General features: G+C 47.6%; 96 protein-coding genes and 2 tRNA genes (1 of these 98 running past the window's edge). 47 read left to right on the top strand and 51 right to left on the bottom strand.

Going from position 1 to position 115,343, the window contains the following annotated elements; genetic code table 11:
* The 4 genes from obgE to glgP form a co-directional block, all read left to right on the top strand.
* Nucleotides 1-246, top strand: the 3' portion of a protein-coding gene (gene obgE / locus ACHZA1_RS05605; protein WP_320054251.1) for a GTPase ObgE. The gene continues 744 nt to the left of window position 1, outside the view; the window shows 246 of its 990 coding nt (coding positions 745-990); its start codon lies beyond the left edge, outside the window; its stop codon occupies nucleotides 244-246.
* Nucleotides 247-250: 4 nt separating this feature from the next.
* On the top strand, nucleotides 251-841 hold the full coding sequence (locus tag ACHZA1_RS05600; protein WP_320054250.1) for a phosphatase PAP2 family protein: 591 nt from the start codon (nucleotides 251-253) through the stop codon (nucleotides 839-841).
* 854 nt (nucleotides 842-1,695) lie between these two features.
* The gene (locus ACHZA1_RS05595; RefSeq protein WP_320054249.1) at nucleotides 1,696-2,970 is read left to right on the top strand and encodes a glycoside hydrolase family 57 protein; all 1,275 of its coding nucleotides are present in this window, start codon (nucleotides 1,696-1,698) and stop codon (nucleotides 2,968-2,970) included.
* A gap of 24 nt (nucleotides 2,971-2,994) precedes the next feature.
* Nucleotides 2,995-7,239 (top strand): alpha-glucan family phosphorylase, encoded by a 4,245-nt coding sequence (gene glgP / locus ACHZA1_RS05590; RefSeq protein ID WP_320054248.1) that lies wholly within the window; start codon nucleotides 2,995-2,997, stop codon nucleotides 7,237-7,239.
* Nucleotides 7,240-7,294: 55 nt separating this feature from the next.
* Here glgP and ACHZA1_RS05585 read toward each other — a convergent pair whose 3' ends face one another.
* Nucleotides 7,295-7,903 carry a hypothetical protein gene (locus tag ACHZA1_RS05585; protein WP_320054247.1) on the bottom strand — a complete coding sequence of 203 codons (609 nt, stop codon included), beginning with the start codon at nucleotides 7,901-7,903 and terminating at the stop codon, nucleotides 7,295-7,297.
* Nucleotides 7,904-8,413: 510 nt separating this feature from the next.
* Here ACHZA1_RS05585 and ACHZA1_RS05580 point away from each other — a divergent pair.
* The 4 genes from ACHZA1_RS05580 to ACHZA1_RS05565 all read left to right on the top strand — a co-directional run bounded on the left by ACHZA1_RS05580 (nucleotide 8,414) and on the right by ACHZA1_RS05565 (nucleotide 14,156).
* The gene (locus tag ACHZA1_RS05580) at nucleotides 8,414-8,968 is read left to right on the top strand and encodes a lysophospholipid acyltransferase family protein (protein ID WP_320054246.1); all 555 of its coding nucleotides are present in this window, start codon (nucleotides 8,414-8,416) and stop codon (nucleotides 8,966-8,968) included.
* Between the two features lie 28 nt (nucleotides 8,969-8,996).
* On the top strand, nucleotides 8,997-9,323 hold the full coding sequence (locus ACHZA1_RS05575; protein WP_320054245.1) for a DUF1904 family protein: 327 nt from the start codon (nucleotides 8,997-8,999) through the stop codon (nucleotides 9,321-9,323).
* A 201-nt stretch (nucleotides 9,324-9,524) separates the two neighbouring features.
* On the top strand, nucleotides 9,525-11,465 hold the full coding sequence (locus ACHZA1_RS05570) for a DNA topoisomerase IV subunit B (RefSeq protein WP_320054244.1): 1,941 nt from the start codon (nucleotides 9,525-9,527) through the stop codon (nucleotides 11,463-11,465).
* Between the two features lie 36 nt (nucleotides 11,466-11,501).
* Nucleotides 11,502-14,156, top strand: a complete 2,655-nt coding sequence (locus tag ACHZA1_RS05565) for a DNA gyrase/topoisomerase IV subunit A (protein WP_320054243.1) — start codon at nucleotides 11,502-11,504, stop codon at nucleotides 14,154-14,156.
* Nucleotides 14,157-14,257: 101 nt separating this feature from the next.
* Here ACHZA1_RS05565 and ACHZA1_RS05560 read toward each other — a convergent pair whose 3' ends face one another.
* On the bottom strand, nucleotides 14,258-15,010 hold the full coding sequence (locus tag ACHZA1_RS05560; RefSeq protein WP_320054242.1) for a DUF6261 family protein: 753 nt from the start codon (nucleotides 15,008-15,010) through the stop codon (nucleotides 14,258-14,260).
* Nucleotides 15,011-15,781: 771 nt separating this feature from the next.
* Here ACHZA1_RS05560 and ACHZA1_RS05555 point away from each other — a divergent pair.
* Nucleotides 15,782-24,385 carry a T9SS type A sorting domain-containing protein gene (locus ACHZA1_RS05555; protein WP_320054241.1) on the top strand — a complete coding sequence of 2,868 codons (8,604 nt, stop codon included), beginning with the start codon at nucleotides 15,782-15,784 and terminating at the stop codon, nucleotides 24,383-24,385.
* Nucleotides 24,386-24,793: 408 nt separating this feature from the next.
* Nucleotides 24,794-25,312 carry a shikimate kinase gene (locus tag ACHZA1_RS05550; protein ID WP_320054240.1) on the top strand — a complete coding sequence of 173 codons (519 nt, stop codon included), beginning with the start codon at nucleotides 24,794-24,796 and terminating at the stop codon, nucleotides 25,310-25,312.
* Here the strand turns inward: ACHZA1_RS05550 and ACHZA1_RS05545 are convergent.
* Nucleotides 25,309-25,977, bottom strand: coding sequence for a porin family protein (locus ACHZA1_RS05545; protein WP_320054239.1), 669 nt, complete (start codon nucleotides 25,975-25,977; stop codon nucleotides 25,309-25,311). The two genes, ACHZA1_RS05550 and ACHZA1_RS05545, sit on opposite strands and share 4 nt — an antisense overlap.
* Before the next feature lie 259 nt (nucleotides 25,978-26,236).
* On the opposite strand from ACHZA1_RS05545, the gene ACHZA1_RS05540 reads away from it, so the two are divergent.
* The 11 genes from ACHZA1_RS05540 (at nucleotide 26,237) to ACHZA1_RS05490 (ending at nucleotide 35,540) form a co-directional block, all read left to right on the top strand.
* The gene (locus ACHZA1_RS05540) at nucleotides 26,237-26,836 is read left to right on the top strand and encodes a TetR/AcrR family transcriptional regulator (RefSeq protein WP_320054238.1); all 600 of its coding nucleotides are present in this window, start codon (nucleotides 26,237-26,239) and stop codon (nucleotides 26,834-26,836) included.
* 10 nt (nucleotides 26,837-26,846) lie between these two features.
* Entirely contained in the window at nucleotides 26,847-28,100 is a 1,254-nt protein-coding gene (locus tag ACHZA1_RS05535; protein WP_320054237.1) for a TolC family protein, read from the top strand.
* Nucleotides 28,101-28,109: 9 nt separating this feature from the next.
* The gene (locus tag ACHZA1_RS05530; protein ID WP_320054236.1) at nucleotides 28,110-28,991 is read left to right on the top strand and encodes an HlyD family efflux transporter periplasmic adaptor subunit; all 882 of its coding nucleotides are present in this window, start codon (nucleotides 28,110-28,112) and stop codon (nucleotides 28,989-28,991) included.
* 33 nt (nucleotides 28,992-29,024) lie between these two features.
* Nucleotides 29,025-29,933: an ABC transporter ATP-binding protein gene (locus ACHZA1_RS05525; RefSeq protein ID WP_320054235.1), complete on the top strand. Its 909-nt coding sequence runs from the start codon at nucleotides 29,025-29,027 to the stop codon at nucleotides 29,931-29,933.
* Nucleotides 29,934-30,091: 158 nt separating this feature from the next.
* On the top strand, nucleotides 30,092-30,469 hold the full coding sequence (locus ACHZA1_RS05520; RefSeq protein WP_320054234.1) for an endonuclease domain-containing protein: 378 nt from the start codon (nucleotides 30,092-30,094) through the stop codon (nucleotides 30,467-30,469).
* A 168-nt stretch (nucleotides 30,470-30,637) separates the two neighbouring features.
* Nucleotides 30,638-31,366 (top strand): ABC transporter ATP-binding protein, encoded by a 729-nt coding sequence (locus ACHZA1_RS05515; protein WP_320054233.1) that lies wholly within the window; start codon nucleotides 30,638-30,640, stop codon nucleotides 31,364-31,366.
* A gap of 187 nt (nucleotides 31,367-31,553) precedes the next feature.
* On the top strand, nucleotides 31,554-32,663 hold the full coding sequence (locus ACHZA1_RS05510) for an ABC transporter permease (RefSeq protein WP_320054232.1): 1,110 nt from the start codon (nucleotides 31,554-31,556) through the stop codon (nucleotides 32,661-32,663).
* A 174-nt stretch (nucleotides 32,664-32,837) separates the two neighbouring features.
* Entirely contained in the window at nucleotides 32,838-33,947 is a 1,110-nt protein-coding gene (locus ACHZA1_RS05505; protein WP_320054231.1) for an ABC transporter permease, read from the top strand.
* A gap of 24 nt (nucleotides 33,948-33,971) precedes the next feature.
* Nucleotides 33,972-34,592 carry a TetR/AcrR family transcriptional regulator gene (locus ACHZA1_RS05500; RefSeq protein WP_320054230.1) on the top strand — a complete coding sequence of 207 codons (621 nt, stop codon included), beginning with the start codon at nucleotides 33,972-33,974 and terminating at the stop codon, nucleotides 34,590-34,592.
* Nucleotides 34,593-34,658: 66 nt separating this feature from the next.
* Nucleotides 34,659-34,934: a LysO family transporter gene (locus ACHZA1_RS05495; RefSeq protein WP_320054229.1), complete on the top strand. Its 276-nt coding sequence runs from the start codon at nucleotides 34,659-34,661 to the stop codon at nucleotides 34,932-34,934.
* A gap of 3 nt (nucleotides 34,935-34,937) precedes the next feature.
* The gene (locus ACHZA1_RS05490; protein ID WP_320054228.1) at nucleotides 34,938-35,540 is read left to right on the top strand and encodes a lysine exporter LysO family protein; all 603 of its coding nucleotides are present in this window, start codon (nucleotides 34,938-34,940) and stop codon (nucleotides 35,538-35,540) included.
* A gap of 294 nt (nucleotides 35,541-35,834) precedes the next feature.
* On the opposite strand, the gene ACHZA1_RS05485 is transcribed toward ACHZA1_RS05490, so the two are convergent.
* The 6 genes from ACHZA1_RS05485 to ACHZA1_RS05460 all read right to left on the bottom strand — a co-directional run bounded on the left by ACHZA1_RS05485 (nucleotide 35,835) and on the right by ACHZA1_RS05460 (nucleotide 44,136).
* Nucleotides 35,835-36,185: a helix-turn-helix transcriptional regulator gene (locus ACHZA1_RS05485; RefSeq protein WP_320054227.1), complete on the bottom strand. Its 351-nt coding sequence runs from the start codon at nucleotides 36,183-36,185 to the stop codon at nucleotides 35,835-35,837.
* A 717-nt stretch (nucleotides 36,186-36,902) separates the two neighbouring features.
* The gene (locus ACHZA1_RS05480; protein ID WP_320054226.1) at nucleotides 36,903-37,289 is read right to left on the bottom strand and encodes a DUF559 domain-containing protein; all 387 of its coding nucleotides are present in this window, start codon (nucleotides 37,287-37,289) and stop codon (nucleotides 36,903-36,905) included.
* Nucleotides 37,290-37,416: 127 nt separating this feature from the next.
* Complete coding sequence (locus tag ACHZA1_RS05475; RefSeq protein ID WP_320054225.1) at nucleotides 37,417-40,371, bottom strand: PD-(D/E)XK nuclease family protein; 2,955 nt, start codon at nucleotides 40,369-40,371, stop codon at nucleotides 37,417-37,419.
* 123 nt (nucleotides 40,372-40,494) lie between these two features.
* The gene (locus tag ACHZA1_RS05470) at nucleotides 40,495-41,316 is read right to left on the bottom strand and encodes a hypothetical protein (RefSeq protein ID WP_320054224.1); all 822 of its coding nucleotides are present in this window, start codon (nucleotides 41,314-41,316) and stop codon (nucleotides 40,495-40,497) included.
* Nucleotides 41,317-41,488: 172 nt separating this feature from the next.
* On the bottom strand, nucleotides 41,489-43,129 hold the full coding sequence (locus ACHZA1_RS05465; protein ID WP_320054223.1) for an NAD+ synthase: 1,641 nt from the start codon (nucleotides 43,127-43,129) through the stop codon (nucleotides 41,489-41,491).
* Nucleotides 43,130-43,461: 332 nt separating this feature from the next.
* Nucleotides 43,462-44,136 (bottom strand): porin family protein, encoded by a 675-nt coding sequence (locus tag ACHZA1_RS05460; RefSeq protein ID WP_320054222.1) that lies wholly within the window; start codon nucleotides 44,134-44,136, stop codon nucleotides 43,462-43,464.
* Between the two features lie 211 nt (nucleotides 44,137-44,347).
* Between ACHZA1_RS05460 and ACHZA1_RS05455 the strand changes: the two genes are divergently transcribed.
* The 3 genes from ACHZA1_RS05455 to ACHZA1_RS05445 all read left to right on the top strand — a co-directional run bounded on the left by ACHZA1_RS05455 (nucleotide 44,348) and on the right by ACHZA1_RS05445 (nucleotide 48,514).
* Nucleotides 44,348-45,379: a hypothetical protein gene (locus tag ACHZA1_RS05455; RefSeq protein WP_320054221.1), complete on the top strand. Its 1,032-nt coding sequence runs from the start codon at nucleotides 44,348-44,350 to the stop codon at nucleotides 45,377-45,379.
* Nucleotides 45,380-45,415: 36 nt separating this feature from the next.
* Entirely contained in the window at nucleotides 45,416-47,086 is a 1,671-nt protein-coding gene (locus tag ACHZA1_RS05450; RefSeq protein WP_320054220.1) for a formate--tetrahydrofolate ligase, read from the top strand.
* A gap of 135 nt (nucleotides 47,087-47,221) precedes the next feature.
* A complete protein-coding gene (locus tag ACHZA1_RS05445) occupies nucleotides 47,222-48,514 on the top strand; it encodes an L-serine ammonia-lyase, iron-sulfur-dependent, subunit alpha (RefSeq protein ID WP_320054219.1) in 1,293 nt (430 codons plus the stop codon).
* Between the two features lie 56 nt (nucleotides 48,515-48,570).
* Here the strand turns inward: ACHZA1_RS05445 and ACHZA1_RS05440 are convergent, their stop codons facing one another.
* Nucleotides 48,571-49,335 (bottom strand): hypothetical protein, encoded by a 765-nt coding sequence (locus ACHZA1_RS05440; RefSeq protein ID WP_320054218.1) that lies wholly within the window; start codon nucleotides 49,333-49,335, stop codon nucleotides 48,571-48,573.
* A gap of 174 nt (nucleotides 49,336-49,509) precedes the next feature.
* Here ACHZA1_RS05440 and ACHZA1_RS05435 point away from each other — a divergent pair, with 174 nt between their 5' ends.
* Nucleotides 49,510-50,541, top strand: coding sequence for an ATP-binding protein (locus ACHZA1_RS05435; protein WP_320054217.1), 1,032 nt, complete (start codon nucleotides 49,510-49,512; stop codon nucleotides 50,539-50,541).
* Nucleotides 50,542-50,556: 15 nt separating this feature from the next.
* Entirely contained in the window at nucleotides 50,557-51,183 is a 627-nt protein-coding gene (locus ACHZA1_RS05430) for a DUF3226 domain-containing protein (RefSeq protein WP_320054216.1), read from the top strand.
* A 111-nt stretch (nucleotides 51,184-51,294) separates the two neighbouring features.
* Here ACHZA1_RS05430 and ahcY read toward each other — a convergent pair whose 3' ends face one another.
* The 3 genes from ahcY to dnaE all read right to left on the bottom strand — a co-directional run bounded on the left by ahcY (nucleotide 51,295) and on the right by dnaE (nucleotide 57,071).
* Nucleotides 51,295-52,716 carry an adenosylhomocysteinase gene (gene ahcY, locus ACHZA1_RS05425; RefSeq protein ID WP_320054215.1) on the bottom strand — a complete coding sequence of 474 codons (1,422 nt, stop codon included), beginning with the start codon at nucleotides 52,714-52,716 and terminating at the stop codon, nucleotides 51,295-51,297.
* 443 nt (nucleotides 52,717-53,159) lie between these two features.
* A complete protein-coding gene (gene trxA / locus ACHZA1_RS05420; RefSeq protein ID WP_320054214.1) occupies nucleotides 53,160-53,477 on the bottom strand; it encodes a thioredoxin in 318 nt (105 codons plus the stop codon).
* 99 nt (nucleotides 53,478-53,576) lie between these two features.
* A complete protein-coding gene (gene dnaE / locus ACHZA1_RS05415; protein WP_320054213.1) occupies nucleotides 53,577-57,071 on the bottom strand; it encodes a DNA polymerase III subunit alpha in 3,495 nt (1,164 codons plus the stop codon).
* Nucleotides 57,072-57,500: 429 nt separating this feature from the next.
* Here dnaE and ACHZA1_RS05410 point away from each other — a divergent pair, with 429 nt between their 5' ends.
* From ACHZA1_RS05410 to ACHZA1_RS05400, 3 genes are read left to right on the top strand one after another with little or no spacing between them, the layout of a single operon-like run.
* Nucleotides 57,501-58,040 (top strand): 30S ribosomal protein S16, encoded by a 540-nt coding sequence (locus ACHZA1_RS05410; protein WP_320054212.1) that lies wholly within the window; start codon nucleotides 57,501-57,503, stop codon nucleotides 58,038-58,040.
* Between the two features lie 12 nt (nucleotides 58,041-58,052).
* Complete coding sequence (gene rimM / locus ACHZA1_RS05405) at nucleotides 58,053-58,583, top strand: ribosome maturation factor RimM (RefSeq protein ID WP_320054211.1); 531 nt, start codon at nucleotides 58,053-58,055, stop codon at nucleotides 58,581-58,583.
* A gap of 48 nt (nucleotides 58,584-58,631) precedes the next feature.
* Nucleotides 58,632-59,333, top strand: a complete 702-nt coding sequence (locus tag ACHZA1_RS05400) for a head GIN domain-containing protein (RefSeq protein WP_320054210.1) — start codon at nucleotides 58,632-58,634, stop codon at nucleotides 59,331-59,333.
* Nucleotides 59,334-59,388: 55 nt separating this feature from the next.
* Here ACHZA1_RS05400 and ACHZA1_RS05395 read toward each other — a convergent pair whose 3' ends face one another.
* From ACHZA1_RS05395 to ACHZA1_RS05360, 8 genes are all read right to left on the bottom strand, one after another.
* Nucleotides 59,389-60,528 (bottom strand): MraY family glycosyltransferase, encoded by a 1,140-nt coding sequence (locus tag ACHZA1_RS05395; protein WP_320054209.1) that lies wholly within the window; start codon nucleotides 60,526-60,528, stop codon nucleotides 59,389-59,391.
* 6 nt (nucleotides 60,529-60,534) lie between these two features.
* A complete protein-coding gene (locus ACHZA1_RS05390; protein ID WP_320054208.1) occupies nucleotides 60,535-61,110 on the bottom strand; it encodes a Sua5/YciO/YrdC/YwlC family protein in 576 nt (191 codons plus the stop codon).
* Nucleotides 61,111-61,354: 244 nt separating this feature from the next.
* Nucleotides 61,355-62,176 carry a 2,3,4,5-tetrahydropyridine-2,6-dicarboxylate N-succinyltransferase gene (locus ACHZA1_RS05385; protein WP_320054207.1) on the bottom strand — a complete coding sequence of 274 codons (822 nt, stop codon included), beginning with the start codon at nucleotides 62,174-62,176 and terminating at the stop codon, nucleotides 61,355-61,357.
* An 85-nt stretch (nucleotides 62,177-62,261) separates the two neighbouring features.
* Complete coding sequence (locus ACHZA1_RS05380; protein WP_320054206.1) at nucleotides 62,262-63,377, bottom strand: endonuclease/exonuclease/phosphatase family protein; 1,116 nt, start codon at nucleotides 63,375-63,377, stop codon at nucleotides 62,262-62,264.
* Nucleotides 63,374-64,246, bottom strand: coding sequence for a rhomboid family intramembrane serine protease (locus ACHZA1_RS05375; RefSeq protein ID WP_320054205.1), 873 nt, complete (start codon nucleotides 64,244-64,246; stop codon nucleotides 63,374-63,376). The genes ACHZA1_RS05380 and ACHZA1_RS05375 overlap by 4 nt, the downstream gene beginning before the upstream one ends.
* Nucleotides 64,246-65,055, bottom strand: a complete 810-nt coding sequence (locus tag ACHZA1_RS05370) for a rhomboid family intramembrane serine protease (RefSeq protein WP_320054204.1) — start codon at nucleotides 65,053-65,055, stop codon at nucleotides 64,246-64,248. Before ACHZA1_RS05370 ends, ACHZA1_RS05375 begins: the two co-directional genes overlap by 1 nt.
* Before the next feature lie 12 nt (nucleotides 65,056-65,067).
* Entirely contained in the window at nucleotides 65,068-66,924 is a 1,857-nt protein-coding gene (gene mutL, locus ACHZA1_RS05365; RefSeq protein ID WP_320054203.1) for a DNA mismatch repair endonuclease MutL, read from the bottom strand.
* Between the two features lie 14 nt (nucleotides 66,925-66,938).
* Nucleotides 66,939-67,229: a hypothetical protein gene (locus tag ACHZA1_RS05360; protein WP_320054202.1), complete on the bottom strand. Its 291-nt coding sequence runs from the start codon at nucleotides 67,227-67,229 to the stop codon at nucleotides 66,939-66,941.
* A 237-nt stretch (nucleotides 67,230-67,466) separates the two neighbouring features.
* On the opposite strand from ACHZA1_RS05360, the gene ACHZA1_RS05355 reads away from it, so the two are divergent.
* Both ACHZA1_RS05355 and ACHZA1_RS05350 read left to right on the top strand, forming a co-directional pair.
* A complete protein-coding gene (locus ACHZA1_RS05355) occupies nucleotides 67,467-69,005 on the top strand; it encodes a YifB family Mg chelatase-like AAA ATPase (RefSeq protein WP_320054201.1) in 1,539 nt (512 codons plus the stop codon).
* A 457-nt stretch (nucleotides 69,006-69,462) separates the two neighbouring features.
* Nucleotides 69,463-70,785 (top strand): peptide MFS transporter, encoded by a 1,323-nt coding sequence (locus ACHZA1_RS05350; RefSeq protein ID WP_320054200.1) that lies wholly within the window; start codon nucleotides 69,463-69,465, stop codon nucleotides 70,783-70,785.
* Nucleotides 70,786-70,843: 58 nt separating this feature from the next.
* On the opposite strand, the gene ACHZA1_RS05345 is transcribed toward ACHZA1_RS05350, so the two are convergent.
* Complete coding sequence (locus tag ACHZA1_RS05345; RefSeq protein ID WP_320054199.1) at nucleotides 70,844-71,269, bottom strand: hypothetical protein; 426 nt, start codon at nucleotides 71,267-71,269, stop codon at nucleotides 70,844-70,846.
* A gap of 90 nt (nucleotides 71,270-71,359) precedes the next feature.
* The gene (locus ACHZA1_RS05340; protein ID WP_320054198.1) at nucleotides 71,360-71,755 is read right to left on the bottom strand and encodes a hypothetical protein; all 396 of its coding nucleotides are present in this window, start codon (nucleotides 71,753-71,755) and stop codon (nucleotides 71,360-71,362) included.
* Nucleotides 71,756-72,223: 468 nt separating this feature from the next.
* Between ACHZA1_RS05340 and greA the strand changes: the two genes are divergently transcribed.
* Nucleotides 72,224-72,697: a transcription elongation factor GreA gene (gene greA, locus ACHZA1_RS05335; protein WP_320054197.1), complete on the top strand. Its 474-nt coding sequence runs from the start codon at nucleotides 72,224-72,226 to the stop codon at nucleotides 72,695-72,697.
* 11 nt (nucleotides 72,698-72,708) lie between these two features.
* A complete protein-coding gene (locus ACHZA1_RS05330) occupies nucleotides 72,709-73,104 on the top strand; it encodes an HIT family protein (RefSeq protein WP_320054196.1) in 396 nt (131 codons plus the stop codon).
* A 28-nt stretch (nucleotides 73,105-73,132) separates the two neighbouring features.
* Here ACHZA1_RS05330 and ACHZA1_RS05325 read toward each other — a convergent pair whose 3' ends face one another.
* From ACHZA1_RS05325 to rplU, 7 genes are all read right to left on the bottom strand, one after another.
* Nucleotides 73,133-74,179, bottom strand: a complete 1,047-nt coding sequence (locus ACHZA1_RS05325) for a glycosyltransferase family 9 protein (protein ID WP_320054195.1) — start codon at nucleotides 74,177-74,179, stop codon at nucleotides 73,133-73,135.
* Between the two features lie 192 nt (nucleotides 74,180-74,371).
* Nucleotides 74,372-74,977, bottom strand: a complete 606-nt coding sequence (locus ACHZA1_RS05320) for a DUF4254 domain-containing protein (RefSeq protein WP_320054194.1) — start codon at nucleotides 74,975-74,977, stop codon at nucleotides 74,372-74,374.
* Between the two features lie 116 nt (nucleotides 74,978-75,093).
* Complete coding sequence (gene ruvC, locus ACHZA1_RS05315; protein WP_320054193.1) at nucleotides 75,094-75,651, bottom strand: crossover junction endodeoxyribonuclease RuvC; 558 nt, start codon at nucleotides 75,649-75,651, stop codon at nucleotides 75,094-75,096.
* A gap of 226 nt (nucleotides 75,652-75,877) precedes the next feature.
* Entirely contained in the window at nucleotides 75,878-76,189 is a 312-nt protein-coding gene (locus ACHZA1_RS05310) for a DUF4286 family protein (RefSeq protein WP_320054192.1), read from the bottom strand.
* An 84-nt stretch (nucleotides 76,190-76,273) separates the two neighbouring features.
* Nucleotides 76,274-77,551: a serine--tRNA ligase gene (serS, locus tag ACHZA1_RS05305; protein WP_320054191.1), complete on the bottom strand. Its 1,278-nt coding sequence runs from the start codon at nucleotides 77,549-77,551 to the stop codon at nucleotides 76,274-76,276.
* Nucleotides 77,552-77,651: 100 nt separating this feature from the next.
* The gene (gene rpmA / locus ACHZA1_RS05300; RefSeq protein ID WP_320054190.1) at nucleotides 77,652-77,912 is read right to left on the bottom strand and encodes a 50S ribosomal protein L27; all 261 of its coding nucleotides are present in this window, start codon (nucleotides 77,910-77,912) and stop codon (nucleotides 77,652-77,654) included.
* Between the two features lie 20 nt (nucleotides 77,913-77,932).
* Nucleotides 77,933-78,244 carry a 50S ribosomal protein L21 gene (gene rplU / locus ACHZA1_RS05295; RefSeq protein ID WP_320054189.1) on the bottom strand — a complete coding sequence of 104 codons (312 nt, stop codon included), beginning with the start codon at nucleotides 78,242-78,244 and terminating at the stop codon, nucleotides 77,933-77,935.
* Between the two features lie 205 nt (nucleotides 78,245-78,449).
* Here rplU and ACHZA1_RS05290 point away from each other — a divergent pair, with 205 nt between their 5' ends.
* Complete coding sequence (locus tag ACHZA1_RS05290) at nucleotides 78,450-79,061, top strand: bifunctional nuclease domain-containing protein (RefSeq protein ID WP_320054893.1); 612 nt, start codon at nucleotides 78,450-78,452, stop codon at nucleotides 79,059-79,061.
* 133 nt (nucleotides 79,062-79,194) lie between these two features.
* On the opposite strand, the gene ACHZA1_RS05285 is transcribed toward ACHZA1_RS05290, so the two are convergent.
* A complete protein-coding gene (locus ACHZA1_RS05285) occupies nucleotides 79,195-80,193 on the bottom strand; it encodes a hypothetical protein (protein ID WP_320054188.1) in 999 nt (332 codons plus the stop codon).
* 208 nt (nucleotides 80,194-80,401) lie between these two features.
* Nucleotides 80,402-81,340 carry a riboflavin biosynthesis protein RibF gene (gene ribF, locus ACHZA1_RS05280; RefSeq protein ID WP_320054187.1) on the bottom strand — a complete coding sequence of 313 codons (939 nt, stop codon included), beginning with the start codon at nucleotides 81,338-81,340 and terminating at the stop codon, nucleotides 80,402-80,404.
* A gap of 115 nt (nucleotides 81,341-81,455) precedes the next feature.
* Here ribF and ACHZA1_RS05275 point away from each other — a divergent pair, with 115 nt between their 5' ends.
* The 10 genes from ACHZA1_RS05275 to ACHZA1_RS05230 all read left to right on the top strand — a co-directional run bounded on the left by ACHZA1_RS05275 (nucleotide 81,456) and on the right by ACHZA1_RS05230 (nucleotide 89,183).
* Nucleotides 81,456-82,706 carry a TlpA disulfide reductase family protein gene (locus tag ACHZA1_RS05275; RefSeq protein WP_320054186.1) on the top strand — a complete coding sequence of 417 codons (1,251 nt, stop codon included), beginning with the start codon at nucleotides 81,456-81,458 and terminating at the stop codon, nucleotides 82,704-82,706.
* A gap of 14 nt (nucleotides 82,707-82,720) precedes the next feature.
* Nucleotides 82,721-83,854, top strand: a complete 1,134-nt coding sequence (locus ACHZA1_RS05270; protein ID WP_320054185.1) for a TlpA disulfide reductase family protein — start codon at nucleotides 82,721-82,723, stop codon at nucleotides 83,852-83,854.
* A 3-nt stretch (nucleotides 83,855-83,857) separates the two neighbouring features.
* Complete coding sequence (locus tag ACHZA1_RS05265) at nucleotides 83,858-84,385, top strand: UDP-2,3-diacylglucosamine diphosphatase (protein ID WP_320054184.1); 528 nt, start codon at nucleotides 83,858-83,860, stop codon at nucleotides 84,383-84,385.
* A gap of 77 nt (nucleotides 84,386-84,462) precedes the next feature.
* Nucleotides 84,463-84,606 carry a hypothetical protein gene (locus tag ACHZA1_RS05260; protein WP_320054183.1) on the top strand — a complete coding sequence of 48 codons (144 nt, stop codon included), beginning with the start codon at nucleotides 84,463-84,465 and terminating at the stop codon, nucleotides 84,604-84,606.
* Nucleotides 84,606-85,541, top strand: coding sequence for a nucleoside recognition protein (locus tag ACHZA1_RS05255; RefSeq protein ID WP_320054182.1), 936 nt, complete (start codon nucleotides 84,606-84,608; stop codon nucleotides 85,539-85,541). The genes ACHZA1_RS05260 and ACHZA1_RS05255 overlap by 1 nt, the downstream gene beginning before the upstream one ends.
* On the top strand, nucleotides 85,538-86,332 hold the full coding sequence (locus tag ACHZA1_RS05250) for a thymidylate synthase (protein WP_320054181.1): 795 nt from the start codon (nucleotides 85,538-85,540) through the stop codon (nucleotides 86,330-86,332). Before ACHZA1_RS05255 ends, ACHZA1_RS05250 begins: the two co-directional genes overlap by 4 nt.
* The gene (locus tag ACHZA1_RS05245) at nucleotides 86,329-86,811 is read left to right on the top strand and encodes a dihydrofolate reductase (RefSeq protein ID WP_320054180.1); all 483 of its coding nucleotides are present in this window, start codon (nucleotides 86,329-86,331) and stop codon (nucleotides 86,809-86,811) included. The genes ACHZA1_RS05250 and ACHZA1_RS05245 overlap by 4 nt, the downstream gene beginning before the upstream one ends.
* A 53-nt stretch (nucleotides 86,812-86,864) precedes the next feature.
* Entirely contained in the window at nucleotides 86,865-87,653 is a 789-nt protein-coding gene (locus ACHZA1_RS05240; RefSeq protein WP_320054179.1) for a hypothetical protein, read from the top strand.
* 456 nt (nucleotides 87,654-88,109) lie between these two features.
* Complete coding sequence (locus tag ACHZA1_RS05235) at nucleotides 88,110-88,355, top strand: hypothetical protein (RefSeq protein WP_320054178.1); 246 nt, start codon at nucleotides 88,110-88,112, stop codon at nucleotides 88,353-88,355.
* Between the two features lie 75 nt (nucleotides 88,356-88,430).
* Entirely contained in the window at nucleotides 88,431-89,183 is a 753-nt protein-coding gene (locus ACHZA1_RS05230; RefSeq protein ID WP_320054177.1) for a DUF6261 family protein, read from the top strand.
* 74 nt (nucleotides 89,184-89,257) lie between these two features.
* On the opposite strand, the gene clpX is transcribed toward ACHZA1_RS05230, so the two are convergent.
* The 8 genes from clpX to ACHZA1_RS05190 form a co-directional block, all read right to left on the bottom strand.
* Nucleotides 89,258-90,481, bottom strand: coding sequence for an ATP-dependent Clp protease ATP-binding subunit ClpX (clpX, locus tag ACHZA1_RS05225; protein WP_320054176.1), 1,224 nt, complete (start codon nucleotides 90,479-90,481; stop codon nucleotides 89,258-89,260).
* 82 nt (nucleotides 90,482-90,563) lie between these two features.
* Entirely contained in the window at nucleotides 90,564-91,241 is a 678-nt protein-coding gene (gene clpP, locus ACHZA1_RS05220) for an ATP-dependent Clp endopeptidase proteolytic subunit ClpP (protein WP_320054175.1), read from the bottom strand.
* A gap of 39 nt (nucleotides 91,242-91,280) precedes the next feature.
* The gene (tig, locus tag ACHZA1_RS05215) at nucleotides 91,281-92,612 is read right to left on the bottom strand and encodes a trigger factor (RefSeq protein ID WP_320054174.1); all 1,332 of its coding nucleotides are present in this window, start codon (nucleotides 92,610-92,612) and stop codon (nucleotides 91,281-91,283) included.
* A gap of 221 nt (nucleotides 92,613-92,833) precedes the next feature.
* Nucleotides 92,834-92,915: transfer RNA gene (locus ACHZA1_RS05210), tRNA-Leu, on the bottom strand.
* A gap of 209 nt (nucleotides 92,916-93,124) precedes the next feature.
* A tRNA-Leu gene (locus ACHZA1_RS05205) sits at nucleotides 93,125-93,206 on the bottom strand.
* A gap of 118 nt (nucleotides 93,207-93,324) precedes the next feature.
* Nucleotides 93,325-94,050, bottom strand: coding sequence for an LPS export ABC transporter ATP-binding protein (lptB, locus tag ACHZA1_RS05200; RefSeq protein ID WP_320054173.1), 726 nt, complete (start codon nucleotides 94,048-94,050; stop codon nucleotides 93,325-93,327).
* Nucleotides 94,051-94,076: 26 nt separating this feature from the next.
* Entirely contained in the window at nucleotides 94,077-96,542 is a 2,466-nt protein-coding gene (locus tag ACHZA1_RS05195; protein ID WP_320054172.1) for a DUF5686 family protein, read from the bottom strand.
* 559 nt (nucleotides 96,543-97,101) lie between these two features.
* Nucleotides 97,102-98,067: a KpsF/GutQ family sugar-phosphate isomerase gene (locus tag ACHZA1_RS05190; protein ID WP_320054171.1), complete on the bottom strand. Its 966-nt coding sequence runs from the start codon at nucleotides 98,065-98,067 to the stop codon at nucleotides 97,102-97,104.
* Between the two features lie 225 nt (nucleotides 98,068-98,292).
* On the opposite strand from ACHZA1_RS05190, the gene recQ reads away from it, so the two are divergent.
* The gene (gene recQ / locus ACHZA1_RS05185) at nucleotides 98,293-100,491 is read left to right on the top strand and encodes a DNA helicase RecQ (RefSeq protein WP_320054170.1); all 2,199 of its coding nucleotides are present in this window, start codon (nucleotides 98,293-98,295) and stop codon (nucleotides 100,489-100,491) included.
* Between the two features lie 87 nt (nucleotides 100,492-100,578).
* On the opposite strand, the gene ACHZA1_RS05180 is transcribed toward recQ, so the two are convergent.
* From ACHZA1_RS05180 to ACHZA1_RS05140, 9 genes are all read right to left on the bottom strand, one after another.
* Nucleotides 100,579-101,733, bottom strand: a complete 1,155-nt coding sequence (locus ACHZA1_RS05180) for an ABC transporter permease (RefSeq protein WP_320054169.1) — start codon at nucleotides 101,731-101,733, stop codon at nucleotides 100,579-100,581.
* A gap of 17 nt (nucleotides 101,734-101,750) precedes the next feature.
* Complete coding sequence (locus tag ACHZA1_RS05175; RefSeq protein ID WP_320054168.1) at nucleotides 101,751-102,890, bottom strand: glycosyltransferase; 1,140 nt, start codon at nucleotides 102,888-102,890, stop codon at nucleotides 101,751-101,753.
* 550 nt (nucleotides 102,891-103,440) lie between these two features.
* On the bottom strand, nucleotides 103,441-104,157 hold the full coding sequence (gene aat / locus ACHZA1_RS05170; protein ID WP_320054167.1) for a leucyl/phenylalanyl-tRNA--protein transferase: 717 nt from the start codon (nucleotides 104,155-104,157) through the stop codon (nucleotides 103,441-103,443).
* A 2-nt stretch (nucleotides 104,158-104,159) separates the two neighbouring features.
* Nucleotides 104,160-105,059, bottom strand: a complete 900-nt coding sequence (locus ACHZA1_RS05165; RefSeq protein ID WP_320054166.1) for a DMT family transporter — start codon at nucleotides 105,057-105,059, stop codon at nucleotides 104,160-104,162.
* A gap of 18 nt (nucleotides 105,060-105,077) precedes the next feature.
* Nucleotides 105,078-105,944, bottom strand: a complete 867-nt coding sequence (locus tag ACHZA1_RS05160) for a diacylglycerol kinase family lipid kinase (RefSeq protein ID WP_320054165.1) — start codon at nucleotides 105,942-105,944, stop codon at nucleotides 105,078-105,080.
* Between the two features lie 94 nt (nucleotides 105,945-106,038).
* Nucleotides 106,039-107,436, bottom strand: a complete 1,398-nt coding sequence (locus tag ACHZA1_RS05155) for a LysM peptidoglycan-binding domain-containing protein (RefSeq protein WP_320054164.1) — start codon at nucleotides 107,434-107,436, stop codon at nucleotides 106,039-106,041.
* 263 nt (nucleotides 107,437-107,699) lie between these two features.
* Nucleotides 107,700-108,650 (bottom strand): DUF5683 domain-containing protein, encoded by a 951-nt coding sequence (locus ACHZA1_RS05150; protein ID WP_320054163.1) that lies wholly within the window; start codon nucleotides 108,648-108,650, stop codon nucleotides 107,700-107,702.
* Nucleotides 108,651-108,667: 17 nt separating this feature from the next.
* Nucleotides 108,668-109,582: a ParB/RepB/Spo0J family partition protein gene (locus ACHZA1_RS05145; RefSeq protein ID WP_320054162.1), complete on the bottom strand. Its 915-nt coding sequence runs from the start codon at nucleotides 109,580-109,582 to the stop codon at nucleotides 108,668-108,670.
* A gap of 23 nt (nucleotides 109,583-109,605) precedes the next feature.
* Nucleotides 109,606-110,403: an AAA family ATPase gene (locus ACHZA1_RS05140; RefSeq protein WP_320054161.1), complete on the bottom strand. Its 798-nt coding sequence runs from the start codon at nucleotides 110,401-110,403 to the stop codon at nucleotides 109,606-109,608.
* A gap of 205 nt (nucleotides 110,404-110,608) precedes the next feature.
* On the opposite strand from ACHZA1_RS05140, the gene ACHZA1_RS05135 reads away from it, so the two are divergent.
* A complete protein-coding gene (locus ACHZA1_RS05135) occupies nucleotides 110,609-111,556 on the top strand; it encodes a diacylglycerol kinase family lipid kinase (RefSeq protein WP_320054160.1) in 948 nt (315 codons plus the stop codon).
* A gap of 2 nt (nucleotides 111,557-111,558) precedes the next feature.
* On the opposite strand, the gene ACHZA1_RS05130 is transcribed toward ACHZA1_RS05135, so the two are convergent.
* On the bottom strand, nucleotides 111,559-112,536 hold the full coding sequence (locus ACHZA1_RS05130) for a lysylphosphatidylglycerol synthase domain-containing protein (RefSeq protein WP_320054159.1): 978 nt from the start codon (nucleotides 112,534-112,536) through the stop codon (nucleotides 111,559-111,561).
* Between the two features lie 59 nt (nucleotides 112,537-112,595).
* Between ACHZA1_RS05130 and rsmA the strand changes: the two genes are divergently transcribed.
* Complete coding sequence (rsmA, locus tag ACHZA1_RS05125) at nucleotides 112,596-113,384, top strand: 16S rRNA (adenine(1518)-N(6)/adenine(1519)-N(6))-dimethyltransferase RsmA (RefSeq protein ID WP_320054158.1); 789 nt, start codon at nucleotides 112,596-112,598, stop codon at nucleotides 113,382-113,384.
* Nucleotides 113,385-113,890: 506 nt separating this feature from the next.
* On the opposite strand, the gene ACHZA1_RS05120 is transcribed toward rsmA, so the two are convergent.
* The gene (locus tag ACHZA1_RS05120; RefSeq protein ID WP_320054157.1) at nucleotides 113,891-115,162 is read right to left on the bottom strand and encodes an ABC transporter permease; all 1,272 of its coding nucleotides are present in this window, start codon (nucleotides 115,160-115,162) and stop codon (nucleotides 113,891-113,893) included.
* Nucleotides 115,163-115,343 lie beyond the last annotated feature (181 nt).

Genomic DNA, 115,343 nt, shown 5'->3' with positions numbered 1-115,343 from the left:
GCCGACAGTAAGAACATCCACGAGGAGTACAACGTGCTGGTAAACGAGCTGAAGATGTACAACCCCGAGCTGCTCGACAAGAAGCGCATCCTGGCCATCACCAAGTCGGATATGCTCGACGAAGAGCTGATGGCGGAGATCGAAGGCGATCTGCCCAACATCCCACATGTCTTTATCAGTTCGGTGGTGGGGTACCACCTGATGGAGCTGAAGGATATGATCTGGAAACAACTTAACAACGAGTAGCGCTATGGGCTGGCTTTTAGAGATCGATACGCAAATTCTTTACTTCATAAACGGGCTAAACTGCCCTTTCTTGGACGGGGTGATGTGGCAGCTCTCGAAGCCGCTGGTTTCGCTGCCGATGTACGCCTACATTATCTACCTGCTGTATAAGGGTGAGGGAAAGAACCTGTGGCGCCCGCTGCTGGCCATCGCGCTGGTTGTCCTGCTCGCTGATAGGATTTCGGTGGAGTGCTTTAAGGATGTGGTTTGCCGCCTCCGCCCAAGCCATACGCCAGGAATCATGGAAAACCTTCACTACTACATCAAGGCTAACGGCGATGCCTACCATGGCGGCTCGTACGGTTTCGTGTCGTCGCATGCGGCCAACACCTTTGGGGTGGCGGTTTTTATTGCCCTTTACGCCCGGCGCAGGGCTGTTACCGCCATTGCCCTATCGTGGGCGGCGGTGGTGTCGCTTAGCCGGATTTACCTCGGCGTTCACTTTCCTACCGATATCTTCGCCGGTGGCGCGCTCGGCGCCCTAATCGGGTGGCTGTGCTACTACGGCTACCAGCGCCTGGCGCAGAAGTTCGGCTGGGGAGGCGTTGCGCGGTAGCCTGCGGCGCTTCGACACGGTTTTCGAACTCCTCCGACGCGGTCCTGAACCCCGTCGGATACGTTGCACAACCCCGTCGGACACGTTCCGAACCACCTCAGATACGTTGGATAACCCCGTCGGATACGTCCAACGACGCATCGATGCGGTTCCGAACCCCTCCATATACGTTGCACAACCCCATCGGATACGTTCCGAACCACCCCAGATACGTTGGATAACCCCTCCGTATACGTTCAACGACGCGGCGATGCGGTTCCGAACCCCGTCGGATACGTTGTACAACCCCTCGGGATACGTTCCGAACCCCTCCATATACGTTGCATAACCCTTCCGGATACGTTGCACAACCCCATCGGATACGTTCCGAACCACCCCAGATACGTTGGATAACCCCTCCGTATACGTTCAACGACGCGGCGATGCGGTTCCGAACCCCGTCGGATACGTTGTACAACCCCTCGGGATACGTTCCGAACCCATCCATATACGTTGCATAACCCCTCCGGATACGTTCCGAACCCCTCCATATACGTTGCATAACCTCTCCGAATACGTTGCACAACCCCATCGGATACGTTCCGAACCACCTCAGATACGTTGGATAACCCCTCCGTATACGTTCAACGACGCGGCGACCCATTTTCGAACCCCATCCGACCACCGCCAGCTTACATTAGCGGCAAAGGCATAAGGGACAGACTATTTAACGAATGGCTGCTGGCGGTTTCTGGTATTTAACGCTGCCAGCTACCCCTGTTCGGTGGGGTTTTCATAATTTGTTGCCGCTTACTGGAGCGGCTTGTTGGCACGTAGGGGATGCAAATTACAATCGAAGGTCTAATTGTTTTGCGATGAAGGATGTTTGTTGCTACTTTCAGGTCCACCAGCCATTCCGCCTAAAGCGTTTCCGTTTTTTTGATATCGGGAAGGGTGTAGGCTACTTTGACGATTCTGCCAACCGAAGCATACTGAATAAGGTAGCCGAGAAGTGCTACCTGCCCGCCAACCGGGTGCTCCTGAAAGAGATTAAGCGGCATAAGGGCGCGTTTCGGGTTGCCTTTTCGATATCGGGAACCGCCCTGGAGCAGCTCGAGCAGTACGCCCCAAGCGTGCTCGACTCCTTTCGGGAGCTTGTGCGTACCGGGTGCGTCGAGCTGCTGGCGGAAACCTACTACCATACGCTCTCCTCAGTTGTGGGCACTACCGATTTCGAAGATCAGGTAGGGCAGCACCGCCAGCGAATCGAGGCGCTTTTCGGCGTTTCGCCCACTGTCTTTCGCAACACCGAGCTCGTGTATTCCGACCTCATAGGCGCCCGAGTAGCCAAGATGGGGTTTCGGGCAATTCTCACCGAAGGGTACGAGCAGGTGCTGGGCGGGCGAAGCCCCCACGCCCTTTACCTGAATCCCACCGATCGTTCGCTGAAAATTCTGCTGCGCAGCTACAAGCTAAGCGACGATATTGCCTTCCGATTTTCCGATAGGGGATGGGACGGATGGCCGCTAACCGTCGAAAAGTACGTGAAGTGGCTTAAGGAGGCCGCGAAAGCCGATCAGGTGGTTAACCTGTTTATGGACTACGAAACCTTTGGCGAGCACCAGTGGGCCTCCACCGGCATATTCAGTTTCCTGGAGCAGCTGCCAGGGGCCATCCTAAAAACCAAAAGCCTGAGGTTTGCCACCCCGTCGGAGGTGGCCGAGCGGGGAATCCCAGCCGGCGAGCTAAGCGTACCCTCCGTTCTTTCGTGGGCCGATGCCGAACGCGACCTGTCGGCCTGGTTGGGCAACGGCATGCAGGACGATGCCTTCGAGAAGCTCTACTCCCTATCCGAAAAGGTAAACCAACTATCCGACGAGGCCATACGGAGCCAGTGGGGCAGGCTGCAATCCAGCGATCACTTCTACTACATGTGCGTCAAGCAGCACTCCGATGGCGAGGTGCACAGCTACTTTAACCACTACAACTCGCCCTTCGAAGCGTACATTACCTACATGAATGTGCTCAGCGATTTCGAAATGCGGGTCGATAGAGCCCTCGAAGAGCAGCGGCAAAGCCGAAAGGCGGTGGCGCCTGAAGCAACGAGCCCTGCCGCTCAGGCAAGCTCCCCAACATTCTATCTTGGATAAAACCTAGCACAATTCGATATGAGCATGGCTAACGAAATTGTACCTTCCTACCTGTTTGAAGTAACGTGGGAGGTATGCAACAAAATAGGAGGAATTCATACGGTTGTAGCAACCAAGGCCCTTCAGCTTTCCGAAATCTTACCCGATCGGCATATCTGTATTGGACCCGATATTTTTAAGGATATTGGGGGAACCTCCGAGTTTACAGAGGATAGGGAACTGCATAAGGATTGGCGAGAAAGACTCTACCACGAGGGACTACGCCTTCGGGTGGGGCGGTGGAACATCCCCGGCAACCCAATCGTATTTCTGGTCGATATGTCTTCCTACATCGAAAAGAAGGACGAGCTCTTTACGTGGTACTGGGAGCAGTATAACCTCGACTCGCTAACCGGGCAGTGGGACTATATCGAGCCCGCCATATTCGGATTTACCGTTGGGCGCGTCATCGAGAGCTTCTACCACTACATGCTCACCGGCGATAACAAGGTGGTGGCGCATTTCCACGAGTGGATGACCGGCACCGGGCTCCTATACCTAAAGGCACAGCTGCCTCAGGTGTCAACCGTCTTTACCACCCATGCAACGGTTCTGGGGCGTTGCCTGGCGGGCACCAGCATGGCCCTGTACGAGAACATGCTTAGCGTAAATCCCGATCTGGCCGCAAAGGATCATAACGTGCAGGCAAAGCACTCGCTCGAAAAAACTGCCGCAAACGAGGCCGAGATCTTTACAACCGTGAGCAGCATAACCGCCAAGGAATGCTCGCACTTCCTCAACAAGGGGGTGGATATCATCACTCCTAACGGGTTCGACCTCGCAATTGTTCCCGCTCGCGAGGAGCTAAAGCTGATGCGGATCGAGGCTCGCGTTGCCATGCTCGAAGTGGCCGAAGCGCTCCTGGCGCGTCCGGTATCCCCCAACAGCATGCTCGTGGGCACATCTGGGCGGTACGAGTTTAAGAACAAGGGGCTCGACGTGCTCATCGAATCGCTTGGCCATCTAAATAAGAATGAAAATCTGAAGCGCGAGGTTTTGGCATTCCTGTTTATTCCTGCCAACCAGCATGGCCCCCGTAGAGATCTGGTTCGGAATCTCCATGATCGGGATCTTGCTGATGCTGCCGCCCTTCACGATTCCTACCTTACGCACTACCTGGTTGATGCCGATGTCGACCCAATAATGAAGAAGATTAAGCAGGCAGGCTTAACGAATAGGACGACCGACAAGGTAAAGGTGTTCTTTGTCCCCAGCTACCTGAATGGGAACGATGGCATCTTCAACCGAAGCTACTACGACCTGCTGGTTGGGCTTGATGTTAGCATCTTTGCCTCGTACTACGAGCCGTGGGGCTATACTCCTCAGGAAAGCTTGGCCTTCTACGTACCAACCGTAACCACCACCCTTGCCGGTTTTGGAAATTGGATGGAGGTTCATGGCTTTACGAATAGCTCGCTCGAAGTTATCCCTCGAACAGACGGCAATACCGCAGAGGTTGTCGAAAGCATTAAGTCGACCATCCTCAACCTATCCGAGGTTGATGCTCACGGGTACGAGAAACTCCGTCAGGATGCCAATGCACTAGCTACCCAAACCCAGTGGCACTCATTTGTGAAGTACTACATGAAGGCTTACACTCAGGCCATCAATAAATCGTTCGGAAGAACCAACCGTCTTATTAGCATGGATAAAAGTGATCTGCTATCATTTATAGATAAGGCTCAAGAGCTGAGCAAGCCTCGCTGGAATAAAGTATACGTACAGAAGAATATTCCAGAAAAGATCAAGCCGCTCGAGGAGATATCGCGGAACTACTGGTGGTCGTGGAATTCCGAAGCGCTGGAGCTATTCGAGATGATCGATCCCGAGCTTTGGCTGGCGTGCAGCAAAAATCCTGTCGACTTTCTTAACCAGCTCAGCTTCCTTCGGTATCGCTCGCTCGAGACAGACAGTGGCTTCCTAAAGCGGCTCGGTGAGGTGTACGCACATTTCAGAGCCTATATGGATAAGAAGGTTGAGGGGAACTACAAGGTTGGCTACTTTAGTATGGAGTATGGCATCGATCGTTCGCTTAAGATCTACTCCGGAGGTTTGGGCGTACTGGCCGGCGACTACCTCAAGGAGGCTAGCGATCAAAATGCGGGCATTGTTGCCGTAGGCTTGCTCTACCGCAACGGTTACTTCTCTCAGCAGCTATCGTCATCTGGTCAGCAGATATCGTTGATCGATTTTCAGGATTACTCCAAGCTTGCCATAGCGCAGGTAAAGGATAGCGAGGGCGATCCGCTCACCATTTCGCTGCCGCTGCCTGGTCGTCGGCTTTTTGCTCGGGTTTGGAGGGTCGATGTTGGCCGTACGGAGCTCTACCTGCTCGATGCCGACTACGAGGCAAACCTGCCAGAAGACAGAACAATTACCTACCAGCTTTACGGTGGCGATTGGGAGAATCGGCTGAAGCAAGAAATCCTGCTTGGCGTTGGAGGCATTAGAGCGCTTAAGCGGATGGGCATAAAGCCGGATATCTACCACTGCAACGAAGGGCATGCCGCATTTATCGGGTTAGAGCGTATGGTAACGCTGATTGAAGACGAGGAACTGTCTTATGCGGAGGCAATAGAAGTGGTTCGTTCATCGTCGTTATTTACCACGCACACGCCAGTTCCTGCTGGCCACGATGCTTTCCCCGAAGAGATGCTGGCTCCATACCTAGGCTTTTTACCTGCGAGGCTGAAGATTTCGTGGGAACAGCTGCTTCGTCTTGGCGATCTGAAGCCGAATAGCCCAATGGACAAGTTCTCAATGAGCATGCTTGCGGCTAACCTGTCGCAGGAAATTAACGGCGTAAGCATGCTGCACGGCGATGTTAGCCGGCATATCTTTAAGAAACTCTACAACGGCTATATGTCTTCGGAACTGAACATAGGCTACGTTACCAATGGGGTTCACTATCCAACTTGGGCGTCGAAAGAAATCGTTCAACTCATCGAAAATGAGGAGGTGCCCAATGCCGCTGTGGCAATAGGACGACCAGAGTGGAAGGACAGGATAGATAGCATCGACGATAAGATGCTTTGGGAAACGAAGAATGTCTTGCGCGCTAAACTTATCAATGTCGTTCGGGAACGTCTCTTAAATCCAACGTATTCGTCGTACGAAAACCCCAAGCAAACGCTTCGCATACAGGAAATGCTGCGCGATGATGTACTAACCATCGGCTTTGCCCGCCGTTTTGCCACCTACAAGCGGGCTGCGTTGCTGTTTAGGGATTTGAACCGTATCAGTAAGATCCTGAATAATCCAAAGCATCCGGTACAGCTGCTGTTTGCCGGTAAGGCGCATCCAAACGATGGCCCAGGACAGGATTTAATTAAGTATATCGTTGAACTATCCAAGCGTCACGAATTTGAGGGTAAGGTAATCTTCCTTCAGAATTACGACATGGAGCTTGCCCGTAGCATGGTTCAAGGCGTAGACGTTTGGCTGAACAACCCCGCGCGCCCGATGGAGGCATCAGGAACCAGCGGGCAAAAGGCCGTAATGAACGGAACACTTCATTTTAGCGTGCTCGATGGCTGGTGGGTCGAAGGGTACGAGAAAGATGCCGGATGGGCTTTGCCCCAGAAGCAGTACTACATGAGTGATGAGTATCAAGATCAGTTTGATGCCGAAACCATTTATTCGATTATTGAGGATGAGATTGTGCCTGCATACTACGAAATGAGCAAGGATGACGTTCCTCATACCTGGGTGGGGTATGTAAAGAACTCGCTAAAGTATGTTGCCCCTCAGTTTACCACCAAGCGTATGCTCTTCGACTACCAGAAGAAGTACTACAAGCAGCTTACAAAGCGCTCGAAAGAAGTTGCCTTAAACGATTACGATTTGGCTCGAGAATATGCCGAGTGGAAGCGGAAGGTGCTTCGGAACTGGTCGAATATTGGGCTTGTTTACGTGTCGCAGTTCCAAAAAGACAACGAGGAGATTGTCCTTGGTAAGAAGTATAATGGTTTTGTAAAACTCGACTTAAAGGAGCTATCTACCGACGATGTGGGGGTTGAGATGGTCGTTGCCAAACCTCTTGCCGGAGACGAGGTGGAGGTGATCCTTAAAAAAGAGTACGATCTTGTTGAAACAGATGGAACGGTTGCCACCTATAAGGCAGATCTAATTCCTATTAATCCTGGCATGTACGAGGTCGGTATTCGGGTATTTGCAAAATGTAAGTATATGCCCAATAGGCAGGATTTTTGTTTGGTGAGATGGTTGTAAACGTAAGAAAGGAGGCTGCGGCCTCCTTTCTTACTGTATAATCGTTATGAAAGAATTATTTTTTCTTCTTCATCTTTTCAACTTCGTCTTTCATATCCTGACCGTTAGGTAGGGGCGAAGTGCCATACACTTCAGCTTCTAGGTAGTACTTGGGTATTTCACCATATCCACCTAGTTCTTTCCTGTTTTTTACCAGGAGGTACATGCCACCATTGTTGGCAGCTTTCTTTTTGGCCATAACCTCTGCGCTATTTTTTGCGCTGGTTGCTGAGGTTACGCTTGATGCCGATTTTCCAATAATTACAGCTCGAAGATGCATACCGTCAACATCAGTAGGGTTGTCGGTGATGATAATGGAGCGCCAGTCGGTAGCGGCAATATTGATGAATACAGGCTTGTTGTACTGCTCTACTTTCCCCGAAGCGTAAACGATTCGTTGTACAACTTTCCTTTCTATCGTCTTTTCCTTGTTTGAAGAATCAGGATGGGTGTAAAAAATTTTGGTAGACGAGACGCTTGTAACGCTTGCCGTTAGTGTGTCGCGGGTAAGCGTGAAAATGGTGTCTTTAGCCACTTTTGTTTGGAGCGTTGTTCCTTGTGCTAGTCCGTTACTGGCGTACATGCTTGCTAAGAAGCAAATAAGATATCCCAAGTTTCTTGTCATACTTAACATTTTACTCGCAGCTTACGAGGACTGTAGGCCATCGTAAAGGGTTATACTTCTATAAAATAAGTTGGTTTTTGTCGTTCCAAAAGTAATAATATTTGGCAACATACATATTCGCTGGTTGCAGCTGTGTTAATGGATGGGGCTGACGCGTTGTAAACTCGTTGTCTTTTCTTGTTATAATGCACTTCCTGTTGTTTTCTAGGTTGGTTACTTTTGCGATATTTAGCAAAAAGGTTTTTGCCACCTTAGTTATTCCGAAAAATGATGTAAAATTGCAGCGGGAAATGGCTATTCATTTAAGCATTTAAAATGAAGAAGGTTCTGGTTTCGGTTTACTTAGTATTATATGTAGCGTTATCCTGCGCGTTTTTTGTACCTGTAATTCCATTGTGGCTTATTTGTTTGCTCCTTGATAAGGAGATCCGCTGGTTAAATTTCTACCGTTTTTGGTGGGGGCGGATGTACTTTTACGTTAACCCAGGGTGGACAGTAAAGTCTGAAGGAATGGAAAACATCGATACAAGTAAGCCCTACATCATTATCTCTAACCACCAGTCTGCTCTTGACATTCCCTTTTCTGCCTTCATTCGTACGCAGTTTAATTGGGTGTCGAAGTTCGAGGTGCTTTACGTTCCCATTATTGGATGGCTGATGTGGTTATGCCGCGATATTCCAATTAAGCGAGGCCAGTCGAGAAGTGCGCGTATGATGATTCATCAGGTTGCCAGTAAGGTGGCGCATCGCAGGTCGGTGCTCCTCTATCCCGAAGGCACTCGCTCGCGTGATGGGCAGGTGAAGCACTTTAAGGAAGGAGCCTTTGTAGTGGCTAAGGCAAATAAGATAGGTATTCTTCCTGTTGTAATAGAGGGAACCTTTGATGCTATGCCTCGTGGTCAGTTTGGGTTTAGGCTAAGGCAGAATTTTAAGATGAAGGTTTTGCCAGAGTTTACCTACCAGCAAATGGAGAACTTGTCACCCCGTCAGGTTGCCCAGCAGCTCGAAGATATTATTCGTAAGGAGCATATGCTCCTTGCTCCAGATAAGTATAGCAAGTCGTAACACTTTTATCGCTAAATAAATCCTTTCTATGCCTTTGCTCAGATTTAAATCGGTAGACCAGCAGAAGCTAATCAAGATCAGTACCGAGTTAATTGATGATCTTGTAGAAATTGTTGGTTCGCCCCGCGACTACTTCAGCCTTGAGCACATCGATGCTGCCTTTATTGTGGATGGTGTCGTTGTAAAGACAAATCCACTTGTTGAGGTGGCCTGGTTTGCCCGCACCCAAGAGGTGCAGGATAAGGTGGCTCAGTGTATTACCAAGCACCTGATAAAGGTCGGATACCTATCGGTAGATGTTTATTTCGTGAAGCTAAAGCGTGAACGCTACTACGAGAACGGAGAACATTTTTAACTGTTGCGACAACTCATTAAGGGCTTGCCATATTATCGCTAGCGGTGATGAGGCAGGCCTTTTGCGCCTTTGCTACTTAGCATAACCAAACGGTTATGGCTGTTGTGATTAAGGCGGATGGTTAATAATTTGTTGATAATTTGTAGAAACGAGCATTTCGATTTTCTTATATCTTTGCATTAAGCAACCTATATAGCCAATATGACTGCAATCTATTCTGAAGATAGTATTCAAACACTCGACTGGAAAGAGCACATTCGTCGACGTCCAGGTATGTACATCGGTAAGCTGGGTGATGGTTCATCGCCCGATGATGGCATATACATCCTGCTAAAGGAGGTTCTTGACAACTCGATTGACGAGTTTGCCATGGGCTTTGGTAAACGAATTTCCATTAAAATAGAGGATAAGACGGTTACCGTTCGCGACTACGGTCGTGGTATTCCGCTCGGGAAGTTGGCCGATGTGGCTTCGAAGATGAATACCGGTGCGAAGTACGACTCGAAGGCTTTCGTTAAGTCGGTAGGTCTAAACGGTGTCGGTATTAAGGCGGTTAATGCGCTCTCTATCGACTTTAGGATTCAGGCTTTCCGAGAGGGGCAGTGTCGCGAAATTCTCTTTTCGAAAGGAGAAATAGTAAGCGACAGCGGCGTGGTTGCCGATGAACAGGGTCGATCGAACGGTACGCAGGTGAGCTACCTAGCCGATGAATCGGTATTTGGGAAGTACTCCTTTAATCTCGACTTTGTTGAGTCTATGATAAAGAACTACATCTACCTGAATACCGGACTTACATTAGAGTTGAATGGGACACCTTACGTTTCTAAGAACGGATTGCTCGATTTGCTCAACGATAACATTTCGGATGAGCCTTTGTATGCACCAATTCACCTAAAGGGCGAAGACCTTGAGTTGGCGATTACCCACGGTACATCGTATGGCGAGGATTACTACACCTTCGTAAACGGTCAGAATACTACGCAAGGTGGAACGCACCTGATTGCCTTTAAGGAGGCGTACGTTAAAACCATCCGCGAGTTCTACAAAAAGGATTTTGATGCGGCCGATATTCGTAACTCGCTTGTAGCGGCCATCAGCATTAGGGTAATTGAGCCCGTGTTCGAGTCGCAAACTAAGACGAAGTTGGGCTCTAAGGATATTGGACCTAATGGACCATCGGTGCGCAACTTTATTGTTGACTTTGTTAAGGAGAGGTTGGATAACTACCTTCATAAGAATCCCGAAGCTGCCGATGCGCTGCAAAAGAAGATTCTTGAATCGGAAAAGGACCGTAAGGCTATTTCGGGTATTCAGAAGCTGGCTAAGGAGCGCGCCAAAAAGGCCAACCTTCACAACCGCAAGTTGCGCGACTGCCGCCTTCATAATGGCGATAAGGATCCACGCTCGGAGAACAGCACCCTATTTATTACCGAGGGTGATTCGGCGAGCGGTTCCATCACCAAAAGTCGTGATGTTAATACCCAAGCGGTGTTCAGCCTTAGGGGTAAACCGCTCAACTCGTATGGGCTTACCAAAAAGATTGTGTACGAGAACGAAGAGTTTAACCTGCTTCAGGCGGCGCTGAATATAGAGGAGGATGTTGATAACGTTCGCTACAATAGGGTGGTGGTGGCAACCGATGCCGATGTCGATGGTATGCACATCCGCCTGCTGCTTATTACCTTCTTTCTGCAGTTTTTCCCCGACCTAATCCGCCGCGGGCATCTCTTTATCCTTCAAACGCCACTCTTCCGCGTGCGCAACAAGAAGCAAACCTTCTACTGCTACAGCGAGGAGGAGCGCCTTTCTGCAATAGAAAAGGTTGGGGCTAATCCCGAGATCACCCGATTTAAAGGTCTTGGTGAGATTTCGCCCGACGAGTTCCGCAACTTCATCGGCGAGGATATCCGTCTCGACCCTGTTCGCCTTACCAAGGAAGACTCCGTGCACGACCTACTGCAGTTCTACATGGGCAAGAATACCCCCGAGCGTCAGGAGTTCATCATCGGAAACCTCCGATTTGAAGAGGATGTTGTTGAGGATATCGAGAAGATGGAGCACTTGGGTGAGGTGCTTGAGGAAATCGAGCTGCTTGCCGACAGCATTGACGAGATTAAGGCGCGCGAGGGCGTGCTCGAATAGCAAATAGGTAGAAACTATCAAAGATTAGCTGAACAAATGAGCGAAGAGCTTGACGACCGCATAGAGCTAGAGGGCGACTCTGTACAATCCTCTAGTGCCGAGGAGAAGGCCCACTACCAAAAGCTGATGGGCGAGACAAAGAAGTATCGGCTGTCGGGGATGTACAAGGACTGGTTTCTCGACTACGCCTCGTACGTTATCCTAGAGCGTGCCGTGCCGCACATCGAAGATGGTTTTAAACCCGTACAGCGCCGTATCCTGCATGCCATGAAGAAGATGGATGATGGCCGCTACAACAAGGTGGCGAACATCATTGGCTTTACCATGCAGTTTCACCCTCATGGCGATGCCTCTATTGGCGATGCGCTGGTGCAGCTTGGGCAGAAGGATCTGCTGATTGACTGTCAGGGTAACTGGGGTAACATTTTAACTGGCGACAGCTCGGCTGCACCCCGTTATATTGAGGCGCGCCTTACCAAGTTTGCCGGCGATGTGGTGTTCAATGCCAAGACTACCGAGTGGATGGCCTCGTACGACGGCCGTAACCAAGAGCCGGTAACGCTTCCCGTTAAGTTCCCGTTGCTGCTTGCACAGGGCGTTGAGGGTATTGCCGTAGGCTTGGCCTCCAAAATACTTCCCCACAACTTTATTGAGCTTATCGATGCCTCCATCGCCCATCTCCGCGGCGAGGACTTTGAGCTCTACCCCGACTTCCCAACGGCAGGGATGATTGACGTGTCGCGATACAACGATGGGCTACGTGGCGGTGCCGTTAAGGTTCGCTCCAAGATAACCAAGTTCGACAAGAAGACGCTGGTGATTACCGAAGTGCCATTCGGCAAGACCACCTCATCGCTCATCGAGTCCATCATTAAGGCCAACGATAAGGGTAAAATCAAGATAAAGAAGGTTGACGATAACACCGCCCGCGATGTGGAGATTGTCATCCACCTAGCCAACGACGTTAGCCCCGACATCACCATCGATGCGCTGTACGCGTTTACCGACTGCGAGGTGTCCATATCGCCCAATGCTTGCACCATCATGGGCAAGCGCCCCTACTTTGTAGGGGTAAAGGAGATGCTACGCCGATCGACGGAGCGTACCAAGGAGCTGCTGCGCATGGAGCTCGACATCCGTTTGCGCGAGCTGGAGGAGGGGTGGCACATGTCATCGCTCGAAAAGATATTCATCGAAAACCGCATCTACAACTCCATCGAGGAGTGCGAAACGTGGGAGGCGGTCATCGAAACTATCGACCGGGGGCTCGATCCGTTTAAGCCGATGTTGCGTCGCGAGGTGACCACCGACGATATCGTTAAGCTTACCGAAATCAAGATCAAGCGCATCTCGAAGTTCGACACCAAGAAGGCCGACGAGTACATTCGCGGCATGGAAACCGAGATGGACGAGGTGAAGAACCACCTCGATCACCTGGTGGACTACACCATTGCCTACTTCGAGAACATCCGCAAGAAGTACGGCAAGGGACGCGAGCGCAAGACCGAGATCCGCAGCTTCGACGTGATACAGGCGGCCCAGGTGGTGGTGGCCAACGAGAAGCTGTACGTCGACCGTAAGGAGGGCTTCTTCGGCACCAACCTCAAGAAGGAGGAGTTCGTGTGCGAGTGCTCGGACATCGACGACGTTATCGTCTTCCTGCGCGACGGCAAGTACGTCATCACCAAGGTTACCGACAAGGGTTTTGTGGGCAAGGACATCATCCACATCGCCATATTCAAGAAAAACGACAGCCGTACCATCTACAATATTGTTTACCGGGATGGGAAGAACGGCCCGATATACATGAAGCGCTGCGCCATTACGGGCATCACGCGCGACAAGGAGTACGATATGACCAAGGGAACGGCCGGCTCCAGCATCCTCTACATGAGCGCCAACCCCAACGGCGAGGCCGAGGTGCTGAAGGTGTACTTCAAGCCGCGCCCCAGGCTCAAGAAGCTCATTGTGGACCTCAACTTCTCGGAGCTGGCCATCAAGGGGCGCTCGTCGATGGGGAACATCTTTACCCGCTACGCCATCCACAAGGTGGTGCTCAAGGAGAAGGGCGTGTCGACGCTCGGCGGCCAGAACATCTGGTTCGACGACACCATCCGCCGCCTGAACGCCGAGGGGCGAGGAATGCACCTGGGCGAGTTCCTATCCGACGATAAGATTTTGGTGATTGCCAAGAACGGCAGCTACACCACCACCTCCTACGAACTCACCAACCGCTACGAGGACGAGATCATCCGAATCGAGAAGTTCGACCCCGAAAAGGTGTTCTCCATCACCTACTACGACGGCGAGCAGAAGTTCTTCTACGTGAAGCGCTGCACCTTGGAGGCCAGCGATCGGTCGTCGGAGCTGGTAGGCGAGCACCGGGCGTCGTACATCGTGGAGGTGAACGACGACGACTACCCCCAGCTGGAGGTTACCTTCGGCGGCGCCAACGCCAGCCGTCCGGCCGAGCTCATCGACGTGGACGAGTTCATCGGCGTAAAGAGCGCCAAGGCCAAGGGCAAGCGCGTTACCACCTACGAGGTAGGCAAGCTCGAGTTCATCGAGCCGCTGGATAAGGCGCCCGAACCCGAGGAGGAGGAGTTGGAGGATGGCGAGGATGGGCCAATCGACCTATCGCTCGATCCCGAAGACTACAGCAACGCCCAGCAGATGAACTTAGGACTGTAAAGGGCTCGGCAGCAACAATAGTAAAAAGGCGGTGTACCGGTGGTGCGCCGCCTTTCCTTTTTCTTGTGCGATGGGCTGCCTACGGGCGAATCCTCGATCCGCTAGGGTGCTGGCGGCAAGTTGCTATCGTCGGGCTTGGGGTGGTTGGTGCGGGCGGCGCGCTGCTTCTGGAGGGTGGTGTACCCCTCGATGATCTTGTTGAGCCGAGTCACCAGCTCGGCCAGCTCCGCCCGGTTGTAGAACTCCACCTCGCTTTCGATGAGGCGGAAGAGCTTGCTGATGGCGCTTCCTAGGCGGCGCGCCTCGGTGGTGGTGCAGCTCTTGGCTTCCTCTGCGGCCACCTTGTCGATGCGCATGGCCGAGTGCTGCCGGAACCGCCGCTGCGCCTCCTCGATCTGCTCCACCCAGTCGTGCGCCTGGATGGCGGCCACCGCCTGCACCAGCTCTGGTTCGGTGCTCAGCAGCGCCAGCAGCGTATCTACTTGGTTGGTTTCGTCGGCGTAGGCGGCCTTGCCCATGTCCCAGCCCACCTTGCGGAAGGTGTTCACGATTAGCTGGCCGCCCTGCGCCCAGCTGGGATCTTTGCGCTTGGCGCAGAGCAGCGCGTAGTCGCGGAGGTTGGCCAGCCCATGGTCGCGCTCGCCGTCGTCCGCCTTTACCTGGCTGCTGATGTCGGCTAGGCTGAGCTTCTCGAGCGACCTCTGGAACCTCGCCAGCTGCTCCTCAACGGCCTTCAGGTGGGCCTGTAGCGCCAGCGAGCACTCCGCAAACGGCGCCACCGCCGTAGTCACCTCGGCGGCAAAGCACCCCTTCTCGTTGATGTGCATCTTTTGGTAGTAGCATCCTTTTATCATACCGAAAAAAATGAGGCGGTTACGAACCTAAATGTAGCCGTTTCTGTCCAAGGTTGAACACCTATCTGTTAATAATATTAACTTCCGCCGCTTTTTTTTTCTGATGGACGGTGGCTACGGCTGCATTTTTGCTCGAAGGCCGCCTCTATGCGTACATACAAGGTGGCGCTGCCGCTGCCGATGACTTGTATGTATACATACAAAGTTGCCAGCGTTCGATGAAGGTTTTGTATGTATACATAAAAGGCCGCCACTGTCCGAATATCTATTTGTATGTATACATATAAATAAATTTTGATCCCGATTCTTTCTTGTATGTATACATATAAGAAAGATTTGACCTCGGGCAATGCTTATATGTATGCATAAAATTCTATTTCGGCACGAAGTCACCTTTGTATGTATACATATAATGCCGATTCCGAGCAGGGTTGTATTTATATGTATGCATATAAGAATGTCTCCATGCCGAGAGGTAGGGTGGTGCATGGGTAGTGGGCTGTTGTGGGAGACGGAGATTCTTCCATTCGGCGATGGAGCGGAGCCGCAATGGTGGATGGAAGGGCTCGATTACAGCAGATGGAAAAAGCTGCAAGTAAGGCAGGTTGGTCTATCTGTTGAAGTTCGACGGAAGTTGTAAGCCCGCATGTGCGGCTGCTCTGCTCGTCGCTAATCGCCGAGATGCCCGAAAACAGGGGCCTGGCTGGTGCTTTGCTAAATAAAAGCTACATTTGCGGACTCGTAATGACGAAAAATTATTAAAAATACTATATGAAAGCATTCTTTTGGCGTGCCCTGCTGGCGTGCCTCTTTGGGCTGACTCTGACGACCCCTTCGATGGGGCAAACTCCTGTTTACAACGCGTATGAGGTTGGGAAATTGAGGGCGTACTTTGATGCTAAATCCATTAATGAGTATACATGTAATGGGTTAATGCTCAATAAAAACTATGATCAAGATGATCCTTCAACCTATCCAGGGGTGACGTGGGGCGAAAATGCATATAATAAACGGGTCACTGCCATTAAACTCAGTTATAATAATTGGAGTTCTTCGCATTTTAAAGATATTGGTATTGTGCTTGATGTTTCATCTTTTGCATTGCTCAAGTCGTTTAGCCTGAATATACCAGAGCAAAGTGCAGTGGTTAAAGATTGTCCGTTGCTGGAATCTTTAACGATTTCGAGTTGGGCTGGAGAGATCGGGACTGTTTCCTGTAGCAACTTGCCCGCTTTGACTTCTGTACTTTTATCCTCTAATGGATTAGCAATCTCCAAACGAGCAGCTCTGGATTTTAGTAAAAGTTCAGGTTTAAAGACGTTTGAAGTTGGCAAAATCGACGTGGGGAATGCTATACTCGATAAAACTAAAGTTACTTGTTTATCTCTTAGTGGACTTGATCTTACCCAATTTCCGTATAGCGACTATCCTAATGTTAAGGATTTAACATTAGGATATAACTCTTTAACTAGTTTTGATCCCGCAAAACTATCAAATTCTCTTAATAGTCTCAGTTTGAGAGGCAACTATTTTAGCCTATCAGCTCTTTATGCCATTAATGGTTCTGTTTCTAGTTTCGATTATGCCCCTCAAAGACCACTGGTAATTGGTAACGATAAGGTTGTGGGTAGTACTAGGGTTAAAAACATAGGTGTTGATGAGGTGTTAGATCTTAGCAGTGAATATAAGTTAGGTTCTAGCGTAACAAACTTTGTTTGGAAAAGATCTTCAGATAATACGGTTATAACTCCGAAGACAAGTGATCTAGGTAAGTTTACTTTTGGTAAAGAAGTGGAGGGGCAGGTAATTTACTGCGAGATGAGCAATGCACAGCTTCCCTCTCTTATGAAGTCGATCTACTTGCCCTACCGTACTTGTGATGTATGTGTTGGTAGTACATTTAAGGAGTATCACCCTGATGAAGTCGCTAAGTTGAAGGCTTTTCTCAATAATCAAACTAACGGTAAGCAGGTAAACGCGGCTTACAATCCAAACGATCCTTCAACTTATGGGGTTACTTGGGTAGGAGTCATAGAAAAACGTGTTCAATCCATTGATTGGGGTGCAAAGGGGCTGTCAGGAGATTTGGATTTTTCCAACTTAATAGATTTAGAAAGGGCTTATATCACAAATAACCAACTTAAAACGGCTAATTTTAGTGGGTGTGCAAAACTTCAAAGTCTTGAGCTGAATATCAACCAATTGACCAGTATCGACGTTTCAGGCTGTAGCCAGCTCGATTGGTTTAGATGCCAATATAATAAACTTACGTCGTTAAATATTAGTTCACTAACAAAACTTGCCAATCTTGAGGCGGGCAACAATTCGCTAGTGGAGCTTAACCTTAGTTCAAATACGCTACTTAACAGGTTAGAATGTGGGAACAACCAACTCACTAGCCTTGATGTTTCTGGTTGTAGCCAGCTCTTGTCGTTCGGATGCAGTAATAATAAACTTACGTCGTTAAATATCAGTTCGCTAACAAAGTTGACCAGCCTTAATGTGCAAAATAATTTGCTAAAGGAACTCGATCTTAGCACAAATACGCTGCTTAGCAGCCTATATTGCAGTGATAATCAGTTTAAGTTTTCCTCCCTGCCGGTTAAGTCGAGCCTTACAACTTACACTTATTCTCCACAAGCATTGGTTCCCATTGGCAAGGATATAACTGTAAACGGATCAACCTTTAAGCATGTGGGTGTAAACGAGGCTGTCGATTTAAGCGCAGAGGCCACCGTTGAAGGCAAGAATACCGTCTTCGTATGGAAGAAGCGCAGCGATGGTTCGGAGGTAAAACCAACAAGTAGCACAGGTGCCAAATTTACTTTCGATGCATCGCTAGAAAAAGAAACAATCTATTGCGAAATGAGAAATGATGTATTCCCCAACTTTACAGGGAAGTATCCTCTTAGAACGATAGATGTTGTTATAGGAAACTCTTTTGATGTCTACAATGCCGACGAGGTGGGCAAGCTACGCGCCTTTCTCGACCAGCCATCGGCGGTAGTAGGTAAAACCAACGGTCAGCAGGTAGATGACGCCTACAATCCAAACGATCCTTCAACCTTTGGGGTTACCTGGACAACGGATGTCTATGAAAAGCGAGTTGAAGGCATATCATGGGAGTTGAAGCACTTGTCAGGAGATTTGAACTTTTCCAACTTTACACAGCTGAATTGGCTTTACGTTTATAGTAACCTGCTTAAAACAGTTAATGTTAGTGGTTGTACGATGTTAAGAGATCTAATGGTAAGTAGCAATCAGCTAACCAGTATTGACGTTTATGGTTGTAGCAAACTATGTCAGATTTCTTGCGAGTACAATAAGCTTACGTCGCTAAATGTTGGCTCGCTAACAGAACTTAAATACATTCGTGCGTATAACAATTCGCTAAAGGAGCTCGACTTTAGTTCAAATACGCTGCTTAGCGAGCTCAAATGTGGAGATAATCAGCTTACCCGCATTGATGTTTCTGGCTGTAGCCAGCTTTCGTTGTTTGAATGCCAAAATAATGAGCTTGCGTCGCTAAATGTTGGTTCGCTAACAAAGTTAACTACCCTTAATGTGGATAATAATTCGCTAAGAGAACTCAACCTTACCTCAAATACGCTGCTTAGTAGCCTAGAGTGCGGGAATAACCAGCTTATGTTCTCCACCCTGCCGGTTAAGTCAGGCCTTAAAACGTACACCTATATTCCGCAAGCGTTGGTTACCATCGGTAAGGATATGACCGTAAACGGAAACACATTTAAGAATGTGAATGTTGGTGAAATAATAGATTTAAGCGCCGAGGCTACCGTTGATGGCAAGAACACCACTTTCGTATGGAAGAAGCGAAGCGATGGCTCGGAGGTAAAACCAACAAGCAGTTCCGGTGCCAAGTTTACCTTCGATGAATCTCTTGCAAAAGAGACCATCTATTGCGAGATGAGGAATGATGCGTTTCCCCAATTTGCTGGAGATAATTATCTTAAAACGGTAGATGTTGCTATAGGAAACTCTTTTGATATCTACAATGCCTATGAGGTGGGTAAACTACGCGCCTTCCTCGATCAGCCATCGGCGGTAGCCGGTAAGACCAACGGTTTGCAGGTGAATGCGGGCTACAATTCCAACGATCCCTCCACCTTTGGGGTTACTTGGACAGAGGCTGCTGTTGAAAAGAGAGCTGAAAGAATAGTATGGTATAATAAAAGCCTGTATGGAGATCTCTGTTTCCCCGATTTTACGAAGCTAACTTTATTTCTAGTTTACAACAACCAACTTAAAACGGCAAACTTAAGCGGTTGTACGATGCTAAAAGACCTTCATGTGAATAGCAACCAGCTTACCAGCATCGACGTTTCGGGCTGTAACCAGCTTTGGTCGTTTAACTGTTATAATAATAAGCTTACGTCGTTAAATGTTGGTTCACTAACAAAGCTAACAAACCTGTATTGCCAGAGTAACCAGTTTAAGTTCTCTACCCTACCGGTTAAATCGAGCCTAACAACGTACTCCTATGCCCCACAAGGATATATAAATATTGGTAGAGATACTACAATTAATGGCAATGCTAAAAAATACATCAAAAGAGGGGAGGTTGTAGATTTAAGTAACGAGATTGTTGTCGGTAGTAAACCGTCGGTTTTTGAGTGGAAGATGAGAAGAGATAACTCAAAAGTAACACCAGTATCGAACAATGAAGGTAAGTTTACTTTTGGTTCATCTCTTATTGGAGAGTCCATATACTGCGAGATGAATAATGCTGCGTTTCCTGATTTTGCTGGGTCTAATGTGCTTCATACTGTAGATGTATTGGTTACAGATGCTTATAACCAGAGTGATGTTGGTAAACTTAAGGCTTTTCTACAACAGGAATCTGCAATTTCCGGACAAAAGAATTATCAAAGAATAGGGTTGGAGGTTGATATAAACGACCCATCGTCGTGGCCATTGGTAGAGTGGACGGCTTCTTCAACGAATAAAAGGGTGAAATCAATTATCTGGATGCGGAAAGATTTGGCAGGTAATTTGGACTTGTCGGGGTTGGATAGTTTAAAGTCGGTTGAACTTACCACCAATAAAATAGCTTCGGCAAACTTTAGTGGTTGTACAAAACTCGAAAAGATTTGGTTGGATGAGAATACAGTAACCTCCATTAATACGTCAACTTTAGCCAGCCTTAAGGAACTTAATGTAAACTACAATAAAATTACTCAACTCGATCTCTCTGCAAATACGAAGTTAGAGGAAGCCGAGTTTGCGAGCAACCTGCTTACTACGGTTAAACTACCGAATACACCGACACTAGGTTCTGTACGTGCGACACGAAACAACTTTAAGTTGTCGACATTACCCCCTGCATTAAGTCAGTATTATAGCTACTTCTACCAGCCTCAGAATCCAATGGTAATTGGTGATGCTGTGCAAGAGAATGGGAAGACTATCTATAAGGTTGGATCATATACTACTATTGATTTAAGTAGCGAGTTGACTATTGGCGGTAAAACAACGACTTATTCGTGGTATAACGTTAGCAAGAAGGCGGATATTACTCCAAGAACTTCAGCAAACGGTAAGTTCTCTTTCGATAACACTGTTGAAGGCGATACGCTGATATGCTATATGCGCAACGAGTCTTTCCCTGACTTTACGATGTTGTACCCATTTGAAACCGTGAAGGTGTTGGTTGTGTCAGGATACAACCAATACGAAGTGGGTAAGCTAAAAGCCTTTTTAGATCAACCTTCATCTGTAGCGGGTAAAACCAACGGGCAGCAGGTGAATGCCGCCTATGATCCAAACGACCCGTCTACCTTTGGGGTATCATGGACAGAGACTGCCATTGATAAGCAAGTGGCAAGCATATCATGGGCAACAAAGAGATTGTCGGGGAATTTAGACTTCTCCAACTTTACGCGGTTAGGTTGGTTTTACATTTATGGTAACCAACTTAAAACGGCTAATGTTAGCGGTTGCACGATCCTTAACAACCTTCAGGTGGATAACAACCAGCTTACCAGCGTTGACGTTTCAGGCTGTAGCCAACTTTCGTGTTTTGAATGCCAAGGCAACAAACTCACGTCGTTAAATGTTGGTTCGCTAACAAAACTCACCTCCCTTAATGCGCAAAATAATAAGCTAAAGGAACTCGACCTTAACTCAAATACACTGCTTAGTATTCTATACTGCGGAGATAATCTGCTTAAGTTTTCGACTTTACCTGTTAAGTCGAACCTTACAACGTACACCTATACCCCTCAAGGATTGATTGAGATTGGTAAGGACATAACAGTATACGGTAATACCTTTAAGCATGTGGGGGTAAACGATGCTATCGATTTAAGCGCAGAGGCCACTATTGGAGGTGAAACTACAACCTTTGTGTGGAAGAAGCGGCGAGATGGCTCGGTGGTTACCCCTGAAACCAACAATGGAGGTAAGTTTACCTTCAATACTTCGCTAACAAATGAGGCCATCTTCTGCGAGATGAGCAACGCTACCTTTCCCTCTTTTACGGGGAATAACATTCTTAAAACGATAGATGTGGTAGTGGGCGATAACCCCAATCCCTACAATAAATATGAGGTTGATAAACTCAAAACATTCTTAAATCAACCATCTGCTGTTGCTGGTAAAACTAACGGGCAACAGGTGAGTTCTGCCTACAATCCTGAAGATCCATCTACCTATGGAGTAACGTGGTCTTCAGATTTTTTTGAGAAAAAGGTTACTTCAATAGGTTGGAGTGCTAAGTCGTTAGCAGGGAATCTAGATTTATCTGGTTTTACTTCAATAGAGAGTATTGGTGGGGACTGGAATAGTTTAACAGGGGTGAATGTAAGAGGATGTTCTTCTTTGAGGTTGCTATATCTTTATGAAAATAAACTTACGTTGTTAGATGTTTTTGCTTGTGGAAAACTTGAATCTTTATTTTGTCAGAATAACCAGTTGGAAACTGTTGATTTAAGTACAACTCCTTTGTTGACATACTTTGATGTCAGTTTTAATAGTTTGAATTCTTTGGATTTAAAATCTCAAAATAGCCTGTATAAACTTAGTTGTGATAATAATAGGTTAACTTATTCTACCATGCCAACAAGGGCAGCATCTATAACTACGTTTAGTTGTGTACCTCAAAAAAAGGTGGAAATTGGTGAAAAGCAGATTGCAGGAACGACTGAAAAGTATTTTCTGGGAGCTGATCAAGTTGTTGATCTTAGCAAAGAAGATATTGTAAAAGGTGTTCAGACTACATTTACTTGGAAAGATAGTTATGGTTCGGTTGTGACCCCGACTACATCAAATGGAGGTAAGTTTACCTTTAACAGCACGTTTGTAGGAAAAAAGTTGTATTGTGAGATGGCTAATGCTGGCTTCCCAGATTTTGTTGGATATAACATTCTTAAGACTGTAACAGTTGAAATAGTGCCTGCCTACAACCAAAATGATGTAGATAAACTAAAGGTATTCCTTAACAAGCCTTCGCAGGAGTCGGGGAAAACCAACGGTCAGCAATTAAATACAACCTATAATCCTGAAGATCCTGCAACCTACGGGGTAGCTTGGAGTAGACATAATGTCAATAAGCGAGTAATTAACTTCCAATGGTATGATAAGAAACTTTCGGGCGATTTAGACCTGAGCGGCTGCGAGTTATTGAATGATGTGTTTATTTCGAACAATAAGATTCCATCAGTTAACTTTAAGGAATGCTCATCGCTGGTAAATCTTTATGCCGAATCTAACGAAATCGCTTCGGCTTCATTTGATAAGCATCCATTACTTGAATCGGTTGACATTTCTCTGAATAAGTTAACTTCTCTTGCAATACCAGAGGCTCCAATGATCTCTTACCTTTTTGCGGCAGACAATAAGTTATCTCAGATAGATTTAAGTAAGATGGCTTCTTTAACCAGAGTCAAGTTAATGAGAAACGAGTTTTCTTCAATGGATGTATCTGGTCTTACCAAACTGCAGATGTTGAAGGTTGAAGGTAATAAAATTACCGGAGTAAAGTTTGGAGGTAACGAGCAGCTGGTTTTGGTAAACCTTGATAATAATCAGTTGTCATCTGTTGATGTTTCTAGCCTTACTTCTCTAAGCGATCTTGCTCTGTCGAATAATAAACTATTGCTTTCCAGATTGCCTCTTAGTAAGGCGGCCTATACAAATTATTCCTATGCACCTCAACCTTTAATGGCAGTAGGTCATGCTAAGCAGGAGGGGAACGACGTTAAGTATTTCATATGTGCAGAAGAACCATTGGACTTAAGTAGTGAACTTAACGTTGGTGGAAATGTGACGACATTTGTTTGGAAGAAAGCTGATGGAACTGTTGTTTTACCAACTACTTCAAATAATGGGGTATTTACTTTCTCTACGGACTTAATTGGCGAAACTCTTTATGGGGAACTGTCAAATGCTTCCTTTCCTGATTTTGCTGGTGATAAAGTATTTAAAACCGTAAAGTTTACAGTACTATCACCATACAACGAAGAGGAGGTTGCTAAACTGCTTGGCTTCTTTGGGCGTCCATCTATTAATGGAGCAACTAACGGTAGCAGCATTGGTATATCTAAGATGAATAATCCTAACTCTTGGCGAGGTATAGAATGGACAAGTGAGGTTTCCGATAGACGAGTGAAGTCCATTAATTGGGCTAGTCTTGGAATAGCAGATACTCTTAATGTTTCTAATTTTGTTAAACTAAACTCAGTTGATGTCTCTGATAACAAGTTGACTAAGATAATTTCGAACAATACGCCACTCCTTAAAAGGGGTTTATTCAGTAGCAATAGTCTTAAGTTTTCTACTATGCCGACAAGTACATCTTTTGATGAGTATAACTGCTTTCCTCAAGATAAACTGGAAATTGGGAAGAAGGCAGATAATGGCAGTTACACTTTAATGGCAGGTGAATATATCGATTTGAGTAGTGAAGTTGCAGTTGAAGGTCAAGCAACCAACTTTATCTGGAAGGATGAAGCAGGAAAGACAATTATTCCAACGAAGGCTGAAAATGGAAGGTTTGCCTTTAATAACGACTTTATTGGTCTAAAGATATACTGCGAACTCTCAAATTCTATATTTCCGAATGGAAGTATTCAAACTGTGTTTGTTCTCATTCCTAGTTCAAAGTTTGAAAGTAAGTTTGGAAAAGAGGTGAGTATTGCAGTTTACCCAAATCCAACCACCTCAATTCTTAAAGTCGAAATTGATGAAGTAATTCGTGAATATCGTATTTATTCGGTAAGAGGAGTCTTGGTGAAATCAGGATCTATAAATGACTTTAAGGCAGAAATTAACGTGCAAACCCTAACGTCAGGAACATATTTGCTTGAGTTGACTGATGGTGCCAAGGTTTACCGCTCAAAATTTATAAAGCAGTAAGTTTTGTTGATATCAAACTCTCCGTTTAAGTGGCGGGGAATTCTAATGGTGAAAAAAAGAGGCAGCATTCACATGCGGCCTCTTCTTACCATTTGGGAATAATAAATGGTTACTTTACTTAAAAAAATAAAGCTGGCTGTTGGAATATAAGGGATAAATTTTTGTTCATTGCTAAAGTCTACTTTTTCTTAATCTGAATTCTCTTCTCACCGTTTGAACTGAATCAAATGTTCTTGTTGAGCGAACTCTTCTATTAGAACGGCAAAAGGTATCAATTTGTTTGCTTTAAGCACGAAAAAAAAACGAAACAACGTTAAATCGATGTCGAGCCCTTCGCTATGTAGGGTGCGACATTCACAAAAATATGGCTACTTTACCACAAAATCCACCAGATTTTTAATTTTTGCTATGCGAATTTTCTTGATAGGCTATATGGGATGCGGTAAAACCACCGTAGGGAAGCGTCTGGCGAATAAGCTAGGGCTCCGTTTTCTCGACTTGGATAGCTACGTGGAGGAGAAATATGGGAAAACGGTAGCCGAACAGTTCGAGGAGGTTGGCGAATCCGGATTCCGTGAGCGTGAGCGTAATGCCGTGAACGATATATGTGCGCAATTTGATGATATTCTTGTTTCTACTGGCGGCGGCGCGCCTTGCTTTTTCGACAATATGGAAACGATGAATGCCGCAGGGGTGACAGTCTACCTAAAGATGACGGCCTTGGCGCTTGCTAGCCGCTTGAAAGGAGCTCGCAAGAGCCGTCCTTTACTAAGGAATAAAACGGAGGAAGAGCTTGTCGCCTACATTGAAAAGACACTTGGCGAGCGCGAGGTGCACTACAATCAGGCTCACATTGTAGTTTCCGCGTTAAGCATCGATGTGGATGGGCTGGTGAATCGCATATACCATGCGTTAAATCCACGCTAGAAGCCGACCCCTATCCCCAATTTCAAATAGCGTGAGCTAAAGCCGTTGTTGGCAACAACGTTGTTTGCGCTTAAGTCCGTTATACCGTAATGGAATGATACATCTATTATAATGGATAACTTTCCTACAGGAATAGATGTGCCACATCCTGCTATTCCGCAGGCCTGCATGTTCTGAACCTTCTTGGTAACATCAACGTAGGCGGTGCTCGAAGTGTACGTACTTCCTATCGAACTTTCTTTATTCAAAGCGGCTTGTGCTTTTACGATATAGGTGCCCGATATGCCAATCTTTAGGTACATATCTGGCGAAGCATTGGGCAGGTGGTATTTCGCTGTAACGGGGATGTCTACCCCATACATGGTAAGATCGACCGATTTTACATCGCTAAGAAATGATGAACTTGGGTTGAACACCAGCGAAGATGGAACTTTTTCCCCTCCAAATTGGATGAAGTTAACCTCCACCTGTCCACCAATATTTTCGATGAACTTGTATTCGAAGAATCCTCCACCAAAAAAGCCAAAGTTGCAGTTGGAACTGCTGCTATTGTCTGGGGCTATACTTGATATGCTAATGCCACCTGTAGCCCCGTAGCTGAATGGGGCATTTGATTTGGATGACTTGTAGGATCGCCTTGGTTTTGCCGCTATGTCAGAGGGCATTTCTACTAGTATTGCTAACAGTAGAAGTAGCGTGAGTAATTGTGTGAGTGATTTCATGCGTCCAAATGTTGATGTTGTTCCCTATAAAACGTTCATTTCTAACCCTAAGAAACTTTTCGCTAAGATAGTTTATTTAAAAAAGGATTAAAACTTCATCTAAAGATTATTTTGGTTGGAGGTCTGGATTTAGATTACCTATCTTTGACCAGTTGGTTAAACCGATTAATCAAACTTAATGGTCAAAGATAAAAACGTTAATATGGAACAGTCAGCAGAGGGGAAAATACTAGCTGCCGCCAAAAGGGTGTTTGTAGAAAAAGGTCTTGATGGTGCTCGGATGCAGGAGATTGCTGATGAGGCGGGGATGAGTAAGGCTTCGCTTCATTATTACTACCGATCGAAGCAGCATTTATTTGATGGAATTTACATGCAGGTATTCAGCGATGTGATTCCGCGCATATTTGAGATAATAAATTCAGACTTATCGCTCTTCGATATAATAAGGCGTTTCTTTGAAATGCATATCGAGTTTTTAAAGCAGGATCCTTCCACTCCAATGTTTGTTTTAAGGGATATAAATAGAGTTCCGCATTTGCTGGAAAGAATATTGAAGGAGCGTAATGTGGATATATACGCAGCCGTAAACGCTAAAATTGCAGATGCCGTGGAGAGGGGCGATATTAAGTTCATCAGGGGAGAAGAACTCATCTTAAATATGGTTTCGCTTAGCATCTTTCAGTTCGCAGGGGCTCCTATCTTTAAAACAATAGGAAGAATTTCTGATGAGGATTTCGATAAGCTTATAGAGGAGCGAAAAAAAACGCTGGCAGAGTTTGTTATTAGTGCTATTAAAAGATAAAACATAAGATATGATTCGATTAATTCTAGGACTCATCTTAAGTGGAACTATCTCTGCCAATGCTCAGGAGATGAAGTTAGCTGATTGCTGGCAAAAAGCAGAGCAGACCTATCCTCGAGCAAAGGATAGGCAGGAATATGAGCAGATTGCCAATTTGAAGATGTCAAATCTGAAAACGGCTTATCTGCCAAGGGTTGATGCTAACGCGCAGGCAACCTACCAATCGGATGTTACCCACATGGATTTGAGCAATATCCCAATTAAAGGTCTTTCGATTGCTTCGCCGGATAAGGATCAGTATAAGCTTACGGTGGATTTGAGCCAGCTGATTTGGGATGGCGGACAGGTTACAGCGTCTAGGAAGCTGGAGTTGGCAGGATTGACTGCCGATAATATGCAAGTTGCTGTCGATTTGTATGCGCTGAAAGGACGTGTTACGCAACTCTTCTATGGAATTGTTCTTAAGAAGCAGCAGTTTAAGATTCAGGAGGCGCTAAAAGCCGATTTGCTGCAGAAGTTAAGCAAAACATCGTCGGGTGTGCGTAATGGGGCTGTGCTTAAGGCAAACGAGCTGCTGCTTAAGGCTGAAATCGTTAAGCTTAATCAGGAAATGGCATCAACGGAAAGTGATAGGAAGGGGCTAGTTGATGCGCTGGCTGTGCTAGTTGGATCAACAATCTCCTATTCTTCCAATTTTGTATGGGATGAGGCTCCATCGGCAGGTGGATTGCGACCTGAACTTGAGCTTTTCAAGTCGCAGAAGGCTCGACTTGATGTGGCTAACGAGCTTTACACTGCAAAGCGAATGCCTAAGGTTTCTGCTTTCGGTCAGGTTGGATATGGTAAACCTGCGCTGAACATGTTCAACAGCAGCTTCGATTCTTTCTACTACGTTGGGGTTAAAGCAACTTGGAACATCTTTGATTGGAATAGCACTAAGCGAGATCGACAGACCTTAAGGTTTCAACAAAACATGGTAGACACCCGTCAAGCGATGTTTGAGCAAGCGCAGAAGATGGAGTTGGCGCAAGAGTCTAAGTCATTATCGAAATATGAGAACCTTTTGATAACTGATGAGGAACTTATTATTGCTCGTGAGGAGGTTGCTAAATTATACTCGGTGATGTACGACAACGGTGCTATCGATGCGGCTGATTATGTAGGTCGTCAGACGGAACTGAAGCAGGCAGAGCTCAATCGCGAGATGCATAAGGTTATGCTTGCTTTTAGTAGGGTAAATGTCAATATTATTAATGGTAAATAGGAGAATTGTATGAGAGCTTATATAGTGGTAGCCGCAATAGCGGTAGCAGCATTGACTGGATGCAATGGCGGAAATGAGAAAAATGATGCCTACGGTAATTTTGAGGCTGTTGAAGTGGTTGTTTCCTCGGAGGTTAATGGACTAATTACTTCGGCTTCGGTTGTAGAGGGAAACGAAGTTGGCGTAGGTCAGGTTCTTTGCACGATAGACTCGTTGCAGAATAGGTTAAGGATCGATCAAATGCAAGGAATGAAGGAGGCAACTCAATCGAAGGTTGGGACTATTGAAGCGCAGATCGCCGTGCTTCAAGCACAGAAGCAGACTGCTGATAAAGATTACGCCCGAATCTCTGCAATGCTAAAGGATGGAGCCGCAACTCAGCGCGATTACGATAATGTTAGCGGGCAATTGAATGTAATAAACCGACAAATTGCACAAGCCAAGAGCCAGCTGGCAGGAATTCAAGGAGAACTAAAAAGCCTCACCTCGCAGGAGTCGCAGGTTGCCGATTTGGTTACGAAGTCGGTGGTTAAATCGCCAATTGCAGGAACGATTCTCGATAAGTACATCGAAAAGGGAGAACTGGCTGTTCCTGGTAAGCAACTCTATAAGATTGCAGATACCAAGACGCTGGTGCTAAAGGTGTACGTTTCGGGCTCGCTTCTTCCAAAGGTGGTGGTTGGTAAGAAGGTTGCAGTTTACATCGATAAGGATAAGAAATCTGACGAGAAGTTGGAGGGCGTTGTAACCTGGGTTTCGCCACAGGCTGAGTTTACTCCAAAGATCATCCAAACCAAGGAGGAACGGGTTGATTTGGTTTACGCCGTTAAGGTTAATGTACCCAACGATGGTAGATTGAAGATTGGAATGCCTGGTAGTGTGGTATTCTAGTTGTGAGTACTGAGAAGTGAATAAAAAAAAGTGATGATAGCACTCAGCATAGAGAATATCAGAAAGCATTTTGGCGAGGTGGAAGCGCTGAAAGGTGTTTCGTTGAGCATAGAACAGGGGGAACTATTTGGGATAATTGGTCCAGATGGTGCCGGCAAGACTACCTTGTTTCGGTTGATTGCCTCGCTTCTGCTTCCTTCGTCGGGGAAGATAACTGCACTCGGGCTCGATTCGGTGAAGGACTACAAGCAGATTCGAAAGATGGTGGGCTATATGCCCGGAAGGTTCTCGCTTTATCCCGACCTGACGGTTGCGGAGAATCTCAACTTCTTCGCATCGGTTTTCGGGACAACCATAGAGGAAAACTACGACCTGATTAAGCCTGTGTTTAAAATGTTAGAGCCATTTAAAGACAGGCCTGCAGGAAAGCTCTCGGGGGGAATGAAGCAGAAGCTAGCCCTCTCCTGTGCGCTGATCCATAAACCTGAATTGCTGCTGCTCGATGAGCCTACAACGGGCGTCGATGCTGTATCGCGAAAGGAGTTTTGGGAAATGCTTAAAATGCTAGAGCAGCATGGCATCACCATTGTAGTTTCGACGCCGTACATGGACGAGGCAAGCCTTTGCGATAGGGTTGCGCTCATTCAGTCGGGTGAGATCCTTAAGGTCGATAAGCCTTCTGCCATTATAAGAGATTTTAGCAAGCCGCTCTACGCTCTTCCAACGGTAAACATATACGCATCAATTAAGGCGTTGCGGGCGATGCCCGAGGTGGAAAGCGCATTCGCTTTTGGACAGAACGTACACGTTGTGCTGAAGAACGAAAATGCCAGAGCGAGCGTTGAGCAGAAGCTCGCAGAATGCGGAATCGCTCAACCCTTACAGCCAACCGAGGCGACCATCGAGGACTGCTTTATGGATTTGATGGTCTCGGTTAAGTAGCTGCTGAAAGAGGTAAACAGCTATCGCTTTAATTAGATTGTTTAGGCTCAAAACTGAAGCGCTGCTTCTTATCGGAGGTTATCCCCCGCTGGCGGGGGCGAGGGGGTGGAAGCAAAGGCGGCAATGAAAAGTCTTTTACTCACGTAAAATCAGCAATAATGGACAACTCGGGCTATAATAAAAAGCTGAAATCGTTTGCCAATAGCTTGCGGCATAACATGACTAAGGCAGAAGCTTGTCTTTGGAAGTACGCTTTGGGCAATAGGCAAATGATGGGCTTACAGTTTCGAAGGCAGCGTCCTATTCTTAGCTACATTGCCGATTTTGTATGCCTTGAATTGAAGCTAGTTATTGAGGTTGATGGCTACTCTCATCAGCTAGAGGAGGTCCATCTTCGTGATATGAAAAAGGAAGACGATCTTCGAAATGCAGGGTTCCGAATTCTTCGATTTTCCGATAACGAGGTGTTAAATCACATTCAAATGGTAAAAGAGGAGATTGAACGAACGATTATAAGTGTAAAGGGGGAGACTTAATGAAGGCTCCGTCCACCCCCTACCCCCGCCAGCGGGGGATATCCTTCGATTGATTGCTGGTTTATTCCTCAGCGAAGGCGAATTGAGGGTGGCATTTGGGGTTGAGCCTTTTATGCATGCTAAATGTGCCGCCGTATTTAGGCTAGCGTCTTTTTTCAAACAAGAATTATGATTACCGATAGCAAGATAATAGAGGTTAAAGATCTGGTAAAGAAGTTCGGCAGCTTTGTTGCCAACGACCATTTGACCTTCGACGTTTACCAAGGCGAGATATTCGGTTTCCTTGGGGCAAACGGCGCCGGGAAAACCACCGCCATCAAGATACTTTGCGGGCTATCCTCGCCCACATCGGGGAAAATCTCGGTGGCAGGCTTCGATGGCTACACGCAAACCGAGCTGATTAAGCGCAATATCGGCTACATGAGCCAGAAGTTCTCGCTATACGAGGACCTAACGGTTGCCGAGAACATCCGATTCTACGGAGGCATCTACGGAATGGCGATGAAGGAGATCAAGCAGAAGACGGAGCAGCTGCTAAAGCGCTTAGGCTTTTACGAGGAGCGTAATACCCTTGTTGCATCGCTTCCACTTGGATGGAAGCAGAAGCTTGCCTTTTCCGTTGCCATATTTCACGATCCCAAAATCGTATTCCTTGACGAGCCAACGGGCGGCGTTGATCCCATAACGCGCCGACAGTTCTGGGAGCTGATATACGAGGCAACCGAACGCGGTATAACCGTGTTCGTAACCACCCACTACATGGACGAGGCGGAGTACTGCAACCGCGTTACCATTATGGTAAACGGCAAAATTGAAGCGCTCGATACCCCAACGATGCTTAAGGAAGCCTATAAGGCAGAAACTATGGACGAAGTCTTTCTAAAGCTCGCCCGATAGGGAGTAGGGAGAAGGGAATAGCGATTAGAGAGTGATTGACGAACGGGAGCGTTGAGACCTATTTTAGTAATCAATGTTCTTTATCCTCCCGCTTAGGCGGGAGGTAGGGGAGGGTAAAAGACTTATAAGTAAGGTTATCCCTCAATCTCGAAAACTCTTCGCTTACATCAAAAAAATGAAGTAGAACATGAAACTAAAGAGGCTAGGTAGCTTTTTGTCGAAGGAGTTTAAGCATATCTTCAGGGATAAGCGTTCGATGCTGATCCTTTTCGGAATGCCGGTTGTGCAGCTGCTGCTTTTCGGATACGTTATTACCAACGAGCTGAAGAACGCTAACGTAGCGGTGCTCGACAAAAGCAAGGATGCTACCACCAAAAAGATAATCGGCGCGTTGGATGCTTCCAACTACTTTCAGTGTACGGATTTCCTGACGGACGAATCGCAGGTGAAGGAGGTGCTACGTTCGGGGAAGGTGAAGATGGTTGTTGTGTTCGACGCCAGCTTTGAAAAGAACTTGGTGGATCATAAAAAGGCGCAGGTGCAGATTGTTGCCGACGCCGCCGAACCCAATGTGGCCAACGCATCGGTAGGTTATACCTCGCAGATCGTTAACAAGGCGGTGAACGATATCTTTCACCAGGAGATGAATAGAGGTGTGATCGTTCAGCCACGAATGGTGTACAACGAGGAACAGCAAAACGTCTTCATGTTTGTTCCTGGAACCATGGCGCTTATCCTAATGCTGATCTCCGCCATGATGACCTCCATAACCATTGCTCGCGAGAAGGAGCGCGGAACGATGGAGATCCTGCTGGTATCGCCACTAAGGCCGTCGCAAATAATAATGGGCAAGGTGCTTCCCTACTTCTTCCTGTCGTTTATCAATGCGGTTGTCATCTTGCTGCTAAGCCAGTACGTGTTTGGGCTTCCAATACGCGGCAGCTACGTTCTGCTGCTGGCCGAAAGCATGCTCTTCATCCTGATGGCGCTTTCGCTGGGCATCCTTATCTCTACGGTTTCGGCAAGCGAGCAGCAGGCGATGTTCATATCGATGTTTGCGCTGCTGATGCCTACCATGCTGCTCTCGGGCTTCATCTACCCCGTGGAGAATATGCCCTCGTGGCTTCAGGTTATCTGCAACATCATTCCGGCACGCTGGTTTATCGTCATCGTTAAAGGAATAATGCTGAAGGGGAGCGATCTGATGGGGGTGTGGAAGGAAACGCTCGTGGTGGTTGGCTTCACCGCCATCTTTATCATTGGTAGTATTAAGAAATTTAAGGTAAGGCTGGAGTAGGTAAGACTTTAGATATTAGATGTTAGACGTTAGACACAAGACGCAAGACACAAGACGGGATGGAGATGATTAAGTGCGTTTATCTTGATACTTGTGTCTTGAATCTTGAATCTTGATACTTGAATCTTGAGTCTTTTAATCAATCTCCTGTAATAACTTCTTCAAATTAAAACTATGCGAACCGTTCTATTTATACTTCAGAAAGAGTTTAGGCAGATATTCCGAAACAGGAGTATGCTTCCCATCATCTTTGTTTTACCGGTGGTTCAGCTCTTGGTGCTAATCCACGCGGTTACCTTCGATGTGAAGTCGTTGAGCTTAGTGGTGGTGGATAACAGTAGAAGCTCCGACTCGCGCGAGCTCGTAAACAAGTTCGTCGGATCATCATTCTTCCTGATGAAGGATTATCCGCAGAGCAGCCAACAGGCAATGGCCCTCATCAATAGCGGTAAGGCCGATCTGGCGCTGATTATCCCCGAAGGGTTTAGCCTTAAGCAGGTGAGGGATGGAAGGGTGAACGTGCAGCTGCTCGTTAACGCCATCAACACCACGCAGGCAACGCTGGCAAATGCCTACGCGAACTCGATTATTGGTGATTTCAACCGCACCAAGCTACCTCCGGGCGCCATCGATAACGTGTACGCCGCCGATGTTCGTCCGCAGTTCTGGTTCAACCCAACGCTCGACTTCAAGATTTACATGTTCCCCGGAATCTTGGTAATCCTGGTCACCGCCATTGGGCTTTTCCTTTCGGGGATGAACCTGGTGCGCGAAAAGGAGATAGGCACCATCGAGCAGCTGAACGTTACGCCCATCAAGAAGTGGCAATTCGTGGTGGGGAAGGTGCTGCCGTTCCTCATCATCGGGCTTTTCGAGATCGGCTTGGGCGTTCTCCTCGGAAGGATTGCTTTCGGCATTCCGTTCGTAGGCTCGGTTGGGACGCTTTTCTTAACCACCTTCACCTATCTTCTTGTGGTGATTGCCCTCGGAACGCTAATCTCCAACCAGTCGAGCACCCAGCAGCAGTCGATGTTTGTTAGCTGGTTCTTCATGATGCTATTCCTGATGATGAGCGGGCTTTTCAACATCGTCGAGAGCATGCCGCAGTGGGCGATATGGCTCAACAAGCTCAACCCGATCTCCTACTTCATCCTGATTATTCGAATGGTGATGCTGAAGGGGGCTACGCTTTCGGATATTGCCGTTCCGCTGGGCTCGCTGGCTGCCTACGCGGCTGTTGCCATGACGCTAGCCATCACCTTATACCAAAAGAAGACGGCTTAATCAATATCACTTAACGCATAACGTATGAAATCGAAAAGGCACTACTATATCGACCGAGTTTCGGAGATGATACTCGACACCGCTAACGTAAACTTCAAGGTGGATGAGATTGCCTCGTCGATCGGGGTTACCAAGAAGACGCTCTACAACTATTTCGACAGCAAGCAGCAGCTCTTGGAGTGCGTCGTTGATAGCTACCTGAAGAGGGGGATTGACGAGATTCGGACCGAGGCAGCTACGATCGGGCTCCCCATTGCCTCGCTTGTAGCCGTGGGGCGAAAGGTAAGCGCCCTACAGCATAGCCTCGCGCGGCATCCTGCCATCACCCGCGAGCTGGTTGATGCGGCTTCGGCGCAGCGAATCGTTGGCGAGCGCCGCGAAGAGCTGCTCGCCGTGGTTGTTCATTTCTTCGCGAAGGGATCGCGTACGGGCGTCTTCGACGACGATCTGGATGCGGTGCTGGCGGGTAAACTCTTCCTCTCGGGCGTAGAGGCGGCGGCGCATCGGCGCTTTGCCACGGCAGATGGTCGTACCGTCGAGGGCGAGTTGAGCAAGGTGATGTACTACATGCTAAAGGGGTGCTGCTCGTCGGATGGGCTGCTGAGCCTTCGCGAGGCGCTCGATCTCCGGGTTGTTGCCTGCTAGACCTTTCCTCTTCTCCTCGTTGATCAATAAAACGCTATCTTTACCTCTACCTTAAACGTGGAGGCTATGCTTGCTGTTATCATCCTTTTTACCGTTGGATTCCTTGCCGGACTTCTTCTGAAGCGGTGGATTAGGTCTACCAAGCCCATCGAGCGGTTGGTGACCATCGCCATTTGGCTGCTGATCTTTATCCTTGGAGCCAACGTTGGCTTCAATAGGGTGGTGATGGGCAACCTGCATACCTTGGGCTTGTGGGCTTTAATCATTGCCGTGGGATCGGTTGCCGGAAGCATCGCCGTTGTTGCCCTCGTTCAGCGCTACATCTACAAGGGGAGGGGCTAGGCGATGAAGGGAAGCATTATTGTTCTATCCGTCTTCGTAGCTGGAATGCTGCTCGCCTACTTTGGCGTTCTTCCTTCTGTAATGGCTCAATACGACCTGAGCACCATCGCCCTCTACTTCCTGATGCTTATGGTTGGCGTGAGCATTGGTGCCGACGAGCATGTTGTTGCCATACTCAAGTCGGTAAGCTTTAAGATTGTTCTCGTCCCCGTTGGTGTTGTGGTGGGCACCACTATCGGAGCCTTTCTGGTATCCTTTCTGGTTAAGGGGATTGATACGAAGAACGTGCTGGCTATAGGTTCGGGCTTTGGCTACTACAGTCTGTCGAGCATCTTTATCGGAAAGATTAGCGGTAACGAGATGGGAGTGGTGGCGCTTCTTGCAAACATGATCCGCGAGCTCTCCACGCTGATGCTTGCACCCCTCTACGTTCGCCTCTTTGGTCGATTGGCTCCCGTTGCAGCAGCCGGCGCCACGGCAATGGATACCTGTCTTCCGGTTATCATGAGGTACTCGGGAAAGGAGGTTGCCATCATCGCCCTCTTTAGCGGTATTGCGCTAACGGTGGTAGTCCCGTTTCTGGTGGTGTTTATCTTGGCGATGTAGGGGAGAATCAAGATTTTATTATTTCGAGGTTAGAACCTTATCAATTTAATCAAAGGTTTAATTCGATGCACGTTATCCTCCCGTTTAGGCGGGAGGTAGGGGGCTATCTTCGAAAAGAAATAGTCATATGTTGTAGTTTAGTTGGGCAATTCTGTAATAGGTACGTACGAATTAGTACTAGCCAGCCCAACTACCCTTGCCTCCCGCATTACGGGAGGATACAGAGCGATTAATCAACGTCGTGGCGTTGGTGTTGAGGTTTCCCTTCGCAACGGATTCTCTTTTGCCCGAGCCTTACCTCTCACCCCTCTCCACAATATACCTCTCCAGCTCCTTAATCCTATCGGGGGATAGGGCATCGATCATTTTGTGGATGGACACGGACGTTTTGCTGCGGCGTAGTGGCTGTAGGGGATGGCTTTTGTTGTCTTTACTCTCATCGGATGGAGTCCAGTCAAGTAAATCGTTGGGTGTGCAGCCGTAAGTTTCGCATAGGTACTCGAGTTCATCGAGATTGACGGTTGCATTTCTTCCATGCATCAGGTTGGTGATCTTATGGCGCTGGTATCCGTTGCTTCGGAGATGCTGGTAGGGATCTTCGATTCCACGCGATAGCAGAATGCGGTAAAGGTTTAGCTTTAGCATAACGCTGATATTTAATCGTTAATCATGCCATTAAGGTACGAATAAATTTTGTTTAACAGCGTGCTTCCCTTTGCTGATTTTTCTTTGGGCCACCTTGTTCCTTCAGAGGGGCGATTGGTATTCGCTATGGAAAAGGTAGCGTAGCGGCTTGCGATTGGTGTATCGGTGCCCCAATTTGGTGGATGCGTTGCCGCGATTGGTGCGCGGATTGCCGCATCTGGTGTATGGGTAATCGCATTTGGTGCTTACCTCGAAGGGAATATAGATAATGCTTTAACCTATGCTGATTAGGCTAAAGCATATATCGATTAGGTTGAGGCGTAAAGGCATTTGGCCAGGATGTTATGGCGTAATTCGAAGACCTAAGTCTATTTGTTTTGAGAATTGCTTGATAAAACGCTCTTTATCCTCCCGCTTAGGCGGGAGGTAGGGAGTAATTGACGAATAAAACTAATATCTACTTAAGGCAAAATAGCAATCATCGCCTGCTAAATGACATTGCTCGCATAAGTTCGAGTACAACCCACCCCTTACCCCTCCCGAGGAGGGCATAAAGAGCGATTAATCAGTGTCTATGCTAATAATTGGGGCGCGAGTTTGTATTAGAGTTGTAGCTTATGGCATCCTTCGAAGATCTAAGGTTGTTTATTATGAGAATAGTTTGATACGAAGGTGGTTATCCCCTCCTTGGGAGGGGTAGGGGTGGGTTTTATGACGTTAATTATCGATAGAACTCAACTCTATTACAGTATTCTCAATGACTAGTAAAACACCTTTGATGTTTTGAAACACTTCAACATCCTGAAAGCGGAGTAACCTGATGCCAAGTTCCTCTAAGCGTCTGCTTTTATCGACATCCTTTGCATAAACCTCTTCCAGCTGATGAGAATACCCATCGATTTCAATGGCTAGCATTAAATCGTTACAGTAGAAATCTATGATATAGCTATCAATTGGCTTTTGGCGAGTGAAATCATAGCCAAGCATCTTCTTTGCCTTAAGATAGTTCCATAGAATTACCTCCGATTTGGTGGAATGCTTTCGTAGATGCTTGGCTAGCTCAACTAGCTTGGGATTGTAGGGAATTATCTTTGGCTTATTCATGGTATTGTTTACTTATTTCGACTTTACCCACCCCCTGCCCCCTCCGAAGGAGGGGATAATGAGCGATTAATTATTGTCTAAACCTTATTTATGAGGGTTTTGTTTTACAATCCCTTTATCTAAATCCCTACCGCTTACAGATAACATTATACGGGCAGTACTTTTGGCACATCTGCGCTGGGTCGCCCGTCTGATCGAAGGGCTGAGTCGAGCCAAAGAGTTCCGCTAGGGCGTTATCCAGGAACGAAACGTAATCCTCCTTGTAGTCGAAGAAGTTTTCGATTGGCTTAGGGGCATTGCGCCCCTCCTTTAGGGCTAGCGATGGCTCGAAGTCGTTGGTTTGGATGCCGCGAACGAAGTAGAGCGCTGGCTTAATGTTCTTCACCTCGCCCTTTTTGCTGATGTCGTACATCAAAGAGTATAAAAACGTCTGCATGGAGCCCGAATACTTGGAGGTATCCTTACCCACGAACATCTTTTCGAATCCGGCAAACTCGTTTTTGCCCTTGTACGCTCCCGTTTTGTAATCTACAATGCGGGTAACGCCGTTAAGCCGATCCACACGGTCTAATCGTCCTTTTAGGAAGATGTTTCGTGTTTGTCCATCGACAGTAAACGGATGCAATGCCGCCATTCCCTCTTCCAAGGATACCATTGCCAGCGTCGATCCCTGCTTTATCAGCTCCAAATCGTACTTAAGTATTCCCTGAATGTACTTGGTAACGACCCTTTTCACCAAAAGGAACTTGCCATTCATCTTAAGCAACGACTTACCCTCTTCGCTCTTGATAAATTCTTTAGCAAATGCATCATCAATCACCTTTTCGATACGCGATTGGTCGTTAAGCAGCGCCTCCAGCTTGTTGGCAGCGATGCTTTCCTTACCCAGCTGCTGGTAGATGACATCCATCGCTTCGTGAAGGATCTTACCGAAGATCTGATTGCTGATATCCTCCTCCACATCCTCCTGTTCCTTTACGTCGGCGATGTAATTGAAGTAGAATTTTAGCCTACAGGTGAGGTAAGACGAAATGGCGCTTGGCGAAAGCCCTCTACGGCGGCTTCCATCGACGTACTGGTTGAGGATTTCCATCACCTCCGGCGACTTTTCGATGGTAATAGCGGGCGAAGTCTTAAATCCCAACGAGTAGCCGATTGTTTGCTCGGTGATTTCGAGACCGCTTTCGAACTTAAGCTGCTGCAGGAAGCGGCTCATCTCGCCGGTGCTTCGCTCATCGGCTTTAGTGTTGTACAAAAGGTGAATATTGCCTGCCCTTTGCAGCAAACGGTAGAAGTAGTAGGCGTACATCGCCTCCTGCTGCTCGTAGGTTGGCATGCCAAAGGCTCTTTTAATGTTGTAGGGGACAAAAGATGGCTGCTGAGCCACTGCTGGGAAGCGGTCATCGTTTAATGATAGGATGATAACGTTCTCGAAGTCGAGGTTACGCGTCTCTAGGATTCCCATAAGCTGCAATCCTGCTACCGGAAAGCCTTCGAACGGAATGCGAATGCCGCTAAGCGCCTTCCTAACCAAGCTGATGTACACCTGTAGCGATATATCCATCGCCTCGCGCACCAAAGCCGTGTGCAGCTTGCGTAGGGCTACCAGCGTAGTGTTGATAAACTCGACGTAGTGCTCCGATTGCTCGTCGCTTTTGGCGTTCTCCCTGTCCAAAAGCTGCTCCAGTATCTCTATAAGGGCTGCCGATAGCCGCTGGTAGCTTACTTTTCCTTCCTTTTGCTTGTTGGGTGATGCCTCTATCGAGAAAATAGGTCCGATAAGCGGCAGCTGGCAGAGCCTACTCTGCGAAAGGAATATCTGATTCTCCTCCTTGATCTGCTTACGGACGTTTTCGAACTCCTCTATGCCCAAACCTTTAAGCAGCTGGTGGCTAACAATCGCCGAAACGTCCTTGTGGTAGAAGAAAACGCCATCATCGTTCGATTTAAGCGTTCTGTATAATGACAAAACGTGCTCGATAAGCGAGTAAACGGGCGTAATCTTTAGCGGATAGCCCATGGTAACGTTCACCGTTTCGATTTGTGGCGATGTAGATCCCTCGTCGCTGTACGAGATGGCAGAAAGTACTGGGGTAAGCAGCGTTTCGTCTGTGAAAACGATGGCAGTTTGCTCCGCTTTGCCTCCACGTGCAACGATATCCATTGCCAGCTGCGCCGCATACTTAGCCTGTATCGTGTCCGACGGTGTAGCAACAATGGTTACCTCCTTTTTCCCCTTGCTAAATAGATTCTTTGGGTTGAGATTCTTTGCCTCTGGGAACATTTCGAGATTCTTACGAAGGAAAAGCCCTGCCTCCTGCTCCTTACTCTTCACGTAGTACGAGTCGTAGTCGTAGTAGAACTCCGCATTTCGCTTACGCATGTAGTCGAACAGCACCTGCTCGCACCTATTCAATGCGTTGAAGCCCGCAAACACGGTATGCTCGGCATCAGCGAATAATTCCTCTCCGTTTTTCAGGTTTTGCGCCATGTCGCGGTATATCATCCCCGAGTAGGCAAGCCCCTGCTCGCGCAAGCGCTGGTTAAACTGCTTGTAGATGGGCAAAAGCGCCTCCCAAACCGATAAGAACTGGCTCTGATACTCGTTCTGCTGGCTCTCCTTCGCCTCAAACGCCTTCCAAAACGATGCAATGATCTCGCGTTGCTCATCGGTAAGGAACGAAAGGTCGTCGGTTAGCTCCTTTTCGGCTGCAAGGTTGCGGAAAAGCTGATCGGGCTCTACCATATACTTATCTATAGCGTCGAAATCGTTGAGCAGCGCCTCTCCCCAGAAGTAAAACTGGTCGAAAGTCTCGTTAGTCTTCTTCACATCGGCAAAAGCCCGGTACAGCTCGATGATAAGCCGGTAGCTATCGGCTACTCGCAGCGACGTATGCCCATGGATAAACTCGTCAATGCCCACATACCGTGGTTGCCACGTTGGTTGCTTTATCAATTTGGCTAATGCCCGCGAGAAGTAGTAACGAGCCCTTCGCGAAGGGAATACAATGGTTAGCTTATGGATGTTATCGCCGTGCTTATCGTATAGCGTGCGAGCGAGATCGGAGAGGAAGGAGGTCATTATCGGTAATGGTTTGTCTGATTAGTACGAAGATAGCGGTATAGTTTCAATAATCTCTTGCTACTATCAACAAAAACGTCGGGTAAACCGTATTTCAGATCACATGTACCGTATTGCTATCGTTTAAAGCGAGTAAACAAGTGCTACACTGATGCTAAAAGCGCTATGAGAATCGTTTTCTTCTTTCTTATGGTTCGAGAGTTCTTCCATTATCACCTTGCTATCTCCCGAAAAGAGGTAGTAGTATTTGGAGTGAAGAATAAGATGAACACTTTCGAAATCGTAGCTCCATCTAACGCCTAAATCGAAGCTCGGAACAGCCTGATGGTTTTTGCGAGTTACCAAGTATTGTGATTCGATAAGTTTACTGTTGGATGAATTCCATGTAGGTTGTGTACTTTCGAATTGACAGCTGTAACTACCATTGTAAAGTCCTAACGATAGACCGCTCTCTACTTCCAATGTTTGAGGAAAGAACCCAAATGTAAGCAAGTCGAATAGGATAGAGCCTAAATTGTTACTCTTTTTTTCGGAATCTCGAAGCTTTCCTCGTTTGGTGAGTGCGTAAGAGACGTTTAGTGGGATCTGAACGTACCTACTTCCATCCCAAAGGTCAAATTTCATGGAGTTAATTCCCATATTTATTGCCACACGCTCGTTAGGGTAGTAGCTAGCGGCAATTCCATAGTATAATCCCGATGCTTTGCCTAACCCTACGCCAAATTTTTCTTGGCTAATGGCGTAAAACCCAGTTTCGGCTCCAACAGCAAAGCGCTGTGCGCGAATTTGTGGTGTTGTAAGCAGCATTAGTAGTAGTAGCAGAAGCAGCGCTTTTAGTCTTTTGTCAATTGGTTGGAATAGATGACTCTTAGAGGACGATAATATGGATATCTGTTGCTGCCTATTTAATGAAAAGTACGATAGGTATAATGTATACGGAGGCATATAGGAAATAATTTTGCTCGAATATAGAAGATGCGCAGGAAAAATCATAGCGGATGAAAGTATTATTTGCTAACTCCAGTATCTATATAAAAACAACAAGGGCTTTCATTCCATCGGCTAGAGGATTGAAAGCCCTTGCTCTCTATTTTATTACGAAGGTTGAACCCTTCTTTTAGAAGCGAAACACCAGCGGCATCTTCCTTCCAAAGCCAAATGCTTTCGACGAAACGCGAAGGACTGGGGCAAACTGGAATCGCTTATACTCGTTCATGTTTACCAGTCGAACCACCTTGCGAACGACTTCGGGGCTGTATCCGGCTGCTGCAATTGCCTGCTCATCCTCCTGCCTTTCGATGTATCTAAATAGGATATCGTCGAGAACGTCGTAATCGGGCAGCGAATCGGTATCCTTTTGGTCGGGACGAAGTTCTGCCGAAGGAGCCTTGGTTAGTACGTTAACCGGAATAACCTCCTTCTCCTTATTGATAAGTTTTGCCAACTCGTAAACCTGTGTCTTGTAAACATCACCAAGAATCGACATCGAACCGTTCATATCGCCGTAAAGCGTACCATATCCAACGGCAGCCTCGCTCTTATTGGTGGTGTTGAGTAGAAGATTGCCGAACTTGTTGGAGATACCCATGAGCAGCGTTCCTCTAATGCGCGCTTGGATGTTTTCTTCGGCAACGTTCATGGGTAGATCGCCAAAGATCGGAGCTAGCATGCTTTCGAACGCCTTAAATCCCTCCTCGATGGTAACGATATCGTACTTAACGCCCATACGTTTTGCCTGCTCCACCGCATCGTTTACCGAGTGATCGGAAGAGTAGCGCGAAGGCATCATCAGTACGCGAACGTTTTCTGCTCCTATTGCTTCGGCAGCAAGGGCAAGCACGAGCGCTGAGTCGATACCACCCGAAAGACCAAGAACTGCGGTCTTAAAGTTCATCTTTGCGAAGTAGTCGCGTATGCCTATCACAAGGGCTTGACGAATTCGCTCGATGGAAGATGTCTTCTCGAAGTGGTTTGGCTTAAGATTGCTGGTGTTGATAACCCTGTAGTCCTCTTCAAACGACTTAAGGGCTTCGCATAGCTCGCCATCGGAGGAGAGAACCATCGATGAACCGTCGAAGATCAAGTCGGTGTTGGCGCCTACCTGGTTTACGTAAACAACCGGAAGCCCGTAGCGGCGAACGTTACCGAGAAACACGGAGAGACGCTCCTCTACCTTGTCGTGCGAAAAGGGCGAGGCAGCAATATTGATAACTATGTCGGGGTTTAGCTTCGAAAGGTTCTCCATCGGAGAGGTACGGTAGAGCTGATTCTTGCCAAAGCGGTTGGAAATTGGCTGATCGTCCCACAAATCCTCGCAAATGGTAATGGCTAAACGCTTTCCCTTATACTCTACAATGCTAAACTCGCTGTTTGGCTCAAAGTAGCGGTACTCGTCGAAGATATCGTAGGTGGGTAGAAGCGTTTTGTGGGCAATATGTTTGATCTCGCCATCGGCAATAAAGTAGGCGCTGTTGAAGAGCATCTTTCCCTTTTCGTATGGGTTAACGCTGGGAGCGCCAACAATCACTGCAATGCCATAAGAGTTGGCAACGAGCTGCATAATAGCAATCTCGCAGCGCTCTACAAACTCACGGCGCTCTAGTAAGTCGTGTGGTGGATAGCCGCACACGGCTAACTCCGAGAATACAACCAAATCGGCGCCATCGGCTTTCGCTTTGGCAATGCTCTCTAAAATCTTGGTTGTGTTCGCTTCGAAATTATTTACGTGATAGTTGAGCTGGGCAAGTGCTATCTTCATCTCCTTAACGTTTAGCATTTTTAATTGCCTGCTAAATTACGTATTTGTTTTGGAAGACCGAACTTCGAAGTGAGAAGTTAAGCGGGAGCAAGAAGAAGGTTAACCCGAGTCAAGATTAATGAAGTCAAAGAGGTTGAAGGATTTGGAAAACTCACAATCAACGCTCTTTATCACCTTCATTGGAGGGGTAAGGGGTGGGTTTTTTCGCTATTTCTTAGCGGTAGTCGTTTCTAAACGGTTCGGAACTAACATCTAAAGTCTCCTCTTAATAAAAAAGGAAAGGGAGCGTTTCTGCTCCCTTTCTTCTATATCTGTAAACCTATTCGATCATCCTAGAACATCACCCCTAGCTTAAACGAGATGTTGTTGAGGTTGATGTGCAGCGACGAGTTGTTAACCGTGTTGGTAAGCCCGTTGTTGTAGGTAACGCCAAATATTAATGCCACGTTGCCCCCAAGCGCGTATTCGGTACCAACACCTATTTGGTAGCCTAGGTTAAGAAAGTTCATCTCTCCATCAAGAACCTCGCCGTCCATTGCATCAGCACTGCCATGTCCCGAACCCGAAAATCCTTTAGACTTTAGCAGAATGGACGTTTTGAATCCAAGATTGGCGTAAAAGGAGTTATATCCAATGGGGTTAGTTTTAAGTTTTATGCCAATAGGTGCAGTTAAGTACTGAAGGCGATACTTCATACTTTCGCCCGAATTAATTTTGTAGCCGTCTCTATCTTTAGTGTCCAGCGAGAATCCTGTAGTGTTGTACTTCAGATAACCACCGGTGCTCTCGATAAAGACTCCGGAGTAAACGGCATAGTGTTCTGCGAAGTATTTGTCGATATTCAATCCGAATGCTATCCCTGGAATGGAGCCATCACCTTCAACCTTCTTGCGGTCGGAGCTAAGCCACGAAACCTGAGGGTCAACAGTTACGCCAAAATGGACTTGCGAATGGGCTGGAAGTAAAAATGCGAGCGCAAATAGAGCGGTTATTGCAATCTTCTTCATCGTTAATGCTATTTTTTGAGTTTAAGTGGAATGCTAACCGGGTTATGGTTGACATGCACGGGCAAATTTAGCGAAAGAAATATTGTAACCTTACAGCTTGTCTGATAATGTTGTCCAATTTGGTGGATAGCCTTGCCGTAAATTGCTATTTAATGTAAAAGAATTTCGTGCATACGCTTGTAGTTGTACCTTTGCAAAAACAAGAACGAAAATGAAGAAGTTGGTTTTACTATCCGTAATGGCAATTGCTATTATCGGGGTGGGGTGCCATAAAAGTAAGACGGGAGCTCCTCAAGCTGCCGATGTAAAGCCTGCCGAAAAGGCTGTGGATGTAAAAATCCTTCGATTTGATAAAGATCTGGCTTCGCTGAATGTAAATAATCTTGCGCCATCTATCCCAATCCTCAAAAAAAAGTACGGAAGCTTTATCGACTTATACTCCGATGGCATTCTCGGTATAGGAAAGACTTCTGATCCTGAATATTTAAAGGGGCTACATGCTTTTCTGACCTATCCGGTTGTTCGCGAAGCCTTCTCTGCAAGCTCAAAAGCCTTTACTCCCGAGGTAATCTCATCCATCGAAAAAGAGCTCTCTGCCGCATTTACCCTCTACCAGGGAACATTTCCAAACAAAACAATCCCCCATATCTTTTTCACCTACGTTGCCGGATTCAACCAGTCTGTAATGCTTACTGATGATGCGTTGGGTATTGGTCTCGACAAGTATTTAGGTGCTAAGTACGTCAACTATCCCAATATGGGCTTCCCCCGCTATCTTACGGCTAAGATGGTTAAGGAAAGAATTCCGGTTGATGTTATTTATGCTTGGGCAAATAGCGATTTCCCCATCCGCAAGGAGAGCGAGCCTTTGCTGTCGCACATTGTTTATCAGGGCAAATTGATGTACCTGGTTAGCCAAATGCTTCCTAATGCAACCGATACGCTAGTGTTCGGCTTCACTAAAAAGCAGATGAAATGGTGTACGAAAAACGAAAAGATGATGTGGAATTATCTGGTAGGTCAAAGCCTACTTTTCAACTCCGAAGGTTTTGTTCGAACCAAGTTTATTGATGAAGCCCCCTTTACCAATGTCTTCGCTGCCGAATCTCCAGGTAGGGCTGCCGTTTGGTTAGGCTTTAGAATAGTATCAGATTATATGCGCAATACCAAGTCGACCTTAGCCGATTTGATGAAGGAAAACGACTTTCAAAAGATCCTTACTGCTGCTAAGTATAGACCGTAGCAAAGTTGGTTACGTTAGATAATTTTTAATAGCATAATGAAGAGAGACATTGAAATTGCCCAGGAGGCAGCAATTAAGCCTATTGTAGAGATTGCAGCAACGCTTAATGTGCCAGCCGACGATCTTGAACTTTACGGAAAGTATAAAGCGAAGCTTCCTCTTAGCTTGATCGATGAGAATAAGGTAAAGAAGGCGAAGCTGATTCTTGTTTCTGCCATCTCACCAACTCCTGCCGGAGAAGGGAAAACAACCACCTCTATTGGTTTGGCAATGGCTATGAACAAGATTGGAAAGCAAACCACCGTAGTGCTACGTGAACCTTCGCTTGGACCTGTCTTTGGGATAAAAGGAGGTGCCACTGGAGGGGGATTTTCTCAGGTTCTTCCTATGGAAGATATTAACCTGCACTTTACAGGTGATTTTTCAGCCGTTGAAAAGGCGCACAACCTGCTTGCTGCATTAATCGACAACAATCTGCAAAGCAAGAAGCATAATCTTAATCTCGACCCACGAACCATTGCATGGAAGCGCGTAATGGATATGAACGACCGCGCTCTTCGTAATATCGTAATAGGATTGGGAGGTACTGCAAATGGTGTTCCTCGCGAAACAGGATTCGATATTACTGCTGCGTCGGAGATTATGGCTATTCTTTGCCTCTCTAAGAATATTGCCGATCTAAAAGAAAAGTTGGGCAACATTTTTGTGGGATTTACCTTTGATGGCAAGGCAATTTACGCTCGCGATCTTAATGCTCAAGGAGCAATGGCTACTCTTCTAAAGGATGCCATTAAGCCTAACCTCGTTCAAACTCTCGAAGGAACACCTGCAATTATTCATGGTGGACCTTTTGCTAATATTGCCCAAGGAACCAATACCGTTGTGGCTACTAAAATGGGAATGTCTTTATCCGATTATGTTGTTACTGAGGCTGGTTTCGGTTTCGATTTGGGTGGCGAAAAATTCCTTGACATCAAATGCAAGTATGCAGGGCTATCGCCTGCTGTAATTGTTCTAGTTGCAACTACCCGTGCGCTAAAGTATCACGGTGGCGCGCCTCTTAAGGAAGTCGGTAACTCGAATATTGAAGCGCTGAAGAAAGGTCTTGAGAACCTCGAAAAACATATCGAGAATGCCAAACTCTTCAACGTAACTCCTGTTGTTGCCATCAATAAGTTTACCAACGATACGCCAGAAGATATGGCTGCTATTGTAGAGGTTTGCAAGCGTCATGGTGTAATGGCTTACGAGGCTAACGTATGGGCTGAGGGTGGAAATGGTGCTTTGGAGTTGGCAGAGGCTGTTGTTAAGATTGCTGATACAAGCGATGCACAGTTTAAACCTCTTTACGATTGGAATGAGAGCATCGAAAAGAAGATCTCTACAATCGCTAACAGTATTTACGGGGCTGATGGTGTCGATTATCAACCTAAAGCAAAGGCTGCTCTCAAGAAGATTGTAAGTCTTGGATTGGAGCATCTTCCTGTTTGTGTGGCAAAGACACAAAAGTCTCTTTCCGATAATCCAAATCTGTTAGGGCGTCCTAAAGAATTTACGATTACTGTTAGAGATATTGAAATAGCAGCAGGTGCAGGCTTCGTTGTCCCAATTACTGGCGAAATGATGCGTATGCCTGGTTTGCCAGAGGAACCTGCATCAAACAATATCGATATTGATAACGAAAGTAACATAACTGGGCTGTTTTAGATTACTGCAGTTTTGTGATATGTTGTTATAGATATTGCGATCTTGCTGAAAAAGTCTCTGTGAAAAACTAATTGTTATTACAATCCGTTATATTTGGGACGATTTTAAATACGCTATATAACCTAAAAGAAGACCATGGATATTGCCATTAAAGAGCGTCTTGTTTGTCTCTTAAAAACGGAGGTTGTACCCGCTCTTGGTTGTACCGAACCTATTGCGGTATCGTTAGCCGTTGCAAAAGCACGCGAAGCATTGGGTAGTATTCCTGATGTCGTTGAAGTATTCGTTAGTCCCAATATTCTTAAGAATGGGATGGGTGTTGGAGTTCCTGGCACAGGAATGGTTGGTCTTCACATTGCGGCTGCTCTTGGCGCCCATTACGGTGATTCGGCGAAGCGGCTACAGCTGCTCGATGGCATAACTCCTGATATTGTGGAATTGGCAAAAAGTTTTGTTGGTTCAAAGAAGGTTACTATTGGTGTTAAGGACGGTATCGACAAGTTGTTTGTCGAAGTTGTTTGTAAGAAAGATGGTGATGAAGCAAGTGCCTACATTAAAGGCTGTCATAGCAACATTGTGCTGGTTAAGAGAAATGAGAAGATATTGGAAGGTTCTCTTGATGCTCTTACTCCATCAACAGGTTGTCCCTCTTCGGATGAGTCTAAGCCTGCGATAACCTTTAAGGATATCTACGAATATGCAACAACAACTCCCCTAGAGGAGATCGACTTTATCCTCGAAGGGGGTGTGATGAATAAGCGTATTTCCGATGAGGGGTTGCGTGGCGATTATGGCTTAAAGGTGGGTAAGTGCATTAAGAACAGGGTCAATACCAACATGCTCAAGGATGATTTGCTTACCCATGCGCTAGCGGTTACTACTGCAGCTTCTGATGCGCGTATGGCTGGAAATCTTCTTCCTGCTATGAGCAATTCGGGGAGCGGAAATCAGGGGATAACCGTAATGCTCCCTGTTGTTGCTGCTGCCGAGAAGTTGAATTCTTCGCGCGAGGAGTTGGCACGGGCATTGGTTATTAGCAATCTGCTATCAATTCATATCAAGTCACAAATGGGGCGCCTTTCTGCTCTATGTGGTGTGTCTGTCGCTTCTGCAGCTGCCTCCTGCGGTATCGTTTACCTTTTTGGAGGTTCCTTTGACCAAATGACCTATGCCATCAAGAATATGATTGGCAACCTAACCGGAATGATTTGCGATGGGGCGAAGGTTGGATGCTCCTTAAAGGTGTCTTCTGGTGTTTCGGCTTGCATTAACTCGGCGCTGCTGGCTATTGATAATATCTGCATTCAGGATACCGATGGTATTATAAACGAGGATGTGGAAGCCTCCATCGCTAATCTCGCGAAGATAGGTTCGGATGGCATGGTTGAAACAGACAAAATGATCCTCGATTTCATGCTGAAGAAATAGGAAAATGGTTAATAGATAGAAAAGGCTGCCGTTATTGGCAGCCTTTTCTATGATCGTTATCTCATCTCTAAGAATTTTATGTGATCGATAAGCAGGTTTGGTCTGTTAAGGTCGCCTGCTTGGCAGTAGTAGTACTGGTGTTCGAGCTTTTTATTCCCGTTTACTATTGCACCTGCTGGTAATATTTGCCCGTTATTCTTCAACTGTAGAATTTCATCTTTGGTAAGATACCCGGTGACTTCGAATTTGAAACAGGGCGCAAAAACAATCTTCTTTATCTGTTCCTTGTCGATCTCCTGATTCTTGGTTAGCTTGAAGTTCTCGAAGAGGTGAATTACCCCAGGCTTGATGCGGGTAAGCACGAAGTAGTCGTACTGGATTCGGTTTTTATGCCCATTCCCGTAGCTGGCATCAGCATTCCAATATTCGGTGTCGAGCAGCAGCAGGTTGGAGTAGTAGGGAACTGCTTTTACCAACAGTCGCTTGTTGTGATTTACGAGTAGCTCAAAGTTCTCGTACTTGTCGGTTTCCCATTCCTTCATCTTTTTAGGGTAACGTACAGATACCCCATTCATGTCGAGGTATTTCTTCATTCCGATTTCGCACAGTTTACCCCTGAAGGCTTTCGCAAAATCGGCTACGTTTTGCTGCTTGTGCGATCCCCAAAATAGCGATGTCAAGTTTTTCTTTTTACCAACCGTATGCGAAAAGGCGAATTCAAATGCTTCCTCTAATGCGCTTGTTAGAATAAAGTCGCTTTTAAAATCTTTTCCCTGTGTGGTGAGGTAAGATACTTCAATGTTTTCTAGTTCTTCTGTCATATTAGCTGGTATTGGTACTGCTCTAAATGTAGCATAAACAATTCAGGAATCCGATTTTTTATCGCATTATTTTAATGGTTTTCCTGCGAAATCTTTTCGAGGGGAAAATGTGCTTAAGCGCTACAATAGGGGACACAATTGGCTATCTTTGTTAGAATCCAAAAATATGGTACTATGCTTTCATCTCTTTTGGTAAAGAATTACAGATGCCTTAAATACTTGAAGGTCGACCAGTTTTCGCACGTTAACCTTATTACGGGCGAGAACAACACGGGGAAATCGACGCTGCTCGAAGCCATTTCGCTCTTTATTAGCCAGGGCGAGGTGGGGTGGATTTTTAAGCTGCTCTCGGAGCGAGGCGAGTACTACCGGTCAGAATCCGACAGCGATAGTACGAACTTCAACCTGAAGTCGCTATCGTCGCTGTTCTACGACCGGCAGGTTTTGGTTGACGACGAGGGTAGCAGCATCACCATAACCACCAACGGAAGCGAGAATGAGGCGAGCAGCCTTACCCTTCGAATTGTTGAGATGGGGAGCCAGCATGCGCTCGGGCTCGAGGTGGTTAACGCTTCGCAGAAGGTGGTTATGCCGCTGTTTATCGATCATCCTTCGCGCTTCTACTGCAACATAGAGTCGCTGTTCCCTTTTCAGCTGGTAAGGACTAGCACCAACTATAAGCTTAACGAGCAGCTTTGGGATAAGATCATCCTTACGGAGAAGGAGGACTTCACCATAGAGGCGCTTAAAATTGTCGATCCGAACATCGAGCGGTTGGCGTTTATCCAGATTGATGCCTCGGGGTACCGTAAGCCCGTCGTTAAGCTTAAGGGTAGAGATACCGTTATCCCGCTTTCGGGGATGGGTGACGGCATTAACCGGGTGCTATCCATCATCCTTGCCTTGGTAAACTGCTCCAACGGCATTCTGCTTATCGATGAGTTTGAGAATGGGCTTCACCACCACGTTCAGCATAAGCTGTGGGAGGTTATATTTAGCATGGCCAGCAAGCTGGGCATTCAGGTGTTTGCCACCACGCATAGCAACGACTGCATCTACACGTTCGAGCAGCTGCTCAACGACGATGTGCACATCAACGACGGGAAGCTCATCCGCCTCGATAATAGGGATGGAAAGATTGTTCAGGTAGAGTTTGACCCCGAGGAGATGCGCATTGCCACCGAGCAGCGCATTAACCTCCGATAAATTGAGGCTGTAGGTATGGATATAAGGGCAAAGGCAAGCAGAAAGCTGCTCGTTGAGGGAAGCGACGACCAGCACGTTATCTTGGCGTTGTGCAGCCGGCACAAGCTGCCGGTTACGTTTGATGTGGTAGACAACCGTGGCGTAACCAACCTCCTTAAAAGCATAAGCGTTTGGCTAAAGACCTCGTCGTTGGAAACGCTGGGGATGATCCTTGATGCCGACGAGCAGGTGGAGAAGCGCTGGCACGAGGTGAAGGGGCGCTTGGAGCAGGCGGGGTATCACCTCCCCGACCATTCGGTGAGGGGCGGCACCATCCTGCGCCAGCCGGGGCTGCCGGTGGTTGGCATTTGGCTGATGCCCGACAATATCTCCAGCGGCATGCTCGAGGATTTTCTAAAGTACCTGATTCCCGAAGGCGACCTGCTGCTGCCCGAGGCCGAGCGCACCCTCGACCGGCTGGAGCTGGAGCGCATCAACGGCTACAAGCACGTGCATCGGGCAAAATCGCTGCTGCACACCTGGCTGGCGTGGCAGGACAGCCCCGGCATGCCCATCGGCGTTGCCATTACGCACAGCTACCTCGATACCAACTCCGACCTCGGCTACGAGTTTGTGGAGTGGCTGCGGGAGTTGTTTGGATAGGATGAATACGAAAATACCCCTGACAGGGTTTTAAACCCTGTCAGGGGTAGGTGCAAATAAAAGAGAGGTTCTATTTTAGAACCTCTCTTTGCTTATGTTGCAGCTTCTTTTTTAGTAGCGGTAGTGCTCGGGCTTGTAGGGGCCTTCCACCTTAACGCCGATGTAGTCGGCCTGCTTTGCCGAGAGCGTGGTGAGCTTTACGCCCAGCTGCTCGAGGTGTAGGCGGGCAACCTCCTCGTCGAGATGCTTAGGCAGGCGGTAAACGTCGACCTTAAGGTCCTTCTCCCAAAGCTCGATTTGCGCAAGGGTTTGGTTGGTGAACGAGTTGCTCATCACGAACGATGGGTGGCCGGTGGCGCAGCCAAGGTTTACCAAACGGCCTTCGGCCAGCAGGAAGATGGCGTGGCCATCGGGGTAAACGTACTTGTCGACCTGTGGCTTGATGTTGATCATCTTGATGCCGGTCCACTTGTTGAGGCGGTCTACCTGAATTTCGTTGTCGAAGTGGCCGATGTTGCACACGATGGTCTGGTCCTTCATGCCGGCCATGTGCTCGGCGGTGATGATGTCGCAGTTGCCCGTGGTGGTGACGAAGATGTTGCCCTCGGGTAGGGTCTCCTCGATGGTCTTCACCTCGAAGCCTTCCATGGCAGCCTGTAGGGCGCAGATGGGGTCGATCTCGGTAACGATTACGCGGGCCCCGTAGGCGCGCATCGAGCGGGCGCAGCCCTTACCCACGTCGCCGTATCCGCAGACAACAACCACCTTGCCGGCGATCATCACGTCGGTGGCGCGCTTGATGCCGTCGGCGAGCGACTCGCGGCAGCCGTACAGGTTGTCGAACTTGCTCTTGGTAACCGAGTCGTTGACGTTGATGGCGGGGATCAGCAGCTCGCCGCGCTCCATCATCTGGTACAGGCGGTGAACGCCGGTGGTGGTCTCCTCCGAAACGCCCTTCCACTCGGCCACGGTGCGGTGCCACTTGCCGTGGTCATCCTTTAGGATCTGCTTAAGCGCATCGAGGATCACGCTCTCCTCGTGGCTGCCGGGGGTGTAGTCGAGCACCTTGGCGTCGTTCTCGGCGGCGTATCCCTTGTGGATAAGCAGCGTTGCATCGCCGCCATCGTCTACGATGAGGTTGGGGCCCTTGCCGCTGGGGAACGATAGCGCCTGGGCGGTGCACCACCAGTACTCCTCGAGGCTCTCGCCCTTCCAGGCGAATACGGGTACGCCGGCAGCGGCAATGGCGGCAGCGGCATGGTCTTGGGTGGAGAAGATGTTGCAGCTGCACCAGCGTACATCGGCGCCTAGGTCTACCAGGGTTTCGATGAGTACGGCGGTTTGGATGGTCATGTGCAGCGATCCCATCACGCGGGCACCCTTCAGGGGCTTCTTACCTTCGTATTTTTTGCGGATGGCCATCAGTCCGGGCATCTCCTTTTCGGCAATCTCAATCTCTTTTCTACCCCAGTCGGCTAGCGATAGGTCGGCCACCTTGTTGGGGAGCTTTTCGTCAATTGTATATGAAAACATGCGGGTAAATTTTTGCGCTAAGGTAGCGATTTATGGTTAATTGGGTGCTGCGTTGTTTGATGTTACGTTAACGTCTGCTCGATCTTAGGTACGGCCATTGGGCTATGCGGGGTTCGGCCTCTCCGGGCTGTCGGCGGGGTAGAACCATTAGGGCCTGTTGCGCTTCCCGATTTCATCGGCGGGTGCAAGGGCAGGGCGACTTCCGTGCTTAGCTTGGCCGCGATGACAAGAGCCCATAGCCATGCGAGGAAGCCTCTTCCGAACGTTGGGAAATGATTTCCTGAAGCGGGGAAGCCTCTTCCGAATGTTGGGAAATGGTTTCCTGAAGCGGAGAAGTCGCTTCCGAACGTCAGAAGATGATTTTCTGAAGCGGGGAATCGCTTTAGGGGAAAATAAAAGAGGCATCCTGAAAAGGATGCCTCTTTTATTGGTGGTCACAGCGGCTAGAGCAGCGCGTTGAGCTTCTCAACCAGCTTAGCCTTTGGAACGGCGCCCACCTGCTTGTCCTTCACCTCGCCGTTTACGATGAACAGCACGGTGGGGATGTTGCGGATGCCGTACTTGGTGGCAATGGCGTTGCAGTCGTCAACGTTTACCTTGCCGATAACGGCCTTGCCGTCGAACTCGCCGTGCATCTCCTCGATGATGGGGGTGAGCATGCGGCATGGCCCGCACCATTCTGCCCAAAAGTCTAGTACTACAGGCTTGTCGGCCTTAGCTACCAATTCCTCGAAGTTCCCTTCGTTAATTTCTAGTGCCATATGGAGTTGTTTTAATTGTTTTCGTCCGTGATGCAAAAGTATCAAATTGCGGTAAACGATGCTTCGTAAGCGCCGAAATATTGCGTCTATATAGCGCGGCTAGTCTACCAGCCTAAAGTTGATGCTGTTGTGCTGCAGGTAGTCGATAAACTCGTGGCTAAGCCCCACCCGGAAGGTGCGCGAGTGCATTTCCACCGAAAGTTTGTCGGCGGGGTCAACCAGCTTCACCTTAAGGGCGATGTTGCCCTTGCTGCTCTCCACGTAGTTCTTGATCTCGGCGGCCAGCTCGTCGGTGATGCTGAAGATGGGCAGGGTGAGCTGGATGCCCTTCACCATCTCGTCCTTGACGTTGGGCAGCTGGCGGATGAGCTTGATCTTGGCCTCCATCTCGCCGGGGCGGAAGGGGTGCTCGTGCACCGAGCCGCGGATCAGCAGCGAGTAGCCCTCGTAGAAGAAGCTGCGGAACTGCTCGTAGTCCTTTCCGAAGAGGGTAAACTGGTGGCTGTCGGCGTAGTCCTCCACGGTAATCGAGCCGTAGGGCTTGCCGGTCTTGGTCATCAGGTTGCGCGCCGAGGTTATCATGCCGGCCACCGAGAAGTCGCGCCCCGCCATCGCGGGCAGGTCGTTGAGGTCGGTGAGCGTGCAGTTGGTAAAGTTGTCGATCTCCACCCGGTACTCGTCTAGCGGATGCGACGAGAGGTAGATGCCCACCACCTCGCGCTCCTTGTTCAGCGTCTCGAGTTTGTTCCACTCGGGGGCGTTGGCCGGCGGCTCGGGCTTCTGCACGATCTCTGCCGACGCGATGGCGCCGAAAAGGCTATTGCTGGCGCTGTTCCGCTCGTTCTGCACCAGGTTGCCGTAGCGGATCAGGCTTTCTATAAAGGTCACGTTCTTGGTGTCGGGGGCAAAGTAGGCCGAACGGGGTAGGGTGCTCAGGCTGTCGAATCCGCCGGCAAGGATGAGCGTCTCCAGGTTCTTGCGGTTGGCCGAGCTGAGGCTTACCCGCTCCACTACATCGTAGATATCCTTGAAGGGACCCCCCTTCTTACGGGTTTCTATGATGGCGTTAACGGCTCCTTCGCCGAGCCCCTTTACGGCGCCCAGCCCAAAGCGAACCGCACCCTTCGAGTTCACCGAAAACTTGTAGTTACTTTCGTTGATGTCGGGGCCCAGCACCGAAATACCCATGCGCTTGCACTCGTCCATGAAGGTGGTAATCTTCTTGATGTCCGAGAGGTTGCGGCTCAGCACCGCCGCCATAAACTCCGAGGGGTAGTGCGCCTTCAGGTAGGCGGTTTGGTACGACACGTAGGCGTAGCAGGTGGAGTGCGACTTGTTGAAGGCGTACTGCGCAAAGGCCTCCCAGTCGGTCCACACCTTCTCCAGGATCTTGGCGTCGTGGCCCCGCTCGGTAGCCCCCTTGATGAAGTCGGCCTTCAGCTTGGCCATCATGTCAATCATCTTTTTACCCATCGCCTTACGCAGCGTATCGGCCTGGCCCTTGGTAAAGCCGGCCAGCTTCTGCGACAGCAGCATCACCTGCTCCTGGTATACGGTAATCCCGTAGGTATCCTTCAGGTACTCCTCCATCTCGGCGATGTCGTACTCAATCTTCTTGCGGCCGTGCTTACGGTCGATGAAGTCGGGGATGTACTCCAGAGGGCCTGGGCGGTAGAGGGCGTTCATCGCAATGAGGTCCTCGATGCGGTTGGGCTTCAGGGCGCGCAGGTACTTCTTCATGCCCGGCGACTCGAACTGGAACAGCGCGGTGGTGTCGCCGCGCGAGTACAGCTCGTAGGTGGCCGCATCGTCGAGCGGGATGGTGTCGATGTCGAGGTCGATCCCCTTGCTGCCAAGGATGTACTCCTGCGCATCCTTTATGATGGATAGCGTTTTAAGGCCAAGGAAGTCCATCTTGAGCAGGCCGATATCCTCCACGTGCTTGCCGTCGTACTGGGTCACCAGCAGCTCGGCATCCTTGTGCGTGCTCACCGGGATGTAGTTCTCCAGATCATCTTTGGCAATGATGATGCCGCAGGCGTGGATGCCGGTTTGGCGAACAGCCCCCTCGAGGGTTTCGGCAAAGCCCAGCGTCTTTGCGATTAGCGGGTTGGGCGATGTCCGCTCCTGGTTCAGCTCCGGCACCTCCTGGAAGGCCTTTGCCAGCGTGGTGCCCGGTTTTTCGGGAACCATCTTGGCCAGGCGGTCGGCCTCGGGCAGCGGCAGCTTCTGCACGCGGGCCACATCCTTGATGGCCATCTTGGCCGCCATTGTCCCAAAGGTGATGATGTGCGCAACGCGCTTCTCACCGTATTTTTTCGATACCCACTTGAGCACCTCTGCGCGCCCCTCCTCGTCGAAGTCGATATCGATATCGGGCATCGATATACGGTCGGGGTTAAGGAAACGCTCAAACAGCAGATCGTACTTTACGGGGTCGATATTGGTAATCTTTAGGCAGTAGGCAACGGCCGATCCGGCCGCCGATCCACGGCCTGGGCCAACCGATACGCCCATGTCGCGGGCTGCCCGTATAAAGTCCCACACGATGAGGAAGTAGGAGGGGAATCCCATGTTTTCGATAACGCCAAGCTCAAAGTCGACGCGCTCCTTTGTTTCGCCCGAAAAGCCGTCGCCCCAGCGCTCCTTGGCACCCTCGTAGGTAACGTGGCGCAGGTAGTGCATCTCGCCGTCGAACCCCTCGGGGATGGGGAAGATGGGCATGATGGGCTTTTTGTTGAGCTCGTAGCTCTCTATCTTTTCGTCGATTTCCTGGGTGGTGGCAATTGCCTCGGGGTACTCTGCAAAGAGGCGCTCCATCTCTTCGGGGCTCTTCAGAAACTCCTGCTTGGTGTAGCGCATACGGGTAGGGTCGTCAATATCCTTGCCCGTGTTTAGGCAGATGAGCAGGTCGTGCGCGTCGGCATCCTCAGCGTTGATAAAGTGCACGTCGTTGGAGGCAATGTACTTTATGCCGGTCTCCTGCGATATCTTCTTTATGATCTCGTTAACCTTCTTCTGGTTTTCGAATATTTCGGAGTCGATCTTATGATCACCCGATTGGTGCAGCTGCAGCTCCATGTAGTAGTCGTCGCCAAAGATGTTCTGGAACCATTTGGCCACCTTTAGTGCCGCCTCGTATCCCTCGTGCATTACAGCTTGGGGAAGCTCACCGCCAAGGCAGGCCGAGCAGGCTACAATTCCTTCGTGGTAGCGCTCCAGCAGGTCTTTGTCAATACGGGGCTTGTAGTAGTATCCCTCTATCCACGAGTAGGAGACAATCTTCATCAGGTTTTGGTATCCCTCGTAGTTCTTGGCAAGCAGGATGAGGTGGTCGCCGCTACGGTCGTCCTTGTCGCTCTTGTCGAAGCGGCTGTTCCTGGCCACGTAGGCCTCCACGCCAAGAATGGGTTTTATGCCCAACTCCTTCGCCTTTTTGTGGAAGAGTTTCACCCCAAACATGTTTCCATGGTCGGTGATGGCAATAGACTTCATCCCCTTTTTTGTGGCAGTTTTCAGTATGCCGGCAATGCTTGCCGCCCCATCGAGGATGGAGTATTGGGTATGCACGTGTAGGTGCGTAAATTCGGCCATATATGCTTGATTGATTGAGGTTGTTCTACAGCAACCTTTGGGCAATAAAGTTAGCGATATTTTTTTGTTGCCCGTGGGTCCATGTTGCCATTGGCGGTTGATTATTTCGAACCAATTCTATTCCGCTGATTGCTAGGTGTGCGGATTGTTCCTTACTTTGTTATTCATTTTTAATAAGCCGACGCTGCAGCTCCCTGCGGATTTAACTCTACATCTTGGAGAATCGAGCCCTTCTTGCATGACAGTCCAATCTTAAGCAGCAAGGGGGGAGGTTGAGAGTTTGGAGATACGAACCATTACCGCTGGTAGGGGCGATTTAATCCGTTAAACATTACTTAAAAAGAAAGGGCTGATAATCGGAATTTTATAGGAAAGTCGTATCTTAGCGCCGCAAATAACGTAGGTTGTTTAACTTTAAAATTTTAGAAAATGCCTGTAAAAATTCGTTTGGCACGTCATGGTAAGAAAGATTACGCTTTCTATCACATTGTCGTTGCAGATAGCAGGGCGCCACGTGATGGTAGATTTATCGAAAGGATTGGTTCTTACAATCCCAACACTAATCCTGCTACAATCGAGATCAAGTTCGAAAAAGCACTTGACTGGATGTTTAAAGGCGCCCAACCTACCGACACTGTAAGGTCAATTCTTTCAAAGAAAGGCGTTCTTATGAAAAAGCACCTTCTTGAAGGTGTTAAGAAAGGCGCTTTTACTGCTGAAGTTGCAGAGGAAAAGTTCAATGCTTGGTCTGCAGATAAGTCTAACAAGACTACTGCTGAGCTTAATCAGCTAACTCAGGCAAAGAACGACGCAAAGCGCGCACGTCTTGCTGAAGAGGCCAAGCAAAAGGAAGCAAAGGCTGCTAAGCTTGCCGAAAAGCTTGCTGCTGCCGCTGCTGCTGCTGCTCCTGCTCCTGAGGCTGCTGCCGAAGAAACCACCGAAGAGGCTGCTGAATCTACTGAAGCTTAATCTTTGGATCTTATGCATTCAGGAAAGAGTTGCGTTGCCGAAGTTATTAAGACCTTTGGTGTAAACGGAGAATTAGTACTTAAGCTTTATAGTAGCTTTCCTGAAGAGATTGACTTAGAGGAACCGGTTTTCATCGATATCGATGGAATCGCGGTTCCTTTCTATTTTAAATCATTCCGCTTCAACGGAAAAAGTAAGGCGGTAGTTGTATTCGACGACTTTGAGTCGGAGTTGCTCGCCGAAGAATTAGTAGAAAAGAAGGTCTTGTGCGACGATGAACTTTTAGAGGTTGACGATGACGAGCCTTCGCCCTCCGACTTTATTGGTTACAAGGTGCTAACCCACTGCGATACGCCGCAGATGATTGGTACGGTTGAGGATTACTACGACTACCCGAATAACCCCCTATTCCAAGTTCTTACCGCCGACGATCAGGAGATTCTCCTCCCTGTCAACGAAGATTTTATTGTCGCTATCGACGATGAGCAGGAATCGCTTTACGTCGAATTCCCCGAAGGTTTTCTCGATATTTTTGAAGAGTAGGATGTAACTTTTTGGAAGGGTTGTCGTCATAGAAGGAAAACTACAACCATGACAAAAAAATTACTATTTTCTTTAGGACTACTGCTTGTGTCCTGTGTATTCGCCTATGCTCAGAAGGGGCGCGTGTATGTTGCTGACAATTTCGACGGCATTAAGTTTGCGCTACCGGTAGAACTCAACATCTCTATTGGGAGCAAGTTTGAGGTAAAAGCGGTTGGTGCCGCAGAGGATATCGATTGGATAGTTGTCGAGAAAAACGGAAGCTCGTTGAATATTAAGTCGAAGTCAAAGCATGGGCATCATCGTTTTGATCGAGGAACAAAAGTCTATGTAACGCTTCCTCGCTTAGAGGAGTTATCACTGGCAGGTTCGGGAGATATTTACGTTAAGGGTGATGTTAAAGGGGGCGCATTACAAGTTAATGTGGCCGGCTCGGGAGATATTGCAGTAGAAAAAGTTTCGGTGGATATCTTTGGTGTAAACGTGTCGGGTTCGGGGAATGTAAAAATTACCGATCGCTCCTCAGCCAACAGAGCAGAGTATAAGATTGCTGGTTCTGGATCAGTTTCATCTCGTAATGTTATGGCTAAAAGTGTTGTGGTTAATGTTGCAGGTAGTGGCGATATTAACGCCTATGCCTCCGAGAATCTATCTGTTAAAATTGCAGGTAGTGGTAATGTAGAGTGTTTTGGAAATCCAAAGAATGTGGAAAAGGTTAAGTTCGGTTCCGGAAGTATTTCCATCAAATAAGTTTTCCTATCATCGGTTAATAAAAAAGGCGAGCAACGTTTGCTCGCCTTCTTTATTAGTTGACATGCTCGAATATTTTACTTTTTAGATCTTTCATTTGCTCAATTTCTTCGATTTTCTTGGGCTTAGCAATGCTTTTATTCTTTGATGCAGCTCTTCGGCTAAGATTCCATAGTAAGCCAATCAACGAAAAAACTACAGCGCATAATGCAAGAATATGGTAGTTTATATTAAGAGGTTGAAGGGCAAAGCATATTCCAATAATAGCCGCATTTACACTAATGAGTATTGAAGTTGACGCCTTGTGTGAGAAGCCTAAGCGTAGCATTAGATGGTGTATGTGTCGCTTGTCGGGATGAAATGGTGACTGTCCATTTGCTATTCTTATTGAGAATACTCTGAGTGTGTCGAAAACAGGAAGTGCCAGGACGGAAATGGCTAAAGCAGGTGCAAAGTTGATGCTAAACGGACCACTGCTAGCTGCATTGATGTTGATAAACTTTAGTGTGGCAGTGGTAATGAATAGCCCGAGCACTAGGGATCCTGTATCACCCATAAATATCTTATTGGCATTGCCAAAAACATTGTAAAGTAGGAAGGCAAATAAGGCTCCTGCCATTGCAAAGCAGAGCATTGCCCATGCAAAATGGCCTAGGATATAGAAATCTACGCCAAAGAATGTGGAGGCCAAGATTCCAAATCCAGAAGCTAGCCCATCAATACCATCAATTAGGTTTACAGCATTTATTAGTGCTATGAAGATAAACATGCTTGACAGAATGCTTGGCCAGTAGGGTATGTCGTAAATGCCAAGTATTCCTTCGAAGGAGGTTATCCTTACATCTCCCAGAAAAGTAATCATAAATGCTACTAGAATTTGCCCCACAAGTTTCTTTTTGGGTGATAGAACTAGTATGTCATCCTTTATCCCTAAAAAGAACAGAACTAGCATGCCAAGCAGTAGTGAGTTAAACTCAGGAACAAAATAGTAGGAGGCAAGAAGCAGCGATGCTACCGAAAATCCAATAAAAATGCCCACACCACCTAGCGTAGGAACCGCTTTTTTGTGCGATGTACGGTTGTTGGGTTCGTCCACGAGGTTCTTGAGGTGTGCAATGCGGATAACCACCGGAATGATCTTGTAGCTCGTGTAGAATGCGATAATAAAGCTGATGAATGGAATTAGATTTTTCATAGATAGTTAGTCGTTAATGATCTTAACACTTCCGTTTAAGCCTAATTCAATGACCGAAGGCATTTTTGCTGTGAATATGGCTTGCTTAGTTGCTGCAGCAGTATGGTCTGCGATTGCAAGTATTGGTTGTGGAATGTATTCAGCGCTAGTTGGTATCTTGTCTAGGTTGTCAGTTGCTGGAATTGATAGGAGAGGCCTGTTGATTCTTTCCAATATTTTATCAATGAGTCCCACCGATACAATTCTAAAGGGGGCCTTGTCCTTATCGATTAGGATACTTTGGGATATTCCAGATACGGTTGGAAGAATAAGGGTTAATGGCGATGTCGCAACGCCTAGAAGCTCTTCTGCTACCTCTGGCAATTCGCGAGTATATCTGGACAGTTGGTTAATATGGTTTACAAGAAGAGAAAATTGGGACTTGCTCGCTGTGCTAAAGCATGAAAACAACTTACTTACTGGTGTTTCATTTGTTCCATCGCATACAATTTCATATCCAATTTCGGTAGGAATGATACAGATGCCTCCTTTTTTTAATACTTCCGTAACTATTTGAATGTCTTTCAATTCCTGATCTTGCATAAAAAGGTTGCTTTTGAAAATGAATTATGATAACCTTAATTTGTAGAGCAACAAATATATGGATTTCATTGGTAAGATTAGGCTGTAATGCTGATTTTGTTTATGTAAAATTGGCGAGATTAGGTTTCCTTCAAAGAGTCATTGATAGAGTGTGTTGTTTTTATTTTTTTTCGAGGATAAATATAAAAAGAGGATGCTTATCTAAGGCGTCCTCTTTCTATGTTATTGCTAAGCTAAACGTAGCTTATACTGCCACATTAAAGTCTCTTAGTGCATCGTTTAGTGATGTTTTGAGATCAGTAGAGGCTTTGCGAGTACCAATGATTAGCGCACACGGAACATGGTATTCTCCTGCATGAAATTTCTTAGGATAAGTTCCTGGAATCACTACCGAGCGAGGCGGTACATATCCTTTGTACTCTACAGGTTCTTCTCCCGAAACGTCTATGATTTTTGTTGATCCCGTAATAACGACGTTAGCACCAAGTACAGCTTCTTTCCCAATATGGGCTCCTTCGACTACAATGCATCGTGAGCCGATAAAGCAGCCATCTTCTACAATTACAGGTGCTGCTTGAACAGGTTCTAAAACCCCGCCAAGACCAACGCCACCGCTAAGGTGAACATGCTTTCCAACCTGTGCACAAGACCCCACTGTAGCCCAAGTATCAACCATTGTACCTTCATCGACATAAGCACCAATGTTTACGTATGAAGGCATCATTATAACACCTTTTGCAAGGTACGAGCCATGGCGGGCTATACCATGAGGTACAACACGTACCCCCAGCTGTTCAAAATTCTTTTTTAGTGGAATTTTATCGTAAAACTCAAATGGGCCAACTTCGATGGTCTCCATTTGGGCAATAGGAAAATACATTAGAACGGCTTTCTTTACCCACTGGTTAACAATCCATTTGTCGCCTTCTGGTTGGGCAACCCGAATCGTACCCTTGTCGAGATGTTCAACCACATCAGTAATTGCTTTTCTAGTACTTTCTTCGCGGAGGAGTTCTCTATTCTCCCACGCTTTTTCTACAATTTGTTGTAGGTCTTCAAGAGTCATGGTGGTAAAGTTATTTGGTTTTATGCTTTTTTCGGAGTGTAAGATACCGAATTTGGGCGAGGTGAGAAATTCAAAAAAGAGTTAGCTATTCCGAATAATCGCCTGTTTCGTTATCCATTCCTATGTAGAAATCCGCAATTACCGGATAGTGATCCGAGTACTTTATCCGTGGAGATGAGTACTTGTAGGGCACAATTCGTTTATCCGAGAAAATAAAATCGATGCGCATGGTCGGAAGTAATCCTTTATATGTAGCAGCAAAACCATGCCCAACTTCAGTAAAGGTATCGTTCATCTTACCTTTTATGGAGTTGTACGTGTAAGAGTTGGGGAGGTCGTTGAGGTCGCCACAATAAATAATAGGATGCGTTGTACGCTCAATTATGTGTTTGATGGTGTCTACCTGGTATGCTCGCTTGATATATGCACGGCGAAACTTTCGCGCTATCGATTTGACGTTGCTTATGCTTAAAGCGTTTTTGGCAATTCTTGCTCCCTGGTTATGAGGTTTATCTGTCTCTTTTAGCTTTATCGATTCGAGATGGCTGCAGAATACTCGTATAGTATCTTTACCTACTCGAAGATCTGTGTAGATGGTCGAGTTGTAGGTGTCCTCGCCGAAGTTTACCTTTTTCTTCTTTACTATCGGGTACTTGCTAAAGATGGCAACCCCAAATTTCGCATCACGCTTATTCTTTTCGATGGTGTAGCTGATGTAGCTGTAGGGGTAGTCGCTTAGTTGTTTCTTTACATTGGCTTCCGAAAGTCTCTTAGGCATGGTAAAGAACTCCTGGAAACAAATGATGTCGGCTTCTTTGCGATTAATGAAATCGAACATCTCGTTGCTGGTTGCCTCCTCGGAGTCGTACAATCGAAATAGATGCACGTTGTAGGTCATCACCCGTATCTTTTTTACCTCATTGGGAGGCGTGACCTTTTCGTTGAATGCAAGATATTTTGGGATGTGCCATACGCTAAAAAAGAGGGCTAGTATTGATATCGCAGCTTCTTTTTTCCAAAAGAGGATCCAAAGAAGCATAAATCCAATATTAATAACGAGCAACAGGGAAAACGACATACCCAGTAGCGCAATGGGCCAAAACGTTGCGGGGCTAATGTAGCCTGCAATGCTGGAAAAGATTAGCGCTATTGCGGCAGCGAAGTTGACAATAAGGAGCAGTATGGCGATAACCTTTCTCAACTATTCAGATCGTTTTTGTACTTAAAGAGTTTCTGCTTTTCGGCTTCCGTTAGGCTGTCTAGCCCTTTTTGCGATATCTTGTCGAGTAGTTCGTCGAGTTCCTTGTTGTTTTGCCTTTTGTGGGGCTGCATCTGTGGATTCTTGTAGGCTACTTTTAGGGTTTTTCTTTTGAAGGATATTTTCTTTATGCTGTTAAGTAAGCTCTCAAGCCATCCAAGGATGTTTTTTCCATTTTTGCGATAGGTGTATCCCCATAATGCTCCTACAAAAGCACCGCCAAGGTGGGCTATATGCCCTCCTGCATTGCCAAATGGGATCTGTATAAGGTCAATTATCAGGTAGGCAAAGGCAAGATATTTGAGTCTTACGTCTCCAATGAACATCAGCCAAATCTTGTGATTTGGGGAAAACGATGCAGATCCAAATGTTATTGCCATAATGGCTGCCGATGCTCCAAGGAGTATCGAAGTACCTTCATCGTAGAATACGGGAAGGCTGTTGTAGGCGAATAGAAAGAAGAGTCCACCTGATATGCCTCCTGCAATGTACATTGTTGTTAGCTTCAGGTTTCCAAAGAAATCGACAAATATTACCCCAAACCAATATAGCACAAGCAGGTTGAATAGCGCATGCAAGAAATCGAGATGGTAAAACATGTAGGTGATAATCGTCCACGGATGTTTTACAGCCGTTGTAGGATCGGACGATAGTGCCAACATCTTATCGAAAAATAGCGGCGTATGGTCGGTGGCTAAGTAGAAAATGGCGTTGTAGACACCAACAAATATAAACACCGCGATGTTGATGTATATCAAACCTGCAAGGGCGCCATCTTTGGTAAGCGATAGTCTAAGTCGATTGTAGTGCATCAGTACATCAAATTATGTTTCTTCCAGTAGCGAATTATTAGGAAACCAACGAGCATACCTCCCAAGTGGGCAAAGTGGGCAATGCCTGGTTGCTTTCCGCTAAATCCAAAGAAAAGCTCAATGCCGGCAAAAATCATTACCATATACTTGGCCTTAATTGGAATTGGAGGAATAAGGAGAAGAAGCATCATGTTGGGGAAGAGCATCCCGAAGGCAAGAAGCACACCGTATACCGAGCCAGATGCCCCAATGGTTATGCCATTCTCGCGAGCTTCCATGATGTCGTAAACTGCTTTTTTTGCTCCGTCGATGTAGGTGGTATCTTTTGGATGGCTATACCAGCCGTCGAGGAAGCCCGAGATTTCGCCTTTGGCTCCTGGGGCATACGATTTCACAAAGTCGAAGAACGTGTCGGGTGTCATGTTCGCAATGACCTGTTCGGCGCTGCTACGCATCCATTCTGTTTCGGCAATGGTAACAACGGAGTTCAGAAGCGATGCTCCAATACCAGTCATGAGGTAGTAGAGCAGAAACTTTTTGCCACCCCAAACCTGTTCCAGAATGCGACCAAACATCCACAGCGAAAACATATTGAAAAATAGGTGCGTGATATCGCCGTGAAGGAAAATGTTGGTTAGGGGTTGCCAGATGCGGAATGAGCTGGAGTAGAACGAATGTAATCCGAACGTGTCTATGATATCGATGTTCATGTTACCCAAAAACCAGGTAAGCAGGAGCATTAGCGCATTAATAATTATCAGATTGAGTACTACTGGTGGAGTGTTTCCAATTCGATTCTGTTGAAACATTTCTTTCTTTTTTTACTTAAAACGATTCTCTAGTTCATCGAGTCCAAGGATGAAAAGCGTAGGCTTTCCTGATGGACTCACGTTGGGCGAGGTGCATGCAAATAGCTTATCGAACATGTCCTGCATCTCCAACGCATTCAGCTGCTGTCCGAGTTTAATGGCCGATGCTATGGCCATTGCACGGGCAATTTTGGATCTTATGGTGTCCTGCAGTTCGGCTTCACCATCGTTTAATTCTTGAATCAGGCTTTCGAGAACTTCCTTGAAGTTTTGGTTAGAAAGCGATGCTGGGCTGCCGTGTATTGCTGCTGTGTGCTCTCCGCTTGGTCGGATATCCCAACCGATGCAATGCAGTTCGTCGGATATGCCGAGTAGCAGCGCGTAATCGGACGGGTTTAGCTCCACGAGTTGGGGGAAAAGTTCCTGCTGTACAATTCCCGAATGATGCTCAAGTGCCGAAAGGTAGTATTCGAAGAGAATACGCTGATGGGCCTTCGACTGGTCGATTATCATAACGCCCGACTTTACGGGGGTGAGAATGTACCGTCCCTTTATCTGGAAAAATACCTGTTCGGTGCTGCCAATGTCCATTGTTTGCTGCTCGTGCTTAGGCTCATCATCTAAAAACGACGGAGACCTAAACGTTTCAAATGGATGGTTCTCGGTTGTGGGAAAACCTTCGTATAGCTTCTGCCATCCTTTTGGTGCTGACTCCTTTTTGAACGATCCCCCGCTTGGGCTGGTGAAGCTGCGGCTGCCTTCCTCGAATGGGTTAAATGACGGGTTGACGTCTATTTCAGGCATGCTCACCGGATCATTCTTCGAGAAGACAGGGATATCGATTACTCCGTAGGTGTCGAAATCTATGGATGGCGAAACGGAAAATTTGCCGATCGATTCGCGAACGGAGGCATTGATGATTTGCCAGATGGCGCTCTCGTCCTCGAACTTGATTTCTGTTTTGGTAGGGTGGATGTTGATGTCGATGGCAGCTGGATCCACCGTAAGGTATATGAAGAACGAGGGGTAGCTGTCGTTGGGCGTCAGCTGCTCGTATCCCTTAAAGACGGCCTTCTGGAGGTAGGCGCTCTTGAAGTAGCGCCCGTTTACAAAGAAGAACTGCTCGCCTAGCGACTTCTTGGCATGCTCCGGTTTTCCGATATACCCCGAGACTTTTACAATTGATGTTTCGGTGTTGAGATCAATCAGGTTGTTGGTTATCGACTTGCCCATCAGCCCAACGATTCGCTGCTTTAGGTTGGCTGCGGGTAGGTTGTATACCTCGGTTCCGTTGTTGATTAGCGTGAACGAAACGTCGGGGTGGCAGAGCGTAACGCGCTGGAACTCGTTGATGATGTGGCGCAGCTCCACGCTGTTCGACTTTAGGAATTTACGGCGTGCTGGAACGTTGAAGAAAATGTTCTTTACCGAGAATACGGATCCGACAGGACAGCTGATCGACTCTTGGCTGATGAACTCCGACCCCGAGATGACTATATGCGTTCCAAGCTCAGCCTCCTCCTTTCGGGTCTTAAGGTCTACTTCGGCAATAGACGCAATGGAGGCAAGGGCTTCACCCCTGAAACCGAAGGTGCTGATGCCAAAAATGTCGTGAACCGAACGGATTTTTGAGGTTGCATGCCGCTCGAAGGCTAGGCGTGCATCAGTTTCGCTCATACCCGATCCGTTGTCGATGATCTGAATGAGCGTTTTCCCAGCATCCTTAACTATTATCGTAATGGCGCTGCTTCCGGCATCAACGGCATTTTCCACCAACTCCTTAATTGCCGATGCGGGTCGTTGAACTACCTCGCCTGCGGCTATTTGGTTGGCTACGGAATCGGGTAGCAGCTCTATGATATCAGGCATTCTTTAGCAGTTGTTTAAAGGAATCGTTGGATAAAATAGAGTATTAGAAAGATTATTGCCACCAGTATCAGCCTGATTAGCAATGTCTGTGTCCTACTCCTCTTTACATCTTTCCGCGAGCTACGGAGCTGGCGCTTGATGTTCCCTCGTATCGACGATCCTGGAATGTAGCTTGCCCTATCGGCGTTTGCCTCATGCTCAATCAGCCTTTTGCGCTCTTGCACCTCATCCTTGATGGGGTCGTAGTAGCGGGGCTTGTAGCTAAAGGTGCGATATTTAGGCAACTTGAAAAATCTAAGGATCATCTTTTCTCTTTGGCTATTGCAAAACTACCTAAAAATAACGATTCTTCCTTTAGTATTCAGATATCCTAAATGCGGAGGGCTCTCTTTTTGTACTCTTTTAAAGATGAATGGAACGTAAGGGGGTGTTCAGATGGTCGGTTGTTTGCTTGGAGGGCCTTGTTAAAAAATGTTTTGAAGAAGTGTTGCTGTTTTCTGAAATATTTCTAAATTTATGGGCATAACCATATTGAAATAAGTATGTTGGTGAAAGTATTCGGAAGCGCAGTGTATGGTATAAAGGCTACCACCATCACAATTGAGGTTAATGTTACGTTGGGTGTTAACTTTTTTCTGGTGGGATTGCCAGATAGCGCAGTTAAGGAGAGCCAGCAGAGGATTACGTCGGCCTTAATGACCAATGGCTTTAAGATGCCCGGTCATAAGATTATCATAAACATGGCTCCTGCCGATATTCGCAAGGAGGGGTCGGCCTACGACCTACCCATCGCTATTGGGATTCTGGCAGGATCGGAGCAAATCGTTTCGGGGAAGCTTCAGGAGTACGTCATTATGGGGGAACTTTCGCTCGATGGCGGTTTGCAACCCGTAAAAGGGGTGCTGCCCATTGCCCTTCAGGCGGCCGCCGAAGGGTATAAGGGGCTTATCCTTCCGGTTCAGAATGCCAAGGAGGCGGCCATTGTAAAGGAATTGGATGTTTACGGCATGTCGAACATAAAGGAGGTGGTTGACTTCCTATGCGATAAGGCTAGCTTCGCCCCCGAAAGCTGTAATGTCGACGAGCTATTCGCCGAGACGGCGAGCTGCTACAGCGTCGATTTTTCGGATGTTAAGGGGCAGGAAAACGTGAAGCGTGCGCTCGAAATAGCGGCTGCTGGCGGGCATAACATCATTATGATTGGGGCTCCGGGATCGGGCAAAACGATGCTCGCAAAGCGGCTGCCCACCATTATCCCTCCGCTTACGCTTGAGGAGGCGCTGGAGACAACCAAGATACACTCGGTAGCCGGGAAGGTGGAGAAGCATGGTGGCCTGATCACCCGTAGGCCGTTTAGGGCGCCACACCACACGGTGTCGGACGTGGCGCTGGTGGGCGGCGGCACCTACCCGCAGCCGGGGGAGATCAGCCTGGCGCACAACGGCGTTCTCTTCCTCGACGAGTTGCCCGAGTTTAAGCGGGCGGTGCTGGAGGTGATGCGTCAGCCGCTTGAGGACCGCAGCATCACCATCTCGCGGGCAAAGTTCTCGATAGAGTACCCCTCCAACTTCATGCTGGTGGCCTCCATGAACCCCTGTCCCTGTGGCTTTCACAACCACCCGGAGAAGGCGTGCGTGTGCCCTCCGGGTATGGTGCAGCGCTACCTGAGCCGGATCTCGGGGCCGCTGCTGGATCGTATCGACATACAAATTGAGGTGGTGCCGGTTCCCTTCGAGAAGCTCTCGGAGCAGCGCCTAGCCGAGTCGAGCGAGGTGGTGCGCAGCCGGGTGATAAAGGCTCGGATGGTGCAGCACGCGCGCTTTGTCGCCGAGCACGAGGTGCACTGCAACGCCATGATGGGCAGCCGCCTCATCCGCAAGTACTGCAAGCTCTCCGATGCCGGTACCTCCATCCTAAAGAACGCCATGGAGAAGCTGGGCCTTTCGGCCCGTGCCTACGACCGTATCCTTAAGGTGTCGCGCACCATTGCCGACCTCGACAGCTCTCCCGATATCAAAACCAGCCATATTGCCGAAGCCATCAACTACCGCAGCCTGGATAGAAGCGATTGGGCGGGGTAGCGCCGGCTTAATTCGCATGGCTTCATCCCCCGTTCTCTTCCGAGGGAACTGACTTCTCAAATTATGGTTTAGGAGTTGCTGGTATGCTAAGTCGTATTCATCCCCAACTCGCTGAAGGGGGCTGCGGAGCAGCCCGTAGCTTGACAAAATGCCGAATAGTAGTTGGGAGTACTCCCTGCTATGTTGAACTGCCGAGAAGTCCCCTTTAGGGGATTTAGGGGTGAAAGCAACGCATCGTATATTCTAATAGCGAATCCTCCGTTCCCTCCCAAACCGTTTGGTGTTGGCGAAGAAGTCGATTTGGAAGCCCCATGCAGTTTCGTAACGGCAAAAGGGCTTGCCAAGCATGCCCATCCAAGGGAGGTGGGGCTATCGGCTGTGTAGAATTTTTTTTTCCTAGGGCCGAAGGCGTAATCATTTTATCGATATCTTCGCAGCCTAAACTAAAATTTACCTAATGAGTTCGAGTACTAATAGGCAGCCTGCCGCGCTTTACCTGATTGCAGCGGCCGGTGCTGGCGAGCGTTTTGCCTACTACGGCATGCGCGCAATTCTAATGCTTTACATGATTGCCGGGGTTTCCGGGCAGCTGTCGGGGATGAGCTTCTCGCAGCATTCTGCCGGGATCGCCTATGGCGTATTCAACGCCCTATGCTACGGTTTGCCCTTCTTCGGCGGGCTACTTGCCGACCGGGTTATCGGCAGCCGCAAGTCGGTTTCTATCGGTGGGGTCTTCATCATCCTCGGCTTTATCGTTCTTTCGTTGGACAACAAGATGCTGCCGTTTGTGGGAGGGCTAACGCTGATTGCCATTGGCAACGGCTTCTTTAAGCCAACCGTGGTGTCGATGATCGGCGCCCTTTACGAGCAGGGCGATCCCCGTCGTGATGGCGCATTCACGCTCTACTACCAGCTCTTCAACGTCGGCGCCTTTATCGCACCGCTGCTCTGCGGCTTTGTGGCCACGCAGTGGGGGTATCTGGCCGGCTTTCTAGTTGCGGCAGGGGCCGTATCCCTGAGCATGATCATCTACTGGATTTATGCGCCAAAGTACCTCAAGGAGATTGGCAAGATGAAAAAGGTCGACAAGGCCAGCGCTGGTGAGGCGCATGCCGAAAAGGAAAAGCTCACAAAGGAGGAAAAGGACCGGCTGTCGGTGATCTTTGTGCTGCTCTTCTTCGTGACCTTCTTCTGGACCGGCTTCGAGCAGGCTGGCAGCTCCATGACAATTTTTACCGAGCAGAATATCGATAAGTCAATTGGTGGATGGGCCGTGCCAACGGCATGGTTCCAGGGCATCAACCCCTTCTTCGTATTTGTGTTTGGATTTGCGGTGTCGGCGCTTTGGCTAAAGCTGCATAAGATGGGGAAGAACCCGTCGATCCCCGTAAAGATGGGGTTGGGGATGATCTTCCTTGGGCTTGGATTCGTTGTTATGCTCGGCGCCGTGAGCCAGTACAACCAAACCGGGGCGCAGGCCAGCATGATGTGGATCGTTGCCGCCTACTTCCTGCAAACCATCGGCGAGCTGATGCTTTCGCCTATCGGGTTGTCGATGATCACCAAGCTCGCGCCACAACGGATGGTGTCGATGTTTATGGGCGTATGGTTCTTGCCATCGTTCCTGGCTCACCTCATGGGCGGATTCATTGCCGGCTACTCGCAGGATCTCGGGTATGGGCTAACCTTTGGCTGCATCGCCGCCTTTGTGATGGTGCTCGGCTTGGGTGTGATCTTCCTCAGAGGAACGCTTGTACGCCTTATGCATGGTAGGGGGTAATCCTTCTGCTATCCGATATAACGAAAGAGGCTCGAACATTCGGGCCTCTTTTGTTTTTCTAGTTGAAAACAGTAAGGTAGTTGCCGCTCGGCATAGTTCTGTAGGACTGTAGGTGCAGGTTTCCTTTCCCTTCCGCATACCCGTTAAGCAGGTTGTAGCGGGTATTGCAAACGGGGCATACCCCAAAAATCTGGTCGACAATCGTAATGCTCTTGTGGTCTTGGTTGGTGCACGTGGCATCAAAGGCGTTGTATCCAACTCCCGTGTTGGAGATGATCACCCCATTTCCGAGGTAGCCAACGGGTCGCGCTAAGTAGTAGCTCACTTTTACCGCAGTTGATGGATTCTGGAGCAGGGTGTAGCTTGGGTCGGTAAGCGAAATCGTAATATTAACCGCTGTCTGAGGCAGCAGCGGCCTTTCCTCCTTGGCGCATCCAAAAAGAAGGGGAACGGCTACAAGAAAAATTGCTGCGCATGCTTTCATCTCTACCTGTTTTTTTGATGCAATTATAGCGATTAAACCGGTATTCCGCTTGCCGATCGCCAATATTTCCCTTGCTCTTTGCTAGCCTACTCAAATGGCTCGCTCCCTGCCTGCAGTGGCCCATTTCCTGCCCGAAGCTTTTCGCTCCGTGCCTGTCACTTCTGCTTCCGAGTCTGTCACTTCTGCCTTCGTGCCTGAAACTTTTCGCTTGGTGCCTGAAACTTTTCGCTTGGTGTCTGTAGCTTTTGGCTTCGTGCCTGTAGCTTTTGGCTTCGTGCCTGTAGCTTTTAGCTCCGTGTCTGAAACTTCTGCCTCCGTGTTTGAAGCTTTTGACTTCGTGTCTGTCACTTTTGGCTTCGTGCCTGTAGCTTTTCGCTTGGTGTCTGTAGCTTTTAGCTCCGTGTCTGAAACTTCTGCCTCCGTGTTTGTAACTTTTGCCTTCGTGTCTGTCACTTTTAGCTTCGTATCTGTAGCTTTTACCTTCATAATTACTATCTAGAGCTAATCAAGCCCCCTATAACCTTAACGGGCATCCGGTGGCGCATCCTTAATGGTAAAAGAATTCCCCGCCTAGCGCCTCCACCAGCATCTGGCCTCTTCCCAAAACCTCCAGCGCCTTTTGTGCCGAAAAGGAGTCTAGCACCTAACGGCGGTACAACCTTATTCGGAAGGGTGATGCTGCACCATCGCCCGCTGCAGCACGTAGGGCAGCACCCTTTGCGCGTTCTTTTCCAACGGCGATGCCATTTTCTCCAAGGTGATGTGCCAAATGCGGTATGGGGAGGTACGTATTGCGGTGGAATACACATAGGTTTAGCTGACTGCTAGATGTTTGGGTGAAAATAGATTGTTAAAGGATGGCGAATGGATTAAAATATGCATATATTTGTGGAACGAAAGAGTCTCAGGTTGCTGGGATTCTTTCTTTTTTATTTAAACCTCAAAACAAAAGCTATGTCAAAAGTGATATATCTTACAGAAGAAGGTTATAACAAGCTACGAGCAGAGCTCGATCATTTTAAAAGTGTAGAGCGTCCTGCCATCTCTCGTCAGATTGCAGAGGCTAGGGATAAAGGTGACCTTTCTGAAAATGCGGAATATGATGCAGCAAAAGAGGCTCAAGGTTTGCTCGAGATGCGTATTGCAAAGCTTGAAGATACTGTTGCAAACGCTCGTATTATCGACGAGTCTAAGATAGATACCAGCACGGTGCAAATCTTGAATAAGGTGAAGATTAAAAATCTTAAGACCAACTCAACGATGCAGTACACGCTGGTGTCCGAGAACGAGGCCAACGTCAAGGAGGGCAAGATATCTACAGGCACTCCAATTGCCAAAGCCTTGATGGGCAAAAAGGTTGGCGATCTGGTCGAAGTTCAAATCCCTGCTGGGTTGGTAAGCTTCGAGGTTCTCGAAATCTCACGATAAATTTTCGAGACATGGCATCGATTTTTACAAGAATTATCAATGGCGAGATCCCCAGCTACAAGGTAGCAGAGGACGATCGCTACTATGCATTTCTCGACATCTCTCCAATGACAAAGGGGCATACCTTGGTTGTTCCCAAGGTGGAGGTCGATTATCTTTTCGATCTTGATCCCCAAGTATTGGCAGATATGACCGTCTTTGCGCAAAAAGTAGCAAACGGAATTAAAGCAGTTATGCCTTGTAAAAGAGTAGGGGTGGCTGTTTTGGGAATGGAGGTGCCCCATGCACATATCCATTTGGTGCCTATTAGCAAGGAGTCCGATCTCGATTTCCGTAAAGAGAAGCTGAAGCTCTCACCCGAAGAGTTTGCCGACATCGCTAAAGCAATTGCCGAAAACATAAAGTAAAAAGGAGGGTTTAAAGCCCTCCTTTTTTTTATTCTTGCGAGTAAATAATCTCCTCTATTTTCCTAATTATCGTCTCAGGTTTAATGTCGTTCATGCAGCGGTAATCGCCCCACATACACTCTTTATTGCCGTATACCGAACATGGGCGGCAGCTTAAATCGAGTTGAATGATATTATCGACAGGCTGTTTCCAACCGTAAAAGCCAGCGTATGGATGGGTTGCTCCCCATATCGAAACTACAGGGGTTGCTGTGAGCGATGCTAAATGCATGTTGGCGGAGTCCATGGATACCATTACATCCAGATAATCCATAACCAATAACTCCTGTCCTAGACGAATCTTACCGGCAACCGAAATGGCATTGTCGTACTTAGTCTCCCAAACCTTTAGTGCTGCTTCTTCAGCCTTTCCTCCTCCAAAAAGAATAATCTTCACCCCATCCTTTTGGTTGAAGTGTTGGACAACCTCCTCCATCTTCTCCGGTGGGTAAACCTTCCCTTTATGTTGAGCAAAAGGAGCAATTCCTATCCACTTGGCATTTTTATTGCCGAGTAGGTCTACGATGTCTGGAGTAAGTTCCGTTTGGGTTGGGAAAATAGTGTCAAACTCGACGCTTATTGGGAGTCCTGCTCGTTTTAGCGTGTCAACATAGCGCTCAAAGGTTGTTGCCAACTGCTTAAACTCTTTTTTAGGGTACTGCGTTAGCTCTTTCTTTTCCTGACGGCCCTTGTTGATTTTAACAACAGGAACTTGGTACAAGCGGAATAGCTTTCTGAGGAACTTCGAGAATATAACATCGTGAAGGTCGATGACAACATCCCACTTCTCCATTTTGCGCAGCATGGAAAAGAAGCGAAAGAAATCTATTACTCCTTTTCGTCCTTTTCTGATATCTGCTCCAATGAACCTAACGCCAGTGTTTTCAAATAGCGGTTTTACCCAAGGCTTAGAAATAAACGTAATTTCTACATTGGGATGCTGCTTTGCTATAGAGTGAATAACAGGTATAGTCATTGCTACATCGCCTAGTGCTGATAGACGAATAACAAGAATCTTAGCTGGTTTAGAAATCATATAAGCAGGACAGTGTGTTAGTTGGCAAAGGTACTAAATGCAAACGTTTTGCAGAAGAGTTAAGATGATTTTTCGTTTGCAATCTTCACGATCTGCTCCATAAACTTATGCAAATGGTGAAGTTCCTGAAGATTATGCTAAAACAGCAAGCCCTTGTAGTAGAACTTGCTGTCTTATTTAGGCAAAAGCCTTTTATTTCTTTCCGTAAAGGATTGGATTAAGCGATGGATCGTTATACATTTTCATCTGCTTGTATACCTTCATGTAGCGACGACCTGATTCGATATCATCAATAAGTTGGTCTATCGCCGAAGAGAGATCCACTCTCTGCTCTAGTAGAATTCGAAGCTTATTGGAGCATTGCTCTAAGTGAGCAGCATCGCTGTCGGTGCGGTTTACCTCCTGTTGCATGTGGTAAATCTTAAGAGCAAGGATTGATAATCTGTCGATAGCCCAAGCAGGGCTCTCTGTATTAATTACAGTATCCTGGAGAGGTTTGATGTGAGCGTATTTCTCAAGGAAGTAGCTGTCAATCATTTCTACCAAGTCGGTACGATCCTGATTCGACTTGTCTATTCTGCGTTTTAAGGCAAGCGCTTCAATGGGATCGATGTTGGGGTCGCGAATGATATCCTCAAGGTGCCACTGTACAGCATCAATTCTGTTTTTCAAGTATAAGATGTTCTCGATAGTTTGTGGCTCATAAGGGTTTTCAAAAACGCTATCAACATCGTCGGCAATGTGATAGTTGTCAACGCATTGGTCAAATAGTTTGTTGCATAAAGCACTAAATTCCATACGAGTAAAATTTGTAGTTTGCCAGCAAAAGTAACTTATTATGCTATAAATACAAATCGGCAGACATTTAATGTTTGCCGATTCGTTATGCTGTGCAATATAATTGCTGCTGATTGCTATTTTACTCGTTTGGGGTTTTTGCTGATGAAGTCCGTCCAGCTGTTAAATGATGCATCAACGGTTGGTTTGTTTGATTGAAAGAAGTGGCAAACCGCAATTCCTAATGCATCGGTTGCGTCAAAGGTCGATTGTGGCAGCTCCTTTTCCTTTAAAATGCTTTTTAGCATGGCCGCAACTTGTTCCTTCGACGAAGTGCCTTGTCCTGTGATGGACATTTTGACCTTTCGGGGGGAATACTCAAAGATAGGAATCTGTCGGGCAAGGCAGGCTGCCATGGCAACACCTTGCGCCCTTCCTAACTTCAGCATCGACTGAACGTTTTTTCCGAAGAAGGGAGCTTCTATTGCAAGTTCGTCTGGGTGGTATTGGTCTATTATGGAGGTTACTTTTTCAAATATCTTTGCCAACTTTATGTAGTGATCTCCTAGTTTTTTTAGGTCTATCACCCCCATACACACTAGTTTCGCATTCTGCCCTTTTACTGCAATAACACCATATCCCATCAGGTTGGTACCTGGATCAATGCCAAGTATTATTTTTTCATCCTTATTCATGTAATTCTCTTTATACAACTGCTGTTTTTATTGGTGAGGTAAGCCTAAAACGATGACGCTTTTTAATCAACTAAATGTTATTGTTAGTAGATGTTGCAGGTCGTTTTTTAGAAAATAGGGATGGTTGTGTGCGAGACTGTTGTTTTGAAGTCGGTGGTAACGGTGTTCTAAAAATAATAGTAGTGATGCAAAAATAACCGTTTTGCGGTTGTTGCTCATTACGGGTCTACTCAATGATTTTAAGAACAGTTTTAAAGTAGTATACCGTGTTAGGAAATATTTCAGGAAGTTGTTTTTCGAGTGCTGAATGGCAAAGCGAATCGTAAAGAAGACTTTGTTGAGGATCTGTTATTCTGATTTGAAGGGAATAGGTGAAATCATCTTCTCCCCCTTGAAGCATCACCCTGCTAAGAAGATGACTCTTGCATATCCCCGAGTTCTGGACAAATGGGATGAAATCCTTTTGAATCCATTTGAGCCATGGCTGATTGACAGTTTTGTCGACGCTAAAGGTTGTGTTAATGATAAATCCTGGCATAATGGTGATTTTTTATGTGTCGAGAGAAAAAGGGCACATCAACTAACATCGATGTGCCCACATATTTAGTAAATAAATTGCTTATTAGCAAATGTACTCAAAACCGGTGTATGGCTGAAGAACTTCGGGGATTCTAATGCCTTTCTCTGTTTGGTTGTTTTCGAGAAGCGCTGCAACAATACGGGGTAAAGCCAACGAACTTCCGTTAAGAGTGTGCGCAAGTTGTGTCTTCTTCTCTCCATCTTCTTTGAAGCGAAGTTTAAGACGATTTGCTTGGAATCCTTCAAAGTTAGAAACTGATGAAACCTCCAACCAACGTTCCTGTGCTGCGGAGTAAACTTCAAAATCGTAGGTGAGGGCCGAGGTGAAACTCATGTCTCCACCGCAAAGCCTAAGTATACGGTAGGGTAGACCTAGTTTTTTTACGATGTTCTCAACGTGAGCAACCATTCCGTCGAGTGTTTTATACGACTCATTGGGGTGGGCAATCTGAACAATTTCTACCTTGTCAAATTGGTGAAGACGGTTCAGCCCACGAACATCCTTGCCGTACGATCCGGCCTCACGGCGGAAGCATGGGGTGTAGGCAGTCATCTTTATGGGTAGTTCTTTGCTGTTTAAAATTACATCGCGGAAGATGTTGGTTACAGGAACCTCTGCAGTTGGAATTAGGTAAAAGTTATCAATAGTAGCGTGGTACATCTGGCCTTCTTTGTCGGGAAGTTGACCTGTGCCAAAACCAGATGCTTCGTTAACCATAAGAGGAGGCATAACCTCGGTATATCCTGCAGACGTATTTTCATCGAGGAAGAAGGAGATTAGTGCTCTCTGCAGTTTTGCTCCCTGGCCTTTGTAAACAGGAAATCCTGCGCCGGTGAGTTTAACCCCAAGTTCAAAGTCGATGATATCGTATTTTTTTGCAAGTTCCCAGTGTGGCAATGCCGTTGCTTTGTCTAAGTTAGGGATGTCTCCACTTTGGCGTACCACAACGTTGTCGGATGGAGTCTTCCCTTCAGGAACTAATTCGCTAGGGAAATTAGGCAGAAGAACAATCTTCTGTTCGAGTTGTTGCTCAACTTCCGATAGTCTTACCTGCATTCCTTTGGTGGCTTCTTTCATGTCAAGGGTTTTCTGCTTAAGGGTGTTGGCCTCTAGCTGCTTTCCTTGGCTGAACATTACTCCAATTTGGCGCGATATGTTGTTCATTTCGGCAAGGTCGGCATCAACCTTTGCTTGAATAGCCTTGCGCTCATCGTCTAGCGCAATAATCTCATCGATAGTTGCAGAAGCATCAAAGCCTTTTGTGGTAAGGCGTTTAATGGATAGATCCTTGTCTTCTCTAATTTGCTTGAGGGTTAGCATGTGAGATGTATTTTATATAAATTAAAATCTCCTGTTTTTACAACCGTAAAGTTGCAAAAAAACAGGAGATCGTAATAAGTTATTGCCGTAAACTTTTTACCTACTCAGCTGAAATAGGAGAAATGTTTACGAATGACTTGTTGTCTTTTTTTCTGAAAGAAACAACACCTTCAACAAGCGCAAATAGGGTGTGATCTTTACCCATACCTACGTTTAGGCCGGGGTAATGTCTTGTACCTCTTTGACGCACGATGATGTTGCCAGCCTTTGCAGTTTGACCTCCGAAAAGTTTAAGACCTAGTCTTTTACTTTCCGATTCTCTACCGTTTCGTGAACTACCGGCACCTTTTTTGTGAGCCATTGTCTTACTACTTTAAAAAGTTACGCAATAATATCTTCTACCAAAATCTGAGAAAGGTACGAACGGTGACCGTTGCACTTTTTATAACCTTTTCTCCTCTTCTTCTTAAATACGATAATCTTATCGCCCTTAAGGTGAGAAATGATTTTAGCGTTTACTTTGGCGCCTTCTACTGCAGGTGCACCAATCTTAACCTGTCCGTCATTGTCGACTAGCAGTACACGATCGAAGCTTACTTGGGTTCCTTCGTCACCCTTTAGACGGTTAACATAAAGCTTCTGATCTTTTTGTACTTTGAACTGCTGTCCTGCGATTTCTACGATTGCGTACATCGGTTCTGTTTAATTTGTACAATTCAATTCGAAAGACAAAACTAGGTAAATCAAATTAAATATACAAAGGCTTTGTAAAAAAATGGGAAAAGATTTGAGTAATTATTATTTTACAAAATATAGGATGTCGACTGCTAAAGTATGGACAAAATGTATAACTTGGGCATTTAAAACTAATGGACACCCGATTTACTCTAGTGATAGGATGCAAAAGGTAAAGTTAAACGTGCTCGGAATATCTTATAGTCAAACGCAGTCAGGCGCGTATGCGCTTGTGCTTTCCGAAGAAGGAGGACAAAGACGTATTCCTATTATTATTGGAGGTTTTGAGGCTCAGTCTATTGCTATTCATCTAGAAGGGCTTACTCCTCCACGTCCCTTAACTCACGATCTGTTTCTTTCATTCTCAAAGTTGTTTAACATAGAACTTCTGGAGGTAAACATTTATCGTTTAGAGGATGGGGTGTTTTATTCGCAGCTTGTTTGCTTTAACGGCGAAAAGGAGGAGGTAATAGATTCGCGTACAAGTGATGCAATAGCTCTTGCGCTTCGCTTTAAGTGTCCCATATTCACAACTCCAGATATTGTAGATAGGGCTGGTGTGTACATTGAAGAAGAAGAGGGCGAAACAGAGGAATCTGCCGATTCTGGTGAGGCTGTTTTTGAAGAACATTCGACTTTTGATGAGTCAGAGTTTAAATCGTTAAATATTGACTCTCTAAACACCCTACTTAAGGAAGCTGTTGATCTCGAAGATTATGAGCGAGCCTCCCATATTAGAGATGAGATTCAACGGAGAAAAGACGAAAACCTATAGACTAAAGTGCAAAGGTATCTACGTTTTATTCTTCTAGCAGTGATGTTGGTTATTGCTTTTGATTTTGTAATGCTTTGATAGTTAATGATCCGTTATTAGAATAAATTAGGGAAGTAGGAAGAATCCTACTTCCCTAATTTATTCTCTTTTTAACTAGTATCGAGTCTAAATCGTTTGTGTTGTAGTAACTGAATGTAAGTTTATAAATTGGGTCTTTTGTTTTACCGTTATGGTTGTAAATGGTGACCTCTTCAATTTTATTCTGATTGTTAAGTCTGTATTGTTCCTCCATAATAGATTTGTCTTTTGTAATAATTGTTCTGCCAACAGGTCTTTTCTCGTAGTAGGTGTAGGTGATTGTTTCTCGTTTTTGTGTTCGTGGGTATAATTTTATGATCTGCTCTATATTTCCATCGTTATTTAGAGATGTGCTACTTATCATTCTAGGATTAACAAGGTCATTGTATTCGCGAACTATTAGGTTCTTATTTCGTGTATTTTCTTTCCAACTAGGTGATTTGTCGTATATGAGAAAGAAACTGGAGTACGACTTGATATCTTGAAAGTCAGTGTTTTTTTGATCTCCTGATATTAACTGGTTGTCAAAAGAAAACTTATAGATATCTACTAACTTGAAATTCTGATTTTTTGTGTCGTACTTGTACATCAACATATTCTTGATAGTATGGCTAACTGCATCAAGATTCTTTCTGTTTTTGATGGCTAAAACAGTGAGTTCATTATTCTTTTGGTTGGAGTAGTAATCTGTCTCTTTTTTTTGATTGAGAATGTCGAGAACATCATTTCCAAGATTTTTTTGCGCTGCAACTCTAATGCCCGGATCGTTTATGCCGAGTATAAGTAATCCATCCGCACCATATTGTTGTGCAATGCGTTTAAGGTAATTTACTTGTTTGTCTATGTCGTCATTGGTGAATGTCTGCTGAATAACACCGACCTTGACGTAGGATTTTGGATCAGGAAATTTGTCAGCATTGTAGTATGTAGACACATTATTGTTATGGCTTGGGAATGGGTAAGCCATAAGTAAATTAATTTTGGGCTGATGATATGATCTCATACAGCTTGAAACAAGGATTGTTGCAACTAAAAGGTAAAGTAACTTCTTCATCTCTTTCAAATTATTATTACTAGCAAGTAACAATTTGAAATGGAGAAGTGTTATTTTTTTCTACTCTTTTTTTAATCAAGGGTCTATTTAATGTCTATAGTATTATTTGTGATATTGTCCAAGGCTTAGTAGTCTGATTGTTATGGCTCCCTTGTTTCTTTGTCGTTTTTTTTGTGTTAAGTAGTGTATGAGAATGGATTTCCTAGTTTTAAATTCTGTCGGACGATAGAATTTGAAGAGCAGCATTCCTGTCCTGTTCTAATTGCTTTTTGAGTACCTCAATTCCTTCAAATTTCATTTCGTTTCGGATTCGGCTTACGAACTGAATGCTGATGGTGCTGCCATAAATTGAACTGTCAAAATTGAAAATGTTGACCTCTATGGTTTTGTGCTGATCCTTGCTAATGGTTGGACGATATCCGATATTAAGCATGCCGTTGAGAACTAGCCCGTCAATTAAAACTTTAACGGCATAAACACCATCGGCTGGAATTATCTTGTGCTTTTCGAGAACCCTAATATTTGCTGTTGGAAAGCCTATCTTGCGGCCTACTTGAAAGCCTTTTTCAACTATTCCAGTTAAAAAATAGTTGTATCCAAGGTATTTCGATGCTTTGCTGACGTCGCCAAGTAAAATAAGGTTTCTAATTTTTGTTGAACTAATGCTTATGCTTTCATGCGTTTGGGCTTCAACTTTCTCGACTTCAACTTCGAACTTGAGTCCCAATCTTTGCATGGTAGTAAAATCGCCTGTGCCATTTTTTCCAATATGGTGGTCGTAGCCAACAATTAGCTTCCTGATCTTTAACCAATCGACAAAGAACGTTTTAAAAAAATCCTCAGCAGATAAGTTGGAGAGTTCGGTGGTGAATGGTATTACCACGAAGTGCTCAAGTCCATTACGGGCTATAAGGCTGGTCTTTTCATCGAGTGTGTTGATTAGCAGGAGTTCATCATCATTCTTGCCAAGCACTATTCTTGGGTGTGGCCAAAGAGTCAGGACTAGTGGATTTGCATCTAGTTCTTTTGCATCTGCTTTAACCTTTCGTAGAATAGCTTGATGTCCAATATGTACACCATCGAAAAAGCCTAGAGTAATTACGCCTCGCGTAGGAACTTCTTTCTCAAATGGTCTATATATCTTCATCCCCAATTTTTTTTGCAAATATAACTACCTTTTTAATGATTTGTTTGAGCTGTGCAAAACGAGCTCTGGTGCATATTTGTTTTAATTGTTTTTTTTTCGACTTTTATCCTGTTATATGAGAAAAGAAATGTACAAGCACATTATATATGTATTTGCAGCTTTGTTGCTATTCGCTTCATGCAGTAGTAGGAATAAAGCAAATACCATAGTTAGCGGATTAGCAACAGATTACTCTGGCAGAACGATATATATATCGAAAGTTCTGCCTTCAAAGAGAGTGCTTGTTGACTCTGCGTTGGTTGATACTCTCGGAAACTTTGCGTTTAGGCTCACGCTTGTTAATCCCGATTTCTTTGAGATTTCCGATAAACCTAATAAAAGTGGAATTGTTATTATAGCTTCGCCTAGTGAGCGGATTGAGGTAAATTTACCCCGTGGCGCGAGCTGGAATGTTGCCGATGTAAAGGGGGCAAGTGGATTTAATCAGTTAAAAATCCTTAGCGATTCGCTCTGCAATCTTCGAGGACGTTTGCATTCAATTCAAAAACAGTTTGACACTTTAAAGTATAGCTATAGATATGATAGTTTGCGTCGAGTGTTAAAGCAATCTTTTAATGGGCATATAGCCAACTATCGTGGCTTTTTGCGAAACTTTGTAGTTCAGAACAAGGGATCTTTAGTCTCGATTCCTGCACTATACCAGCGTATTGATTCTGCTTCGTACATGCTTAACGAAAAGGCTGATTTGCGCTTCTTCTTATTGACTGATTCTATTCTTTACCGAAAGTATCCCGAAAGTGCCATGGTAAAGGCATTTCATACTAGGATGCAGTCAGTTCGATACCAATTGAATAATCAGAAACTGAATAAAGAGTCAATCGCAGAAGGTGCTTTGGCTCACGAGTTTAATCTTAAGTCGCTTAATGGTGATACTGTGTCGCTGACTAAGCTAAAAGGTCGGTATGTTCTTCTTAGCTTCTGGGCGTCATGGGCAAAGCCTTCGGTGGCTGAAAATGGTAGGCTGGTAGAGATTTATAAGAAGTATAAACCTTACGGTTTTGAGATAGTTCAGGTATCTCTTGATAGAAATTTGAATGAGTTAAGCAGGGCTATAACGCCCGATATGCGACAGTGGAAGCAATGCTCAGAATTTAGAATGTGGAATTCTTCCATTGTAAAAAGCTATCGGGTTGCTTGTATCCCTTCAAACTTTATTATTAATAGACAGGGAATTGTTGTTGCTAAAAATGTTCTGGGGAAAAATCTTTTTGATACCCTTCGCTGGTATTTGGTTAGACCGTACCTTATGAGACGTGATACAACTAAGACCCATGCCTCAACTTTAGAGAATACTTCAGACCAATAAACGAATATAACTTTATGAGAAAATTAGTTTTACTAATCGTTGCTGTTATTGCACTAACCTCTTGTTCTCGGAATAGCGCTAAAATTAAAGGAGAGTTTACCAACTTTGGAGGTAAAACCGTTTACCTCGAAAAACTGGGGGTTGGTACATCGGAGGTTGTCGATTCTGTGGTGGCATCCAAAGATGGATTGTTTAAGTTTAATATTAAGTTTGAAAAGGATCAGGAGCCGACCTTTTATCTTGTAAAAGTAGATGGAAATAATTTTGTTACCCTTTTCGTAGAGCGAGGGGAAACGATAAACCTTACTGGTGATGCTAAACGACTAGAAGGAACATACGCTGTTAAGGGCTCGAAGGCATCTGAAGATATACGGACGCTATCAAATTTATTGAACACAACAATAACATCACTTGATTCGTTGAATCAGCTACATGCTAACCCTTCGGATTCTATAGAGTATAAAATGGGTAAGGTATTTGTAACCTGCAAGCGAGAGTTTATAAAATACTTGATTACCAATCCTAAGAGCATGGCTAGCATTTATGCTATTTACGCACAACTTCCAGGTAGTACCGGCATTTTTGGGTCTCTCGATGATTTGAATTACTTTAAATTGCTGTCTGATTCTCTTTCAACCAGCTACCCTAAGTCTCCTTACGTGATATCGCTTAAGAAACACTATAAGCAGATGGAGAACGAGGCGCTTATTGGAGATATAATGGCTACGAAGAAGGTGGAAACGGTTGGTATCCCTGAGATATCACTTAGGAACCAGTACGGAAAACTAATGAAGCTCTCGTCGCTTAAGGGAAAGGTTGTTCTTCTTGACTTTTGGGATCCTGCCAATCAGGAATCGTTGGAAGGTAACTTGGGATTGGTTAAGATCTACGAAAAGTATAAATCAAAAGGATTTGAGATTTATCAGGTTTCGTTGGCTACAAAGGCTCCTTGGGTTGCCGCTGTTCAGCGTCAGAAACTTCAGTGGATTTGTGTTTCGGACTTTCTTGGGTCGAACTCGCCTGCTGCAACGGTTTACAATGTAAAAGCTATACCCGCGAACTTCCTTATTAATAGGAATGGCGATTTGGTAGGACGTGACATGTTTGGCAACGATCTCGAATCGCAAATTATCAAAGCGTTAAAATAGCGAATGCAAAAAGGCAAAAAGACATACTTTGCCTCCGATGTTCACTTGGGATTACCAGGAATAGAGCCTCCTATAGAGCGTGAACGACGCTTTATTCGATGGTTGGATATGGCTAAGCAGGATGCTGAGGAGATTATCCTGCTTGGCGATATCTTCGATTTTTGGTATGAGTACAAAAAGGTCATACCTCGGGGCTTCTCTCGTTTTTTAGGTAAGCTATCGGAAATTACGGATAGCGGAATCACCGTTCGTTTTTTTACGGGTAACCACGACATCTGGGCATACGACTACCTGCATACCGAGTGTGGCGTTATCCTTCATTCGGAACCGTTTACTTGCGAGTTTGCTGGGAAGCGTTTCTTTTTGCATCATGGCGATGGATTGGGAAATATGGACTGGAAGTATAAGCTGATGAAGTGGTTTTTTACATGGAAGGTTTCCCAGTTTCTCTTTTCTACGTTTGTTCACCCTAATTTGGCTCTTTGGTTGGCGCACAACTGGTCGTACAAGAGCCGTTATTCGAAGGGATAGCCGAAGTCTACCGCGGCAGAGATGAGTACATCTACCGTTTTTCGGTGGAGGAAGCCGCGAGCAATCGCTACGACTATATGGTTTTTGGACATCGGCATACGCCTGTTGAGATAGACCTAAACGAAAGAACCAAGATGTTTATTCTTGGCGATTGGATCGTCTCTAATGTTTATGGCGTTTTCGACGGGGAGTCTATGAAGCTTACTAAGTTTGAAGGGTAATGGATTCGCTTTTAAGCAGAATTGCAGCAATCGTAAAAGGCTGCTTTAGGCCATCGCTAAAGTCGGCGGTATGGATACTTCGGCTGATGATACCCATCTCGCTGGGAGTTGTACTGTTGCAGTATCTAGGTGTCATTGCGGTGATTTCTCATTATACTGCTCCGCTGTTCGAACTGGTTGGCTTGCCCGGTGAGGCGGCTCTTGTTTACATTACGGCGGCGCTGGTTAATATCTATTCGGCTATCGCCGTCATATCTACCTTTACCTTCGATGCGCATGCGATTACCATGCTGGCGATATCGAGCCTAATTGCGCACAACTTGATTGTGGAAACGGCGGTACAGCGTAGGACGGGGTCGTCGGCACTGGCAATGGTGGCTACGAGGTTGGGGCTATCCATCCTATCGCTAATCGTAATGAATTTGCTTGTGCCAGCAGCTACCCTATCGGTAGAGGCAAGGGGGGCAATGCCCAATCAGGATTTGGGCGACGTTCTGTACGGCTGGTTGCAGTCCTCGATCTTTCTATCACTAAAAGTTGTTGTGCTAGTTTTTGTCCTGAACCTGCTCCAGCAGGTGCTAAAGGAGCTGGGGGTGATTGAGGTGCTATCCAAGCTGCTTCGCCCGCTCTTGGCGTTGTTTGGGCTGCCAAGCCGAACCTCGTTTTTGTGGATTGTTGCCAATACGCTTGGGCTGGCGTACGGATCGGCGGTGATGATTTCGGAGGTGGAGGCTGGCAATATCTCCAAGGAGGAGGCCAACCTGTTGAACTACCATGTTGCGGTTTCGCACAGCAACCTCGAAGACCTGCTGCTCTTTGCGGCCATTGGGGCATCCGTGTTTTGGATGCTCTCGCTGAGGCTGGCATTCGCAGCGCTAGTCGTTTGGATTGTAAGATTCTCATTGTATCGTAATCATAAGTTTGTAACAGCATGAAGCAATATCACGATTTGCTAAAGACTATACTTGCGGAGGGCGTTAGGAAGGGCGACCGCACGGGCGTTGGCACGCAGAGCATATTTGGCTACCAAATGCGCTTTAACCTTGCCGATGGATTCCCGCTGCTCACCACCAAGAAGCTGCACCTGCGCTCCATTATTCACGAGCTGCTTTGGTTTATTAACGGTGATACCAACATAAAGTACCTTAACGATAACAAGGTGTCCATCTGGGACGAGTGGGCCGATGAGAACGGCGACCTTGGCCCTATCTACGGCTACCAGTGGCGAAATTGGAGGAACCCAGACGGCACAACCACCGATCAGCTGGCGCAGGTGGTGGAATCCATATGTAATAACCCCGATTCGCGCAGGCATATTGTTAGCGCCTGGAACGTTTCGGATATCGACAAGATGAAGCTGCCTCCCTGCCACGTGATGTTTCAGTTCTACGTGGCCGATGGGCGGCTCTCGTGCCAGCTTTACCAGCGCAGCGCCGATGTTTTCCTTGGCGTTCCGTTCAACATTGCATCGTACGCGCTGCTGACGCTGATGATGGCCCAGGTGACGGGGCTTAAGCCCGGTACGTTTGTCCACACGCTGGGCGATGCGCACATCTACCTTAACCATATGGAGCAGGTGAACCTGCAGCTGAGCCGCACGCCGCTGCCGCTGCCTACCATGCGCCTAAACCCTAAGGTGGCATCGATCTTCGACTTCAAGTACGAGGATTTTATGCTCGAGGGGTACAGCTCGCATCCATCCATCAAAGCCGATATTGCCGTATGATTGCCATTGTGGTAGCGATGGCGAGCAACAGCGCCATCGGTAAGGATAACCAGCTGCTGTGGCATATCACCGAGGATATGAAGTTCTTTAAGGCGCTTACGCAGGGGGGAACCGTTGTCATGGGGCGGAAGACCTACGAGTCGATTGGGCGCCCGCTGCCCAACCGGCGGAATATTGTTGTCTCGCGGTCGGTAGATCATCTCGACGATAGGGTTGAGCTCTTCCATTCGCTGGAGGAGGCCATTCGGGCGGCCTCGGCGGACGAGCGGGTGTTTATTATCGGCGGCGGCGAGATCTACCACCAGTCGCTCGTTTTGGCCGATACGCTCTATATTACCCTTGTAGGACATTCCTACGAGGCGGACACCTTCTTTCCGGCCATTAGCGAGGCGGACTGGAACGTTGCGGAGCGGGTTGACCACGAGCGTGGCGCCTCCTTCGAGCATCCATTCTCGTTTATCACCTATAAAAGGCGCTAGCGCACGCTACTTGTGGTATAAAATTTGTTAGTTTTTCGCAAAAAACTGAATATATGAGAAAACTATTATTTGGAGTTGCAGTGGCTCTTGCAGGGCTTACCTCTTGCGACCTAGGAACGACTAAGGTTGATCCTATTCCTGTCGAAATATCGTACTACAGCGAGTATCACTACTGCCAGTATGTGTTTAGTGATGTAGTTTCGCAGGCGCTTACGCTTGCCAAGCTGGAGCTGGACAATCCTTCGGGAAATGCCGACCCTGATGGGGTGACGATTACCCTGAATGAGGCCCGCACCGAGCTGACTATTGTGTACAAGGAGTCGATGACCAGCAGGCGCATCGGAAAAATTGTGGTGACCTTTACCGGTACGCCCCTCGCCGAGGGTTCGTCGATGCTGATACACCCCGATGGGCTAACCTACTCGGGCGTGAAGGTGATCGGCGATGCTGAGGTTACCATCCTGCCCAAGGGAACCTCAAAGGCAAAGCAGCAGGTGATTGTCAGGAACGGTGCTCTTACCGATTCGTACAATGTTTCCGTTGCCTACGCCTGCAACCTTACCCGCGAGCAGAAGGAGGGCGATAGCGATAAGGTAGATACCGACGATACGTTTACCTTTACGGGCTCGGCCACCGGAACTCTTGCCAATAAATCTACCTACAACGTAAGCATTATTGATCCACTTGTTATGCCCTACGGCTCGTCCTACTTCAAGAGCGGGAAGCTTTCTATGACTCCCCTTACGTATACCGAACCCTTCTACATCACTTTTGGAACAACGGGCTACATCAACCAAATACTGTTTGCCTACCAAGGTCTATCTAAGCTGTACACCATCTAGAAGCCGTCGCGCTCACACATACGAAAGGCAGCCATTGGCTGCCTTTTTGCATTTGTTGGGATGAATGGCGGGCTAGGGGGAGTGGAGGATGCCGACGCCATTTCGGAGGCCATGCCTGCCCTCATACTGGTTTTCTGTGGCGATGGCTGGTTTAATCTGGTGATGCTCTAAGCTGCTACCGCAATCGCAAACCTCGTGCAGGATAGCATGAGGGTGCTCATCACCGTCGGAGCCTTGCCGCAAGTCTGCATGGACCTGCACTTGGATGCAATTAGGCTCAAGCTATCAGTTTGGAGTGAATTGCAGTCAAAGGAGGCTTTAAGCTGCATTGCATGGACAAACATTTGGCTGCAACAGCCCTCACGCTGCCAGCTTGGACGCTGTTGCAGCGAAGGAAACTCTTAATCCGAGCTGCATGTAGGAAGAATTAGCTGCAGCAGACATCAAGCTTAGAGCTTGGCCCGAATTGCAGCGGTTGAAGCCTCCATGCAGGCTGCTTTGAATGGGGCAGCAGGAGTTGGCAGCCTTAGGCAGATCGTTGGGATGTCGAATTTGCTAGTCGAGCTGCCCATGCCGATGTACATGCCCCCTCACTCGTCCGAGTCGCTCCTGCTGCGGGGCGGCAAGCCCCCTTCGTCGGCCGTTTTAGCTATGGCGACTGTGGCTTTAGCCATCTTTTTTATTCAGAAGTCCATGAAGTAGGGGCTTCTCTTACTTAAAAATGGAGAAATAGAGCTAAATTAGCGGTAGTAAAGAACCGCTTAACCGAATTCGATCATGACGAAGCTTCGCCTCTCGGGCAACCCCAGCCGTAACTTGGGGAATCTTGACTTCTACCAGTTTGTAACCGATCAGGCAACCCGCATTCGGGGGCTTGGTGATGCGGTGCTTACCGATGCCGACCTGCGGCAGCTGGTGGTGGTGCTGCTGGCGCTGGCCGCCGACTTCAGCAAGACCATCCTACGGGTTCAGAAGAGCCTCAAGACCGAGGAGATCATGCGCAGGAAGCGCGCGCGTGACATCTGCATCGCTGCTCTGAGGAGCGGGGTGCGGAATGCCCGCTACGCCATCAATCCGCGCGAGGTCAGTGCCTCCTCCGGGCTCGCCATCCTGCTGGGCACTTACGGCGACATCGCCCATCAGGCCATGGAGAAGGGGAGCGGTACCATCGACAAGCTGCTCGGCGAGCTCGAAGGGGATACCTATCGGCCCCTGTTCGAAGTGTTGGGGCTCGCAGCCAAGGTGTTTCGTCTCAAGGACGAGAACGACGCCTTTAAGGCCATCTTCGAGAGCCGCCGCAGCGATGGCCTGGCCAAGGATGGGGTTAGGGCGCTCGACGTACGCCGGCAGTTCAACCGCCAGTACCAGCAGCTCTGCGACTACGTGCTCCTACAGGCGAAGATCACGGGCGGGGAACAGTACCTGGAGGCGCTGCAGCTGATTAACGCCATCCGTAAGGAGTACCTGGAGAAGGTGGCCCGGCACAAGGCGGCCAAGAAGGGTCGCGGTAATCCCGCAGCGGACGAGTAGTGGGGGAGCCCCCCGATTGGGCTATTGGCAAACTACATAATGCAGCAAAGGCAGCCGTTGGCTGCCTTTGCTCGTTATGCCTTTAGCATGTGGGAGTTGATCTTCTCGATCTTCTCCCTCGCGAATTCTGCGGTGATTTTAAGGTTGTCGGTTTCCAGCGATGGGAACTCGAACATGGGGTCAATCATGATGGCCTCGCAGATGGAGCGTAGGCCGCGGGCGCCCAGTTTAAACTCTACGGCCTTATCCACGATGTACTCCAGCGCCTCGGCGTCGAACTCCAGCTTGATGTTGTCCATCTCGAACATCCGCACGTACTGCTTGATGATGGAGTTCTTGGGCTCGGTAAGAATCGAGCGCAGCGTCTCCCTATCCAAAGGGCGTAGGTAGGTGAGCACCGGTAGGCGGCCGATGATCTCGGGGATCAGGCCGAACGCCTTCAGGTCCTGCGGCGCAATGTACTGCAGCAGGTTACCCTTGTTGATGGTCTCCGCCTTCTTCGAAGCGCCGTAGCCCACCACCTTGGTGTTCATGCGCTGGGCGATCTTCTTCTCGATGCCGTCGAAGGCGCCTCCGCAGATAAAGAGGATGTTCTTGGTGTTTACCTGGATCATCTTCTGTTCGGGGTGCTTTCTTCCGCCTTGAGGTGGAACGTTAACCACTGCTCCTTCCAGCAACTTCAGCAGCGCCTGCTGAACGCCCTCGCCCGATACGTCGCGGGTGATGGATGGATTATCGCTCTTGCGGGCAATTTTATCGATCTCGTCGATAAAGACGATGCCCTTCTCGGCCATCTCCACGTTGTAGTCCGCCACCTGAAGCAGGCGCGAAAGGATGCTCTCCACATCCTCGCCCACGTAGCCCGCTTCGGTAAGCACCGTGGCGTCTACGATGGTAAAGGGCACGTGCAGCAGCTTGGCGATGGTGCGGGCGAGCAGCGTCTTGCCGGTGCCCGTTTCGCCAACCAGGATGATGTTCGACTTCTCGATCTCCACATCCTCATCGTCGGAGATGGTGGCGTGTTTCAGCCTCTTGTAGTGGTTGTAAACGGCAACCGAAAGGTATTTCTTGGCTTCGTCTTGGCCTATTACGTACTGGTCGAGGAAGGTCTTAATCTCGTTGGGCTTGCGGAGCTGCAGCTCCGTAAGGTTGAGCGACCCCTTCTTCTTGAACTCCTCCTTGACGATCTGCGCAGCCTGCTCGATGCAGCTCTCGCAGATGTGGCCAGAGATACCAGCCAAGAGAAGGCTTACTTCCTTTTCCTCCCTACCGCAAAATGAACATTTTTTACCGGCCATTTCTATAATGTTTAGGCGTTACCTCAATTTATAAACCAAAAGAACCGCAGGGTTGGTGCGGTTCTTAGGTATTTGGCTTTTGTTACTTACTACTCTTAACAAGCACCTCGTCGATCATCCCGTACTCTTTGGCCTCGGATGAGTTCATCCAGTGGTCTCTGTCCGAATCATTTTCGATCTTTTCGAGCGGCTGATGGGAGTGGAGTGCGATGATCTCGTACAGCTCCTTTTTCAGCTTGATGATTTCGCGAGCGGTAATCTCGATATCGGATGCCTGCCCCTCTGCGCCTCCCATTGGCTGGTGGATCATAACGCGCGAGTGGGTGAGGGCCGAGCGCTTGCCTGCGGCTCCTGCGGTAAGCAGCACAGCACCCATGGATGCTGCCATTCCCGTACAAATCGTAGCAACATCCGAGTTGATGATCTGCATGGTGTCGTAGATGCCTAGCCCTGCGTAAACCGATCCGCCGGGAGTGTTCAGGTAGATCTGAACGTCCTTCGTGCTATCGGTCGAGTCGAGGAAAAGCAGCTGCGCCTGAATGATGTTGGCCACGTCGTCGTTGATGGGCACCCCAAGAAAGATGATGCGATCCATCATCAGTCTCGAAAACACGTCCATCGAGGCAACGTTTAGCTGGCGCTCTTCGATAATCGTAGGGTTGATGTAGCCGCTGTAAACGTTGTGCATCCGATTATACTGATGCAGCTTAAGGCTACCAATCCCCATGTGCTTTGTTGCGTACTTGTTGAATTCGTTCATAAAGCCTCCAACTGTTGAGTGTGATGTTTAAAGATACAACTATTTTTCCAATAGCTTGTCAAATTCTTTAGTGCTCACCTCTTTGTCTTCAACTTTAACTAGTTCTTTTGCAGCAGCAACTACCTTGTCTTCGAACTTCTTCTCAACAATACGTCTTCTCTCTTCCTTGTTTTGGAGGATATCGCTAGCGTACTTGGTAACGTACTCCTGTGGTAGATTTCTCATACCGTATTGAGCGAACTGGTATGCAGCGTACTCTTCGGCAGCAGCCTGAAGCTCTTCTTCGCTAACCTCGATGCTGTTGGTGGTGATGAAGAACTCCTTAACAAGCTGCCACTTCATGTCTTCAGCAAATGTTGGGAATTCTTTTTCGATGTCTTCTTTTGTGAACTTACCTTCGTTGATGATGTAAATCCATTTCTTAAGGAATTCTTCTGGAAGCTGAAGGTCTGCCTTGTCGATAAGCTTTTCGCGGAGGTCAAGAAGCAGCTTGTAGTCGCCTTCCTTGGCTAGGTTTACGCGGATTTCCTCGTCAACTTTTGCAACAAACTCTTCGTAGCTCTTCACGTTACCTTCTCCGAAAGCCTTGTCGTAAAGTTCCTGGTTAACCTCAGCCTTTTCGAAGTTCTTGATTTCGGTGATGGTGAAGCTAAATATTGGATTGATGGCTCCGAGTTCTTCCTTCTTTACATTAAGAAGAGCAGCTCTGTCGGTTTCGTTTTCGAAGGCTTCGTTTACGTTGAACTCAACGGTGTCGCCATCTTTCTTGCCTGCGAATTGAGCCTTGATCTCGTCCTTAGCAACCTGGCGAAGCGAGAATGCTGCGTTTTCGATGCTAATGCCATCGGCTTGAGAGAGGTTTCCGCGAAGGAAGTCTTCCTTGCCTTCTACAACATCCACATCCGACATCTTGCCAAAGCGGCTTTGGTAGCTGGTGATGTAGCTATCGCGCATTTCGTCGTCGATGGCAATGTTGTAGTAGTGAACCTTATCTCTTTTGGTCAACTTAATATCAACTGCAGGAGCGATGCCTAAGTCGAAGCAGAATTCGAAAGACTTGTCGTTATCCCAGTCGATAGCCTTTTGAGACTCACTTGGAAGTGGCTCGCCTAAAATCTTGGTGTCGCTTTCTTTTAGGAAGTTCGCGATCGAATCTGAAACAAGCTTGTTGATCTCGTCAACGAGAGCAGGCTTACGGTACATCTTGTTGATAATCCCAGCAGGTACTTTACCAGGACGGAAGCCGTCGATTCGTGCGTTTCTACGGTAGTTGGCAAGTGCCTTGTCGAGATTTCCTTCGTAGTCGCTTGGCTCGATGTTAATCTTAAGCACTGCGTTTAGAGTATCAACGTTCTCCTTTGCAATATTCATTTGTTGACAGTTTAATGATGAGCAATTTCATTTCCCATTGAGCCTCGGACCAATCAAAAGAATCTGCCAAACAGCTAGAATTTTTTGATTATCAGAATGTCTTTTGCGTACTAAATGGGAGCCCAAAGGTATGAAAAAGGGGTAATAGTTACAAACTTACTTTTTGAGGATGTTGGGCTAATGGGGGTAAACGAAAAAGCCCCGATTTCTCGGGGCTTTAGTGCGGATGAAGGGACTCGAACCCCCACGCCTCACGGCACTAGATCCTAAGTCTAGCGCGGCTACCAATTACGCCACATCCGCATTGTGCTACCGTGTTCGTTTTTTGGTTTAGCGATGCAAAGGTAAACCAAATTTTCATATCTGCAATACTATTGAGGGGGTGTAGACGGAAAAAAGTGCAGGAGATGCTGCCTGTAGGTTTTACGAAGTTGTGCGAAACTTATTCGTATTGGAAATAAATAGGGGGGAGGGCTGTAAATGAAAAAAGCCCCGATTTCTCGGGGCTTTAGTGCGGATGAAGGGACTCGAACCCCCACGCCTCACGGCACTAGATCCTAAGTCTAGCGCGGCTACCAATTACGCCACATCCGCATTGTGCTACCGTGTTCGTTTTTTGGTTTAGCGATGCAAAGGTAAACCAAAAAATGTTTTCTACAATAGCTGTATTGGGATTCTAGGTGGATTCCTGCAATTTTTTTAGGTCGTATAGCTACTTGCGAAGCTCGAAGTTTTGTCCGAGATATAGCCTTCTAACGGTCTCGTCGTTTGCAAGGACCTCTGCTGTTCCGCTTCTAAGTATTTCGCCGTCATATAGAAGGTAGGCTCTGTCGGTAATCGAAAGGGTTTCGTGAACGTTGTGGTCGGTTATGATTATGCCGATGTTTTTATCCACCAACTTTTTTACGATGCCCTGAATATCTTCAACGGCAATGGGGTCTACGCCTGCGAATGGCTCATCTAGTAGAATGAACTTTGGGTCGATGGCTAGACAGCGGGCAATTTCGGTACGGCGCCGCTCGCCGCCCGATAGCTGAATGCCGAGGCTCTTGCGAATTTTCTGAAGGCTAAACTCGCTGATGAGCGACTCGAGCTTATCTTTTTGCTCGGCAGCGCTTAGTTTCGTTAGTTCTAGCACGGTTTTGATGTTGTCCTCTACGCTCAGGGTGCGGAATACCGATGCTTCTTGGGCTAGGTATCCGATGCCTTTTTGGGCGCGCATGTACATGGGCATGTTGGTAATATTCTCGTCATCGAGAAAGATTTCCCCTTCGTTGGGCCGAATCAGGCCAACAATCATGTAAAAGCTGGTTGTCTTGCCTGCTCCATTAGGGCCAAGTAGTCCAACTATTTCGCCTTGGTTTACCTCGATGGACACCCCTTTTACAACCGTGCGTGCCTTATATCTTTTTACTAAGTTATTGCTGTGTAATTTCATTATCTACGGTTTTGCAACGTGCAAATTTAGAAAATAATCTGAAGACCTGCTCTTATCCCGAATTTATCGATGTTAGGATTGTCGAGGTAGCTGAGCCTCCATATCGCATCAATACGAATGATCTTAAATATATTCTCGACTCCCACACCTACTTCATAGTATGGCTTCCTGACATCTGACAACCCGTCGGGGAATGCGAATTCTCCAGACTTGTTGGCGTTGGAAAGCGAGCCTATGAGCCCTTTCCCGTAGGCTACCTCTCGCCATTTGAGCTTCCTCATTAAAGGAATATGGTTTAAAAAGAATCCGTTGAAGTGATGCTCTAGCGTAAGGCTTACCCACTGATCGCTGGCAAATTCGTAGTAGTTCATCATGTTAAACGAAAACTTGTTGAGGGCGTAGGTCTCATTTCCTTCGTGTAGCTTAAGTAGGGGGTAGGGGACTGTTCCGAATATTTTACCACCTTCTATTATATAGCGGAGGTAGCCAAAAGGGTTAAGCGGCACCTTATGGACGTAGTTGGCGTCTAGCATCGTGTAGCTGTACTTTGAGCCGAGTACGTTTTTGAGCCCAAACGTGGCGTTTACATTTATAATAGGGTTGTCGCTGCCTAGCGATATGCGCTCGAATTCGCCAGCAACAAATCGCTCTCCCTTACCAATGCGAGTACTTAAAACGACGTTTGTAACGGGCATGTGGGTGCTGCTTGTGCCATCTGCGCGTTTCATGGTTACAAAATCGGAGGCGTTAATGTCCTTGTGGTTTACCTCGATGCCGCTTGAGATGCCGGGGCTCCATTCGTAATCGAACTTGAGCTTGGTTTGCTCGATTAGGTTGAGCTTGTAGTTGGGGTTGCGGCGGAGCACCGAGGTTAGGATGTTGTCTTCAGCAAGCGAGAATGGGCTTAGCCCCATCTGATCCATATCTTTTTTGTACGATGCGTATCCGGTTACACGGGGCTCCTTGCTGAACATGTAAAGTACATCGCCGCCGTACTTAAACTTTTCGTCTTTAAATCCGTAGGCGGCAAATCCTCCAACCATGACATTCTTGGAGAACTTGTTGGAGGTTCGGCCTCCAAGCTTAATTCGATCTCCTTCAATCCGGTTGTTGCTGTAGGTTTGGTAGTAGGGCCCGTACTCGAAGTAGCCTATGGGGTAGTAGTAGTTGATAAGCAGGTTGGTGATGTTGGTGGCTGTTTTAAAGAGGGGGACCTCCTTAACCCGGTCTACCATTGTATAGATCCCCTTTTCCTGGGTGGTGAGCTCGACGGGCCGATTTTGCGCCCAGTAGCTGGTGTCCTTTTTTATGGCTTCGTCGCTAAGGATTACGCTGGGGGCATTCTTCTTCGTGGAGTCGGGGAACTCGGCGTTGAGGTTCACGTTGGAGATCACGCTGGTGTTGCGCCCGAAGAAGCCTACCGTTCCTTTGGTAATCTTGAAGTCGATAAACAAGCTGCTGCTTTTGGGGAACCACACCGAATCGTTTACGGGTTGAAAAACCTGCTCGGCAGCCATGGCGTTAACCCAGTTGATGTTGGCCCCCTTGTTGAGCTGCAGCACCACCTTTACAACGGCATAGGTGGTGTCGTGTACCCACATTTCGCCGGTAAAGGTGGGCTCCTGCTTCCGTTTGGGCACGAAGTTCATCCTTATGCACTGCTTGCCGTCGATGTAGGCCGTGTCTTGGAGGTAGTACTTGTAGTACGAGAGCCCGTTGCTGTTGAGCGGGCTAATCAGCCCTTGGTCAAAGAAGTCTATGAAGTTGTCGTAGATGTTGATGTTTTGGTACATCCGCCCCGTAAACTGGGCGATGCTTTTGTTGTCGATCCCCGAGGTCTTGCTCGCTTTTATGACCTCCTTCTCCTTTTGGGGCGAGCTCGAGTGGTAGTAGTCGGACAGCGATTCGGAGATTAAGATGGGGATGTAGGTCTTTCCGGTCATCTTGTTCGTGTCGAGGTAGTCGAATATGAACTTGAACTGCTTGAGCAGCTTCTTATCCTTAAGCTCGTTTTTGATGTTGTTGACATCAATCTGCATCTTGGTGTAGGCGTTGTAGCTGTACGAGGGGATGCTGGCGATGTTGTTGCGGTCTTTATTGGCTATGATTTTCTTGAAAAAGGCGTGCGCAGGATTTTCGCCGGGTCTTACCACAACCTCCTGCAGGGTGTAGTTGATGGGGGTTAACTCTATGGTGAAGGTGTTGATGGTGTGCTTGGTTACGGGAACCGATTTGCGGTTGTACCCCACGTACTGCGCCGAGATCGAGTCCGTTGCCATCTTCGCATCTATCGAGAATACCCCATTTTGGTCGGTTATGGTTCCTACCGTTGATTTTATGAATGATACGTTGCAAAAAGGAAGCGCCTCCTTGGTGTTGGCATCGATAACTTTACCCTTCACCCTTGTAATTTGGGCGGAGGAGAGGAGTGGCGCTGTATAAATAAGTATAAGGATGAAATGTTTTAAAAGCGTAGAAAACCGATTTCGCATATTCTTTTTATTTAGAAATATAAAGGTAGTGGACAATGTCGTACAGTGGAGCAAAGGAGTGTTAATAGAGCCTAAGGCAACACGATGTTTGTTACATCTTTACCCGGGGAAAGTAAAGGAGGATCTTTGGATTGAGCGAATAAGGGTGTTTGAAAGGGTAAACTTCGGGTGGCGTGGTGCTTTCTTTCCTCTTCTGATGCGATTTTTAGGCGATGGTCGTGTGCCATCCCTAAACTTCGGAAACCATTTGGTGGAGCGGTTGTGCCATGCGTAAGCTTCGGAAGTCATTTGGGGAAGCAGTTGTGCCATTCGTAAACTTCGGAAACCATTTTGGGAAGCGGTTGCGTCATTCGTAAACTTCGAAAGTCATTTGGTGGAGCGGTTGTGTCATCCGTAAGCTTCGGAAATTACTCGGTGGAGTGTTCAGCGCAGACTCTTCAGGCTGGTAAATCTCAAATCCATCCTCAGCAGCCGCTACGCCTACGGGAGGTCTGCTGCTGAGGGTGGTTGATAGTATGCTTATAGGTGCTGGAGGCGGTTGCCGCAACTGTTCGTTGGGCTAGGCGATACCTTCGCGAAGGATGTCGTGGATATGAACCATCCCGGCGTACCTCCCGTCTTGGATGACAACCAACTGCGTTATCTTATTCTTTTCCATCTTGTCGAACGCATTAATGGCAAGCTCGTTGATGTCGATCGTCTTGGGGTTAACGGTCATGATATCTTTGGCGAGCAGGTTGTCTACGCTCACCCCCTTTTCCAGCATTCGCCTTAGGTCGCCATCGGTAATAATCCCGGCAAGCGATTGGTCGTCGTTGACAACGGCGGTTGCGCCAAGCCTTTTCGACGATATCTCTACAATAATTGGTCGGATGGTCTCGCTGAGCAAAACCTTAGGAACCTCCGCCGAAATCACGTCGGCAACGCGCATGTACAGCTTTTTCCCTAGCGAGCCGCCAGGGTGGAAGCGGGCAAAATCGCTTGAGGTGAATCCTCGAAGCTTAATGAGCGTCATGGCTAGCGCATCGCCCAGCACCAGTTGTGCGGTAGTCGACGAGGTAGGCGCCAGGTTGATGGGGCATGCCTCCTTCTCAACCGTAGCCTTTAGCACGTAGTCGGAGTTGAGGGCAAGGTATGAGTCGGTGCTCGACACCATCGCTACGATTTTGTTGCCAAGGTTGCGAATCAGTGGTACCAGAACTTTTATCTCTGGCGTGTTCCCGCTTTTCGAAAGGATAATGATGATGTCGTTAGGCTGGATAAGACCAAGGTCGCCATGGATGGCATCGGCTGCATGCATAAAGATGGATGGCGTTCCGGTTGAATTCATGGTTGCCACAATCTTGCTGGCGATGATGGCGCTTTTCCCAATTCCAGAAACGATGACTCTCCCTTTACAGCTGTATAAAAGCATGGCAATTTCGGCAAACTCATCGTCGATGTAGCTGGCTATTTTTTCAACAGCTCTAGCTTCTTCGAGGATGGTATCTGCTGCAAATGCTTTTATGTCGAAGTTATTCCCCATTACTCTTGTTTTTTATTTTTCTCTTGAGTACTTTAGAAATGCAAAGTTATTGCTTTTTGACGATAACTTGGCATCTGTTGGAGGCTGATTCTTATGTGTGTTAACTTTTGCAAACCTAGGAGCCGTTGATTGTTATATGAGATTTGTTTGGTTAACTTTGTTATGTCAGTGTGCAGAAAAGGTACATTTAAATCAAAAAATGCAGTATTAAGAGGGGTAAAAATTATGGCCGAAGAGGTTCGTGCATCATTAACGGAGTACTTAAAAAAGTACTTTGGTTTTTCTGGGTTCAAAGGAAACCAAGAAGCAATCATTCAAAATGTGCTGGATGGGAAAGACACATTTGTGCTTATGCCCACAGGAGGAGGGAAATCGTTATGCTATCAGCTTCCTGCTCTTAAAATGGACGGAACGGCAATCGTAATTTCGCCCCTAATAGCATTGATGAAGAATCAGGTTGACGCTATGCGCGCCTTTATGGAAGGTGCCGGGATTGCTCATTTCCTCAATTCTTCGTTGTCGAAAACCGCTATTGCCAAGGTTAAGGAAGATGTTGTTGCAGGGCGCACAAAACTCTTGTACGTTGCTCCAGAATCGCTCACAAAGGAGGAAAACATACAATTCCTTAAGCAGATAAAGATCTCGTTTTATGCAATTGATGAGGCACACTGTATCTCGGAATGGGGGCATGATTTTCGGCCAGAGTATAGAAGAATACGTCCAATTATAACAGAAATAGGTAAAGCCCCTTTGATTGCACTTACTGCAACTGCTACGCCAAAGGTTCAACACGATATTCAGAAGAATCTTGGAATGCTTGATGCAACGGTCTTCAAATCATCGTTCAACAGGCCAAACCTCTACTACGAGGTACGTCCTAAGCAGGATGCAACTAAGGAGATTATCAAGTTTATTAAAGCCAACAGCGGCAAATCGGGTATCATTTACTGCCTAAGCCGGAAAAAGGTGGAAGAACTTGCAGATATACTTAAGGTAAATGGCATAAATGCTGTTCCTTATCATGCAGGGCTTGATTCGAATTCTCGTTCTGAAAATCAGGATAAGTTTTTGATGGAAGAAACCGATGTGGTGGTGGCCACCATTGCATTTGGCATGGGGATCGACAAGCCCGATGTTCGCTATGTAATTCACTACGATATTCCCAAGAGTTTGGAAGGATACTACCAGGAGACTGGTCGTGCTGGCCGCGATGGGGGCGAAGGGAAGTGCATTACTTTTTACAGCTACAAGGATATCCAGAAATTGGAGAAGTTTATGCATGGCAAGCCGATTGCCGAGCAGGAAATTGGGAAGCAGCTGCTTCAGGATACGGTTTCCTATGCAGAATCGTCGGTGTGCCGCAGAAAGATGCTGCTGCTCTATTTCGGTGAAGATTATACGCAGGAGAACTGTGGCTGCTGCGATAACTGCCTTAATCCGAAGGAACTGTTTGATGGAAAAGATGCCATTCTGAAGGCACTAGAGGTAATCGAAGAGCTGCAGGAGAAGTTTAAGTCCGACCATGTCGTAAACTTTTTGGTGGGCAACGCAACGGCGGGCATAAAAACCTACAAGCATAACACTAACGAACTTTTTGGGATTGGCAAAGACCGGGATGAAAAGTATTGGAATGGCATTCTTCGTCAAATGCTCATCAACCATTTGCTAACAAAGGATATTGAGAATTATGGTCTTCTAAAGATATCTCCAAAGGGACGTAAGTACATGGATGAACCATTCTCTATAATGATGGCAAAGGACCACGATTACGGAGAAGTTGATGACGATGACGTTGCAGGATCAGCCGCTGGCAAAGGTGGTGGTGCTGCCGACGAGGCGCTGTTTTCCCTTCTGAAGGATCTGCGTAAGTCGATGTCGAAGAAGCTGGGGCTGCCTCCTTTTGTGCTATTCCAAGATCCATCCCTCGAAGATATGTCCATCCAGTACCCTATCACGATGGAGGAACTTCAGAACATTACGGGGGTAGGGGTTGGAAAGGCCAAAAAGTATGGCAAGGAGTTTATCGAACTCATCAAAAAGTACGTTGACGAAAATGAGATTGAGCGACCTCAGGATATGGTCGTAAAGTCGGTGGTCAACAAATCGGGGAATAAGGTTTTCATCATCCAAAGCATCGATAAGCGGATGGACTTGGGAGATATCGCCAATGCGAAGGGGATGGACATGAAGGATCTGTTGTCTGAAATGGAGGCAATCGTTAATTCCGGCACCCGAATAAATCTCGATTACTATATCAACGAAAATGTGGACGAGGATAAGCTCGAAGAGGTTTTCGACTACTTTAAGAACGAGGCGAAGACGGAGTCTATTCAGGAAGCGCTAGACTTTCTTGGAGAGGAGGATTATTCCGAGGAGGAGGTTCGGCTTATTCGGCTGAAGTTTATCTCTGAAATGGGCAACTAGATCATTTGTTGAATAAAAATATGCAACCCCGAACTTTTGGTTCGGGGTTGTTTTTTGTTATGCGATGCTTACTTCGCTTTCTGTAGGCTACTTTTTGTCGGTGTTCCCCTTGCTTACATCGAATGCCTCGCGGAGGCCATCTCCTAAGAGGGTAAACGCAAGTACCATGAGCATGATGGCGGTTCCGGGGATGAAGGCGAGGTACGAGGCATCGAGTATGATGTAGGCGTAGCTCTCCTTTAGCATGGCTCCCCACGATGGCATTGGCGGTTGGATGCCGACGCCAAGAAAGCTTAACCCCGACTCGATGAGGATGGCCGAGGCAAAGTTGGCGGCGGAGATGACAATGATGGGCCCCATGACGTTGGGGAGTATGTGGCGGATGATAATCCTCCAATCGCCAAATCCTAGGGCGCGGGCGGCATCTACGTACTCCTTCTCCCGGATGCTGAGCACCTGGCCGCGAACAATTCGGGCTACCTCTACCCACATGGTAAGCCCAACGGCAATGAAGATCTGCCAGAATCCTTTCCCCAAAACTAGCGTTACCGCAATTACCATTAGAAGGGTGGGGACGCTCCAAATTACGTTGATGAACCACATGGTTACGTTGTCGACCCATCCCCTGAAGTAGCCGGCAACGGCGCCTAGGGTTATTCCGATAAGCAGCGATATGGCTACGGCAATGATGCCTACCGATAGCGATACCCTTGCCCCGATAAGCATGCGGCTGAGCAAATCGCGCCCATACCGGTCGGTTCCGAGGAGGTACGACCGCTTAACGATCTGTGATTCCTGTACGGTTTTGGCAAGGGTGCTGTTGTCGATGGCGAGCCTTGTTCCATCAATGGTGGTAAAGTATGATTTGCCGTTGCGGATGGCTACGGTGCTGGGGTTGTCGATGGGGTACGCCATTTCGGCAAGCGTATAGCGGTGCTCGAGGGGTTGCTCGTTCGGGTAGGCCGTAAACTCTTTGGCGTAGATGTATCCGCCGCGGATGGTATAGGCGTTTATGGCGAGTTCCTTGTAGGCCGATTCCTTCCCGTTGGTCAGCTTGGCGAAGAGGCCGACTTCTTTTGGAACCGCTGCTTTGGGAAGGCGAAGAACTAGGGTGCTGAACCCCGGCTTCTGTACGGCAATTTCGAGATGCTGGCTGTTGGAGTTGGGGCTAGAGTCTGGCGCAATTAAGTATCCTAGCAGGGCTAGGGTGCTTACGATGATGATAAACCAGAGGGAGATCATTGCCCATCTGTCGCGCTTTAGCTTTCTCCATGATTGTGCCCAGGGTGACTGGCTTTCGGATCGTTGTATCTCCTCTCTTTCCATGTAAATCTTGATGTCGTGCTGCCAATGGCCGTAAAGGTAATGTAGATTGGGTAAAGAGCCGCGCAAAGCAGAAAATATTTAGCCCACTTTTTTATGCCATTCGCTCGGAAATGAGCCGCTAGTAAGCCGTAGTCGAGCATCATTTTGGATGCCCATAGGGTAATTGCCAGCGTCGAGTGGGCGTGGTTGATTGTTGCCGCGATGGCGCACGAAAGGAGGGCGGCGTTGGCTAGGAAGACAAGGATGGCTACGGCCTTAGCGCTCCGGTCGCTGTAGTACTTTGTTTTAGAGCCCCAGCGCCTGCGGCGGTTGATGAAGTCTTTTAGGTTTTTGTCGGCATTGGTGGTTACGAGGTTGTCGCGCCCTGCAGTGAACCGAATCGTTCTGTGGTGCTGTTTGGCGTAGTGGAGCAGGAAAACGTCGTCGCCCGATGGCGTTTGTTCCGGGTTGAGGTTGGCCTCCATAAATATCTCCTTGCGAAAGGCCATGTTGGCGGCATTGCAGAAGATGGGCATGCCGATTCCGGCGGCACCAATTCCCGATGCGCTTAAGCTGGCGAACTCAACGGCGGCTAAACGTTCGAAAAAGGTGGTGGGATGGTAGGCAACCGGCCCGCATACGATGTCGGCTTTTGCGCCAATGAGGTTGTTGATGTTCGCGAGCCAGTACTTGGGCAGGCGGCAGTCGGCATCGGTGATGGCGATGATGCTGCTGCGGGCCGCCGATACGCCGGCCGAGAGGGCGGCCTTTTTTCCCTCCGATTCGTGGGGTAGGTTTACGACGCGAAGATTGCGGTGCTGCTGGCATTGGTGGTCGAGCTCGCGCTCGGTGCTGTCGGTGGAGTGGTCGTTTACGGCAACCACCTCGAAGTAGCTTGTTGGATAGTCTAGCGCTCGGATTGATTCGAAGAGGTGGGCGATGTTTTGCTCCTCGTTGCGGAGGCAGATGACGATGGTGATGAAGTAGCGGTGCTGGCTGGGGATAGGCTTATGCTCCCGAATACGGCTGTACCCGGCCGTAAATGCGGCAACCATCACCAAGTAGAGCGCCATTACGGCAATAAGTAGCACCATATCCCCAAAAAATTTTCGAAAGTTAACAAATAATGGGGAACTGCTGCTCCTGCTCCGAGGATTCATCCCTCCTTGGCGGTGCTCCACTGGCCTTGCGGGGTGCTGCGCCACCTGGTATCGGCTCGGAGGCCCGAGGTTCGGGTTCTGGAATGGTTCGGATAGGTTCAGCGGCGCGCCTTTGGGGTGTTTGATCCCGGGTGATAGTTCCGGCGGCGCGTCCGTCCGCCCATTTGACGACCCGTTTAGGTCTTTTATCGCACCGTTTAGGTTTCGAGGCCCGAGGTTTCGGTTCCGGAATGATCCGTTTAGGTCTTTTAATGGTCCGTTTAGGTTCGGAATCGAAAAATATCGTCGATTTATCCCAACCGACCGTCGATTAACCTAAAGGCTTCGTCGATCAACCTAAACGCATCGTCAATTCACCCAAAAGCATCGATGTTGAACGTATTCGTTTAGGTCCTGGACGTATTCGTTTAGGTTCTGAACCTAAACGAAGGGCTGTACAGGGGGATGGTTGGCTTTTGGGGGCTGCGGCTCCTGCCCCCAAGGCCTAGAACTCGAAGTCGGTACGGAACCGGTTGGTCCAATCCTCCTTCTTCACCTCATCAATGTTGGCCTTGAGCTGCTCCATGAAGCGCGGACGGGGGATTTCCTCGGCGCCGAGCGAAAGGAGGTGGTCGGAGTATATCTGGCAGTCGACCAGCTGAAACCCTTGCTCCTGCAGGTTCTTCACCAGCATGATGAAGCCGAACTTGGAGGCGTTGCTGGCCTTGGCGAACATCGACTCGCCGAAGAAGCATCGCCCTAGAACGCCTCCGTAGAGGCCACCCACAAGCGCTCCATCCTGGTCCCACACCTCCACCGAGTGCATGAAGCCGAGCTGGTGCAGCGCGTGGCACGAGGCCATCATCTCATCCGAAATCCACGTGTTGTAGGGGTCCTCCTGGCCTTCGCGGGCAATGGTGCCGCAGCTGCGCACCACCTCGTCGAAGCAGGTGTCGAACGTTACGGTGTACTTCTTCGCCCGAAGCAGCTGGCGCATGCTCTTCGACACCTTAAGCCGGTGCGGGTAGAGCACAAAGCGGGGGTTGGGGCAGTACCAAACGGGGATATCGGCCGGATCGTACCAGGGGAAAATGCCCTCGGAGTAGGCCACCAGCATCCGCTCGGGCGTAATATCGCCCCCTACGGCAATCATTCCATCGTCCTCGGCGTCTTCCACCGGGGGAAAGTTGAGGTATTCGGTATTGAGGATGTAAACAGGCATGGCTAGCGTTTTACGATAGGCGCCCTTCGGGCATTTAGGGTTACCTGCGAGACGTACAGCCCCGCTAGCGTCACGGCAATCCCAACGAGGTTGATGGCGTTGAACCGATCGCCCTGCATGAAGTAGGCCGCAATCGCCGTAAATACGGGGATCAGGTTGAGGAAGACGTTTATCTTGGCAATCGAAAAGTGCTTCAGCGAGTACGCGTAAAGCAGAAAGGCGATGATCGAGGCAAATGTGGTAAGCTTGAGGATGGGGACCAGCGCCTCGCTCGTAAACATCGACGCGCTGAGCCTGTCGGTTGCCAGAAATACCGGGAGCATGAGCAGCGCGGCAATAATGCTCTGGTAGGTGACGATGCTGAACGAGTTGTACCGCAGGGTTAGCTTCTTTAGGCTAATAACGTAGCCAATGGCGGCAACCACGGCCCCGAACATCAGCGCGATTCCCAGAAGCGATCCCTTGGTCTGGCTGCCCGACTGGTAGGCAACAAGCACTACGCCTACTACGGACAGGAGTATGCCGATGGCGTTTTGTAGGCTGATTCTTTCCCTGAAGAAGAGGAACGCCCCAAGCGGCGTGAAGAGCGGAATGGTTGCCACAATAACCGCGGCCAGCGTCGACGATACCATGGTTAGCCCGTTGGCCTCGCAAAGGCTGTAGATGAATGGCTCGAAGAAGGCCATGGTCAGGAATAGCCTCAGGTCCTTAGCCTGGAGCCGCTGCACCTGCCGGAGCAGCAGCCCAACTACCAGCAGCGCTACCGATGCCAAGGTGAGGCGAAAGGTAATTATCCCCGTAGGGGTAAAGTAGAGCAGCGCCGTTTTATACCACACAAAGGATAGGCTCCAGAATAGTATGGCTAGGATTACGGCGGTGTAAACCAGTAGGCTGTTTTTCATGATGCTGCCTTTTTACTGCTAGAATACCACCTTTAGGCTCGATGGCTGTACGGATATCTCCAGCGTTTTCCCCATTCGTCCAGGCTCGCCGTCGAAGTGGATGTAGTCCTCCTCCTCGCGTTCGATGGTGATGTTTCGCCCCCTGATGATCTCTACGTATTGGCTGGATTCAATTTTTTTCAGAAACATCTTAGCCGCAAAGGCAGGACCCGAAATGAGCGGCAGCTTGGTAACTACCACAACATCCAGAATTCCATCCTGAAGATCGGCTTGCGGAGCGATGTAGGCGTTGTTGCCATACTGCGATGCGTTGGCTACGGTTATCAGGAAGGCGCTGCGCGAGTACCTCTGCCCATCTACCGTGATGGTGTATGCCTTGGGCTTATAGCCGAAAAACTCCTTGATCGCCACCTTGGCGTAGGTGGTCAGGCCGCGCGATCCAGCCTCCGCAAATCGGTTTCCGATGAGCGCATCGAAGCCAACGCCAGCCGTACAGAAAAAGGCTACCCCGTTGATGTACGCCGCGTCTACTCGCTGCGATGGGTGTAGAAGAGCCACCTCCACCGCCTTGGGGGCGGTAAGCGGGATGCCCAGGTGGCGTGCCAGCCCATTTCCCGACCCTTGCGGAATAATGGCAAGCTCAGCATCCTTGCCCACCAGCTCGCGTGCCACCTCGTTGATGGTTCCATCGCCACCCACAGCCACAATTCTGCTGTACCCATCAGCCATAAGCTCGCGAGCTAGCTCGGCAGCATGGTTGGCACGGGCGGTATATACGATATCGGCTTGGATATGGTTGTTTGAGGCAGTATTGTTGATTATCTCAGGGAGCTTCGCCTTGTCCTTACCTCCAGATATGGGGTTTATGATGAATGCAACTTTCATGTTTACGCTTCTGCTTATTAAAACGGCAGCAAATATAGCAGGTCTATTTAGAGTTTGCTTTGATATTGAAAATAAAAAAAGCGGGGATTCCCGCTTAATCTATTGTGATTTTGAGTACTTGTCCTGCTTTTAGATCTCTCGGCGAACGTAGGTTGTTTGCCTTCTGAATATCCTTTGGGGTAACACCCTTATACTTTTGAGCGATAGTCCAAAGATTGTCGTTCTTCCTTACGGTGTAGCGTATTACAGAGCCTTTCTCTACCTGCTCCTTAGCAACGTAAGGTTTTGCGGGCTCGTTTGCGCTTACGTTTATTGCTTGTACCGTTTCAACCTTAATAGAATCGGATGCCGCAGCCTTATTCTTGTTCTCAGATTCGTTTTTAATGGTCTTCTTCTCCACCTTTTGGGCTAGCAGAGGAGCTGCCTCGTATATGGCTAACCGTTGTCCCTTCTTTAGCTTGCCCTTCTTCGACGAGATCTTGTTCCATTCCTTAAGAGCCGAAACCTCAATGTCGTATTTCTTTGCAATGGAGGCAAGGGTCTCTCCCTTTCGTACTTTATGGTAGATCTTCTTTGTTCCTAAATCCGCGGCTTGGCTTGGAGAACCAGAAGAAGCCATTAGCGTTGGAAAGTTGTTTTGTACAAAGTAGATTGAGTCCTTTGCGTAAATATCTTTTTCTTTAGCAATAAAGGCGGTTGATATACCTGTAGGAAGTACAAGCGTATATGGCTTTTCTATTCCAGGAATGATGTCCTTCTTATACTGAGGATTTAGCTCGCGGAGCTCATCAACAGAAATGCCGAGCACATCGGATACCTGCTGGAAGTGAAGCATGCGGTTTACCTGAATTGAATCCGTATTTCGAGGCAACGGCATGGTACGGGGGATGAGCTTGTGCTCTTTGTAGAACTTTACGAGGTAGGCTGCTGCAATAAAGTTTGGAACGTATCCTCTGGTTTCCTTTGGAAGGAAGTTGTAGATCTCCCAGTAGTTTTTGCTGCCTCCAGCCCTTCTAATTGCCTTGTTCACGTTACGAGGACCGCAGTTGTAGGCTGCAATAACCAGCGTCCAGTCGTGGTATATCTTGTAAAGGTCTTTTAGAAACTTTGCCGCAGCTTCACTCGCTGCTACAGGGTCGCGTCGCTCGTCAACAAAAGAGGAAATGTTAAGCTTATACTGCTTTCCAGTGCCATACATAAACTGCCAAAGCCCTGTCGCGCCAACTTTTGATACGGCAATAGGGTTGAGTGCCGACTCAATTATTGGGAGATAGCGAAGCTCCAATGGGAGATCGTACTTGTCTAGTGTCTGCTCTATTATTGGGAAGTAGTATTCTCTAAGTCCTAAGATTTTCTCCGAAACGTTTTTCTTGCGGATGATATACCATAAGATTGATGCACGAACAACGTTGTTGTAAGGCAAATCAATTAGTGATGGTACCTTAGCAAGTCGCTTCATGAATACAGAGTCGGGAATGTCAGATTTAACCATTTCCTCATTGCTTAGAAAATCAGCGGCAAGGTTGGTTGTATCCAATACTTGCCATTCTGTTCTTGCTAGGAGAAGGCTGTCAATTCCCTTTTCGAATTGTCTTAGTTTTCCCTCATCTATTGCTAAATGCTTATCATCTCTGGTAGCAATCGATTTTGCATTGCATTGGTTTGCTGTCAAGCATCCTATTAGGATAATCGTAGCGAAGAAAAAAATAGCGCTCTTAGTGCTTGGCATAGGGGCTAATGTTAGTTTGGGTTAGGTTAAAAGTTCAGCGACATTGTTAATCCAGGGGCAAAAGGACTGCCTTTTTGGGCAACTAGGTAGTTCTCGTTTAGTATGGTAGGAACAACCCTAAGCGACAGGTTGTCATCTACCTCATAGTCGTATAGGGTAGCATCTACGTTTGCGTCAATGATGTTAAGGGCGTATAGTAGGACGGTTCCTAAAATCGCATAATCGCGATTCCTTCGGTAGTAATCGCGGGCTGACTTTAGCTCATCGGCTGATCTTTTACCCTCAAATTCATCAATGGTTTCTGGATTCTTGTCGGTAACCAAGTTGTATGCTAGCTTGTAACGTTGATACTCCTTGCCCTGAAAAGATATTGCGTAGCCTAATGCTGCAAATCCTCCGTAAAGAATAGGAACCTTCCAATACTTTTTGTTGTAAACCTGACCTAAGCCAGGGAATACCGCCGAAAGTATGGTTGCCTTTTGTGGGGAATGTTCCTGGTGGTCGTTGTAGTTTACAACAGCATCGGCTATGCTTAGCAGATAAACCGCAGTGGCTGCCATGTAGCAAACATTACGGTACTGCTTAAATCGGGTATAATCGTTCTCGATACCTACGAGGTTGTTTCTGTAAAGAGCCTTTTTCGAGATGGTGTTAAAACTTCCATCTATGGAGAAATCTTTAGATAACTCGACTGAAGCAATCCTATACTTATTGTATGATTCGTGATACAGAAGGTTGCTTTTGTAGCCAATGTATCCTAACCCGGCAATACCACCGTAGAATACAGGTATCTTATAGTACTGCTTGTTGATTACTTGACCAGACCCTGGCAAAATAGTCGCTAGTCCCCATACCTTGACAATGGATAGGGAATCTTTTTTCTGCGGTTGCTCAACCTTTATTTTTTTTTGCGAAAGCCCTACAAGGGGGAGCAAAAAAACTACAAAGCCAACAAGTAGTAGAGCACTTTTTTTCAATGTACGCGTTTTAAACCTTAAAGCAAACCTTCGAGTTGCTCAAATTTAGACAGTATAGAGTTGATCTCTTTGTCGGATTTGAAGCCAATGATAATTTTGCCGTTGCCTTTTGCCGTTCTTTTGATGTTGATATCCGACGAAAACATCTTTTCGAGGTGCTCAACAAGTTTAAAGTATGGCTCTGGCATATCTTGTTCTTGATCTTTTTTATCTTCTAGAGCGTTGCCTTCTGCCAGCTTCTTAACAAGCTGTTCAACTTGGCGAACTGAGAGATCTTCCTCAATTATTTTGCGAAGGATTTCAAGTTGTAAATCTTGGTCATCGATGTTTACCAATGCTCTTGCATGGCCCATCGATAGCAAGCGGCGTCGAATAGCCAGCTGAAGTTCAGCAGGAAGCCTTAGCAAACGGAGGTAGTTGGTTACGGTACTACGTTTTTTGCCTACACGTTCGCCGAGCATCTCTTGGGTAAGTGAGCATTCGTCAACAAGGCGCTGGTAGCTTATTGCTACTTCGATAGCATCAAGATCTTCACGTTGGATGTTTTCGACCAATGCCATTTCGAGCATTCCTTGGTCATCGGCAGTACGAACGTAGGCAGGAATGCTCTTTAGCCCTGCCAACTTTGACGCTCTAAAGCGGCGTTCTCCGCTGATGATCTGGTACTGGTCGTTTTCAACTTTGCGTACGGTAATTGGCTGGATAATGCCAAGTTCTTTGATGGAGGCGGCTAACTCGGCAAGTGCTTCCTCGTCAAAGTGTGTACGTGGCTGTAGCGGATTGGGAACGATTCTTTCGATCTCAATCTCGTTGATAAGTTCAGATTTTGGTAAAACGCTTTCGGTCGGAGTTGGCGAAGGTGCGTTGCTCGTTGTTGACGCCTCTTCAATAAGCGCACCTAGACCTCGGCCTAACGCCATTTTTTTACTCATGCTATCGTAGTGGATATTGTGTTTTATACAGTTTCTTTTTCGTGCGCTTCTTTTACGGCTTCATTCTTTTGAAGAAGTTCCTTGGCAAGGTTCAGGTAGTTGGTTGTTCCTGTCGATGAAGCATCGTAGAGCAGAACTGGCTTGCCGTAACTGGGGGCTTCGCTTAGCTTGATGTTGCGCTGAATGATGGTGTCGAATACCATTTGTTGGAAGTGCTTTTTAACCTCATCAACTACCTGGTTCGAGAGCCTCAAGCGGGCATCGTACATGGTTAGGAGGAATCCTTCGATGGCAAGCTGTGGGTTAAGCCTGCTTTGGATAATCTTGATGGTGTTCAGAAGTTTTCCGAGACCTTCGAGCGCGAAGTACTCGCACTGAACGGGGATGATTACCGAGTCGGCGGCACTTAGCGCGTTAACGGTGATAAGCCCAAGCGAAGGAGAACAGTCTATAAGGATATAGTCGTATTGGTCACGGATTTTCTCAATAACCGACTTGAGCATCTTTTCCCTATTAGGAAGGTTGAGCATTTCGATTTCGGCACCAACTAAATCAATGTGAGAAGGAATAAGGTCTAACCCGTTGATCTCGCAGTGAAGAATGATGTCTTTTGCGTCCACTTCATCAACCAAGCATTCGTAAATACTGGTTTTAATGGTACGTAAGTCGAAGCCGTTTCCTGAGGTGGCATTTGCCTGAGGATCTGCATCGATCAGCAAGACCTTTTTCTCAAGTACAGCAAGGCTCGCTGCGAGGTTAATCGCAGAGGTTGTTTTACCAACCCCACCTTTTTGATTTGCTAACGCAATTACTTTAGCCATTCCCTAATAGTTTTTTATTATTGACTGCAATAATAGCAATAAAACTGTAATATATGTATGTGGCATATATCGATTGCTATTTTCGAACTCGAAGTCCGCCTGCAAAGGTATTACTTTTTTTCACCCTTTAATCAGGTGTCGATTTTGTGTTGACAACTCATCTTTTTTTTAACTTTGTTCGATTAGTTTTAAAGATATTTTGAGAATGGCGAATGGTAAATGGTTTGCAATCGTAAATCCTAAGGCAGGCAAGGGGCGTGCAGTTGTCGATTGGCCACGAATCTCGTGGATGCTAACCGATGCGGGCGTTGAGTTTGACCACGTGTTCACCCAAAAGAAGTACCATGCTGTAGAACTGACGGTGCGGGCTATACGAAGTGGCTACCGAAAGATCATCTCCGTGGGGGGCGATGGCACGCTAAACGAGATTGTAAACGGCATTTTCATTCAGAAGGAGGTGGCAACCACCGATGTGCTGTTGGCCATGATGCCGCTTGGTATCGGCAACGACTGGATTAGGATGTACGGCATTCCCCGCACGTATGCCGATGCCATTGATGCCATAAAGTTTGGGCGCTCGTTTCTGCAGGATGTCGGGCTGGTAAAGTTCTACGAGGCGAAGGTGCATCACGAGCGCTATTTCGCGAATGCGGTTGGTATCGGGTTTGATGGCTATGTGGCTATCGGCTTTAATCGGCTGAAGGAGGCAGGTAAAAAGAGCAAGTGGCTGTACGTTATCAGTATGATAAAGTCGGTGCTTACCTACAAGGCGTCTAAGGTTGCGATGCGCATCGACGGCGATCCGATTTCCGACGAGATCTATAGCATAACGCTTGGAGTAGGTAAGTATAATGGTGGGGGTATGATTCAGATGCCTAATGCTATTGCCAATGACGGGTTGCTCGATGTCACCATTATTCGAAAGATTAGCGGCTTAAACGTGCTGTGGAATATGCCAATACTTTACAATGGGCATATTCATCGGCACTCTCGCATAACTGGCCACCGGGGAAGTGATATCGCCATTCATTCAATACCCCAAATCCCCATCGAGGTTGATGGCGAGAGTGTAGGCTATTCGCCGTTTGACATCTCCGTTGTTGCCAAGGGAATTAACGTTATCGTTGGGAGGGACTTCAACGAGATGGAGTAGGCTTAGCGCTCGGCCTCTTCGCCTTTGGGCATTACTTTTTCTATGGCTTCCTTCTTGAATATCCGCAGGTCGCTTAGCGATACCCCATGGGCGGAAAGGTACAGTATGCCCGGGAGCGAGGGGATGGCCACGTTGACCACCCAGAGCAGCACGGTTGACATCACGGCGATGCTCGCATCGATCCCAAATATTGGAAAAAACACGGATGCGCCTGCGGCTCGAACGCCTAGTTCGGTGAACGAGAATGAGGGAATTGCCGAGTTGGCCAGAAAGGTTAGGGCTATGGCGAAGAACATGGGCTCGAAGCGTACCTCGCGCGAGAATACCAGGAATATCAGCCATAACTCGGTGCAAAATACGAAGTAGCGCATCAACGAAATGGCGACCGAGAGCAGCGCCTTGGAAATGCGGATCTTGCCGATGCGATTTTCGAAGAAGCGCATGGCCACCCAGATCAGCACCACCACCAGGAATACCAGAATGAGCTGGGTGATGGCCAGCTTGGGCATCCCGGGGAGCGACTTCCAACTCATGTTGATGAGCGCAATGGAGCCAAATATGGCGGTGGCCAGTAGCTGCGAGAAGCTGCAAAACGTTGCGGGAAGCAGCCCCCGAACGCGAAATTTTTTGGGGAGTAAGAAGCTCCTTATTATAGGGTCGCCAATCCGATTCGGCGAAACAATACCTCCAGCCATTCCTCCGAGCACCTGCTTGAGCGCGCTAAAGTACGAAACGCCAAAGGGGGCCACGAACAGGTGCCACTTGTAGGTTTCGAGCGAAAGGTTTACGCCTAAAAGGAGGGTGATGGCGGCCAGTAGGAGGGCTAGGGCCAGCGGGTTGGTGTGCTGGATTTGCGCGAGGGCGGTTGCCACGTTCGCCGCGCTGATTTTTACGGCTAGGAGGTAGATGCACAAAACGGCGATGCCTACTTTAAGGGATATCCCCACTAGCCGTTTTTTTTTGATAAATCTGTCGAGCATGTGCCTTGCGTGTTCTTTAATTGCCGTATTTTGTGCCTAAATTAAGTAAAAGAATTCAGATGAACTATGTGCGCCCCAAAAAGAACCTCGGTCAGCATTTCCTGAAAGACCTTGGCATTGCCCAGGAAATTGTTAACGGCCTGAAGGTCGCCTCGTACAAAAAGGTGCTGGAGATAGGCCCTGGAATGGGGGTTTTAACCGACATTCTTATAAAAAGGGACGACCTAGAGCTCTTTGCCGCCGAGGTTGATGGCGAGTCCGTGGAGTACCTAACGGCCAAGTATCCGGAGTTCGCCAAGGAGCACCTAATCTTCGGCGATTTCCTGAAGATGAAGCTCGACGGCATCTTCCCCGAAAAGTTTGGGGTGATCGGGAACTTCCCCTACAACATCTCCTCGCAGATCTTCTTTAAGATCTTGGAGCATAAGGACCTGGTTGACGAAGTGGTGTGCATGCTGCAAAAGGAGGTTGCCGAGCGCTTGGCCGAGCCGCCTGGAACCAAAACTTACGGCATCCTGAGCGTTCTGCTTCAGGCCTACTACGACATCGAGTACCTGTTTACGGTGCACGAGCACGTCTTCAACCCGCCACCCAAGGTAAAAAGCGCGGTGATACGCCTTACCCGCAACTCGGTAGCGCACCTCGATTGCGACGAAAAACTGTTTAAGCAGGTGGTCAAGGCCACCTTCAACCATCGACGGAAGACCATTCGCAACACGGTGAAGCCGCTTGTTGCCAGCGATTGCCCCGAGCATCCGCTCTACGGCGAGCGCCCCGAGCGGCTGTCGGTGGCCCAGTTTGTCGACCTAACCAACCACGTCGGCCAGCATCTGGTTCAGGGGCAGTAGCCCTTGGACCAAGGCCGATTTCCTTCCCCCTGCCCCCAATTTCGTTGGCAGCACATCCTGTTTCGGGAGCGGCAAGGCCAATCTCTTTGCCGTAAAGCTCGATTTCGGCATCGTCCCATGCCATTGCGTTAGCGTTACATTCGGTTTCGCTGCCGTTACGATCAATTTCGGATGCATTACATGGCATTGCGTCGGTGTTAAGTCCGATTGCGGCACCTTCACATGCCATTGCGTCATCGTCAATGCCGATTTCGTTGCCGCTAATGCTGATTTCGGAACCTCCCCGTGTCATTGCGCCATCTTTACGAGACATTGCGTCAGTGTTAGGGGTAATTTCATTGCCGTTAAAGCGGATTGCGTTAGCGTCGCATGTCATTGCGTTAGCGTCACATGTCATTGTGTCAGCGGCAGGGTCGATTCCGAGGTCGCCACATGCCGCTGCGGAAGGGGATGGAGCGGGGACGCCCTAAACAGCAGGAGCCCCGTTGTACAGGGGCTCCTTGTTGCTATTTTGTGTTGATGGCCACAACCGGGTCGAGGTTTGCGGCTCGGATGGCGGGGAGCAACCCCGACAGAAACCCAATCACCCCCGAAATCAGCAGCCCCCTGATGATGTTGAATAGGGAGAGCTTGATGGGGAAGTCGGGGAAGATGTGGTTGAACACAAACGTCCCCGAGAATACTATCAGCAGCCCAATGGCCCCGCCAATAACGGCCAGCAGCACCGACTCGTAAACGAATTGCAGGAGGATGAACACCTTCTTGGCGCCGAGCGCTTTCTGTATGCCAATGATGTTGGTGCGCTCGCGAACCGACACGAACATGATGTTGGCAATGCCGAAGCCCCCCACAATTATGGATAGGCCGCCAATAACCATCCCCGCCAGGTTGATGGTGGAGAATATCCCCTCGGTCGATTGGGTGATCGTTGCCATCTCGTTTATGGCAAAGTCGTCTTTTTTGGTAGGGGGAATCTTGCGAATCTTCCGGAGGAGCATTCTCGTTTCGTCCTTCAGCTCGGTAAGGGCGATGTTCGGCTTCCCCTTTACGATGATGTACACCCCCCCCTCGTAGCTTTTCAAGTTAACCAGCTTCTGGGCGAAAGCCACCGGCACAATAATTTCATCGTCGATGGATGATTCGCTCATGGGCGTCTTCCCTTCGCGCTTAAACACGCCGATAACGGTGGCCTTAAGCGGGCCAATCTTCAGGGACTCTCCAATGGGGGAGGCTCCGTCGAATAGTTCCTTAACGATGTTGGTTCCAATTATGGCGGTGCCGTTCCCATTTCGGGTTTCCATCTCCGTAAAGTACCTGCCGTCCTGGATGTCGAATGCCCTTACCTTATTGTAGGGGAAGGTAACCCCCGTAATCTGGGCCTTGCTTGTCGATTTCGAACCGCGCTTCACCGTAAACGTTAGTCCAGCCGAATAGGCAACGGCCTCGGCCGTTTGCGACAGTTCCTCGATCTTCTTCGCCTCCTCGAACTTGGGCTGAGGCCGCTTCATGTACTCCCACCAGGGGTAGTTCATGCCGCCAACCCAATCCCACTTGTCGATGTAGAGCGTGTTTTCGCCCAGCGATGCGATAGACTTCTTTACGTTGGACTCCAGCGCATCGATTACCGTGTACACCGAAATGATGGCAAAAATGCCAATGGTAATGCCAAAAAGGGACAGAAACGTGCGGAGCTTATTTACAGAAACCGAAGAAATGGCAAAAAGAAAGCTCTCTTTTATCAGATTTAACTGCTTGTTTAGTATAGATTTAATTGGCATAAAACGCAAGTTGTAAATTACCCTTCCAATTTAGCGTAAAAGTTTTAATAATTAGCGACCTATACCGATTTATTAGGGAGTGTCTGAGCCAGCCAAATTTCCCCTATAAAAGTTTGAATTACATGGTAAAAATTATGAAAAAAGCTTATTCAATTTCGTTTAGAAATATTCATATCATTAT

Source organism: uncultured Acetobacteroides sp., from assembly GCF_963667355.2.
In the GTDB taxonomy this organism is placed as follows: Bacteria; Bacteroidota; Bacteroidia; order Bacteroidales; family ZOR0009; genus Acetobacteroides.
Note: the sequence above shows the minus strand (reverse complement) of the source record. Positions and strands in the feature narration are given on the sequence as shown.

What these genes read in the sequence shown, in the direction of transcription:
- rsmA (WP_320054158.1), top strand. Translation starts at nt 112,596, where the DNA reads ATGAACTATGTGCGCCCCAAAAAGAACCTCGGTCAGCATTTCCTGAAA.
- tig (WP_320054174.1), bottom strand. Translation starts at nt 92,612, where the DNA reads ATGAATATTGCAAAGGAGAACGTTGATACTCTAAACGCAGTGCTTAAG.
- rpmA (WP_320054190.1), bottom strand. Translation starts at nt 77,912, where the DNA reads ATGGCTCACAAAAAAGGTGCCGGTAGTTCACGAAACGGTAGAGAATCG.
- greA (WP_320054197.1), top strand. Translation starts at nt 72,224, where the DNA reads ATGTCAAAAGTGATATATCTTACAGAAGAAGGTTATAACAAGCTACGA.
- rplU (WP_320054189.1), bottom strand. Translation starts at nt 78,244, where the DNA reads ATGTACGCAATCGTAGAAATCGCAGGACAGCAGTTCAAAGTACAAAAA.
- ACHZA1_RS05540 (WP_320054238.1), top strand. Translation starts at nt 26,237, where the DNA reads ATGGAACAGTCAGCAGAGGGGAAAATACTAGCTGCCGCCAAAAGGGTG.
- ACHZA1_RS05270 (WP_320054185.1), top strand. Translation starts at nt 82,721, where the DNA reads ATGAGAAAATTAGTTTTACTAATCGTTGCTGTTATTGCACTAACCTCT.
- ACHZA1_RS05310 (WP_320054192.1), bottom strand. Translation starts at nt 76,189, where the DNA reads ATGCCAGGATTTATCATTAACACAACCTTTAGCGTCGACAAAACTGTC.
- ACHZA1_RS05575 (WP_320054245.1), top strand. Translation starts at nt 8,997, where the DNA reads ATGCCTTTGCTCAGATTTAAATCGGTAGACCAGCAGAAGCTAATCAAG.
- ribF (WP_320054187.1), bottom strand. Translation starts at nt 81,340, where the DNA reads ATGAAGATATATAGACCATTTGAGAAAGAAGTTCCTACGCGAGGCGTA.
- ACHZA1_RS05255 (WP_320054182.1), top strand. Translation starts at nt 84,606, where the DNA reads ATGGATTCGCTTTTAAGCAGAATTGCAGCAATCGTAAAAGGCTGCTTT.
- ACHZA1_RS05175 (WP_320054168.1), bottom strand. Translation starts at nt 102,890, where the DNA reads ATGGTGCTACTTATTGCCGTAATGGCGCTCTACTTGGTGATGGTTGCC.
- ACHZA1_RS05345 (WP_320054199.1), bottom strand. Translation starts at nt 71,269, where the DNA reads ATGAAAGCATGCGCAGCAATTTTTCTTGTAGCCGTTCCCCTTCTTTTT.
- ahcY (WP_320054215.1), bottom strand. Translation starts at nt 52,716, where the DNA reads ATGTTTTCATATACAATTGACGAAAAGCTCCCCAACAAGGTGGCCGAC.
- ACHZA1_RS05285 (WP_320054188.1), bottom strand. Translation starts at nt 80,193, where the DNA reads ATGAAGAAGTTACTTTACCTTTTAGTTGCAACAATCCTTGTTTCAAGC.
- rimM (WP_320054211.1), top strand. Translation starts at nt 58,053, where the DNA reads ATGCATTCAGGAAAGAGTTGCGTTGCCGAAGTTATTAAGACCTTTGGT.
- ACHZA1_RS05560 (WP_320054242.1), bottom strand. Translation starts at nt 15,010, where the DNA reads ATGATAAAAGGATGCTACTACCAAAAGATGCACATCAACGAGAAGGGG.
- ACHZA1_RS05160 (WP_320054165.1), bottom strand. Translation starts at nt 105,944, where the DNA reads ATGAAAGTTGCATTCATCATAAACCCCATATCTGGAGGTAAGGACAAG.
- ACHZA1_RS05450 (WP_320054220.1), top strand. Translation starts at nt 45,416, where the DNA reads ATGAAGAGAGACATTGAAATTGCCCAGGAGGCAGCAATTAAGCCTATT.
- ACHZA1_RS05180 (WP_320054169.1), bottom strand. Translation starts at nt 101,733, where the DNA reads ATGATCTCCCTCTGGTTTATCATCATCGTAAGCACCCTAGCCCTGCTA.
- clpX (WP_320054176.1), bottom strand. Translation starts at nt 90,481, where the DNA reads ATGGCCGGTAAAAAATGTTCATTTTGCGGTAGGGAGGAAAAGGAAGTA.
- ACHZA1_RS05275 (WP_320054186.1), top strand. Translation starts at nt 81,456, where the DNA reads ATGAGAAAAGAAATGTACAAGCACATTATATATGTATTTGCAGCTTTG.
- ACHZA1_RS05505 (WP_320054231.1), top strand. Translation starts at nt 32,838, where the DNA reads ATGCGAACCGTTCTATTTATACTTCAGAAAGAGTTTAGGCAGATATTC.
- ACHZA1_RS05330 (WP_320054196.1), top strand. Translation starts at nt 72,709, where the DNA reads ATGGCATCGATTTTTACAAGAATTATCAATGGCGAGATCCCCAGCTAC.
- ACHZA1_RS05555 (WP_320054241.1), top strand. Translation starts at nt 15,782, where the DNA reads ATGAAAGCATTCTTTTGGCGTGCCCTGCTGGCGTGCCTCTTTGGGCTG.
- ACHZA1_RS05530 (WP_320054236.1), top strand. Translation starts at nt 28,110, where the DNA reads ATGAGAGCTTATATAGTGGTAGCCGCAATAGCGGTAGCAGCATTGACT.
- ACHZA1_RS05550 (WP_320054240.1), top strand. Translation starts at nt 24,794, where the DNA reads ATGCGAATTTTCTTGATAGGCTATATGGGATGCGGTAAAACCACCGTA.
- serS (WP_320054191.1), bottom strand. Translation starts at nt 77,551, where the DNA reads ATGCTAACCCTCAAGCAAATTAGAGAAGACAAGGATCTATCCATTAAA.
- ACHZA1_RS05320 (WP_320054194.1), bottom strand. Translation starts at nt 74,977, where the DNA reads ATGGAATTTAGTGCTTTATGCAACAAACTATTTGACCAATGCGTTGAC.
- ACHZA1_RS05510 (WP_320054232.1), top strand. Translation starts at nt 31,554, where the DNA reads ATGAAACTAAAGAGGCTAGGTAGCTTTTTGTCGAAGGAGTTTAAGCAT.
- ACHZA1_RS05350 (WP_320054200.1), top strand. Translation starts at nt 69,463, where the DNA reads ATGAGTTCGAGTACTAATAGGCAGCCTGCCGCGCTTTACCTGATTGCA.
- ACHZA1_RS05130 (WP_320054159.1), bottom strand. Translation starts at nt 112,536, where the DNA reads ATGCTCGACAGATTTATCAAAAAAAAACGGCTAGTGGGGATATCCCTT.
- ACHZA1_RS05120 (WP_320054157.1), bottom strand. Translation starts at nt 115,162, where the DNA reads ATGCCAATTAAATCTATACTAAACAAGCAGTTAAATCTGATAAAAGAG.
- ACHZA1_RS05135 (WP_320054160.1), top strand. Translation starts at nt 110,609, where the DNA reads ATGGCGAATGGTAAATGGTTTGCAATCGTAAATCCTAAGGCAGGCAAG.
- ACHZA1_RS05195 (WP_320054172.1), bottom strand. Translation starts at nt 96,542, where the DNA reads ATGCGAAATCGGTTTTCTACGCTTTTAAAACATTTCATCCTTATACTT.
- ACHZA1_RS05400 (WP_320054210.1), top strand. Translation starts at nt 58,632, where the DNA reads ATGACAAAAAAATTACTATTTTCTTTAGGACTACTGCTTGTGTCCTGT.
- ACHZA1_RS05340 (WP_320054198.1), bottom strand. Translation starts at nt 71,755, where the DNA reads ATGAAGGTAAAAGCTACAGATACGAAGCTAAAAGTGACAGACACGAAG.
- ACHZA1_RS05290 (WP_320054893.1), top strand. Translation starts at nt 78,450, where the DNA reads ATGCAAAAGGTAAAGTTAAACGTGCTCGGAATATCTTATAGTCAAACG.
- ACHZA1_RS05585 (WP_320054247.1), bottom strand. Translation starts at nt 7,903, where the DNA reads ATGACAAGAAACTTGGGATATCTTATTTGCTTCTTAGCAAGCATGTAC.
- ACHZA1_RS05470 (WP_320054224.1), bottom strand. Translation starts at nt 41,316, where the DNA reads ATGCCTCCGTATACATTATACCTATCGTACTTTTCATTAAATAGGCAG.
- mutL (WP_320054203.1), bottom strand. Translation starts at nt 66,924, where the DNA reads ATGCCTGATATCATAGAGCTGCTACCCGATTCCGTAGCCAACCAAATA.
- ACHZA1_RS05155 (WP_320054164.1), bottom strand. Translation starts at nt 107,436, where the DNA reads ATGGTTAAATCTGACATTCCCGACTCTGTATTCATGAAGCGACTTGCT.
- trxA (WP_320054214.1), bottom strand. Translation starts at nt 53,477, where the DNA reads ATGGCACTAGAAATTAACGAAGGGAACTTCGAGGAATTGGTAGCTAAG.
- ACHZA1_RS05385 (WP_320054207.1), bottom strand. Translation starts at nt 62,176, where the DNA reads ATGACTCTTGAAGACCTACAACAAATTGTAGAAAAAGCGTGGGAGAAT.
- ACHZA1_RS05430 (WP_320054216.1), top strand. Translation starts at nt 50,557, where the DNA reads ATGGATATAAGGGCAAAGGCAAGCAGAAAGCTGCTCGTTGAGGGAAGC.
- ACHZA1_RS05545 (WP_320054239.1), bottom strand. Translation starts at nt 25,977, where the DNA reads ATGCCCTCTGACATAGCGGCAAAACCAAGGCGATCCTACAAGTCATCC.
- ACHZA1_RS05165 (WP_320054166.1), bottom strand. Translation starts at nt 105,059, where the DNA reads ATGAAAAACAGCCTACTGGTTTACACCGCCGTAATCCTAGCCATACTA.
- ACHZA1_RS05580 (WP_320054246.1), top strand. Translation starts at nt 8,414, where the DNA reads ATGGAAAACATCGATACAAGTAAGCCCTACATCATTATCTCTAACCAC.
- dnaE (WP_320054213.1), bottom strand. Translation starts at nt 57,071, where the DNA reads ATGGCCGAATTTACGCACCTACACGTGCATACCCAATACTCCATCCTC.
- ACHZA1_RS05570 (WP_320054244.1), top strand. Translation starts at nt 9,525, where the DNA reads ATGACTGCAATCTATTCTGAAGATAGTATTCAAACACTCGACTGGAAA.
- ACHZA1_RS05360 (WP_320054202.1), bottom strand. Translation starts at nt 67,229, where the DNA reads ATGATCCTTAGATTTTTCAAGTTGCCTAAATATCGCACCTTTAGCTAC.
- ACHZA1_RS05565 (WP_320054243.1), top strand. Translation starts at nt 11,502, where the DNA reads ATGAGCGAAGAGCTTGACGACCGCATAGAGCTAGAGGGCGACTCTGTA.
- ACHZA1_RS05260 (WP_320054183.1), top strand. Translation starts at nt 84,463, where the DNA reads ATGGTTTTTGGACATCGGCATACGCCTGTTGAGATAGACCTAAACGAA.
- ACHZA1_RS05435 (WP_320054217.1), top strand. Translation starts at nt 49,510, where the DNA reads ATGCTTTCATCTCTTTTGGTAAAGAATTACAGATGCCTTAAATACTTG.
- ACHZA1_RS05410 (WP_320054212.1), top strand. Translation starts at nt 57,501, where the DNA reads ATGCCTGTAAAAATTCGTTTGGCACGTCATGGTAAGAAAGATTACGCT.
- ACHZA1_RS05525 (WP_320054235.1), top strand. Translation starts at nt 29,025, where the DNA reads ATGATAGCACTCAGCATAGAGAATATCAGAAAGCATTTTGGCGAGGTG.
- ACHZA1_RS05495 (WP_320054229.1), top strand. Translation starts at nt 34,659, where the DNA reads ATGCTTGCTGTTATCATCCTTTTTACCGTTGGATTCCTTGCCGGACTT.
- ACHZA1_RS05520 (WP_320054234.1), top strand. Translation starts at nt 30,092, where the DNA reads ATGGACAACTCGGGCTATAATAAAAAGCTGAAATCGTTTGCCAATAGC.
- ACHZA1_RS05595 (WP_320054249.1), top strand. Translation starts at nt 1,696, where the DNA reads ATGAAGGATGTTTGTTGCTACTTTCAGGTCCACCAGCCATTCCGCCTA.
- ACHZA1_RS05480 (WP_320054226.1), bottom strand. Translation starts at nt 37,289, where the DNA reads ATGAATAAGCCAAAGATAATTCCCTACAATCCCAAGCTAGTTGAGCTA.
- ACHZA1_RS05465 (WP_320054223.1), bottom strand. Translation starts at nt 43,129, where the DNA reads ATGAAGATAGCACTTGCCCAGCTCAACTATCACGTAAATAATTTCGAA.
- ACHZA1_RS05460 (WP_320054222.1), bottom strand. Translation starts at nt 44,136, where the DNA reads ATGAAGAAGATTGCAATAACCGCTCTATTTGCGCTCGCATTTTTACTT.
- ACHZA1_RS05500 (WP_320054230.1), top strand. Translation starts at nt 33,972, where the DNA reads ATGAAATCGAAAAGGCACTACTATATCGACCGAGTTTCGGAGATGATA.
- aat (WP_320054167.1), bottom strand. Translation starts at nt 104,157, where the DNA reads ATGCCTGTTTACATCCTCAATACCGAATACCTCAACTTTCCCCCGGTG.
- ACHZA1_RS05395 (WP_320054209.1), bottom strand. Translation starts at nt 60,528, where the DNA reads ATGAAAAATCTAATTCCATTCATCAGCTTTATTATCGCATTCTACACG.
- ACHZA1_RS05240 (WP_320054179.1), top strand. Translation starts at nt 86,865, where the DNA reads ATGAGAAAACTATTATTTGGAGTTGCAGTGGCTCTTGCAGGGCTTACC.
- ACHZA1_RS05265 (WP_320054184.1), top strand. Translation starts at nt 83,858, where the DNA reads ATGCAAAAAGGCAAAAAGACATACTTTGCCTCCGATGTTCACTTGGGA.
- glgP (WP_320054248.1), top strand. Translation starts at nt 2,995, where the DNA reads ATGGCTAACGAAATTGTACCTTCCTACCTGTTTGAAGTAACGTGGGAG.
- ACHZA1_RS05245 (WP_320054180.1), top strand. Translation starts at nt 86,329, where the DNA reads ATGATTGCCATTGTGGTAGCGATGGCGAGCAACAGCGCCATCGGTAAG.
- ACHZA1_RS05325 (WP_320054195.1), bottom strand. Translation starts at nt 74,179, where the DNA reads ATGATTTCTAAACCAGCTAAGATTCTTGTTATTCGTCTATCAGCACTA.
- ACHZA1_RS05485 (WP_320054227.1), bottom strand. Translation starts at nt 36,185, where the DNA reads ATGCTAAAGCTAAACCTTTACCGCATTCTGCTATCGCGTGGAATCGAA.
- ACHZA1_RS05190 (WP_320054171.1), bottom strand. Translation starts at nt 98,067, where the DNA reads ATGGGGAATAACTTCGACATAAAAGCATTTGCAGCAGATACCATCCTC.
- ACHZA1_RS05370 (WP_320054204.1), bottom strand. Translation starts at nt 65,055, where the DNA reads ATGTTTCAACAGAATCGAATTGGAAACACTCCACCAGTAGTACTCAAT.
- ACHZA1_RS05375 (WP_320054205.1), bottom strand. Translation starts at nt 64,246, where the DNA reads ATGCACTACAATCGACTTAGACTATCGCTTACCAAAGATGGCGCCCTT.
- ACHZA1_RS05475 (WP_320054225.1), bottom strand. Translation starts at nt 40,371, where the DNA reads ATGACCTCCTTCCTCTCCGATCTCGCTCGCACGCTATACGATAAGCAC.
- ruvC (WP_320054193.1), bottom strand. Translation starts at nt 75,651, where the DNA reads ATGAATAAGGATGAAAAAATAATACTTGGCATTGATCCAGGTACCAAC.
- ACHZA1_RS05515 (WP_320054233.1), top strand. Translation starts at nt 30,638, where the DNA reads ATGATTACCGATAGCAAGATAATAGAGGTTAAAGATCTGGTAAAGAAG.
- ACHZA1_RS05440 (WP_320054218.1), bottom strand. Translation starts at nt 49,335, where the DNA reads ATGACAGAAGAACTAGAAAACATTGAAGTATCTTACCTCACCACACAG.
- ACHZA1_RS05455 (WP_320054221.1), top strand. Translation starts at nt 44,348, where the DNA reads ATGAAGAAGTTGGTTTTACTATCCGTAATGGCAATTGCTATTATCGGG.
- ACHZA1_RS05145 (WP_320054162.1), bottom strand. Translation starts at nt 109,582, where the DNA reads ATGAGTAAAAAAATGGCGTTAGGCCGAGGTCTAGGTGCGCTTATTGAA.
- ACHZA1_RS05140 (WP_320054161.1), bottom strand. Translation starts at nt 110,403, where the DNA reads ATGGCTAAAGTAATTGCGTTAGCAAATCAAAAAGGTGGGGTTGGTAAA.
- lptB (WP_320054173.1), bottom strand. Translation starts at nt 94,050, where the DNA reads ATGAAATTACACAGCAATAACTTAGTAAAAAGATATAAGGCACGCACG.
- clpP (WP_320054175.1), bottom strand. Translation starts at nt 91,241, where the DNA reads ATGAACGAATTCAACAAGTACGCAACAAAGCACATGGGGATTGGTAGC.
- recQ (WP_320054170.1), top strand. Translation starts at nt 98,293, where the DNA reads ATGGCCGAAGAGGTTCGTGCATCATTAACGGAGTACTTAAAAAAGTAC.
- ACHZA1_RS05600 (WP_320054250.1), top strand. Translation starts at nt 251, where the DNA reads ATGGGCTGGCTTTTAGAGATCGATACGCAAATTCTTTACTTCATAAAC.
- ACHZA1_RS05445 (WP_320054219.1), top strand. Translation starts at nt 47,222, where the DNA reads ATGGATATTGCCATTAAAGAGCGTCTTGTTTGTCTCTTAAAAACGGAG.
- ACHZA1_RS05390 (WP_320054208.1), bottom strand. Translation starts at nt 61,110, where the DNA reads ATGCAAGATCAGGAATTGAAAGACATTCAAATAGTTACGGAAGTATTA.
- ACHZA1_RS05250 (WP_320054181.1), top strand. Translation starts at nt 85,538, where the DNA reads ATGAAGCAATATCACGATTTGCTAAAGACTATACTTGCGGAGGGCGTT.
- ACHZA1_RS05355 (WP_320054201.1), top strand. Translation starts at nt 67,467, where the DNA reads ATGTTGGTGAAAGTATTCGGAAGCGCAGTGTATGGTATAAAGGCTACC.
- ACHZA1_RS05230 (WP_320054177.1), top strand. Translation starts at nt 88,431, where the DNA reads ATGACGAAGCTTCGCCTCTCGGGCAACCCCAGCCGTAACTTGGGGAAT.
- ACHZA1_RS05535 (WP_320054237.1), top strand. Translation starts at nt 26,847, where the DNA reads ATGATTCGATTAATTCTAGGACTCATCTTAAGTGGAACTATCTCTGCC.
- ACHZA1_RS05490 (WP_320054228.1), top strand. Translation starts at nt 34,938, where the DNA reads ATGAAGGGAAGCATTATTGTTCTATCCGTCTTCGTAGCTGGAATGCTG.